At 74.5% G+C, this 111711-nt stretch carries 110 protein-coding genes and 3 tRNA genes (2 of these 113 running past the window's edge); 67 read left to right on the top strand and 46 right to left on the bottom strand.

Annotation, left to right across the window (positions count from 1 at the left end; translation table 11 throughout):
* Window positions 1–243, bottom strand: the 5' end (the start) of a protein-coding gene (locus M8316_RS00795) for an MFS transporter (protein WP_250051109.1). Its footprint begins 1599 nt before the window's first position; only the first 243 of its 1842 coding nucleotides appear in the window; the start codon lies at window positions 241–243; its stop codon lies beyond the left edge, outside the window.
* Window positions 244–401: 158 nt separating this feature from the next.
* On the opposite strand from M8316_RS00795, the gene M8316_RS00790 reads away from it, so the two are divergent.
* The 5 genes from M8316_RS00790 to M8316_RS00770 all read left to right on the top strand — a co-directional run bounded on the left by M8316_RS00790 (window position 402) and on the right by M8316_RS00770 (window position 6291).
* Complete coding sequence (locus M8316_RS00790; protein ID WP_250051108.1) at window positions 402–977, top strand: TetR/AcrR family transcriptional regulator; 576 nt, start codon at window positions 402–404, stop codon at window positions 975–977.
* A gap of 122 nt (window positions 978–1099) precedes the next feature.
* The gene (gene purL / locus M8316_RS00785; protein ID WP_250051106.1) at window positions 1100–3373 is read left to right on the top strand and encodes a phosphoribosylformylglycinamidine synthase subunit PurL; all 2274 of its coding nucleotides are present in this window, start codon (window positions 1100–1102) and stop codon (window positions 3371–3373) included.
* A gap of 134 nt (window positions 3374–3507) precedes the next feature.
* The gene (gene arfB, locus M8316_RS00780) at window positions 3508–3945 is read left to right on the top strand and encodes an alternative ribosome rescue aminoacyl-tRNA hydrolase ArfB (protein ID WP_250051105.1); all 438 of its coding nucleotides are present in this window, start codon (window positions 3508–3510) and stop codon (window positions 3943–3945) included.
* Between the two features lie 66 nt (window positions 3946–4011).
* Complete coding sequence (locus M8316_RS20915; RefSeq protein WP_250051104.1) at window positions 4012–5394, top strand: outer membrane protein assembly factor BamB family protein; 1383 nt, start codon at window positions 4012–4014, stop codon at window positions 5392–5394.
* Between the two features lie 135 nt (window positions 5395–5529).
* Window positions 5530–6291, top strand: a complete 762-nt coding sequence (locus M8316_RS00770; RefSeq protein WP_250051103.1) for an alpha/beta hydrolase family protein — start codon at window positions 5530–5532, stop codon at window positions 6289–6291.
* Window positions 6292–6395: 104 nt separating this feature from the next.
* Here M8316_RS00770 and M8316_RS00765 read toward each other — a convergent pair whose 3' ends face one another.
* From M8316_RS00765 to M8316_RS00755, 3 genes are all read right to left on the bottom strand, one after another.
* Window positions 6396–7844, bottom strand: a complete 1449-nt coding sequence (locus M8316_RS00765; RefSeq protein ID WP_250051102.1) for a methyl-accepting chemotaxis protein — start codon at window positions 7842–7844, stop codon at window positions 6396–6398.
* 77 nt (window positions 7845–7921) lie between these two features.
* Complete coding sequence (locus M8316_RS00760; protein ID WP_250051101.1) at window positions 7922–8758, bottom strand: DNA-formamidopyrimidine glycosylase family protein; 837 nt, start codon at window positions 8756–8758, stop codon at window positions 7922–7924.
* Between the two features lie 93 nt (window positions 8759–8851).
* The gene (locus M8316_RS00755) at window positions 8852–10336 is read right to left on the bottom strand and encodes an MDR family MFS transporter (protein ID WP_250051100.1); all 1485 of its coding nucleotides are present in this window, start codon (window positions 10334–10336) and stop codon (window positions 8852–8854) included.
* Window positions 10337–10452: 116 nt separating this feature from the next.
* On the opposite strand from M8316_RS00755, the gene M8316_RS00750 reads away from it, so the two are divergent.
* Window positions 10453–11076: a TetR family transcriptional regulator gene (locus M8316_RS00750; RefSeq protein WP_250051098.1), complete on the top strand. Its 624-nt coding sequence runs from the start codon at window positions 10453–10455 to the stop codon at window positions 11074–11076.
* A 56-nt stretch (window positions 11077–11132) separates the two neighbouring features.
* Window positions 11133–11567, top strand: a complete 435-nt coding sequence (locus M8316_RS00745; protein ID WP_250051096.1) for an SDR family NAD(P)-dependent oxidoreductase — start codon at window positions 11133–11135, stop codon at window positions 11565–11567.
* Here the strand turns inward: M8316_RS00745 and M8316_RS00740 are convergent.
* A complete protein-coding gene (locus M8316_RS00740) occupies window positions 11549–11908 on the bottom strand; it encodes a sterol carrier family protein (RefSeq protein WP_250051094.1) in 360 nt (119 codons plus the stop codon). The two genes, M8316_RS00745 and M8316_RS00740, sit on opposite strands and share 19 nt — an antisense overlap.
* Window positions 11909–11928: 20 nt before the next feature.
* Window positions 11929–13194: an MFS transporter gene (locus M8316_RS00735; RefSeq protein ID WP_250051092.1), complete on the bottom strand. Its 1266-nt coding sequence runs from the start codon at window positions 13192–13194 to the stop codon at window positions 11929–11931.
* Between the two features lie 75 nt (window positions 13195–13269).
* Here M8316_RS00735 and M8316_RS00730 point away from each other — a divergent pair, with 75 nt between their 5' ends.
* Together M8316_RS00730 and M8316_RS00725 are read left to right on the top strand one after the other, a co-directional pair.
* Window positions 13270–13890 carry an ArsR/SmtB family transcription factor gene (locus M8316_RS00730; protein WP_250051090.1) on the top strand — a complete coding sequence of 207 codons (621 nt, stop codon included), beginning with the start codon at window positions 13270–13272 and terminating at the stop codon, window positions 13888–13890.
* A 10-nt stretch (window positions 13891–13900) separates the two neighbouring features.
* Complete coding sequence (locus tag M8316_RS00725) at window positions 13901–15283, top strand: dipeptidase (RefSeq protein WP_250051088.1); 1383 nt, start codon at window positions 13901–13903, stop codon at window positions 15281–15283.
* Window positions 15284–15289: 6 nt separating this feature from the next.
* Here M8316_RS00725 and M8316_RS00720 read toward each other — a convergent pair whose 3' ends face one another.
* Window positions 15290–17233 carry a GAF domain-containing sensor histidine kinase gene (locus M8316_RS00720; RefSeq protein WP_250051085.1) on the bottom strand — a complete coding sequence of 648 codons (1944 nt, stop codon included), beginning with the start codon at window positions 17231–17233 and terminating at the stop codon, window positions 15290–15292.
* Window positions 17234–17397: 164 nt separating this feature from the next.
* Window positions 17398–19245, bottom strand: coding sequence for a sensor histidine kinase (locus M8316_RS00715; protein ID WP_250051083.1), 1848 nt, complete (start codon window positions 19243–19245; stop codon window positions 17398–17400).
* Between the two features lie 233 nt (window positions 19246–19478).
* Here M8316_RS00715 and purF point away from each other — a divergent pair, with 233 nt between their 5' ends.
* The 3 genes from purF to M8316_RS00700 all read left to right on the top strand — a co-directional run bounded on the left by purF (window position 19479) and on the right by M8316_RS00700 (window position 22565).
* On the top strand, window positions 19479–21017 hold the full coding sequence (purF, locus tag M8316_RS00710; protein ID WP_250051575.1) for an amidophosphoribosyltransferase: 1539 nt from the start codon (window positions 19479–19481) through the stop codon (window positions 21015–21017).
* A gap of 44 nt (window positions 21018–21061) precedes the next feature.
* Window positions 21062–22141: a phosphoribosylformylglycinamidine cyclo-ligase gene (gene purM / locus M8316_RS00705; protein ID WP_250051082.1), complete on the top strand. Its 1080-nt coding sequence runs from the start codon at window positions 21062–21064 to the stop codon at window positions 22139–22141.
* Window positions 22142–22385: 244 nt separating this feature from the next.
* Window positions 22386–22565 carry a DUF3073 domain-containing protein gene (locus M8316_RS00700; protein WP_250051080.1) on the top strand — a complete coding sequence of 60 codons (180 nt, stop codon included), beginning with the start codon at window positions 22386–22388 and terminating at the stop codon, window positions 22563–22565.
* Window positions 22566–22598: 33 nt separating this feature from the next.
* Here the strand turns inward: M8316_RS00700 and M8316_RS00695 are convergent, their stop codons facing one another.
* From M8316_RS00695 to M8316_RS00685, 3 genes are all read right to left on the bottom strand, one after another.
* Window positions 22599–24050: a hypothetical protein gene (locus tag M8316_RS00695; protein WP_250051078.1), complete on the bottom strand. Its 1452-nt coding sequence runs from the start codon at window positions 24048–24050 to the stop codon at window positions 22599–22601.
* Window positions 24051–24110: 60 nt separating this feature from the next.
* On the bottom strand, window positions 24111–26630 hold the full coding sequence (locus tag M8316_RS00690) for a hybrid sensor histidine kinase/response regulator (RefSeq protein WP_250051076.1): 2520 nt from the start codon (window positions 26628–26630) through the stop codon (window positions 24111–24113).
* Between the two features lie 396 nt (window positions 26631–27026).
* On the bottom strand, window positions 27027–28100 hold the full coding sequence (locus M8316_RS00685; RefSeq protein ID WP_250051074.1) for a LacI family DNA-binding transcriptional regulator: 1074 nt from the start codon (window positions 28098–28100) through the stop codon (window positions 27027–27029).
* 112 nt (window positions 28101–28212) lie between these two features.
* Between M8316_RS00685 and M8316_RS00680 the strand changes: the two genes are divergently transcribed.
* Complete coding sequence (locus tag M8316_RS00680; RefSeq protein WP_250051072.1) at window positions 28213–28596, top strand: hypothetical protein; 384 nt, start codon at window positions 28213–28215, stop codon at window positions 28594–28596.
* 93 nt (window positions 28597–28689) lie between these two features.
* Here M8316_RS00680 and M8316_RS00675 read toward each other — a convergent pair whose 3' ends face one another.
* A complete protein-coding gene (locus M8316_RS00675) occupies window positions 28690–29298 on the bottom strand; it encodes a dihydrofolate reductase family protein (RefSeq protein ID WP_250051070.1) in 609 nt (202 codons plus the stop codon).
* A gap of 7 nt (window positions 29299–29305) precedes the next feature.
* Entirely contained in the window at window positions 29306–30565 is a 1260-nt protein-coding gene (locus tag M8316_RS00670) for an SGNH/GDSL hydrolase family protein (RefSeq protein WP_250051068.1), read from the bottom strand.
* Between the two features lie 127 nt (window positions 30566–30692).
* Between M8316_RS00670 and M8316_RS00665 the strand changes: the two genes are divergently transcribed.
* The 4 genes from M8316_RS00665 to M8316_RS00650 all read left to right on the top strand — a co-directional run bounded on the left by M8316_RS00665 (window position 30693) and on the right by M8316_RS00650 (window position 34596).
* Window positions 30693–31031 (top strand): TfoX/Sxy family protein, encoded by a 339-nt coding sequence (locus M8316_RS00665; protein WP_250051067.1) that lies wholly within the window; start codon window positions 30693–30695, stop codon window positions 31029–31031.
* A gap of 69 nt (window positions 31032–31100) precedes the next feature.
* Window positions 31101–32333, top strand: a complete 1233-nt coding sequence (locus M8316_RS00660) for an MFS transporter (protein WP_250051066.1) — start codon at window positions 31101–31103, stop codon at window positions 32331–32333.
* Window positions 32334–32416: 83 nt separating this feature from the next.
* Complete coding sequence (locus M8316_RS00655) at window positions 32417–33214, top strand: alpha/beta fold hydrolase (protein WP_250051064.1); 798 nt, start codon at window positions 32417–32419, stop codon at window positions 33212–33214.
* Window positions 33215–33396: 182 nt separating this feature from the next.
* Window positions 33397–34596 (top strand): S53 family peptidase, encoded by a 1200-nt coding sequence (locus M8316_RS00650; RefSeq protein ID WP_250051063.1) that lies wholly within the window; start codon window positions 33397–33399, stop codon window positions 34594–34596.
* 34 nt (window positions 34597–34630) lie between these two features.
* Here the strand turns inward: M8316_RS00650 and M8316_RS00645 are convergent, their stop codons facing one another.
* Genes M8316_RS00645 through M8316_RS00635 form a run of 3 tightly spaced genes read right to left on the bottom strand, consistent with a single transcriptional unit; the run spans window position 34631 to window position 38248 of the window.
* Window positions 34631–35254 carry a DedA family protein gene (locus M8316_RS00645; RefSeq protein WP_250051059.1) on the bottom strand — a complete coding sequence of 208 codons (624 nt, stop codon included), beginning with the start codon at window positions 35252–35254 and terminating at the stop codon, window positions 34631–34633.
* A 19-nt stretch (window positions 35255–35273) separates the two neighbouring features.
* Window positions 35274–36086: an MBL fold metallo-hydrolase gene (locus M8316_RS00640; RefSeq protein ID WP_250051057.1), complete on the bottom strand. Its 813-nt coding sequence runs from the start codon at window positions 36084–36086 to the stop codon at window positions 35274–35276.
* A complete protein-coding gene (locus M8316_RS00635; RefSeq protein ID WP_250051055.1) occupies window positions 36083–38248 on the bottom strand; it encodes an alkaline phosphatase family protein in 2166 nt (721 codons plus the stop codon). The genes M8316_RS00640 and M8316_RS00635 overlap by 4 nt, the downstream gene beginning before the upstream one ends.
* A 111-nt stretch (window positions 38249–38359) precedes the next feature.
* On the opposite strand from M8316_RS00635, the gene M8316_RS00630 reads away from it, so the two are divergent.
* On the top strand, window positions 38360–39229 hold the full coding sequence (locus M8316_RS00630) for an oxidoreductase (RefSeq protein WP_250051053.1): 870 nt from the start codon (window positions 38360–38362) through the stop codon (window positions 39227–39229).
* Between the two features lie 10 nt (window positions 39230–39239).
* Here the strand turns inward: M8316_RS00630 and M8316_RS00625 are convergent, their stop codons facing one another.
* Window positions 39240–39533 carry a YrhK family protein gene (locus M8316_RS00625; protein WP_250051052.1) on the bottom strand — a complete coding sequence of 98 codons (294 nt, stop codon included), beginning with the start codon at window positions 39531–39533 and terminating at the stop codon, window positions 39240–39242.
* A gap of 68 nt (window positions 39534–39601) precedes the next feature.
* Between M8316_RS00625 and M8316_RS00620 the strand changes: the two genes are divergently transcribed.
* Together M8316_RS00620 and M8316_RS00615 are read left to right on the top strand one after the other, a co-directional pair.
* On the top strand, window positions 39602–39913 hold the full coding sequence (locus M8316_RS00620; RefSeq protein WP_250051051.1) for a hypothetical protein: 312 nt from the start codon (window positions 39602–39604) through the stop codon (window positions 39911–39913).
* Window positions 39914–40035: 122 nt separating this feature from the next.
* Window positions 40036–40482, top strand: a complete 447-nt coding sequence (locus M8316_RS00615; RefSeq protein WP_250051050.1) for a hypothetical protein — start codon at window positions 40036–40038, stop codon at window positions 40480–40482.
* 85 nt (window positions 40483–40567) lie between these two features.
* On the opposite strand, the gene M8316_RS00610 is transcribed toward M8316_RS00615, so the two are convergent.
* Both M8316_RS00610 and M8316_RS00605 read right to left on the bottom strand, forming a co-directional pair.
* Window positions 40568–41629, bottom strand: coding sequence for a CNNM domain-containing protein (locus tag M8316_RS00610; RefSeq protein WP_250051045.1), 1062 nt, complete (start codon window positions 41627–41629; stop codon window positions 40568–40570).
* 29 nt (window positions 41630–41658) lie between these two features.
* A complete protein-coding gene (locus M8316_RS00605; protein WP_250051044.1) occupies window positions 41659–43107 on the bottom strand; it encodes a hemolysin family protein in 1449 nt (482 codons plus the stop codon).
* A 156-nt stretch (window positions 43108–43263) separates the two neighbouring features.
* On the opposite strand from M8316_RS00605, the gene M8316_RS00600 reads away from it, so the two are divergent.
* Window positions 43264–43698, top strand: coding sequence for a hypothetical protein (locus tag M8316_RS00600; RefSeq protein WP_250051042.1), 435 nt, complete (start codon window positions 43264–43266; stop codon window positions 43696–43698).
* Window positions 43699–43815: 117 nt separating this feature from the next.
* Here the strand turns inward: M8316_RS00600 and M8316_RS00595 are convergent, their stop codons facing one another.
* Both M8316_RS00595 and M8316_RS20345 read right to left on the bottom strand, forming a co-directional pair.
* Complete coding sequence (locus M8316_RS00595) at window positions 43816–44475, bottom strand: hypothetical protein (protein ID WP_250051040.1); 660 nt, start codon at window positions 44473–44475, stop codon at window positions 43816–43818.
* A gap of 137 nt (window positions 44476–44612) precedes the next feature.
* On the bottom strand, window positions 44613–46328 hold the full coding sequence (locus M8316_RS20345) for an SAM-dependent methyltransferase (RefSeq protein ID WP_272494463.1): 1716 nt from the start codon (window positions 46326–46328) through the stop codon (window positions 44613–44615).
* Window positions 46329–46405: 77 nt separating this feature from the next.
* On the opposite strand from M8316_RS20345, the gene M8316_RS00580 reads away from it, so the two are divergent.
* Window positions 46406–46990, top strand: coding sequence for a helix-turn-helix domain-containing protein (locus M8316_RS00580; RefSeq protein ID WP_250051038.1), 585 nt, complete (start codon window positions 46406–46408; stop codon window positions 46988–46990).
* Between the two features lie 6 nt (window positions 46991–46996).
* Here the strand turns inward: M8316_RS00580 and M8316_RS00575 are convergent, their stop codons facing one another.
* Entirely contained in the window at window positions 46997–47191 is a 195-nt protein-coding gene (locus M8316_RS00575) for an I78 family peptidase inhibitor (protein ID WP_250051036.1), read from the bottom strand.
* Window positions 47192–47287: 96 nt separating this feature from the next.
* Here M8316_RS00575 and M8316_RS00570 point away from each other — a divergent pair, with 96 nt between their 5' ends.
* From M8316_RS00570 to M8316_RS00560, 3 genes are all read left to right on the top strand, one after another.
* Window positions 47288–47662 carry an ArsR/SmtB family transcription factor gene (locus tag M8316_RS00570; protein ID WP_250051034.1) on the top strand — a complete coding sequence of 125 codons (375 nt, stop codon included), beginning with the start codon at window positions 47288–47290 and terminating at the stop codon, window positions 47660–47662.
* Window position 47663: 1 nt separating this feature from the next.
* On the top strand, window positions 47664–48161 hold the full coding sequence (locus tag M8316_RS00565; RefSeq protein WP_250051030.1) for an SRPBCC family protein: 498 nt from the start codon (window positions 47664–47666) through the stop codon (window positions 48159–48161).
* 181 nt (window positions 48162–48342) lie between these two features.
* Window positions 48343–49419 (top strand): 2,3-butanediol dehydrogenase, encoded by a 1077-nt coding sequence (locus M8316_RS00560; RefSeq protein WP_250051028.1) that lies wholly within the window; start codon window positions 48343–48345, stop codon window positions 49417–49419.
* A gap of 86 nt (window positions 49420–49505) precedes the next feature.
* Here the strand turns inward: M8316_RS00560 and M8316_RS00555 are convergent.
* Together M8316_RS00555 and M8316_RS00550 are read right to left on the bottom strand one after the other, a co-directional pair.
* A tRNA-Phe gene (locus M8316_RS00555) sits at window positions 49506–49579 on the bottom strand.
* Between the two features lie 52 nt (window positions 49580–49631).
* Entirely contained in the window at window positions 49632–50705 is a 1074-nt protein-coding gene (locus M8316_RS00550; RefSeq protein WP_250051025.1) for a LacI family DNA-binding transcriptional regulator, read from the bottom strand.
* A gap of 105 nt (window positions 50706–50810) precedes the next feature.
* Between M8316_RS00550 and M8316_RS00545 the strand changes: the two genes are divergently transcribed.
* The 3 genes from M8316_RS00545 (at window position 50811) to M8316_RS00535 (ending at window position 51540) form a co-directional block, all read left to right on the top strand.
* Window positions 50811–50883, top strand: a tRNA-Glu gene (locus tag M8316_RS00545).
* A gap of 141 nt (window positions 50884–51024) precedes the next feature.
* Window positions 51025–51101: transfer RNA gene (locus M8316_RS00540), tRNA-Asp, on the top strand.
* An 85-nt stretch (window positions 51102–51186) separates the two neighbouring features.
* Window positions 51187–51540, top strand: coding sequence for a metallopeptidase family protein (locus M8316_RS00535; RefSeq protein WP_250051571.1), 354 nt, complete (start codon window positions 51187–51189; stop codon window positions 51538–51540).
* 34 nt (window positions 51541–51574) lie between these two features.
* On the opposite strand, the gene M8316_RS00530 is transcribed toward M8316_RS00535, so the two are convergent.
* The 3 genes from M8316_RS00530 to M8316_RS00520 are packed head-to-tail and all read right to left on the bottom strand — an operon-like array spanning window position 51575 to window position 53365.
* Window positions 51575–51940: a fluoride efflux transporter FluC gene (locus M8316_RS00530; protein ID WP_250051023.1), complete on the bottom strand. Its 366-nt coding sequence runs from the start codon at window positions 51938–51940 to the stop codon at window positions 51575–51577.
* On the bottom strand, window positions 51940–52353 hold the full coding sequence (locus M8316_RS00525) for a fluoride efflux transporter FluC (protein ID WP_250051021.1): 414 nt from the start codon (window positions 52351–52353) through the stop codon (window positions 51940–51942). Before M8316_RS00525 ends, M8316_RS00530 begins: the two co-directional genes overlap by 1 nt.
* 37 nt (window positions 52354–52390) lie before the next feature.
* Window positions 52391–53365, bottom strand: a complete 975-nt coding sequence (locus tag M8316_RS00520; RefSeq protein WP_250051019.1) for an ATP-binding protein — start codon at window positions 53363–53365, stop codon at window positions 52391–52393.
* A 331-nt stretch (window positions 53366–53696) separates the two neighbouring features.
* Here M8316_RS00520 and M8316_RS00515 point away from each other — a divergent pair, with 331 nt between their 5' ends.
* Complete coding sequence (locus M8316_RS00515; RefSeq protein WP_250051017.1) at window positions 53697–55181, top strand: NAD(P)/FAD-dependent oxidoreductase; 1485 nt, start codon at window positions 53697–53699, stop codon at window positions 55179–55181.
* 91 nt (window positions 55182–55272) lie between these two features.
* Here M8316_RS00515 and M8316_RS00510 read toward each other — a convergent pair whose 3' ends face one another.
* Complete coding sequence (locus M8316_RS00510) at window positions 55273–56076, bottom strand: TetR/AcrR family transcriptional regulator (protein WP_250051015.1); 804 nt, start codon at window positions 56074–56076, stop codon at window positions 55273–55275.
* Window positions 56077–56237: 161 nt separating this feature from the next.
* Between M8316_RS00510 and M8316_RS00505 the strand changes: the two genes are divergently transcribed.
* The 6 genes from M8316_RS00505 (at window position 56238) to M8316_RS00480 (ending at window position 62325) form a co-directional block, all read left to right on the top strand.
* A complete protein-coding gene (locus M8316_RS00505; protein ID WP_308195932.1) occupies window positions 56238–57089 on the top strand; it encodes a 3-hydroxybutyryl-CoA dehydrogenase in 852 nt (283 codons plus the stop codon).
* Window positions 57090–57139: 50 nt separating this feature from the next.
* Window positions 57140–58309: an acyl-CoA dehydrogenase family protein gene (locus tag M8316_RS00500; RefSeq protein WP_250051013.1), complete on the top strand. Its 1170-nt coding sequence runs from the start codon at window positions 57140–57142 to the stop codon at window positions 58307–58309.
* 8 nt (window positions 58310–58317) lie between these two features.
* Window positions 58318–59493: a thiolase family protein gene (locus M8316_RS00495; protein ID WP_250051004.1), complete on the top strand. Its 1176-nt coding sequence runs from the start codon at window positions 58318–58320 to the stop codon at window positions 59491–59493.
* A gap of 2 nt (window positions 59494–59495) precedes the next feature.
* Window positions 59496–59876: a hypothetical protein gene (locus tag M8316_RS00490; protein ID WP_250051002.1), complete on the top strand. Its 381-nt coding sequence runs from the start codon at window positions 59496–59498 to the stop codon at window positions 59874–59876.
* 230 nt (window positions 59877–60106) lie between these two features.
* A complete protein-coding gene (locus M8316_RS00485; RefSeq protein ID WP_250051000.1) occupies window positions 60107–61627 on the top strand; it encodes an MFS transporter in 1521 nt (506 codons plus the stop codon).
* A gap of 29 nt (window positions 61628–61656) precedes the next feature.
* On the top strand, window positions 61657–62325 hold the full coding sequence (locus M8316_RS00480) for a TetR/AcrR family transcriptional regulator (RefSeq protein WP_250050998.1): 669 nt from the start codon (window positions 61657–61659) through the stop codon (window positions 62323–62325).
* Between the two features lie 3 nt (window positions 62326–62328).
* Here M8316_RS00480 and M8316_RS00475 read toward each other — a convergent pair whose 3' ends face one another.
* Entirely contained in the window at window positions 62329–63027 is a 699-nt protein-coding gene (locus tag M8316_RS00475) for a TetR/AcrR family transcriptional regulator (protein ID WP_250050996.1), read from the bottom strand.
* A gap of 130 nt (window positions 63028–63157) precedes the next feature.
* Here M8316_RS00475 and M8316_RS00470 point away from each other — a divergent pair, with 130 nt between their 5' ends.
* Complete coding sequence (locus M8316_RS00470; protein WP_250050994.1) at window positions 63158–64105, top strand: NAD-dependent epimerase/dehydratase family protein; 948 nt, start codon at window positions 63158–63160, stop codon at window positions 64103–64105.
* Between the two features lie 24 nt (window positions 64106–64129).
* Here the strand turns inward: M8316_RS00470 and disA are convergent, their stop codons facing one another.
* Both disA and radA read right to left on the bottom strand, forming a co-directional pair.
* Entirely contained in the window at window positions 64130–65215 is a 1086-nt protein-coding gene (gene disA / locus M8316_RS00465; protein ID WP_250050992.1) for a DNA integrity scanning diadenylate cyclase DisA, read from the bottom strand.
* 155 nt (window positions 65216–65370) lie between these two features.
* Entirely contained in the window at window positions 65371–66765 is a 1395-nt protein-coding gene (radA, locus tag M8316_RS00460; RefSeq protein ID WP_250050990.1) for a DNA repair protein RadA, read from the bottom strand.
* A 229-nt stretch (window positions 66766–66994) separates the two neighbouring features.
* Between radA and M8316_RS00455 the strand changes: the two genes are divergently transcribed.
* Window positions 66995–68044, top strand: a complete 1050-nt coding sequence (locus tag M8316_RS00455; RefSeq protein ID WP_250050986.1) for a LacI family DNA-binding transcriptional regulator — start codon at window positions 66995–66997, stop codon at window positions 68042–68044.
* A gap of 92 nt (window positions 68045–68136) precedes the next feature.
* On the opposite strand, the gene M8316_RS00450 is transcribed toward M8316_RS00455, so the two are convergent.
* The 3 genes from M8316_RS00450 to M8316_RS00440 all read right to left on the bottom strand — a co-directional run bounded on the left by M8316_RS00450 (window position 68137) and on the right by M8316_RS00440 (window position 70504).
* Complete coding sequence (locus M8316_RS00450; RefSeq protein WP_250050984.1) at window positions 68137–68871, bottom strand: class I SAM-dependent methyltransferase; 735 nt, start codon at window positions 68869–68871, stop codon at window positions 68137–68139.
* A gap of 44 nt (window positions 68872–68915) precedes the next feature.
* A complete protein-coding gene (locus M8316_RS00445) occupies window positions 68916–69554 on the bottom strand; it encodes a VOC family protein (RefSeq protein WP_250050982.1) in 639 nt (212 codons plus the stop codon).
* 182 nt (window positions 69555–69736) lie between these two features.
* A complete protein-coding gene (locus M8316_RS00440) occupies window positions 69737–70504 on the bottom strand; it encodes a DUF3109 family protein (protein ID WP_250050974.1) in 768 nt (255 codons plus the stop codon).
* A gap of 54 nt (window positions 70505–70558) precedes the next feature.
* Between M8316_RS00440 and M8316_RS00435 the strand changes: the two genes are divergently transcribed.
* From M8316_RS00435 to M8316_RS00425, 3 genes are read left to right on the top strand one after another with little or no spacing between them, the layout of a single operon-like run.
* Window positions 70559–71506, top strand: a complete 948-nt coding sequence (locus tag M8316_RS00435) for a Ppx/GppA family phosphatase (RefSeq protein ID WP_250050973.1) — start codon at window positions 70559–70561, stop codon at window positions 71504–71506.
* Between the two features lie 47 nt (window positions 71507–71553).
* Complete coding sequence (locus tag M8316_RS00430; RefSeq protein WP_250050971.1) at window positions 71554–72357, top strand: sugar phosphate isomerase/epimerase family protein; 804 nt, start codon at window positions 71554–71556, stop codon at window positions 72355–72357.
* 10 nt (window positions 72358–72367) lie between these two features.
* Window positions 72368–73096: an ABC transporter ATP-binding protein gene (locus M8316_RS00425; protein ID WP_250050969.1), complete on the top strand. Its 729-nt coding sequence runs from the start codon at window positions 72368–72370 to the stop codon at window positions 73094–73096.
* Here the strand turns inward: M8316_RS00425 and M8316_RS00420 are convergent.
* Entirely contained in the window at window positions 73071–73349 is a 279-nt protein-coding gene (locus tag M8316_RS00420) for a hypothetical protein (RefSeq protein ID WP_250050967.1), read from the bottom strand. The two genes, M8316_RS00425 and M8316_RS00420, sit on opposite strands and share 26 nt — an antisense overlap.
* A gap of 18 nt (window positions 73350–73367) precedes the next feature.
* Here M8316_RS00420 and M8316_RS00415 point away from each other — a divergent pair, with 18 nt between their 5' ends.
* From M8316_RS00415 to proC, 3 genes are all read left to right on the top strand, one after another.
* Window positions 73368–73853 carry an ABC transporter permease gene (locus M8316_RS00415; RefSeq protein ID WP_250050966.1) on the top strand — a complete coding sequence of 162 codons (486 nt, stop codon included), beginning with the start codon at window positions 73368–73370 and terminating at the stop codon, window positions 73851–73853.
* A 10-nt stretch (window positions 73854–73863) separates the two neighbouring features.
* On the top strand, window positions 73864–74796 hold the full coding sequence (locus M8316_RS00410) for a proline dehydrogenase family protein (protein ID WP_250050964.1): 933 nt from the start codon (window positions 73864–73866) through the stop codon (window positions 74794–74796).
* Window positions 74797–74868: 72 nt separating this feature from the next.
* Entirely contained in the window at window positions 74869–75669 is an 801-nt protein-coding gene (proC, locus tag M8316_RS00405) for a pyrroline-5-carboxylate reductase (protein WP_250050962.1), read from the top strand.
* On the opposite strand, the gene trpS is transcribed toward proC, so the two are convergent.
* Window positions 75666–76670 (bottom strand): tryptophan--tRNA ligase, encoded by a 1005-nt coding sequence (gene trpS, locus M8316_RS00400; protein WP_250050960.1) that lies wholly within the window; start codon window positions 76668–76670, stop codon window positions 75666–75668. The genes proC and trpS overlap by 4 nt on opposite strands.
* A gap of 184 nt (window positions 76671–76854) precedes the next feature.
* Between trpS and M8316_RS00395 the strand changes: the two genes are divergently transcribed.
* The 5 genes from M8316_RS00395 (at window position 76855) to M8316_RS00375 (ending at window position 80952) form a co-directional block, all read left to right on the top strand.
* On the top strand, window positions 76855–78045 hold the full coding sequence (locus M8316_RS00395) for an acetoin utilization protein AcuC (RefSeq protein WP_250050958.1): 1191 nt from the start codon (window positions 76855–76857) through the stop codon (window positions 78043–78045).
* Between the two features lie 173 nt (window positions 78046–78218).
* Window positions 78219–78425: a helix-turn-helix domain-containing protein gene (locus tag M8316_RS00390; protein WP_250050956.1), complete on the top strand. Its 207-nt coding sequence runs from the start codon at window positions 78219–78221 to the stop codon at window positions 78423–78425.
* A 131-nt stretch (window positions 78426–78556) separates the two neighbouring features.
* On the top strand, window positions 78557–78658 hold the full coding sequence (locus M8316_RS00385) for a 30S ribosomal protein bS22 (protein WP_008356322.1): 102 nt from the start codon (window positions 78557–78559) through the stop codon (window positions 78656–78658).
* A gap of 40 nt (window positions 78659–78698) precedes the next feature.
* Complete coding sequence (locus M8316_RS00380) at window positions 78699–79745, top strand: NAD-dependent epimerase/dehydratase family protein (RefSeq protein WP_250050954.1); 1047 nt, start codon at window positions 78699–78701, stop codon at window positions 79743–79745.
* Window positions 79738–80952: a lysophospholipid acyltransferase family protein gene (locus tag M8316_RS00375; protein ID WP_250050947.1), complete on the top strand. Its 1215-nt coding sequence runs from the start codon at window positions 79738–79740 to the stop codon at window positions 80950–80952. The genes M8316_RS00380 and M8316_RS00375 overlap by 8 nt, the downstream gene beginning before the upstream one ends.
* 39 nt (window positions 80953–80991) lie before the next feature.
* Here M8316_RS00375 and M8316_RS00370 read toward each other — a convergent pair whose 3' ends face one another.
* The 3 genes from M8316_RS00370 to M8316_RS00360 form a co-directional block, all read right to left on the bottom strand.
* Window positions 80992–82248 carry a DUF5667 domain-containing protein gene (locus tag M8316_RS00370; RefSeq protein ID WP_250050946.1) on the bottom strand — a complete coding sequence of 419 codons (1257 nt, stop codon included), beginning with the start codon at window positions 82246–82248 and terminating at the stop codon, window positions 80992–80994.
* A 157-nt stretch (window positions 82249–82405) separates the two neighbouring features.
* On the bottom strand, window positions 82406–83227 hold the full coding sequence (locus M8316_RS00365; protein WP_250050945.1) for a sigma-70 family RNA polymerase sigma factor: 822 nt from the start codon (window positions 83225–83227) through the stop codon (window positions 82406–82408).
* A gap of 160 nt (window positions 83228–83387) precedes the next feature.
* A complete protein-coding gene (locus M8316_RS00360; protein WP_250050944.1) occupies window positions 83388–84281 on the bottom strand; it encodes an HAD family hydrolase in 894 nt (297 codons plus the stop codon).
* Between the two features lie 215 nt (window positions 84282–84496).
* Between M8316_RS00360 and M8316_RS00355 the strand changes: the two genes are divergently transcribed.
* The 7 genes from M8316_RS00355 to hemB all read left to right on the top strand — a co-directional run bounded on the left by M8316_RS00355 (window position 84497) and on the right by hemB (window position 92357).
* Window positions 84497–86107, top strand: a complete 1611-nt coding sequence (locus tag M8316_RS00355; protein WP_250050943.1) for a class I adenylate-forming enzyme family protein — start codon at window positions 84497–84499, stop codon at window positions 86105–86107.
* A complete protein-coding gene (locus M8316_RS00350) occupies window positions 86104–86346 on the top strand; it encodes a glutaredoxin family protein (RefSeq protein WP_250050941.1) in 243 nt (80 codons plus the stop codon). The genes M8316_RS00355 and M8316_RS00350 overlap by 4 nt, the downstream gene beginning before the upstream one ends.
* A 191-nt stretch (window positions 86347–86537) precedes the next feature.
* Window positions 86538–87230, top strand: coding sequence for a redox-sensing transcriptional repressor Rex (locus M8316_RS00345; RefSeq protein ID WP_250050939.1), 693 nt, complete (start codon window positions 86538–86540; stop codon window positions 87228–87230).
* Window positions 87227–88585, top strand: a complete 1359-nt coding sequence (locus M8316_RS00340) for a glutamyl-tRNA reductase (RefSeq protein ID WP_250050936.1) — start codon at window positions 87227–87229, stop codon at window positions 88583–88585. The genes M8316_RS00345 and M8316_RS00340 overlap by 4 nt, the downstream gene beginning before the upstream one ends.
* On the top strand, window positions 88582–89556 hold the full coding sequence (hemC, locus tag M8316_RS00335) for a hydroxymethylbilane synthase (RefSeq protein WP_250050934.1): 975 nt from the start codon (window positions 88582–88584) through the stop codon (window positions 89554–89556). Before M8316_RS00340 ends, hemC begins: the two co-directional genes overlap by 4 nt.
* On the top strand, window positions 89553–91193 hold the full coding sequence (locus M8316_RS00330) for a bifunctional uroporphyrinogen-III C-methyltransferase/uroporphyrinogen-III synthase (protein ID WP_250050932.1): 1641 nt from the start codon (window positions 89553–89555) through the stop codon (window positions 91191–91193). The genes hemC and M8316_RS00330 overlap by 4 nt, the downstream gene beginning before the upstream one ends.
* Window positions 91194–91340: 147 nt before the next feature.
* Window positions 91341–92357, top strand: a complete 1017-nt coding sequence (gene hemB, locus M8316_RS00325; protein WP_250050930.1) for a porphobilinogen synthase — start codon at window positions 91341–91343, stop codon at window positions 92355–92357.
* Window positions 92358–92372: 15 nt separating this feature from the next.
* On the opposite strand, the gene M8316_RS00320 is transcribed toward hemB, so the two are convergent.
* Complete coding sequence (locus M8316_RS00320) at window positions 92373–93665, bottom strand: lytic transglycosylase domain-containing protein (protein WP_250050928.1); 1293 nt, start codon at window positions 93663–93665, stop codon at window positions 92373–92375.
* Window positions 93666–94007: 342 nt separating this feature from the next.
* Between M8316_RS00320 and hemL the strand changes: the two genes are divergently transcribed.
* From hemL to ccsB, 6 genes are read left to right on the top strand one after another with little or no spacing between them, the layout of a single operon-like run.
* Complete coding sequence (gene hemL / locus M8316_RS00315) at window positions 94008–95357, top strand: glutamate-1-semialdehyde 2,1-aminomutase (protein WP_308195931.1); 1350 nt, start codon at window positions 94008–94010, stop codon at window positions 95355–95357.
* A gap of 19 nt (window positions 95358–95376) precedes the next feature.
* A complete protein-coding gene (locus M8316_RS00310) occupies window positions 95377–96060 on the top strand; it encodes a histidine phosphatase family protein (RefSeq protein WP_250050927.1) in 684 nt (227 codons plus the stop codon).
* Entirely contained in the window at window positions 96060–96788 is a 729-nt protein-coding gene (locus M8316_RS00305) for a TlpA disulfide reductase family protein (RefSeq protein ID WP_250050925.1), read from the top strand. Before M8316_RS00310 ends, M8316_RS00305 begins: the two co-directional genes overlap by 1 nt.
* Window positions 96781–97548 carry a cytochrome c biogenesis CcdA family protein gene (locus M8316_RS00300; RefSeq protein ID WP_250050923.1) on the top strand — a complete coding sequence of 256 codons (768 nt, stop codon included), beginning with the start codon at window positions 96781–96783 and terminating at the stop codon, window positions 97546–97548. Before M8316_RS00305 ends, M8316_RS00300 begins: the two co-directional genes overlap by 8 nt.
* Complete coding sequence (resB, locus tag M8316_RS00295) at window positions 97545–99278, top strand: cytochrome c biogenesis protein ResB (protein ID WP_250050921.1); 1734 nt, start codon at window positions 97545–97547, stop codon at window positions 99276–99278. Before M8316_RS00300 ends, resB begins: the two co-directional genes overlap by 4 nt.
* Window positions 99275–100378: a c-type cytochrome biogenesis protein CcsB gene (ccsB, locus tag M8316_RS00290; RefSeq protein WP_250050919.1), complete on the top strand. Its 1104-nt coding sequence runs from the start codon at window positions 99275–99277 to the stop codon at window positions 100376–100378. Before resB ends, ccsB begins: the two co-directional genes overlap by 4 nt.
* A gap of 137 nt (window positions 100379–100515) precedes the next feature.
* Here the strand turns inward: ccsB and M8316_RS00285 are convergent, their stop codons facing one another.
* On the bottom strand, window positions 100516–100752 hold the full coding sequence (locus tag M8316_RS00285) for a hypothetical protein (RefSeq protein WP_250050916.1): 237 nt from the start codon (window positions 100750–100752) through the stop codon (window positions 100516–100518).
* A 91-nt stretch (window positions 100753–100843) separates the two neighbouring features.
* On the opposite strand from M8316_RS00285, the gene M8316_RS00280 reads away from it, so the two are divergent.
* A complete protein-coding gene (locus M8316_RS00280; protein ID WP_250050915.1) occupies window positions 100844–101101 on the top strand; it encodes a DUF4229 domain-containing protein in 258 nt (85 codons plus the stop codon).
* 50 nt (window positions 101102–101151) lie between these two features.
* Entirely contained in the window at window positions 101152–101286 is a 135-nt protein-coding gene (locus M8316_RS20340; protein WP_272494462.1) for a hypothetical protein, read from the top strand.
* Window positions 101287–101343: 57 nt separating this feature from the next.
* Here the strand turns inward: M8316_RS20340 and M8316_RS00275 are convergent, their stop codons facing one another.
* Window positions 101344–102219, bottom strand: coding sequence for a 1,4-dihydroxy-2-naphthoate polyprenyltransferase (locus tag M8316_RS00275; RefSeq protein ID WP_250050913.1), 876 nt, complete (start codon window positions 102217–102219; stop codon window positions 101344–101346).
* A 238-nt stretch (window positions 102220–102457) separates the two neighbouring features.
* On the opposite strand from M8316_RS00275, the gene M8316_RS00270 reads away from it, so the two are divergent.
* From M8316_RS00270 to M8316_RS00255, 4 genes are all read left to right on the top strand, one after another.
* Complete coding sequence (locus M8316_RS00270; protein WP_250050911.1) at window positions 102458–103633, top strand: AMP-binding protein; 1176 nt, start codon at window positions 102458–102460, stop codon at window positions 103631–103633.
* Complete coding sequence (locus M8316_RS00265; protein ID WP_250050902.1) at window positions 103633–104619, top strand: o-succinylbenzoate synthase; 987 nt, start codon at window positions 103633–103635, stop codon at window positions 104617–104619. Before M8316_RS00270 ends, M8316_RS00265 begins: the two co-directional genes overlap by 1 nt.
* Entirely contained in the window at window positions 104616–106226 is a 1611-nt protein-coding gene (menD, locus tag M8316_RS00260; RefSeq protein WP_250050901.1) for a 2-succinyl-5-enolpyruvyl-6-hydroxy-3-cyclohexene-1-carboxylic-acid synthase, read from the top strand. Before M8316_RS00265 ends, menD begins: the two co-directional genes overlap by 4 nt.
* A gap of 385 nt (window positions 106227–106611) precedes the next feature.
* Window positions 106612–108489, top strand: coding sequence for a cation:proton antiporter domain-containing protein (locus M8316_RS00255; protein ID WP_250050899.1), 1878 nt, complete (start codon window positions 106612–106614; stop codon window positions 108487–108489).
* Between the two features lie 33 nt (window positions 108490–108522).
* Here the strand turns inward: M8316_RS00255 and M8316_RS00250 are convergent, their stop codons facing one another.
* The 4 genes in view from M8316_RS00250 to M8316_RS21350 are tightly spaced (at most 52 nt apart) and all read right to left on the bottom strand, a layout consistent with a single transcriptional unit that may run on beyond the window.
* On the bottom strand, window positions 108523–109440 hold the full coding sequence (locus M8316_RS00250) for an NAD(P)H-binding protein (protein WP_250050897.1): 918 nt from the start codon (window positions 109438–109440) through the stop codon (window positions 108523–108525).
* Window positions 109437–109979 (bottom strand): GNAT family N-acetyltransferase, encoded by a 543-nt coding sequence (locus M8316_RS00245; protein WP_250050895.1) that lies wholly within the window; start codon window positions 109977–109979, stop codon window positions 109437–109439. The genes M8316_RS00250 and M8316_RS00245 overlap by 4 nt, the downstream gene beginning before the upstream one ends.
* Window positions 109976–110596 carry a hypothetical protein gene (locus tag M8316_RS00240; RefSeq protein ID WP_250050894.1) on the bottom strand — a complete coding sequence of 207 codons (621 nt, stop codon included), beginning with the start codon at window positions 110594–110596 and terminating at the stop codon, window positions 109976–109978. The genes M8316_RS00245 and M8316_RS00240 overlap by 4 nt, the downstream gene beginning before the upstream one ends.
* A 52-nt stretch (window positions 110597–110648) precedes the next feature.
* On the bottom strand, window positions 110649–111711 hold the 3' portion of the coding sequence (locus M8316_RS21350) for a LysE family transporter (RefSeq protein ID WP_504928279.1). 473 nt of this gene lie beyond the right edge of the window; 1063 of the gene's 1536 nt are visible here — the last part of the coding sequence; its start codon lies off the right edge, out of view — the gene reads right to left on this strand; it ends in the stop codon at window positions 110649–110651.

Genomic DNA, 111711 nt, shown 5'->3' with positions numbered 1-111711 from the left:
ACGCTCGGCACGGCGGACCTGGCGGGCTGCTGCCCGGTCGGCGGTGCGCTCGCGGTCGCGGCGGATGAGGTCCTCGAGCGGGTCGGAGGCGTCGAGGGTGACGGTGTCGACCCGTCGCGGCTGGGCGTGCCGGGTCGTGAGGGTCGCGGGGACGGTGTCGATCTCGGGAAGGGACGCGAGCGCGTCGTCGTTGCGGCTCGTGGTGCGGGTGGTCGTCGTCTGGTGGGGCGGTGTCTGGGACATGGGGAGCGCGTCCTGTTCTGACCCTGGCTGGGCCGACGTAGACTGAACTGGAGATGTCCTCCGGTTCGCCTTCGACGATACGGAGAGTGTCTCCGCTTAGCAAGGGAACGGCCGAGATCTGTTCCGAACCCACCCGTGTGATCCGTGAGAGGTGCGTCATGCGCGCTGATGCCCAGCGCAATCGCGACAAGATCGTCGAGGCTGCTCGGGAGGCGTTCCGCTGCGGCGGGTACGACGTCCCGCTCGACCAGATCGCCAAGGCGGCCGAGGTCGGCCCGGGCACGCTCTACCGGCACTTCCCGACCCGCGACGACCTGGTCGACGCCGTCATGGCCCCCTGGGTGGCCGGCGTCGAGGCCGCGGCCGACCGGGCGCTCGAGGCCACCGGCACGCCGCGTGAGCGCCTGCTCGCCTGGTTCGACGAGTACGTGCGGCTGATCGCGGTGCACAAGGGTGGCCCTGCGAAGTTCACGGTCGCGCTCGGCGACGAGGGCTCCCCGATCAAGCACAAGTGTGGCGTGCTGCTGGCTGCCCACGAGCGGGTCCTCGCCCCCCTGCGCGAGGAGGGCGCGCTGCGCGCCGACGTCACCGCCATCGAGGTCGGACGCCTCGTCGGCGGTGTCGCGATGGTCGCCGACTCCGGTCAGCTGGACACCACCGCGACCGGCCCGATGCTCGGCGTCGTCGCGGACGGGTTCCTCACCCTCGAGCACCACCCCGCCTCGTCCGCCTGATCGACCCGCGCCTGACCCCACCCCCGCCGCGTCGGCAGAAACTTTCACCCCGCCACGCTCGGGTGCGTCCACCCGCGTCCGCCGAGGACGGCCCGAGGGGCTGCGGCAGGTAGATTGCTCCCGTGCTGGACACCGTCTCCGTCGCCGCGTCCGACCCCGACCGCGAGCAGCCGTTCGCCGACCTGGGCCTCAAGCCCGACGAGTACGAGAGGATCAAGGAGATCCTGGGCCGCCGGCCCACGAGCTCCGAGCTCGCCATGTACTCCGTCATGTGGTCGGAGCACTGCTCCTACAAGTCCTCGAAGGTCCACCTCAAGCAGTTCGGCGAGATCCCGCAGGAGACCAAGGCCGGGCGCATGCTCGCCGGCATCGGTGAGAACGCGGGCGTCATCGACGTCGGCAACGGCTGGGCCGTGACGTTCAAGATCGAGTCGCACAACCACCCCAGCTACGTCGAGCCCTACCAGGGCGCCGCGACCGGCGTTGGCGGCATCGTCCGCGACATCCTCGCGATGGGTGCCCGCCCGGTCGCCGTGATGGACCCGCTGCGCTTCGGTGCCCTCGACGCCGAGGACACGCGGCGCGTGCTCCCGGGCGTCGTGTCCGGCGTCGGCGGCTACGGCAACTGCCTGGGCCTGCCGAACATCGGCGGCGAGGTCGTCTTCGACTCCTCCTACGCCGGCAACCCGCTGGTCAACGCCCTGTGCGTCGGCGTCCTCAAGCACGAGGACCTGCACCTGGCCAAGGCGTCCGGCGAGGGCAACAAGGTCATCATGTACGGCGCCCGCACCGGCGGCGACGGCATCGGTGGCGCCTCGATCCTGGCCTCGGACACGTTCGAGTCCACCGGCCCGACCAAGCGCCCCGCGGTGCAGGTCGGCGACCCGTTCATGGAGAAGCTGCTCATCGAGTGCACCCTGGAGCTGTTCCAGGCGGGCGTCGTCGCGGGCATCCAGGACTTCGGTGCCGCCGGCATCTCGTGCGCCACCTCCGAGCTGGCCGCGGCCGGCGACGGCGGCATGCACGTCGAGCTCGCCGGCGTCCCGCTGCGCGACTCCACGCTGGCTCCCGAGGAGATCCTCATGAGCGAGTCGCAGGAGCGGATGATGGCGGTCGTCGAGCCCGCCGACGAGGCCCGCTTCATGGAGATCTGCGCCAAGTGGGACGTCGAGGCCGTCACCATCGGCACCGTCACCGGCACCGGCCGCCTGGTCATCGACTGGAACGGCGAGACCATCGTGGACGTCGACCCGCGCACGGTCGCCCACGACGGCCCCACCTACGAGCGCCCCTACGCCCGCCCGGCGTGGCAGGACGGCCTCCAGGCGGACGGCGCCGAGGCGCTGCCCCGCCCGTCGGTGGCCGAGCTCAAGGGCCTGATGCTGCAGATGGTCGGCTCGCCGAACCTCGCCGACAAGAGCTGGGTCACCGACCAGTACGACCGCTACGTGCGCGGCAACACGGTGCTCTCCCAGCCGTCCGACTCGGGCATGATCCGCATCGACGAGGAGAGCGGCACCGGCGTCGCGCTGGCCACCGACTGCAACGGTCGCTACGCCAAGCTCGACCCGTTCACCGGTGCGCAGCTCGCGCTGGCCGAGGCGTACCGCAACGTCGCCACCGGCGGTGCGACCCCGCTCGCCGTCTCCGACTGCCTCAACTTCGGCTCCCCCGAGGACCCGGACGTCATGTGGCAGTTCGCCGAGGCCTGCCGCGGCCTCAAGGAGGCCTGCCTGACCCTCGGCGTCCCGGTCACCGGCGGCAACGTCTCGCTGTACAACTCCACCGCGGGCACCCCCATCCTCCCGACGCCGGTCGTCGCCGTGCTCGGCCTCATCGAGGACGTCGCCAAGCGCACCGCGTCCGCGTGGAGCGCCGCCGGTCAGCGCGTGCTGCTGCTCGGCACCACCCGCGAGGAGCTCTCCGGCTCGGAGTGGGCCCACGTCGTGCACGGTCACCTGGGCGGTCTCCCGCCGAAGGTCGACCTGGCCGCCGAGATGTCGCTGGCCTCGCTGCTGGCCGAGGGCTCGGCCCTCGACGCCGGCGTCATCACCTCGGCCCACGACCTCTCCGACGGCGGCCTCTCGCAGGCGCTCGTCGAGGCGAGCCTGCGCAACATGGTCGGCGTCAGCGTCGACGTGTCCGAGGTCGCCGGCGGCGACCCGTTCCTCGCGCTGTTCGCCGAGTCCACCGCCCGCGCGCTGGTCACCGTCGAGGAGTCGGACCTCTCCGCCTTCCTCGCGATGGCCGCCAAGCACGGCGTCCCGGTCACCGACCTCGGTGTGACCGGTGGCGACGACCTCGTCGTCACCGCCGGCGGCGAGCCCGTCCTCACCGCGGGCCTGCTCGAGCTGCGCGCCACCTGGACCGCCACCATCCCGGCGGCCATGGCCTGACCCGCTGCGGCGGGGGTACGACCCACCACATTCGTGGTTTCCCGAGGCGGGAACCACGAATGTGGTGGGTCGTTTCCGTTCCGGAGCACCCCACCGATGAGCAGGGACGCCGGGGGAGGGCCCATCCTGGAGGGGTGCCCGACGACCTCCCGCTGACCCGCAACGTGACGCTGCGCGGGTCCGACCTCACCGAGCGGTTCAGCCGGTCGAGCGGGCCGGGCGGGCAGGGCGTCAACACCACCGACAGCCGCGTCGAGCTGCTGCTGGACCTCGACCACGCCGACCTCCCCGAGCCCACCCGTGCCCGGCTCAAGGAGCGCCTCGGCAGCCGGCTGGTCGACGGCCACCTCGTCGTCGTCACCGCCAGCGAGCACCGCGCCCAGCTCGACAACCGCCGCGCCGCCCGCGAGCGGATGTCGGCGCTGCTCGCCGAAGCCCTCGCCCCGCCGCCCAAGAAGCGCCGCCCCACCAAGCCCACCCGCGGCTCCCAACGCCGCCGACTCGACGCGAAGAAGCAGCGCGGGGAGATCAAGAAAGGGCGTCAGAAGGGACGAGGCGGCGACTGGTCGTGACGCGCTGCGGTAGAACGGTGCCCGTCAAGCACCCCTGACCACCCCGTCATCCCGAACGAGGACACCGTGAGCCAGACGCCGCCGGAGAACACCGACGACCAGCCCACCGACCAGCCCACCGACGAGCCGGCGCAGGAGCAGGCCGAGGTCCTCGAGGGAGCCTCGACCAACCGCCGCGGCCTGCGGGTGCTGATCGGCTTCGTGCTGCTCGTGGTGGTCGCCGGCGGCATCGCGAAGGTCGTCACGACGCTCACGGCCGAGGACCCGCTGGCCGACGCGGAGCCGGTCTTCACGATCGGTGGCGACGGGTGGCTGACCCCGGACGGCCGCCCGCGCACCCCGGCGGTCGACGAGGTCTCCGAGGTCGCCTGGACGTGGACGTCCGCCGAGGAGGAGTCCGTCGACGAGGTCTGGCCGCTGGGCCGAGGCGCGCTGCTGTGGACGGGGCAGGACCTCGTCGCCCTCGACGCCGACGGCGAGGAGGCCTGGCGGCAGGTCTACGTCGAGGACACGCCCGACGACTTCTTCGCCGAGCCCGATCTCTACGAGATCGAGCCGGTCGTCTCCGACGACCACTCCCTGGTGTGGGTCGACAGCGAGGACGGCGCCGCCATGCTGGATGCCGAGAGCGGTGAGACGCTGTGGTCCGACGCCGGCGGAGTCCCGGTCGGCGACCTCGTGGTCGTGGACCGGGGTGACGACGGGCTCCTCGCCCGTGACGCCGCGACCGGCGACGAGCGCTGGGGAGTCGACGACCCGGTCGCCGCCGTCACCGCCTGGGGCGATCGCCTCTACGTGGTCACCGCGGACCTGGAGGTCCTGGAGCACGATGCTGCGACCGGCGAGGTCACCGCCGACCTCGGCAGCGTGCGGGGAGCGACTGGGGACGAGGTGGCCGTCGCGGCCGCCGGCGACCTCCTCGGCGTGGGTGTCGGCCGGTCGTCCACCGTGCTCTCCACCGACGGCACGGTGCTCTACGAGCGCACCGCCACCGGCTCCGCCACGGGTGACGACGTCATCGAGCCGGAGTCCTGGGGCGCCGGTCTCATGGCCGTCGACCCGACGATCGACAGCGACCTGATCACCCGCGACGGCAAGCGCACCGTCCAGCCCGAGGGCGCCGCCTGGTGGCCGGTGGGCAGCCGCGGCGACGACGTGCGGGTGCTCGCGCTGGGCGGCGTCTCGGGTCAGGACGGTGACGTCAGCATCCTCGACGGCTCCCTGTCGGAGATCGCCACGGTCCGGGCGCTGCCGTTCGGCGTCGCCGACGGCCAGGCGCTCGCCGTCACCGAGAAGGTCCTGCGGGCCGTGTCGCTGGACGACGGCGACGAGCTCTGGCAGGTCCGGTGGAGGGACCTGGGTGACGGGGCCGTCGAGTCCGGCGTCGCGGTCCCGGCCATCGGCGGCGTGCTGGTGAACGCCGAGGACTCGGTCACGATGCTGCGCTGAGCGAGCCATCCGGCCCCGCCGCGGCCTCGAACCCCACCCGTGCCCCTCACCCGACGCCACCTGCTCACCGCCCTCGGCGCCGTGACGGCGAGCATGGGCCTGGCAGCCTGCACCCGACCCCCGGAGGTCCCCGCCGTGTCCGACCCCGCCGCCACCGGCCGCGTCCGCCTCACCTACGGCGACGACCCCAGCCAGGTCGCCGAGCTCACGGTGCCCGGCGGGACCCCGGTCGGCGTCGCCGTCCTGCTGCACGGGGGCTTCTGGAAGGCCCAGTACGGCCTCGAGTACGCCCAGCCGCTCGCCCCGAGCCTGGTCGACCGCGGCTGGGCCACGCTGGTGCCCGAGTACCGCCGCGTCGGCAACGGCGGCGGGGTGCCGCAGACGCTGGACGACGTCGCGGCCGCCCTCGAACTACTCACCGACGACGCGGCGATCGAGGCCGCCGTCGGCGCACCCCTGCCGCTGGACACGGTCGTCGGCATCGGCCACTCCGCCGGCGGGCACCTCGTCACCTGGGCGGCCGGCCCCGGCGGGCCCGGCGTCCTCACCCACGTCATCAGCCAGGCCGGCGTCCTCGACCTCGCGGGTGCCACCCGGGAGAACCTCGGGGGCGGCGCGGTCACCGACTTCCTCGGGCACGCCTTCGGCGACGAGCAGGCGGACGAGGCGGTGGACCCGCTCTCCCAGGTGCCGCTCGACGTGCCGGTGTGGTGCGTGCACGCGGGCGGCGACACGACGGTGCCGCTCACCCAGTCCCGGGCCTACGTGGACGCCGCCACCGGGGCCGGTGCCACCGCCGCGCTGGTCGAGGTCGACGGTGACCACTTCACCGTCATCGACCCCGACTCCGACGCCTGGGCGCGCACCCTGGAGATCGTCGACGGCCTCGCGGGCTGAGCCGCCCAGGGCGGCGGTCGCAGAGGGACGGAACGCCACGAGGCCCGGGCGACCACGGTGCGTGGTCACCCGGGCCTCGTCGCGCCGGGGGGCAGGGGGAGCGGTCAGTCGCGCTGCTGGGCGAGGTGCGCGACCTCGTCCGTGACCTGCTCGGTGGTGCGGGCGACGGCCTGGATGGCGCCGCGGGCGGTGTCCGCGGCCGACTTCTGGACGGCGGCCGCGCTGGAGATGACGGCCTGCGCCTCGGTGACCCGGGCGAAGACGGACTCGATCTCGCCGGCCGATGCCAGCACGTCGCGGGTGCCGTTGCGGACGTCGTCCACGACCCCGCCGATGAGCTCGGTGGCGCGGGCGGTCTCGCCGGCCAGCTCCTTGACCTCGCCGGCCACGACAGCGAAGCCCTTGCCGGCGTCCCCGGCCCGGGCCGCCTCGATGGTGGCGTTGAGGGCCAGGAGGTTGGTCTGCTCGGCGATGCCGGTGATCGTCTGGGCGATCGAGGCGATCTGCGAAGCCGACTGCTCGAGCCGACGGATGACCTCGTTGGAGGCGGTGACCGAGGCGTTGGCGGCGTCGGCGGAGGCGGTGGCCGTGGCGGCCGCGGACTCGATCTCGCCGGCGGCGGCGAGCAGCTCGGCCATCACGGTCTCGGACTCGGTGACGCTGCCCCGCAGGCTGTCGCCGGCGGAGTTGAGGGCGACCAGGCGCTGCTCCATGTCGGCGGCCCGCGCCTGGCGGGTGACCAGCTCGGCCTCGGCACGCTCGGCGGCCGCGGACTGCTCCTCGGCGAGGCGCTGCTGCGCGGCGACCTGCTCGAGCGCCCCGGCCTCGGCCTTGGCCTGCTGGGCGCGGCGCTCGGCGTCGGCGTCCTCGGTGAACTTCCACGAGACCGCCAGGGCGACGCACTCGGCCAGCAGCATGCCGGCGTGCAGGAGCGAGAACAGGATCGGGTGCGCCTGGGCGCGGGCGTCGGAGAACACCATCGTCGGGTCCATCAGGCTCATCCCGATGTGGTGCAGGGCGACGATGCCGATGGCGACGAGGAACGGCGTCCAGGTCTGGTAGAGCGAGACGATCGCGACGGTCACGAAGAAGTGCAGGTGCAGGTCGGTCAGGCCGCCCGAGACCTGCACGAGCACGACCGAGGTCATCATCAGCGAGGTCGACATCGCGGTGGCGCGTGCGGCCTGGGAGGACAGCACGCGGCCGAGCGCGAAGGCGACGATCACGATCGCGACGCCGGTCCAGGCCATCCAGCCGTGGTTGGCCGCCGCCGAGGTGTGCTCCGCGTGCGAGGGGGCGTCCGCGGTGCCGAACGGGTGCCACACCCACGCCATCACGACGAGCACGGGGACGTGCAGCGCCGTGATGACGCTGATGCCGTTGTGCCGGGCCCGGAACTGGGCCTCGGTCAGCTGGGCACCTCGGGGTATCCACGAGCCGCCGGGGGAGGCAGACGGAGAGGTACGAGGGGCGCCGCTCGGGTCCGCGGCGGGGAAGGCCGTCGACGAGCCGGCGGACCGGGACGAGACGGGCGGGGGCGCGAGCAGGGTCATGCCCACGCCATCGGCAGCGACCCGCGTCCACCGCAGCGCCCTCACGACTTCTTCACGGTGCGGGGGAGGGGTCGGGGTCAGGTGCCGATGGTGCGCCCGGTCAGCCTCGCCTCGGGCCCCGGCCCCGGCTGGCAGTGCGGGCACCACTGGGTCAGTCGGTTGGTCGGGTCGTTCGGGATCTCCTCGGCCCGCCGGATCGCCGTGCCGCAGCGCAGGCAGCGACGCCGCCGGGCGCCGTAGACCCAGTGGTCCTCGCCGGGGCGCGGCCGCCCGGTGGTGGTCTGGTAGGCGCCGGGCACGAGCGCGGAGTGCCGCAGCGCGCGGGCCGAGCGGGCGACCAGCGCGGGCACGTCCACGTCCCCGACGGGCGTCCACGGGCTGACGCCGGTGAGGAACGCGATCTCGTTGGCCCAGAGGTTGCCGAGCCCGGCCATCCGGGTCTGGTCGAGCAGGGCGCTCACGAGCGGCCACGCCGGATCCGCGGAGAGGCGGCGCACCGCCTCGTCCGCGTCGAAGTCGTCGCGCAGCGGGTCGGGGCCCAGGTGCCCCACGACGGACGACTCCTCGGCCGTCGGCACCAGCGAGAGCCGGTGCAGCCGCCGCCCCCAGGCGGTGCCGCCCTCGGTCGTCTCCAGGGCCACGCGGACGTCGGCCTGCAGCCGTGCCGGCAGCCGCTTGCCGGGCCCGGTCAGCGACCACTCGCCGTCCATCAGCAGGTGGGAGTGGAGGGTGACGTCGCCGGAGAACCGGGTCAGCAGGTGCTTGCCGTGGGTGTCGTGGCCCAGCACCTCGCGGCCGGCGAGGTCGCGCGTGGCCAGCTGCGGGACGCGGAAGTCCGAGCGCGCCACCGTGCGACCGGCCAGCGCGCGGTCGAGCTTGCGCGCCAGCAGGTAGACGGTGTCTCCCTCGGGCATGCCCCGACGCTACCCAGCGGCCCCACCACGCACCTCGCCCGACCGCGCCGTGACAGCTGCTGCCGACTCGGCGGGGTGGGGGGCAGACGTGGGTCAGTGCGCGGGGACGGCGTGCTCGCCCGGCTCGGTGGCGTGCTCGGGCGCGCGGCGGATCGCGAACGAGAGCGCGAACGCGACGGTGGCGACCACGCTGGCCACGAGCAGGGCGGCGTGCAGTCCGTCGGCGGTCGCGACCGTCTCGGGGGCGCCGGCCGCCAGGGAGGTGACCTCCTGGCGGGTCAGCAGGGTGACGAACAGGGCGGTGCCGGCGGCACCCGCGACCTGCTGGAGCGTCCCGAGGATGGCGCTGCCGTGGCTGTAGAGCCGCGGGGGGACCGACGCCAGGGCGGTGGTCATCAGCGGGGTGAAGGCGAGCGCGAGACCGATCGACATCACCACGTGCATCGCGACGACGACCAGGCGTGAGGAGTCGACGTCCAGCGTGGTCATCAGCCACAGCGCGACGGCGGCCAGCCCGATGCCCGGCGGCACGAGCGACCGGGGGCCCCAGCGGTCGAACGCCCGCCCGACGAACGGGGCGAGGAGGCCGAGGCACAGGCCGCCGGGCAGCAGCATGAGGCCGGTCTGCAGGACGGAGAGCTCGAGCGCGTTCTGCAGGTACAGCGGCAGCAGCACGATGACGCCGAACAGGGCCGCGAACACGACGGCCATGAGGCCGATGGCCAGCGAGAAGGACGGGCTGGCGAAGGCGCGCAGGTCGAGCAGCGCCCGGTCCTTGAGCACGAGCTGGCGGGCGACGAACAGGGCCAGCGAGACGCCGCCGACGGTCAGCGGCACCCACAGCGGCACCAGCGGGTCGCCCTCGGCGGCCTCGCCGAAGCCGGCCAGGCCGTAGACGAGTCCGGCGAAGCCGATCGCCGAGAGCACGACGGAGAGCACGTCCAGCGGGATCGCGCGGGGCTCGGTGACGTTGCGGACCCACCGGGCGCCGGCCGCCAGCGCCACCAGGGCGATGGGCAGCACGAAGAGGAACATCCAGCGCCACGACAGCGACTGCAGGATGATGCCCGAGATCGTCGGGCCGATGGCCGGGGCCACCGAGATGACGATGGAGATGGTGCCCATCATCCGGCCGCGCCGCTCGGGCTCGACGATGGTCATCACGGTGGTGATGAGCAGCGGCATCATCACCGCGGTGCCGCTGGCCTGGATCACCCGGCCCAGCACGAGCACGCCGAAGACCGGGGCGACCGCCGAGACCGCGGTGCCGACGCTGAAGGCCGTCATCGCCACGATGAACACGGTGCGCAGCGGCAGCCGGGTCAGCAGGTAGCCGCTGATCGGGATGACCACGGCCATCGTCAGCATGAACGCGGTGGTGATCCACTGCGCGCTGGAGGCGCCGATGGCGAACTCGCGCATGAGGTCGGGCAGCGCCACGCTCATGATCGTCTCGTTGAGGATCACCACGAACGCCGAGCAGACGAGCAGCGCGACGAGTCGGCCGGTGCCGGAGGTCGAGGTGGCTGCGTCCGCGGTGGTGGCCGTGGAGGTGGGGGTGTCGGTGGGCGCGGTCACGCGGGGGTTCTCTCCTGGTCCGGGGGAGCGGTGTGCCGGTCGAGCGGCCGGCACGGGCTATCGTGTCAGTCACTGCCAACATTTCGTCAACTGACTTTTCTTCCCGGGAGGGGCGCATGACCGACGTCACCACGGCCCCCGAGCCCCTCGGCCTGCGTGAGCGGCGCCGGCTCCAGACCGAGCGCGAGATCGCCCTGGCGGCCCTCACCCTCTTCGAGGAGCGCGGCGTCGACGGCACGACGGTCGACGACATCGCCGCCGCCGCCGGCATCTCGGGCCGCACGTTCTTCCGGTACTTCGGCTCCAAGGAGCTCGCCGCGTACGTGCCCGACGTCGAGATCGACCTGGGCATCGCCGCCCGGATCGAGGCGCTGAGCGCCGACCGCCCGCTCGTGCCGCAGGTCGAGGCGCTGTGGCGCGCGGTGGTCGAGGGCCTCGGGCGGGACGAGGCGCGCTCGGTGCTCCTGCGCGTGCGGCGCCTCTCGCTGGCCGAGCCGAGCGTGCGGATGGCGGGCCTGCACCGCGACGAGCAGCGCACCGACGCGCTGGTCCAGCACCTGCTCGCCCTGTACGGGCCCGAGCGCGAGGTGGAGGTCCGGCTCGTGGTCGAGGTCAGCCTCGCCTGCCTGCGCGTCGCCCTCGACACCTGGGCGGTCGCCGCCGACCGCGGCCGCGAGGTCGACCTCGTCGCCACCTACGACACCTGCATGGCCTCGCTGCACACGCTGACCCGCGGCTGAGCCCGGACCGTGCGGAACACTCCCCACGCCGCACCCGTCGGGGGCAGACTGGGCGCGTGCACCTGCGCTGGAAGCTCGCCGTCGTCACCGACGTCGGCAGCGCCCCCGGACGGGACGCGGCCCTGCGCCTGGCCCGCGTCGGCGCCGGGCTGCTCTGCGTGGACCCGGACGTCGAGGCCGCCGAGGAGGTCGCGCGCGAGGCGGTGCGCCTGCGCGTCCAGGCCTGGACGTGGCAGGGCGACATGGCCCGCAGCGGCGACCGCGGCTGGCTCGCGGCCCGCGCGGAGGACCTGGGCGGCGCCGACCTGCTCGTCGCCGGCGGGCCCGAGGCGTGCGTGCGCGCCCTCGCGCAGCGGCTGCGGCTCGACCAGGACCTCCTGGAGGCCGCCGACCCCGCCTGCGCGGTCCGGCTGCTCACCGAGGCCGAGCCGGGGGCCGTCGTCCGCCTGCTCGACCCCGCCGCCGTGGGCGATCAGGTCAGCGGCAGGTAGCGGGTCAGGTCGGTCCGCTCGCCCGAGGCGAAGACCTTGCCGCTCGCGATCGCCTCGGACCACGGCGTCTCGCCGGTGGCGACGGCGATGAAGGTGGCGGCGTCGGTCTCGACGACCGCCGGCGGCGTGCCGCGCGTGTGCCGGACGCCGGGGATGCACTGCACCGCCGCGTACGGCGGCACCCGCACCTCCACCGAGGCGCCGGGCGCCTTCTCCTCCAGCACCGCGAGGTAGTGCTTGACCAGCAGCTTCAGCTCGGGGCGGCCGGCGCTGCCGTCGGCCACCGCGGCGCGGGCGGCGCGCACCTCGGCGAGGGAGGCGCGGCGGAGTCGAGCGGGCACGCCCCGATCGTAGGCGGCGCTCAGGTCGCGACGGTCGCCACCTCGGGGGAGGTCGGCCACTGGTCCGGGCGGGGGACGTTGCGCACCGTGCGCGACAGCGTCGGCACGAGCGCGGACAGGGCGCAGACCAGGCCCGTGGCCAGCACGGCGACGGTGCCGGGCAGCACCTCGAGCAGCAGACCTGCGAGCAGGGGCGAGAGCGGCATGACGCTCATCGAGGCGAGCTGCATCGCGGACTGCACGCGCGCCAGCAGGTGCTCGGGCGTGATCAGCGTCCGGTAGGCGCCGATGCCCGCGTTGCCGGCCGCGTTGGGCAGCAGGACGAGGGCGACGCCCGCGCCGACCACCGCCGGGTGCGGCCACAGGGCCATCGGCACGAGCAGGGGCACGGGCGTCCAGGCGATGAGCACGGTGAGGGCGCCGGTGGGCGTGCGCTCGATGATCCGCGGCGCCAGCACGGCGCCGACGATCCCGGCCAGGCCGGCGGCCGTCTCCACCAGGCCGATCCGGAACGGGTGGACCCCCAGGGTGACCAGCCGCAGGACGGCGACGCCGAACAGCGTGTTGATGGCCAGGTTGGCCGAGGCCGACCACAGTGTCAGCACCCGCATGAACGGGTGGCGCCACACGAAGACGAGCCCCTGCGCGAGCTCGTGCCGCAGCGCCCGGAGGCCGGCGGGTGCGTCCGCCTCGTCCGCGGGGCGCGAGGCCGGGCCGAGGTCGGTGCGCAGCCTCCCGAGCAGCAGCCAGGCCAGCGCGTAGGAGGCGGCGTCGGCCAGGAACGGGGCCCACCTCGTGAGCCCGTACAGCAGGCCGCCGAGCGGCCCGCCGGTCAGGGACGCCACGTGCTGGCGCGCCTGGTTGAGGCTCAGCGCCGTCGACAGCTGCTCGCGGGTGACGACCTGCCGCACGGCGGCGCTCTCGGCGGGGTCGAAGAGGCCGGCGGCCACCCCGCCGACGAACGCGACCGCCAGCAGGTGCGCCAGGTGCGGGCCGCCGACCGCCAGGGCCACGGCGAGCGAGGCGTAGCTGAGGGTGCCGGCGAGGAGGGCGCCGCGCATGAGCCGGCGCTTGTCGACCCGGTCGGCGAGCACCCCGGCCGGCAGCAGCGTGAGCACGAGCCCGAGCAGGTGGACGGCGCCGATGGTCGAGGCCAGCAGCGTGGAGCCCGTGAGGGCGTAGCCGAGGAGCGGGAAGGCGAAGGAGCTGACGCTCGCGCCCAGCTGGCTCACCGTCTGGCCGATCCACAGGAGCCGGAAGTCGTGGTGCCCGCGCAGGGAGGTCATGGCGAGGAACGTAAGTTCCGCACGCACTCTTGCGCAAGTAATGTTGCGCAATTTCTGGTGCGTATCATCCGGGGCATGCCGGAGAGCTCACCGCGACCTGCCGACGCCACCGCCCTGCGGGCGATCGCGCACCCGGTGCGCAGCCGGGTGCTCGCCGAGCTCGACGCCGTCGGGCCCATGCGCGCCGCCGACGTGGCCGCCGCGATCGGCGTGCCGGCCAACCAGGCGAGCTTCCACCTGCGCCAGCTCGCCAAGTACGGCCTCGTCCGGGAGGCGCCGGAGCACGCCCGCGACCGGCGCGACCGGGTCTGGGAGATCGTGCCGGGGATGACCGACGTGGTCGTCTCGGACGCGTCCCTGCAGCCGGGCGGGGACGCGGTGGCCCGGGTCTTCCTCTCCGCCGCGGCCGCCAAGGCGCACCGGGTGGTCGACGCGGTCTTCGCCGCGGAGCGGGAGCCCGGGGTGCAGCGCTCGGTCACCGAGGCGGCGGTGCGCCTGACCAAGGACGAGGCCGAGGCGCTCGGCCAGGAGATCGCCGCCCTCGTCGACGCCCGGGTGAGGGCCCACCGGGGGCAGGACGACGGCCGCCGCACCTACCTCCTCCACACGATGCTCCTGCCCTACCCGGAGGAGGTCGCGGGTGAGGGCGCAGGGCCCGCCGACGGCGGCGCGGGCACCGGCGCTGCCCAGGACTAGGGTCGGCCCCATGAGCAACCCTCAGAGCAGCTCCCCGAGCACCCCCCTGACCACGGAGGCCGCCCGCGCGAAGGTGGCAGCGATCCTGCCCGGCATCCGCAGCGACCTCGAGGACCTGGTGAAGATCGAGTCCGTCGGCGCCGACCCGGCCCGCCGCGGCGAGGTCGACCGCTCCGCCGAGGTGGTGCGCGCGCTGTTCGCGGCCGAGGGCTTCGACGCCGAGATCGTCTCCCACGAGGGCGGCTTCCCCGCCGTGCTGGCGCACAAGGCGGCCAAGGTGGAGGGCGCTCCCACCGTCCTGCTCTACGCCCACCACGACGTGCAGCCCGAGAACGACCACGCCGACTGGGACACCCCGCCGTTCGTCCCCACCGAGCGCGACGGGCGCCTGTACGCCCGCGGCGCCGCCGACGACAAGGCCGGCATCGCGGCCCACCTCGGCGCGATCCGCGCGCTCGGCGACGACCTGCCGGTCAACGTCACGATGTTCATCGAGGGCGAGGAGGAGCTCGGCTCCGAGACGCTGCCCGACCTGCTCGCCACCTACGAGGACCGGCTCAAGGCCGACGTCATCGTCATCGCCGACTCCGGCAACTGGGACATCGGCGTCCCCGCCCTCACCACGTCCCTGCGCGGCCTCGTCCGCATGGACGTCGAGGTGCGGACGCTGACCCACGCCGTGCACTCCGGCATGTGGGGCGGCCTCGCGCCCGACGCGCTCATCGCGCTCTCGCGCCTCATCTCCACCCTGCACACGGACGCCGGCGACGTCGCCGTCGCGGGTCTCCACGCCGGCCCCGCGGCCGACGTGGACTACCCCGAGGAGCGGCTGCGGGCCGAGTCCGGTGCCGCCCCCGGCCTGGAGTGGATCGGCACCGGCTCCGCCGTCGAGCGCCTGTGGACCAAGCCCGCGCTGAGCATCACCGGCCTCGACGCCCCCAAGGTGGACGGCGCCTCCAACACGCTCGTCCCCGCCGCCCGCGCCCGCATCTCGATGCGCGTGGCTCCCGGCGACACCACCGAGAACGCAGAGGCCTGCCTGCGCCGGCACCTCGAGCAGCACGTCCCGTGGGGCGCGACGCTCTCGATGACGACCATCGACACCGGCGAGGCGACCGCGATCGAGGCCACCGGCCCGCACTACGACGTGGCCCGCGGCGCGTTCACCGACGCCTGGGACGGCACCGAGCCCGTCGACATGGGCGTCGGCGGCTCCATCCCGTTCATCGCGGAGTTCCTGGAGTCCTTCCCGGCTGCCAGCGTGCTGGTCACCGGTGTCGAGGACCCCGACACCCGCGCGCACGGCGCCAACGAGGGCCTGCACCTGGCCGAGTTCGAGCGCGTGCTCGTCGCCGAGACGCTGCTGCTGGCGCGGCTGGGCGCCCAGGACTGACGAACCTCAGACCCCGGGGAGCACGGCGGTGAAGGTGCTGCCGTGCCCGGGGTCGGAGGTGACCTCGATCCGGCCCTCGTAGCGCTCCACGGTGCGCTTGACGATGGCCAGCCCGAGGCCGGTGCCGGGGGCGGAGGCGGCCTCGGGGTTCGCGGAGCGGAAGAACTCCTCGAACAGCCGGGCCTGGTCCTCCAGGCTGATGCCGATGCCGTCGTCGGAGACCGTGAGCGCCACCGAGGGCTCCTCGTCCTGCGTGGCGATCAGGCGCACGCGCACCTCGCCGTCGGGGTAGGAGTACTTCACCGCGTTGCCGACGAGGTTGGAGACGAGGATCTGGAGGTCCGCCGACTCCGCGCGCACCATCACCGGGTGGTCCGGCAGCGTGCCGAGCACCCGGATGCCGCGAGGTGCGGCCTGGCCGGAGGCCATCGTCACCGCGTCCGCCACGACGGCCGTGAGGTCCACCGGCGTGAGGCTGCGCAGCGAGGGGGCGCGCTCGAGCCGCGCCATGGCCAGCAGGTCGTCGACGATGCCGCGCAGGCGGTCGGAGGCGCGACCGATGCCGGCCAGCGAGCGGTCCAGCTGCTGGGCCAGGCCGGGCTCGATGCCGGGACGCGCCTCGTCGAGCAGCTCGCCCATCACGATGCCGAAGCCGATCGAGGCGGCCAGCGGGTTCTTCAGCTCGTGCGCCATGGTGCGCATCAGCTGCTCGCGGTAGCGCGAGGCCTCCTCCTCGCGCTGCCGGGCGCGGGCGGTGAGCACGGCGCGGCCGAGGTCGTGGCCGATGTCGACGGCGGCGTCGGCCTCCTCGTCGCTCCAGTCCAGCCGGCGGCAGCGGACCATCAGGACGTGGCCGAGCACCTCGTTGCCGGTGCCGACCGGCGCGACCATGAGCGACTCGCACCCGGAGGCGGCGAGCACCTCGACCAGGTGGGCGTGCTCGTCGCTGCTGAGCAGCCCGGGCGCCGAGCGCTGGGCCGAGCAGATGGCGCTGCGCTGCTGCTTCCAGCAGCGGTCGGCCAGCTCGCCGAGCACCAGCGCGGTCCGCGGCTCGAGCCAAGGCGGGGTCTCGGCGGGCTCGGTCGGCGCGTCCTCGTGGAGGTCGAGCAGCGGGTCGGCGGTGGGCCAGCCGAACGCGTCGGGCACCAGCACGTGCACCTCGTCCACGCCGAACCCCTCGCGCACGATCTCCTGCACGGCCTGGACGAGGTCGGGCAGGCGGTGCTTCTGTGCGGAGACGGTGCGGACGACGCGGCGGGTCGCGCCCGCCAGGCGCACCGCCTCGGCCAGCCGGTGCTGCTCGAGCGCGACCACGACCGAGCGGGCCGCCGCGTCCACGTGCCGGGCGATCGACGCGCGCTGGTGCTCGTCGGGGCGCAGGCCACCGATCGGCCGGTCGAGCCAGAGCATGCCCAGCAGCTGCCCGCGGGCGTCGCGCATCGGTGCCATCAGCATGTCGTAGGGCCGCCACGCGCGCGGGTGCGGCGCCTCGTCCTCGCTGCCGACGTAGATGTGCTCGGCGAACTGGAGCGCCCGGTCGTGCGGCACGAAGCGCAGGGGGCCCCAGTCCAGCGCCTGCGACATCATCCCGAGGATCTCGGAGGTGGGCGTGATGTCCCCGCGCAGCGCCTCCTCGGCGTCGGGGTCGCCGGTGACGACCACGAACTCCAGCTCCTCGGAGCTGCGGAAGAGGCTGACGGCGGAGGAGTGGAAGCCGCAGCGGTGGGCCATGCCCTCGGCGACCTCGCGCAGCGTGGCGCTCAGGTCGGTGCTGGCGTACAGGGCGGTGACGACGTCGACGGCGGGGGCCGAGACCGCGTCGACCTGCGAGGCGACGGGTACCAGGGAGGCCGGGTCGGACACGACCGGGCGCGGGCGCACGGCCGTGCCGGCGGGCGCGCCGCCGTCGCCCGACCGGGCCTGGGGTGTCGTCTCGGTGTCGTCGTTCACAACCGTGCCTGGGGGAGGGGAGCGGGGAGTGGGGGTCTTGCCAGGCTAGAAGCCTCCCCGCGGCTCCGTGAGGGGTTCCGCGGCATCCGTGCGAGTGCCACGTACGGAGTTCGCTGACACTCTCACGCCTGAGCGTGCGCACCCCCTGGTCACTGGGGTGAGGACTAGACCGGAACGGACGGGTCCGGTGTGCCCGGCAGGCGGACCCGGAAGGTGCTGCCGACGCCCAGGGTCGACTCCACCTCGATCGAGCCCCGGTGCCGCTCGACGATCCGGGCGACGATGCTGAGCCCCAGGCCGGTGCCCGGCCGCGCGAGGGCGGTGGGGTTGGTGGAGCGGAAGAACTCCGTGAAGAGACGGGTCTTGTCCTCGTCGCTGATGCCGAGGCCGGTGTCCGTGACCTCCAGCGTGCAGACGTCGCCCCGGCGGCCGAGCCGGATGCCGACCCGCCCGCCGTCGGTGGAGTACTTGACGGCGTTGCTCACCAGGTTGGCGACGACCCGCTCCAGCTCCTCGGGGTCGCCGTCGGCGACGACCGGCCCCTGCGTCGGGACGTCGGTGACCTCGATCCCGGCGCGGGCCGCCTCGACGGCGGTGATCTCCAGGACGTCGGCCACGAGGGCGCGCAGGTCGACCGGGCGGGACGCGACGGGGTAGTCCGGGTCGCCGACGCGGCCGAGCAGCAGCAGGTCGTCCACGACGCGGGTCAGGCGCCGCGAGGCCCGGCCCATCGCGGTGAGGCTGGTGCGCACGGGGCCGGGGAGGTCGTCCTCGTCCTCGAGGAGCTCGAGGTGCCCCGTCACGGCCGAGAGCGGGTTCTTCAGCTCGTGGGAGACGGTGGCGATGAGGGTGCCCTTGTACCGGTCGACGGCGCGCAGGTCCTCCAGCATCTTCTCGCCGCGGGCGAACGTGCGGGCGTTGAGGACGACGCGGCCCAGGTCGTGCCCGATGTCGAGCGCGGCCGAGGTCTCGGCGGTGGTCCACTCGGGGTCGCCGGGCTCGCGCAGGAGCACGAACGAGCCCAGGCACGTGGGGCCGGCACCGATCGGCACCAGCAGCGCCGAGCCGACCCCGAAGCGGGCGAGGTGCTCGCGGACGACCGCGAGCTCGGGCGGCTCGTCCGGCGGCGCGCCGCGCATCCGGCGGCGGGCCGGGTCGTCCCGCGGGACGCGCTCGACCTGGTCGGGGCCCACCACCCGCAGCATGGGCATGTCGGGGTCCGGCACGTGCACCTGGATGGCGAGGGTGGTCTGCGCGGCCCACGCCTCGCGCGCGGCGCGCTCGCCCAGCTCGCGCAGCTCGGGCTCGATGCCCGTGGAGGCGTCGCCGAGCACGATGCTGCTGCCCAGGTCGTCGTCGAAGACCTGCATGGTGACGCCGGAGGCCGAGAAGCCGTCGGCCAGCGCGGCGCAGCACTGGTCGACCGTCTCCTGCAGGCCGCGGTTCGCGGGGATCTGTCGGACGATCTCGCGGGCCGCCGTGGCCAGCCTGACCTGCTGCATCAGCTCGGCCCGCTCCAGCGCGAGCACGGCGGCGTGCGAGGCCTGGGCGGTGTACTCCGAGAGCACCCGGCGCTGCTCGGGGCCGGGGCGGCGACCGTCCACCGGCACGTCGATGAACAGCAGGCCCAGCAGCTCGCCGTCGGCGCTCTCCAGGGGCGCGCACAGGGAGTCCAGCGGGTGCCAGGCGTCCTCGCCCTCGAGGGGCACCAGGTCCGGCACCCAGCCCCAGGTCTCGCGCTCGAGGCGGTCGTGCGGCATGAACCGCAGCACGCCCCACTCGTCCGCGCCCTCGATCTCGGCCATCGCCAGGTGCATCGGCGTGCGGGTGCCCAGCAGCTCGGCGCGCGCGTCGTCGCTGCCGGCGACGGAGACGATCTGGAGCACGTCACCGCGGACGAGGCCGATCGCCGCGACGCCGAAGCCCGCGATCCTCGTCACACCCTCGGTGACCAAGTCCAGCATCTCGTCGCCCGGCAGCGGGGCAGCGCCGTGCGGGGAGCTGGCGGGCATGGAGGAGCCTCCTCGAGCGGCTGTGAGCGGGACGCAGGCGGACGTGGCGCGCGGGGGGACGGCAACACGTGCAGGTCAGAGTGCCCGCAACGGCCGTCCCTGGGCAATGCCTGTGCGGGCGGGCTGGACCCCTGGGGCCGGTGTGTGGCGTTCCGTGCTTCGTCGCGGTAAGGGTCTGTGGGCGTTCGGCACCTACACTGTGCGACGTGCCCAACGACTCGCGAGGCCCCCGCGTGCGCCGCGGTGACGGCCGGCTGACGGCGGCCCTCGACCCGATGGACTCCGGTCCGCAGGACGCCTGTGGCGTCTTCGGCGTGTGGGCGCCGGGCGAGGACGTCGCGAAGCTCACCTACTTCGGCCTGTACGCCCTCCAGCACCGCGGCCAGGAGTCCGCCGGCATCGCGGTGAGCAACGGGCGCCAGATCCTCGTCTACAAGGACATGGGGCTCGTCTCCCAGGCCTTCGACGAGACCACCCTGGACTCGCTCCAGGGGCACCTGGCGATCGGCCACTGCCGGTACTCCACCACCGGCGCCAGCACCTGGCAGAACGCCCAGCCGACCTTCCGCCCGACCCCGGACGGCTCGGTCGCGCTCGGCCACAACGGCAACCTGATCAACACCCACGAGCTGCGCGAGGCCGTCGACGCGCTGCCCGGCCCCTCGGACCAGCTCGACATCCCGCAGTCGCGTCAGCAGGGCCGCCAGCAGGAGGCCGCGACCAACGACACGAGCCTGGTCACCGCGCTGCTCGCGCACCACCCCGACCAGTCCATCGAGGACCGCGCGATGGAGGTGCTGCCGACGCTGCGCGGCGCCTACTGCTTCGTGTGGATGAACGAGGACACGCTCTTCGCCGCCCGCGACCCGCAGGGCATCCGCCCGCTCGTGCTCGGCCGTCTCGACCGCGGCTGGGTGGTGGCCTCCGAGGACGCAGCGCTGAAGACCATCGGCGCCAGCGTCGTCCGCGAGGTCGAGCCCGGCGAGATGATCGTCATCGACGAGACCGGCCTGCGCTCGCGCACGTTCGCCGAGCCCGAGCCCAAGGGCTGCGTCTTCGAGTACGTCTACCTGGCCCGCCCGGACGCCACGATCGCCGGGCGCTCCGTGCACCAGGCGCGCGTCGAGATGGGACGCCGGCTCGCCCGCGAGTTCCCGGTCGAGGCCGACCTCGTGATGCCGGTGCCCGAGTCCGGCACGCCCGCCGCGTCGGGCTACGCCGAGGAGTCCGGCATCCCCTTCGGGCAGGGCTTCGTGAAGAACGCCTACGTCGGCCGCACCTTCATCCAGCCCTCCCAGACGCTGCGCCAGCTCGGCCTGCGGCTGAAGCTGAACGCCCTGGAGCACATGGTGCGGGGCAAGCGCATCGTGGTGGTGGACGACTCGATCGTGCGCGGCAACACCCAGCGTGCCCAGATCCGGATGCTGCGCGAGGCCGGCGCCCTCGAGGTGCACGTGCGCATCTCGTCCCCGCCGGTGAAGTGGCCCTGCTTCTACGGCATCGACTTCGCCACCCGCGCCGAGCTCATCGCCAACGGGCTGGACGTGGACGAGATCGCCTCCTCGGTCGGGGCGGACTCCCTGGGCTACATCTCTCTCGACGGCATGGTCGAGTCGACCGGGCGCCCGATGGGCTCGCTGTGCACCGCCTGCTTCACCGGCGAGTACCCGGTGGAGCTCCCGGAGGAGAGCCAGCTCGGCAAGCACCTGCTCGAGCAGAGCCTCTCCTCGCCGACGCTCGGCCGGGCGCTGCCCGTGCTCAACAACCCCTGATCCCGACCCCGCTCATCAGCACCGGAACAGAAGAGGCTCGTGACGTGACCGAGACCAACGCCTACGCCCAGGCCGGCGTCGACATCGAGGCCGCCGACAAGGCGATCGAGCTCATGAAGGTGTGGGTCGAGAAGGCCAAGCGCCCGGAGATGATCGGCGGCCTCGGCGGCTTCGCCGGGCTCTTCGACGCCTCCGCCCTCACCCGCTACAAGCGTCCGCTGCTGGCCACCTCCACCGACGGCGTCGGCACCAAGGTCGCCATCGCGCAGAAGATGGACGTCCACGACACCATCGGCCACGACCTGGTCGGCATGGTCGTCGACGACCTCGTGGTGTGCGGCGCCGAGCCGCTGTTCATGACCGACTACATCGCCACCGGCCGGGTCGTGCCCGAGCGGATCGCGGCGATCGTCAAGGGCATCGCCGAGGGCTGCGCCCTGGCCGGCTGCGCCCTGGTCGGTGGCGAGACCGCCGAGCACCCGGGCCTGCTGCACCCCGACGAGTACGACGTCGCCGGCGCCACCACCGGCGTCGTCGAGGCCGACGACCTGCTCGGCCCGGCCCGCGTCCGCGCCGGTGACGTCGTGCTGGCGATGGCCTCCTCCGGCCTGCACTCCAACGGCTACTCGCTGGTGCGCCACGTCTTCCTGCGCGGCACCGAGGCCGGCGGCCCGGGCTGGGCGCTGGACCGCGACGTCCCCGAGCTCGGCCGCACCCTGGGCGAGGAGCTGCTCGAGCCCACGCGCATCTACGCCAAGTCGTGCCTCGACCTCGCCCGCAGCGTCGAGGTGCACGCGATGTCCCACGTGACCGGCGGCGGGCTCGCGGCGAACCTGGAGCGGGTCATGCCCGTGGAGCTCGCGGCGGACCTGGACCGGGCCACCTGGACGCCCGCGCCGATCTTCGACCTCGTGCGCCGGGTCGGCTCCGTGCCGCAGGCCGACCTCGAGGCCACCCTCAACTGCGGCGTCGGCATGGTCGCGCTGCTGCCGGCCGCCGAGGTCGAGAAGGCCACGGCCCTGCTCGCCGGCTACGGCATCGACGCCTGGGTCGCGGGCGAGGTCGTCCCCGCCGCCGAGCGCGGCGGGGCCGTGACACTCCATGGCCAGCACCCGGGTTGGTGATCCCCCTCACTCCCCGGGAGAGCCCACTCCGGGGGTGACAGGCCCCCCTCCAGCCTGCGTCCGAGCGTCACCTGCGCCGTCGTCGCGGCCTCGCGGGGTCGCGGTGTTGCTCAGGGAGCGGTCCGATCCGCCGACGGGTGTGCGTAGAGGTGGACGCAGCAGGTAACCTCCATCCCACGACTATCCGAGAGATCGCCCGGGAGCCCCTGAGGCCCCGGCCAAGCGTGCGAGGGGGCTGGACCCTATGGGCCGCGGCCGTGCAAAGGCAAAGCAGACGAAGGTCGCTCGCGACCTGAAGTACCGGAGCCACGAGACGGACTTCGATGCTCTCGCCCGAGAGCTCCATGGTGGAGAAGAGTCGGGCGCGGAGGTCGAGGACGACTCGGACGACTGGGACTACTCGGGCCCCTCCGGTCGCGACTGACCCTGCGTCAGTCTCGACCCGGCGTCCCGACGCTCAGCGTGTCGGACGCGTGCTCAGGACGAGCACCTCTCCGTGGGTGCCGTACCCGAGCACGCGCCCGCCCGCCGGCGTGCCGTTGAACGTGACGACCAGCCAGCCACCGTCCTCGTCCGGCACGAGGGTCGGCCACGGCAGGTTCGTGGGGTACGGCGCGTCCAGCGTGCCGACCTCGGTCAGGTCCAGGTCCCACACGGGGTAGCGCTCGCGCAGGCCCCGCGGGTTGTCGCGCCCGTCGCTGGCCAGCACGCGCCAGCCCGACGCCGTGCGCAGCAGCGTCGTGCCCTCCGTGGCCCGCCGGTCGGTGGCTGCCGCGCGCAGGCTCAGGTCGTCGAGCGACGGTCCCTGGGCCACTACGGGGCAGAACTCGAAGAACTTCCGTGCGCTGACGTAGCCGACGAGCCAGGTGCCGTCGTCCTCGCGCACGAGGTGGCTGTCCCACACCGCCACCGAGCGCAGCCCGTCGGTGGGCAGCGCCAGCGGTCGCGCCGCCAGCACGTGCAGGCCGGACGTCACGTCCGCCTCGGTGCGGGCGAGCACCACGCCGACCCGGGCGTCCTTCTCGTCGGGGTCGAAGTCGCCCCACGTCGAGGTGGTCACCAGCCAGGAGTCGCCGTCGCGGACCAGGTGGGTGGCGTGGTCGCCGTAGACGCCGGGCCCGCCGGTCGCCGGGTCCTGCCGTCCCTCGCGCACGAAGAACAGGTCCCCGGTGTGCGTCAGCAGCAGGTCCTCGAGGTCCAGGCGCCACACCGAGGTGTGGGCGGTGGCGAAGAAGCCGGGACCCGCCGAGGTGGCGGTGAACCACCGTGCGCCCGGCTGTGCCGGGTCGGTCCAGGCGTCGCCGGCCGCGGTGGTGACCAGCCGCAGGTCGCGCAGGCCCAGCTGACCGAAGCGCCCGGCGAGCAGGTCGCGCACGTCGCCGCGGTGGCGCAGCAGCAGCCCCGCCAGCCAGGCCGGGTCGCGGACCAGCCGGGCGCCGCCCGGCACGCTGCGCCCGAGCTCGCGCAGGTCGACCCGGGCGCGGCCGGTCCAGTCCTCGCCGGTGCCGCCCCGGGTCAGGAGGGTCACCTGCGTGCCGGTGAGCGTGAGCGCCAGAGCGACCGGCGAGCCGGCGTCCCCGCCCCGGCGGCTGGCGTGGGTGGTGGTGCCGCCCGGGCCGGTCACCTCCAGCCGGCAGCGGCCGTCCTCGACGACCCCGACCAGGCGCACGGCGCCGTCGCCCGAGGCCAGCTCCAGGTCGACGCGGCCGCGCCCCCAGGCGGGCAGTGCGACCTGCACGGCCGTGCACGCGACCTCCTGGGGCAGCGCGTGCTCGACGGTCTCGCGGCCGGACGCCTCGGCCAGCCGCACCTGCACGGCGTCCGGGCTCACGACGGCGACGGGACGACGGCGGGCGGTCTGCGCGAACGACGCACCCAGCGGGTCGGCGGCCGTGGGGCTGCTGCTCATCGCGCACACCTCATCACGGACGGGGCGGGTCCACCACCCCGGATGTCGGGGAACCGGTGCTCAGCCGACGAGGCGGCGCAGCTCGGCCAGGGCCAGCGCGCACTCGGCCTCGACGGCGGCGAGCAGCCGCTCGGCGTCCTCGGTGCCGCCGTCGGCGGCGTAGCGCTCCAGCGCGGCCGCGGTGCGGGCCAGCCGCGGCAGCCCGAGGTTGAGGGCGCTGCCCTTGATGAGGTGGGTGCGGGTGAAGGTGGCGTGGGTGTCGCCGGCCTCGACCGCCTCGCGCACGGCGGCGACCTGGCCGTCGATCCGGCCGGCGAAGGAGCGGGCCGTGCGGTCGAAGAAGCTCTCGCCGTCCTTGACCAGCTCCGCCAGCACCGCGCGGCGGTCCTGGTCGACCACGGGGTCGTGCGGGGCTGCGGGCTCCTGGGCCTCCGGGCTCTCCTCCGGCGGCTCGAGCCGCTCGCCCCGGGGGGCGGCCTCGGGAGCCGTCTCGGGAGCCGTCCCGGTGGCCGTCGCGGTGGCCGTCCCGGGGGCGGGGGCGGACGCAGCCGCGGCAGCGCCCGCGGGCACCCAGCGGCGCAGCGCCTCCTCCAGCTCGGCCGGGTCGACGGGCTTGGTGAGGAAGCCGTCCATGCCGGCGGCCAGGCAGCGCTCGCGCTCGCCGTCGAGCGCGGAGGCGGTCATGGCCACGATCGGCACCCGGGGCAGGCCGGCGACACGCTCGCGGGCGCGGACCGCCCGGGTCGCCTCGAAGCCGTCCGTGCCCGGCATCCGGCAGTCCATGAGCACCAGGTCGGCGCGCGGCTCGCTGCCCAGCGCGGCCACGGCGGCGTCGCCGTCGTCCGCCACCTCGACGGTGACGCCCAGGGACTCCAGGAGGCCGGTCGCGACCAGCTGGTTCACCGGGTTGTCCTCGGCGACGAGGACGCGGATCGCGCCCGCGGGGGCGAGCATCCGGGCGGGCCGCCGCGAGGGGGCCTCGTGCTCCTGCCCGGCGGCCCGGGCGAGCGCGGTGCGCAGCTCGAGGTGGCGCAGCGGCGTGGCGAGGGTGACCAGCACGCCGGCGTCCCGGGCCTCGCGGGAGCCGACGCCCTGGTCGGCGGTCATCAGCAGCACCGGCGGGGCGTCCTCGGTGGCGCGGACGCGGCGGGCCAGCTCGATGCCGGTGCTGCCCGGCAGCGCCATGGCGAGGAGCGCGACGCCGAAGGGGGTGCCGGCCCGGTGGGCGCGCTCGAGCACGCCGAGGGCCTCGGCGGGCGAGGCCACACCGGTGGCCTCCACGCCCCAGGCGGTGAGCTGCTCGGTGAGGACGTAGCGGTGGGTGGCGTGCTCGTCGACGACGAGGGCCCGCAGGCCGGCCAGGCCGTCCAGGGCGGACGGCTCGGGCGCCGGCGCGCTCGTGGCCGCGCGCAGGACGGCGGTGAAGGCGAACCGCGAGCCGCGCCCCGGCGCGCTGGTCACGTCGATGCGCCCACCCATGGCGCCCACCAGCTGGCGGCAGATCGCGAGGCCGAGGCCCGTGCCGCCGTGGTGCCGGGTGGTGGCGAGCTCGGCCTGGGTGAAGGCGTCGAAGAGCGAGGCCTGCGCCTCCGGGGCGATCCCCACGCCGGTGTCGCGCACGCTGACGTGCAGGTCGACCCGTCCGTCGGTGCGGGCCGTGGTGCGCGCCTCGACGACGACCTCGCCCTGCTCGGTGAACTTCACCGCGTTGGCGCCGAGGTTGGTGAGCACCTGACCGAGCCGGGTCGGGTCACCGCACAGGTAGGCGGGCACCTCGGGGTGGCAGGCCACCACCAGGCGCAGGCCCTTCTCGTGGGCCGGCCCGGCGAGCACCGCGGCCGACTGCTCGAAGACGGAGCGGACGTCGAAGTCGACCTGCTCCAGCTCCAGCGCGCCGGCCTCGATCTTGGACAGGTCGAGCACGTCGTTGAGGATCGCCAGCAGGCCCAGCCCGGCCTGCTCCACCCCGCGGGCCAGCCGCGTCTGGTGGTCGTCGAGGTCGGTGCGCAGCAGCAGCTCGTTGAGGCCGATCACGCCGTTCATCGGGGTGCGGATCTCGTGGCTCATCGTGGCCAGGAACTGCGACGTCGCCATGCTGGCCTGCTCGGCGGCCTCGCGGGCCGCGCCCAGGGCGGTGATCCGTTCCTCGCGCGCGGCCACGGCGGCGAGGGCCGGCACCACCTCGGCGAGCACGGGGTCGGAGAGCGGCACCGGGTAGTGGTCCACCAGCAGCTCCACGACGGCCGCGACACCGGGGCCGCCGAGGTGCGGGACGGGCACCCCGACGACCGCGAGGCCGGCGGTGGGGCCGGGCAGCACGGTCAGCACGGGCGCGCCGTCGGTGCGGGCCCGCTCGGCCAGCACCGGGTCCGGCACGAGGGTGGCGGTCGGGTCGGGCACCCGGGCCAGCGGCAGCCCGGGGCCGGGGTCGCGGTAGGCGCCCACGACCTGCCAGCCGCTGCCCGGCACGAGCACGGCACGCAGCGCGGCCAGCGCCTCGGTCAGGGAGTCGCAGGGGGCGAGCGCGCGCAGGAGCCGCACGGGGAGGTCGGTTGCCTCCTCGGGGCGCTGCTCCGCCACGTCCGGGACTCCTCGTCTCTCGGCCCCGAGCGACAGGCGTCCGGTCGGGGATGACGTGCATTGTGCCGCTCACGACGCCGGCCGCGCGAGCGGCACGCGCGTGCACCGTGGACGCGAGCCCGGAGGCCGCGGGTCGCGCCCCGCCCGTGAGCCCGGGTGTGGGGGCGCGACCCGCGGTCCGTCCCGTCGAACCGCTCCTGGCCGGGCACCGGAGCGCCGGTGGTGCCTGGCCAGGCAGGGGGGACAGTCGACGGGACCTGGCAGCGAGCAGCCGGGGAGGGGGGGGTCGCGCCGGGGGGGGGGCCCCCCGGGCGCCGCGCGGGGGGACGGCCCGGGGGGCCACCGGTCCGTTCGGCGTCCGCGACGGGCACCTGAGCGGCGGCCGGAGGATTTTGCCTACGCGGACGGCGGCGCGGTGCTGGCCCGCACCACGAGCGTGTGGTCGAGCACCACGTCGTGCCGGTGGGCCACCGGGTCCACGCCGCCCGGGAGGTCGGCGGCCCGGCTGCGCACCAGCGCGATCACGGTGGCGGCGGTCTCGGCGGCCTGCTCCGCCACGTGCTGGTCGACGGTGGTCAGGTTCAGCAGGTCCGCGACGGGGTGACCGTCCACGCCCATCACCGAGAGGTCCTCCGGCACCCGCAGGCCGCGCTCGTGGGCGCGGACCGCGACGGCCGCCGCCAGCTCGTCGGAGTAGGCGAAGACGGCCGTGGGCGGGTCCGGGAGGGCCAGCAGCCGGTCGAGGGCCCGGGCGCCGGCGCGCGGGCCCAGCTCCTCGGTGACCAGCAGCTCCTCGACCGGCCCGAGCCCGTGGTGGTCCATCCGCTCCCGCCAGCCGCGAGCGCGCTGGAGGTCGGCCTCCCACGGGGTCTCGTCGGTGTCGGAGGTGCGGACCATGGCGATGCGGCGGTGGCCGAGCCCGACGAGGTGGTCGACCGCCGTGTGGGCGACGGCCAGGTCGTCGACCCGGACGTGCGGCAGGTCCCGCAGCCGGCCGCCGGCCACCACGACGCGCACGCCGAGCAGGTCGAGCCGGTCGCGCTGGTCGGGGGTGAGCGGCAGGGCGGCGAGGACGACGGCGTCCACCTTGCGGCGGGCCGGGAGCTCGGCGAGGAAGCGGCCACGCTCCTGGGCCCCGTCCACCTGGTAGATCAGGGTGTCGAGGCCGGCCTCGCGCAGGTGGCCGACCAGGGCGCTGACCAGCGTGGCGTAGAACCACGGCTGGAGCAGCGGCACCACGACCGCGATGCGACCGGTCTCGCCGCGGGAGAGGTGCGAGGCCTCGGGGGAGATGACGTAGGAGAGCCGCTCGGCGACGGCCTGGACGCGGGTGCGGGTGGCCTCTCCGACGCCCGGACGGCCGCGCAGGGCGCGGGACACCGTGGCGATGGAGACGCCTGCCTCGCGCGCGACGTCGGCCATGTTCGCCGGGGTGGAGAGGTGCGAGCCCGGCTGGGGGGAGCCGTTCATCTCTCGGAGCGTATGACCTGGGACACCCTCGTGCCACCGTGCACGGCCCGGCGCGCCGTCGGTGGTCTCGACCGGTGACGCCGCTCGGCGCCGAGGGCTACCGTGCATGGGCATGAGGCGGGCGCCGCACGAGAACGTCGCCACGGTCCTGGTCGAGCCGGGCCGTCTGGCCGAGCTGGAGTTCGCCCTCGTGGCGCACGACCTGTGGGTCTGGCCGGTCGCGACGGCCCCGATCTGCGTGGACGGCCCCCGCCAGGCTTTCCAGGTGCGGCGGCGGCTCGTCGAGTCCGCCCAGGGTCGGTGGGACTGCGCCGCCGCGTGGGTGCCCGTCTGGGTCTCCTTCGGCGAGTCCTGGGGCCACCGCGACGGCCTGGTCACCTGGCAGGCGCGCAAGCAGCTCTACACGGTGCTCGACGCGTTCGCCGCCCACCTGCGCTACCGCCGCGGCCTCGGCGGGGTCGCGCCGCTCCCGCTGCCCCGGGACCGGGCCTCCTGACCCTCCGCTCGGCCGATAGTGCGCGACGATCTGGCTGCTCCAGCTGCCAGAACCGGTGCTTGTCGTCGCGCACTATCGGCGGTACGGGGAGGGTCAGCGGACGACGTCCCAGACGCCCATGGTGATGCCGTTGGGGTAGGAGGCGGTCTCGACGGGGCGCAGCAGGGTGCGGGGCCCGTCGTCGGCGAACAGCCTCGCGCCGGAGCCGAGCACCACGGGGAACGTGAGCAGGTGGTAGCGGTCCACGAGGCCGGCCGCGGCCAGGCCCCGGGCGAGCGTGCCGGAGCCGTGGACGAGGATCGGCCCGCCCTCGGTCTCCCTCAGCGCCGCGACGTCCTCCAGACCGCGCAGGATCGTGGTCTCGCCCCAGCCGTCGACGAGGTCGTCCTCGGCCAGCGTGGAGGAGACGACGTGCTTCGGCATCGCGTTGTAGCGGGGGAACTCCTCGGTCATGGACGGCCAGACCGGGGCGAACTCCTGGTAGGAGACCCGGCCCAGCAGCATGGCCGTGGCCTCCTCCTGCTCCCTGCCCTTGAGCTCGTAGGCGGCGGGGTCGAACTCGATGTCGGTGAAGGTCCACCCGGCGTGCGGGTGGTCCCCGCCGCCCGGGGCCTCCATGACTCCGTCGAGGGTGAGCATGGTGGTGACGACGATCGGGCGCACGGGGTGCTCCTTCTGCTCGGGGCTGCTGCCGGGGATCATGCCCGACTCAGCGCAGCGCCATGACGGGCTCGCCCGCCGTGAGCCCGGTGCCGGTACGGGTGCAGGTGCCGCCGACGGGCGTGCCGCCGTTCCAGGCCTGGCGCACGCAGGAGCGGACGGCGAGCTGGCCCCAGTAGTTCGGGTGCAGCGACTCCTGGACGTAGTAGGGCGAGCTGCTGCCGATGGTGCTCACCGTGCGGATCTGGTTGACCCACTCGGTGCGGTCCACGGCACCGGGCGACGTCCAGGAGGCGAGGCCGACCTCCTCGTAGAGGCCCACGCCGGACTCGCACAGCCGGCGGCCGTCGAAGGTGTGGGCGAGGTCGAGGACGGCGGTGTTGGTGAGGCCGGAGTCGGCCAGGCCGCCGAGCACGGTGCTGTTGATCGCCGGGAGGGCGGTGTCGTTGGCCCAGTCGGCGTCGGCGTTCCAGAAGCCGCAGCCGCCGGTGTCCTGGCGCGTGTAGCCGGACTGGGAGTAGCGGAACCCGCCGGCCCGCGGGATGGGCGAGGGGTAGGTCTGCAGGAGCAGCGTCCACTCGTCGTCGGAGTAGCCGGCGGTGCGCATCGCGGTGGCGATGTTGGTCAGGCCGGCGGCCACGTCCGCCCGCACCTGGGCCAGGTGCGAGGCGGAGAAGGCCTGCTCGACGCTGTTGTCGTCGTGGCAGTAGTCCTTCGCCCAGCCCGGGGAGTAGAGGAAGTCCAGGACGCAGGTCTGCACCACGTCCGCGAAGCCGACGTCGTTGCCGCCGATGGAGACGACGACCATGCCGACGTCGTGGGTGGAGGCGAACTCCTGGAGGGCCAGCGCCTGGCCCTGGCCCTCGGACCCCTCGTAGAAGTCGAGGCCGGGCTTGAACCGGTCGCCCGTGCTCGTCGAGGTCTCCGCGCCCGAGCAGGCGAGGTTGAGGCTGGGTGCGGTGCCGATGTGGATCTCGGCCGAGGACGAGCGGTGGCAGCGCTCGATCGACTCGCTCGACCCGGCGTCGAGGTAGGCGCCGGCGCCCAGGGCGTCGGCCCGGTCGGAGTCGGCGTTGGAGGACCCGGCCCAGCGGCCCGCCTCCCCGGAGATGTAGGAGTCGCCGACGCTGACGACGTACGGCGTCTCGTCCGCGGCTGCCGGGGCGACGGCCACCGGGGAGACGGGGGCGAGGACGCCGAGGGCGGCCGCGGCCGAGCCGAGGAACGCGAGGGTGGCCCGGTGTGTGGCCCGGCGTGTGGCCCGGTGTGAGGTCCGGTGTGCGGGCAGGACGAAGCGTGCTGAGGGCATGGGGAGCCTTCTTCCCGAGAGAGCGACGGACCCGAGATGACCCGTCGCCCGGCACGCTAGCGGCGCCCGCGCGCGGCGTGAAGGGGGTCACGTGACAGGCCGGGCCCCGCGCCGCAGACTGAGGTGCGTGCCCTACGACCCCGTGCTGGCGGACCGGCTGCGCGACCTCCTCGACGACGAGCCCGGCCTGACGACGCGCGCGATGTTCGGCGGGCTCGGCTTCATGATCGGCGGGCACATGGCGGTGGCCGCCTCCTCGGGCGGCGGGCTGATGGTGCGCTGCGACCCCGGGCAGGCAGTGGCGCTGTGCGTGCCCGGCTCGCACGCGGCGCCGATGGTGATGCGCGGGCGGGCCATGCCCGGCTGGCTGCTGGTCGACGCGGCGGGCCTGGTCTCGGACGAGGACCTGGGCTCCTGGGTCGAGGTCGGCGTGGCGTTCGTGGCCACGCTGCCGCCGAAGTCGTGAGCCGCGCGCGGCGTCCGACATCTCACATCGGCTTGGCTGTGCACCGACCGTGAGCGCAGTCTTGACCGAGTGAGCCTGCTGACCCGTGCCGAGGACGCCCTCGGCCACCCCGACGGGGACCCCCGGCACCGCCCGGGCACCCCGGGGTTCCGGCGGCTCAACCAGGCGATGTTCTTCGCGGGACTGGCGGCCTTCGGGCTGCTCTACGGCACGCAGCCGCTGCTGCCGATGCTCACGGACGCGTTCGGCGTCGACGCCACCCAGGCCGCGCTGACCGTCTCGGTCTCCACCGGCGCCCTCGCGCTGTGCACCGCGCCGGCCGCGGCGCTGGCCGAGCGGCAGGGCCGCGTGCGGGTGATCCGGGTGGCGCTCGTGGTCGCCGCGCTGGCCTCGGTCGCGTGCGCGCTGGCGCCGTCCTACGTCGTGCTCGTCGTGGCCCGCCTCGTGCTCGGCGCGGCGCTGGGCGGCGTGCTGGGCACCGCGATGGGTCACGTCGGCACCGAGGTGCACCCCGCCGGCCTCGGCGCCTCGATGGGGCTCTACGTCGCCGGCAACACGATCGGCGGCGTCTCCGGTCGCGTCCTGACCTCGCTGGTCTCCGACTTCGCCGGCTGGCGCGGTGGCCTCGTGGCGCTCACCGTCTTCGCGCTCGCCGCGATGGCGCTGTTCTGGGTGCTCCTGCCCGAGCCGGTGCGCTTCAGCCCCGACGCCACCGGCCGCGCCCGTCTGGGCCGCAACCGGGTGGCGGCGCTCGTCGCCCTCGTCGTCGTGCCGTTCGCGCTCATGGGCGGGTTCGTCGCGGTCTACAACTTCCTCACCTACCGGCTCACCTCGGCGCCGTTCGACCTCAGCCCCGCGATCGCCGGCCTCGCGTTCCTGGCCTACCTCGCCGGCACCGTCACCTCCGCCACGGCAGGACGCCTCGCCGACCGCGTCGGGCGCCTGCCCGTGCTGCTCGCCGGCGCCGCGGTGATGCTCGTCGGCCTGCTGGTCACGCTCTCGGGCAGCCTGGCTCTCGTGGTCGTCGGGCTCGTCGTCTTCACCGCCGGGTTCTTCGCCGCGCACGCGACCGCCTCCGGGTGGGCGCCGCAGCTGCTGCCGTCGGCCCCCGGGCGCGCCTCGGCCTCGTACGTGATGACCTACTACGCGGGCTCCAGCGTCTTCGGTGCCCTGCTCGGCTTCGCCTGGCACGGGGGCGCGTGGCCGGGGGTCGTGCTCGCGGTCGCGGCGCTCATCGGCGTCGGCGTGCTCGCGGCCGTGGCCGCGTGGGGCCTGAGCCGGCCGGACCGCGCCTCCGCCTGACGCCGCTCGACCACCGGTGCGTCCGGTGGGGCCCACCCGGTCGGACCTGCTGAGGAGGGACGACCCGGGACACGCTGGGGGTCGTGAGCGTGCCTGAGGTCTGGTCCGAGGAGCTGAGGTCGGCGGCGCGCCCGGAGCCGTCTGGCGGGGTGCCCTGGCTGCTGCTGCACGCGTTCCCGCTCTCCTCGGCGATCTTCGACCGGCTGGCCCCGGCCCTGCTGGGGCGCGGCGAGCGGGTGCTGGTGGCCGACCTCCCCGGCCTCGGTCGCAGCCCCCGCCCGGGCACCGAGCCGAGCATGGAGGCGGTCGGCGACGCCCTGGCCGCCGTGCTGGACGCCCACGACCTGCCGCGGGCGCGGGTGCTCGGCATCTCCACCGGCGGCTACGCGGCCCTCGAGCTGGCCCGGACCCGCCCGGACCGGGTGGAGAGCCTCGTCCTCGCCTCGACGACACCGTGGCGCATCGAGCCCGACCGGCCCGCGCTGCGGCGCGAGACGGCCGCGACGCTCGAGCGCGAGCACAGCACCGGCAGCCTCGCCGACGTGCCCGAGGCCGCGCTCGGCCCGACGGCCCACCGGGAGCAGCCCGCGCTCGTCTCGCTGGTGCGCGACCTGGTGAAGCGGGCGGACCCCGACGGGGTGGCCTGGATGGCCCGCGCGATCGCGGCCCGCCACGACACGGCCACCGTCGTCACCGCCTTCCCCCGCGAGGTCCACCTGCTCTTCGGTGACGAGGACACCGACACCCCGCCCGAGCGGGCGACCCAGATCGCCGCGCTGCGCCCCGCGCACGCCCCGACCCGAGTGACGGTGTTGCCGGGGACGGGGCACCTCACCGTGCTCGAGCGGCCCCGGGAGGTCGTGGAGTCGCTGCTCGGGTAGCGCGTTCCTGAGGACCGGCTGAGCGGGAGGTCTCACAGGAGTTTCTTGCGCGTGACAACCGTTGCGCACAGCAACCTTTACTCGCGCACCCCTGGACGCGGAGATGCTGCGGCCGTTACACAGTTGCCACTGTCAACTGTGTTCCGAGCATCTCGGGCCGTGAACTCCAGGAGCGACATCTCGTGAGAAGAACTCTGTCCGCCGCCGTCCTCGGCGCGGCGTCCCTCGTCGTCACCGGGCTGGTGGGCCTCGCGCCCCACGCCGACGCCGACCCCTCGCCCACCGGCCTGCTGCACAGCCAGCGCGTCTGTGCGTCCCGGACCCCGCTCGGCGAGGCCACCTGCCACGCGGAGAAGCTGGTCGACGCGGCCGGCCGGGCCCCGCAGCTCTCCGCCCCGCCGTCCACTGGCCTGACCCCGTCCGGCCTCCAGGACGCCTACGGCCTCACCGGCCTCTCCTCGGGCGGCGCCACCGTGGCGATCATCGACGCCTACGGCTACGACAACCTCGAGGCCGACCTGGCCACCTACCGCTCGGAGTTCGGCCTCCCGGCGTGCACCACCGCCAGCGGCTGCCTCACGATCATGGACCAGACGGGCGGGTCGAACCTGCCGCGGATGGACGTCGGCTGGGCGCAGGAGCAGGCCCTCGACGTGGACGCCGTCTCGGCGGCCTGCCCCGACTGCAAGATCGTCGTCGTCCAGGCCAAGAGCGCCTCCTTCGCCAACCTCGGCACCGCCGTGCAGACCGCGGCGTCCCTGCCGGGCGTCGTGGCCATCTCGAACTCCTACGGCGGCTCGGACGCCCCCGACTCGACCTACGGCGCCTACTACGACCACCCCGGCATCGCCGTCACGGCCTCCACCGGTGACAACGGCTACCAGGGCGGCAGCTACCCCGCCTCGTCCTCGTACGTGACGGCGGTGGGCGGCACCTCGCTGGTCCAGGCCTCCGGCACCACCCGCGGGTGGAGTGAGTCGGTCTGGGACGGCGCCGGCTCCGGCTGCTCGCAGAACACCGCGCTCGCCGCGGCCGCCGGCTACGACACCGGCTGCTCCGGCCGGGCCATGGCGGACGTCGCCGCGGCCGCCGACCCGAGCGAGGGCGGCCTGGCCGTCTACTACCCGTCGTCGCGCCGCGCCTCCACGTGGGGCCAGTTCGGTGGGACGAGCGAGTCCGCGCCGATCATCGCCTCGGTCTACGCGCTCTCGGGCGACACCTCGGGCTACGCGAACGCCAAGCCCTACGCCCACCCCGAGCTGCTCAACGACGTCACCTCGGGCAGCAACGGCACCTGCTCGACCGCCCAGCTGTGCACCGCCCGCACCGGCTGGGACGGCCCGACCGGCCTGGGCACCCCGAACGGCGTGGGGGCCTTCTGAGCCAGGCCCCACGTCCGCAGGATCGGCGGCCGCGTCAGCCCTCTCGGGGGTCGGCGCGGCCGTCGCGCGTCCGGAGCACGTGCTCGCGCCGCCGCTCGACGAGCCGACGGACCAGCCCCGGCGCCGAGCTCAGCACGAGCGCGGCGACCACCACGGCGACGAGCGCGACCTCGCGGTGCGGCAGCAGCGAGCCCAGCACCCCCACGCCCGCGTAGACCAGCGCCCACAGGCCCGCGGCGCCCACCGCGGCCGAGGCGAAGCGGTACCAGGGGTAGCCGGTCAGCGCCGCGACCAGCAGCACCGGCACCCGCCCGCCCGGCACCAGCCGGGAGACCAGCAGGGTGCGCAGCTCGTGGGCCTCGATCCGGGTCCGCAGCACGGCCAGCCGGTCGTGGGCGGTGCCCTCCTCCAGCCAGCCGAACCGCTCGGCCAGCCCGGTGCCGGCCACCAGCAGCGCGCCGTAGACCACCAGGTCGCCCACGTAGGCGCCGGCGCCGCCGGCGACGATCACCGGGAGCACCTCCCACAGGTGCGCGTCGACGGCGAGGACGGCGGCGGCCGAGACCGCGGCCCCGGTGGGCACCACCGGCACCACCGCGCCGAACGCGACGACGGCCGCCAGCACCAGGAGCGCCAGCGGGGTCACCTCGTCGATCATGCGGCGGCCGGGAGCGGGGTCACGGCACCAGTCTGACGCCCGGCCGGGCGAGCACCGCCCGGGTGGTGGGGGCGTGCTCGTCCACCGCGTCCAGGAACCGCGCCCCCGGCGTGGTGAAGAACCGCCGGAACACCCCCGGCGCCAGCGGCTGGAGGCCCACCGGCCAGAAGGTGCCCCAGTGCACGGGGACGGCGGCGTCGGCGCCCAGCAGCGCCAGTGCCCGGGCCGCCTCCACCGGACCCAGGTGGTGCACCACGTCCAGGCTGGGACCCCAGCCGCCGATGGGCGGCAGGGCCAGGTCGACCGGGTCCAGCGCCTCCAGGTCGCGCACCAGCCGCTCGCTCCAGCCGGTGTCGCCGGGGAACCACACCCGCTGCCCGCCTGCCTCCACGACGAACCCGATCGCCGGGCCCGCGGCGGCGCCCCGCAGCGGCAGCCGGCGGCCGTCGTGGTCGGCGCGCAGCACCCGCACGCGCACCTCGACCCCCGCCGCCGTGGTCACCTCCACGACGTCGCCCGGGCGCACCCCGCGCACCTCGCAGCCCGGCAGCGCACCCCGGCGCCGGCCGTCGCGCAGCAGCGCCTGGCCGCCGTCCGGCACGAGCACGACGGCGCCGGTGGACAGCCGCTGCAGCGAGGGCACGTGGAAGTGGTCGGAGTGCAGGTGGGAGACGAGGACGAGGTCGGCCACGTGCGCCTCGGGGCCCGGCGTCGGGGTGCGTCGGCGCAGGTGGTGCAGCCGATCGTCGAGCACGGGGTCGAGCAGCACCCGGGCACCGCCCGGCTCGACGGTGGCCGACGCGTGGCCCCACCAGGTCAGCGGGACGCTCATGCCACCGGCTCCGTGGCGGGGGAGCGGCGCTCCTGCCGCTCCTCGCGCAGGCCGAGCTGCTCGAGGCGACGCACGAGGGCGGCGTGCACGTCGGTGCCGCTGAGCGCGGCGCCCCGGGAGTCGCCGGGGGCGCCGGCCAGGGAGCCGTCGGGCAGGTCCCACGAGGAGGGGTGCAGCAGCACAGCCTCGGTCTGGTCGCCGCCGACGCCGCCGTGGCTGCCGACCAGCTCCTCGAAGGCGATCACCTCGCCGAGCACGGGGTCGCAGGCGCCGAGCAGGACGAGGTCGCCCACCCCGTCCTTGGCCTCGAGCTCGAGCAGGTCCGCGGCGGCGAGCGGGCCGAACGCGATGAGGGGGTCGGCTCCGGCGCCGCCGTGAACGTGCGGCCCGAGCACGCCGCTCTCGAGCAGCCGCCACCCGTCGGCGGCGGTGACGCGCAGGCCGTCGCCGGTGCGGGTGACGACCAGCCCGACGCCCGGGTGCGCGGCCAGGCCGTCGACGAGCGCGGGGTGGAGCCCGGCGAGGTCGTCGTGCGTGAGTCGCCCGGGCAGGTCGGTGCGGTAGACGTGCGCCAGGGCGCCCGAGGCGGCCACGACCAGCGCGGGCGCGTCGAGGCTCCCGGCCGCCTGTCGCTCGGCCTGGCGGGCGGCACGCTGGTCGCGCAGGCGGGCGGCGCCGGTGGCGGCCCGGGCGGCGGCCTGCTGGCTGCGGGAGCCGCCGGAGAGCAGCATCGAGGCCGGCAGCATCCGCTCGTCGCCTCCCTGCTCGCGGGAGGCCGGCGGGCACGCGGCCCCCGCGAGGTCCAGGACGACGGCCTCCAGGCTGCGCCCGGTGACCTGCTCGAACGTCGGCCCCTGCACCTGGCCGTGGTCGGAGACGACCACGACCTCGTAGGCCCGGTCGGTGCGGGCCGCGACGGCGTCGAACAGCTGGAGCACGCGGTCCAGGTTCTCCAGCACCCGCATGGACTCCGGCCGGCTGGGGCCGGCGTGGTGGGCGACCTCGTCGTAGTCCACGAAGTCGACGAACACGACCCGCCGCCCGGCCGTCATCTCCTCGGCCACGATCGAGACGTTGAGGTCACGCAGGACCACGGTGGTCAGCCCCCGCAGGAAGAGGAACGCCCCGAGCCTGCTGACCCGCGGCTGCACGTCGCGCACCCGCTGCCGCCGGGCCTGCCACAGCTCGGTGACGAGCTGGCCGACGAACAGCGTCACCGAGCGCAGGAAGCCCGTGCCGCTGGTGGCGAACGCGCCCGCGGCCCGGCCCGTGCGCGGGATGCCGGAGTCGCTGACCGTGAGGTAGCGGTGGGCCGCGTCCCCGGAGAAGAGCACCGAGACGCTGGCGCCGTCGTCGGCCAGCAGCCCGCGGCCACCGGACGTGGCCTCCAATCGCGGCTGGAGGACGGCCAGGTCGGACTGCTTGCTCACGACGAGCATCCGGCCGAGCTCCTTGTCCCACCAGCGGTAGCCGGGCACCGAGGTCGCGTCGCCGTGGAGCAGCACGCCCTGGCCCGCGGGGGTCGTGGACGGGATGCCGGTGTGCCAGCGACGCAGTCGGTACTCCCCGGAGCGCAGCCACCGCGAGACGGTCGGCACCGCCCCGGAGACCACCGCCTGGCGCAGCAGCGGCTCGGGCAGCCCGTCCAGCTGCACGACGAGGAGGCCCGCGCCGGCGGAGCCGGGGGCCGTCGAGTCGCGCGCGGCCCGGCGCAGCACCTGGCCGAGGAACGCCTCGTCGCCGCTGGCGTCGACGACCCAGTTCACCGCGGCCGCGGCCACCGTGGCGCCCCACGAGGCGAGCAGCACCTCCGGCCAGGAGAAGGGGTCGACCGAGGGCATCACCGCCAGCGCCACCCACATCACCACCGCCTGGGTCAGCAGCCCGGCCAGCAGGAGCCCCACCAGGCCGGTCATGACCGTCAGCCGCACCAGCAGCGGACGCAGCAGGGCGCCCACCACGAGCACGCCGACGGCGAGCATCGCCACCGACTCCGCACCCTGGGTGACCTGCGGCCCGGGCAGCACCCAGAGGCTGATCGTCAGCGCGAGGAACGAGACGACGAAGCCGCGCAGCACGTCCACCACCCACCGCCACGTGGGCCGCGGCCACGAGGGACGCAGCCAGGACGGCCGGCTCCGCCGGGGGTGCTGCGCTGACACGTCTCGATCCTAGGAGCGCCGCGTCGTGGGCGCGCGGCCCGAGCGGGTGGCTCCCGTCGAGAGGCTCCTCACGCACCCGCCGGGGGCGGCGGTGCGGCCTAGGCTGCGGACATGGCCACGACCCCCGCAGCAGCGCCCGCAGAGACCGGCACCGCCCGCGTCGTCCTCGTCACCGGCGGCTCCTCCGGCATCGGCGAGGCCACCGCCCGCCTGCTCGCCGCCGACGGCTGGACGGTCATGGCCGCGGCCCGCCGCACCGAGCGGATGGCCGCGCTCGCCGAGGCCGGGATCGAGGTGGCCGCGCTCGACGTCACCGACGAGGCCTCGGTGCGGGCCTGCGTCGAGGGCGTCCTGCAGCGGCACGGACGCCTCGACGCGCTGGTCAACAACGCCGGCTACGGCTCCTACGGCGCGGTCGAGGACGTGGACGTGGACGAGGCACGCCGCCAGTTCGAGGTCAACCTGTTCGGCCTCGCCCGGGTCACCCAGCTCGTCCTGCCGACCATGCGGGCGCAGGGCAGCGGCACGATCGTGAACATCTCCTCGATGGGCGGGCGCATCTACACCGGCTTCGGCGCCTGGTACCACGCCACCAAGCACGCCCTCGAGGGCTTCTCCGACTGCCTGCGGCTCGAGGTGGCGCCGTTCGGGGTCGACGTCGTGGTGATCCAGCCCGGCGGCATCCGCACCGAGTGGGGCACGATCGCCGCCGACGGGCTCGCCGAGGCCTCGGGGTCCGGCTCGCCGTCCGGGGCCTACACCGCCCGCGCGCAGGACGCCGCCGACGGGATGCGGCAGCGCTACACCGGCCACCAGCTCTCCGAACCGGTGGTCGTCGCCCGCGCGGTGCGCACCGCCCTGGACGCCCGACGACCGCGGACCCGCTACGCGATCGGTTTCGGGGCCAAGCCGCTCATGGCGCTGCGCGCCGTCCTGCCGGACCGGGCCTTCGACCGGCTCCTCAGCCTGGTCATGGACTGAGAGGCGCTGCTCAGAAGTCGTCGGCGGACGCGTGGTCGGCGGCGGCACCGCCGTGGCGCGCCCGGTGCCGGGTCAGGTGGACGCGGCGCGAGAGCCGCAGCGCCGGGCGCACCGCCAGCTGCACCGACCCGACGATGAACAGCCAGGTGCCGGCCAGGGTCGTGGCCTCCCGCAGGAAGAGCACCGACCCGATGATGAACCAGACGGCGATGAGCAGGTCGTTGATCGTCGACAGCGTCTCGTAGCGGTGCCGCAGCACCAGCTCGCGGTCGGTGCCGGGCAGGTCCAGGTCGAGGTCGGGCATGCCCCGAGCCTGCCCCGTCCGAGCCGGGGCGATCTCACCGTTCCGGGCGGTGCCCTACCCTCGGGGCCGTGAGCGAGCAGACCCCGGACAGGGACCTGGACGGGCCGCTGCCCCTCGGCGGCCCGGGCTGGGGCATCGCGTCCCTGGCGGTGGGCGCCGCCGCCCTGCTCCTGTCCTGGGCGGGCCTGCCCGCCATCCTCCTCGGCGTCCTCGGCGCCGGCCTCGGGGCTCGGGGGACGTGGCTGGCCGGCCGGGGCCGCGCCACGGGTCGCGGCCTGGCGGTGACCGGGTGGCTGCTGAACCTCGCCGCGACGTTCGTCGCCGCCGGCTCGCTGGCCATCGAGGCCTACCTCCTGTGGCGGGTCAAGACGGGCTCCTGACCAGCCCACCCGCGGGGTGAGGATTGCGCCGCGCCCGGCTGGGCACGCTGTGTGGCACCGACCGCGCCCGGAGCGCGGCCCGGGCAGACCGGCCCGGCACCCACCTGGACCAGGAGCGACCCATGACCGGCGACCAGAACCCCTACGGCGAGCAGTCCGCGTACCCGCAGACCCCCGCCGAGCAGTCCCCGCAGCAGCCCTACGCGCCGACCGAGAAGAAGGGCGGCCCCGGCCTCGCCATCGCCGCCCTCGCGGTCGGCATCCTGGCGCTGCTCACGTCCCTCACGGTGATCGGCGGCCTCCTCGGCGGCCTCATCGCCCTCGTGCTGGGCCTCGTGGCCTCCAGCAAGGCGAAGAAGGGCCGCGCCACCGGCCGGGCCATGGCCGTCATCGGCTGGCTCCTCGGCCTGGTGAGCATGCTCGTCGCCGTCGCGGTCATCGTGGTGGGCGTGCTGGTGTTCCAGTCCGACGACTTCCAGAACCTCCAGGACTGCGTGGCCTCCGCCGGCGACGACCAGTCCGCCAGGGACGCGTGCGCCCAGGAGTTCGGCACCTCGATCACCAACTGACGCGACGCCGCTCAGACGCACGACGGCCCCCGCCACCGGCGGGGGCCGTCGTGCGTGTCGAGGATGTGGTGAGGCCGGGTGCGGCTCAGACGCCCGCTGCCTCCTCTGCCCCCTCCTCGGCCGCGGCCGACGCCGGCATCACCCGCGCCAGCAGGTCGGCGATGGTCACGACGGCGACGCGGTCGCCCGCCCCGTCCCGGCCGTGCTGGCCCTCGGTGAGGACGACCCGGGCGATCTGGGCCCCGGCGCGGCGCAGGTCCTCCAGGGCGTCGAGCACGGTGGCGCCGCCGTCGAGCACGTGCAGGTCGCGGACGAAGCCGTCGATGCCCTCGTCGGGGTCGGCGGTGAGGGTGTCGCGCACGTGGACGACGCCGTCGGGGTCGGAGGCGGGGCCCACGAGGATGCGCAGGTGGCCCGAGTCCAGGCTCGCGGCGTGGACGTCGGCCACGTCGGCGTCCGCGGGCACGGTGACGAGGTCGCGGGCCCGCGCCACGTCCGCCACCGTGAGGCGGGTGGTCGCCAGCGCGCCGCGCAGCTGCTCCGACGAGCCCGCCTCGAGGTCGCCCGCCTGGGCGGAGTGCAGCACCAGCTGCTCGAGCTCCTCGGGGTTCTGCTCGATGGCGACCTCGTCGACCGGCTCGACGCCGCACCGGCGCACGAGCGCGTTGGCGGCCTCGTTGAGCACCAGCAGCGCGGGGCGGAAGACGAACATGAACGCCCGCATCGGCACCGCGAACATGATCGCGGAGCGCTCGGGGTGGGTGATGGCCCACGACTTGGGGGCCATCTCGCCGACCACGAGGTGCAGGAAGGTGGCCACCACCAGCGCGATCGCGAACGCGACGACGTAGGCGACGCCGTGCGGCAGCCCGAGGGCGTGCAGCAGCGGCTCCAGGGCGTGCTCCAGCGCCGGCTCGGTGACCGCACCGAGGGCCAGCGTGCAGGCGGTGATGCCGAGCTGGGAGCCCGCGAGCAGCACCGAGACCTCGCTCGAGCTGCGCAGCGCCGCCCGGGCCGCGCGGCTGTGCACCGCCTCGGCCTCCAGCCGGGTGCGGCGGGCGGCGATGGTGGCGAACTCGATCGAGACGAAGAACGCGCTGGCCACGAGGATGAGCAGCGTGATGGGGAGGGCGATCCAACCGTCCATGAGGGTCTTCTCCTAGCGGGGGTCGGGGCTCAGACCTGGGCCTGGTCGGCGGGCACGGGGTCGAGCGGCTCGTCGAGGTCCTCGGCGTCCAGCCCCTCGGGGGCGACCAGCTCGACCCGGACCTGCGCGGGCACGTAGCGGGTCACCTCGAGCACGGTGGCGCGCAGCAGGCGACGCGGCGGGTCGTCGTCGTGGGCCAGCTCGACGGGGTCCAGCGGCAGCTCCACGTCCACGTGCTCGCCCTCGACCGGCAGGGCGCCGCGGGCGGCGATCACCATGCCGGCCACCGTGCGGGCCGCGCCCTCGGGCAGCTCGACGCCGATCTCGCGCTCCACCTCGTCCAGCGGGGCGTCGCCGCGCACCGTCCAGCGGCCCTCGACACCGTCGGGGTCGGGCACGAGGTGCGGGTCCTCGGGCTCGTCGTGCTCGTCGGTGATCTCGCCGACGACCTCCTCCAGCAGGTCCTCGGCGGTGACGATGCCGGCGAACCCGCCCCACTCGTCGATGACGCAGGCGAGCTGGTCGTGCCGCTCGGCCATCGCCTCCAGGGCGTGCGGCAGGGTCATGAGGGTCGGGACGACGACCGCCGGCCGTGCCACGTCCGCCGCCGTGACGGTGCCCGGGTCGGTGCCCTCGCCGACGACCGCCATCGAGCGGGCGAGCACGTCGCCCAGGTGCACGACGCCGACCACGTCGCCGTCCTCGTCGAGCACCGGGTAGCGGGAGTGGCCGCCCTCCATCTCGGCGAGCACCTCGGTGAGGGTCGCGGCGGCAGGGACGCTGTCGACGCGGCTGCGCGGCACCAGGGCGTGGTCGACGTGGCGCTGCGGGAAGTCGAGCATCCGCTCGAGCACGAGCGAGAGGCCCGGCGGCAGCTGCCCGGACTCGCGGGAGACCGAGACGATGCGCTCGAGGTCGTGGATGTTGGCGGAGTGCTCGACGTCCTCGACCGGCTCGAACCCGAGCAGGCGGACGAGGCGGGCGGACGAGGCGTCGAAGAACCGGATCGCCCAGCCCATCGTGCGCATGTACACGCGGGTGGAGGCGGAGAGCGCGGTGGCGGTCTCGTAGGGGCGGGCGATCGCGTAGTTCTTCGGGAACAGCTCGCCGAAGAGCATCTGGGTGAACGTGGCGACCACGAGCACGGCGACGGTGCCGACCGCGATGCCGACGCCGCTGGGCACCCCGACCCCGCCGAGCACCTCGCCGATCGCGGAGCCGATGAGCGGCTCGGCCACGTAGCCGACGAGCAGGCCGGTCACGGTGATGCCGAGCTGGGCACCGGACAGCATGAAGCTGGTCTTCTCGGTGATCTTCAGCGTGCGGCGGGCAGCCTTGTCGCCGTCGTCCGCGCGGGCCTTGAGCCGCGAGCGGTCGACGGCCATGTAGGAGAACTCCTGGGCCACGAAGTAGCCGTTGACGGCGATGATCACCGCGACCAGGAGCACTCCTCCGACCAGGGAGAGCGCGACGTCCATGCGCCACATCCTCCCCAACCGGTCAGGTCCTTCCGGGTGAGGAGCCGGGGCGCGGATGAGAGGTCTCCCATGGAGGTCTCACGGACGGCTCACGCCGGCCCGGGAACCTCCTGGGTGTCGGGCGAAGGGCCCGGCCACCACCAGGAGGAGAGAACCGTGAAGAAGCCCCAGCTCCGCAAGCCGTCCCTGCGCGCCGGCCTGGCCACCGTCGTGGCCACCGGCCTGCTCGCCACCCCGCTCGCCGTGCTTGCCGCCTCGCCGGCCTCCGCCGTGGAGAAGGAGCGCGGCGGCCGCTGCGACGGCGCCCGCTTCTCGCTGTCGGTGGAGTCCGACGACGGCGGCTACGAGGTCGAGGCCGACATCGACGACGCCCCCCGCGGCTCGCGGTGGCGCGTGGTGATGAAGCAGGACGGCGACCGGTTCGTCCGTACCGTCGCCCGGGCCACCGCCGACGACGATGACGACGACCGCGACGGTGACGTCGACATCGACCGCTGGCGCCGCAACACCAACGGCACCGACACCTTCGTGCTGAGGGTCAACAAGGTCGGCACCTCCGGTGGGTGCCGGACCGTCGTGAAGGTGGCCTGACCCGGCCCGTCCTCCGGGCCTGTCGATCGGGGTGGGCGGCTCCGGTGACCGTGGTACGACCCACCGTATTCGTGGTTCCGAGCCGCCGGAACCACGAATACGGTGGGTCGTACCCGCTCAGCGGGGCGTCGCCCGCAGCCGCTCGCCGAGGTGGATGGCGGCGGTGACGACGAGGTCGTGCTCGTCCGGGTCGGCGGCGGCCTGCTCGGGCACCTGCCCGCCCAGCAGCGCGGCCGGCTGGGTCAGCCACGCCCACACGGCGAACGGGTCGCCCCCGGCGGCCAGCAGCGGCTCGAGCACCGCCAGCAGCTCCTCGCGGACCCCGCCGTCCTCGCCCAGCTGGAACGCCGGGACGAGCACCGCCCCGCCGCCCTCGGGCGCCGGCACGACCAGCATCCGCCGCTCGTTGCCGGCCTTGGTCACGGCGAACCGCGTCGCGTTCTCGCTGGTGCCGCGCACGGCGGCCAGCGACGCGTGGTCGTGGGTCGGGCTGGCCAGGAGCCGCGCGCGGGTCTCGGCCCGGCGGGCCACCTGGAGCAGCCCCACCGGCACCGCGTGGGCCGGGTCCTCGCCCTGGCCGCGCAGCTCGGTCTCGAGCTCGCGCAGCCGCTCCGGGCTCAGCGGCATGCCGTCCCCCTCCCGCCAGATCGCCTGACCCGCGGCGGTGCGCTCCACCGTCGGCAGCCCGGCCTCGGCCAGGTGGGGGAGCAGGCCCAGCCCGTCGAGCCAGTCCGCCAGCTCGGTGCTCAGCCGCTCCGCCTGCTCACGCTCGTCCACGTCTCCCAGGATGCCTCCCGCTGCTCCCCGTCCCGTGGGTGGGGCGGCCAGTCCCTGACGTCCTGCAGCCGACACGCCGCGTGGGGCCTGCAGAACGTCAGGGACTATCGGGGTCGCCGGGGGGGCGGGGCGAGAGGTCAGGCGCGGCGGACGGCGCGGAGGATCGCGTCGTGCCAGGTGACCTGCTCCCCGGAGCCGTCGCGGGCGGGCGCGGTGCGGGCGCGGGTCTCGGCGTGGACGTCCCAGGTGGCCGGGTCCAGCGCCGGCACGAGCTGCTCGGCGGTGTGCGTGTAGCGACCAGGGCCGCGGCCGGCGGGCATGTCCACCGGGTGGTGGCCGACGACCAGCAGCGTGCCGCCGGGGGCCACGGCCGCGGCCAGGCGCCGGGTCACGTCGAGCATGCCGCCGTCCGGGAGGTGCACGAAGAAGCTGGTGACCAGGTCCCACCGCTCCTCGCCGGCCTCGAAGGTGCGGACGTCGACGTCGCGCCAGTGGGTGCGCTCGGTGAGGCCGCGGGCCGCGGCGGCCTCGGCCGCGCGTGCCCGGCCGGTGGCCGAGAACTCGATCCCGGTGACGTCCCAGCCCTGCTGCGCCAGCCAGATCGCGTCGCCGCCCTCGCCGGAGCCGACGTCCAACGCGCGGCCGGGGCTCAGGTGCTCGACCTCCTGCTGGAGGGCGGCGTTGACCCGCCCGCTCCACATGTGGTCCTCGCCGCCGTAGCGCTCGTCCCAGGCCGGCCGCTCGAAGATCTGCGCGCGGGTGGCCGCGACGGCCTTGTCGGCGTCCTCGGTCACCAGCTCCATGTTCACCTGGGCGCCCGCCCACGTGCCCTCGGCCATCGCCGTCACGACCTGCGCCTGCAGGTTGGTCACGTTGCCCGCCGCGTAGACGCCCGGCACGGAGGTGGCGCCGGTGGGCGTGGTCTCGACGTGGGTGCCGAAGACGTGGCCGCCCATCTCGAGGGGGACGACGGCGGCGCCCAGCTGCTCGAGCACCTCGCTGCGGGCGGCCATCGGGGCGCCGATCACCACGAAGTCGCAGGGCAGCACCTCGCCCTCGGTCGTGCGGACGCCGGTGACGCGGTCGCCCTCCACCACCACCTCGGCCGCGGTGCCGGCGACGGTCTCCACTCCGCGTGCGTCGAGCCGCTCGGCCTCGGGCCCGGCGATCTCGACGGCCGGGTCGAGCAGCACCGTCACCTCTGCGGACCACTGCCGCCACAGCAGGCCGGCGTGCCCGGCCATCGGGGTCGTGCCGAGCACGACCACGCGGCCGTCGCGCGCCTCGTAGCCGTGGCAGTAGGGGCAGTGCATGACGCCGCGGCCCCACTGCTCGGCCAGGCCGGGCAGGGCGGGCAGGTCGTCGACGAGGCCCGAGGTGACGAGCAGGCGCCGCGCCAGCACGGTGCGGGTGCCGCCGTCCGGGCTCTCGACGGTGACGGCGAAGCCGGTGCCCTCGTGGCTCCACGGGGTGGCACCGGTGACCCGGCCCTGCTCCACGACGGCGCCGAAGCGAGTGACCTCCTCGCGGCCGAGCCGGGCGAGCTCGGCGGGCGGGGTGCCGTCGCGGGTGAGCAGGTTGTGCACCGCGCCGGCGGGCAGGTTGCGCTGCTCGCCGGCGTCCACGACCAGCACCGAGCGCCGGGCTCGGGCCACCGAGAGCGCGCCGGCCAGGCCCGCGGCGCCGCCGCCCACCACGAGGACGTCGACGTCCTCGGGACCCGCGGGCACCTCGACGGCCGGCACCTGCGGCTGGTGCCCGTGCTGGTGCCCGTGCCCGTGCTGGTGGCCGTGGCCCTGGTCCTCGTGCGGCTGGGACTGGGACCGGGACTGGGGGGAGTGCTGCTCGCTCATGGCACGAGCGTGACCCGCCCCGGCGAGAAGCGCAAACATTCTTGCCGAAACGGCAACTCGGGGTGCAACATCGACGCGTGGACGCCCCCGACGAGACCCGACAGACCCAGCAGGCGCTCGAGCAGGTCGGCCCCCGGCTGCGCCAGCTGCGCCTGGAGCGGGAGGCGACCCTGGCGGACCTGGCCGCCGAGACTGGCATCTCGGTCAGCACGCTGAGTCGGCTGGAGTCCGGCCAGCGCAAGCCGACCCTGGAGCTCCTGCTGCCGCTGGCGCGGGCCCACCGCGTGGCGCTGGACGAGCTCGTCGACGCGCCCGAGACCGGCGACCCGCGGGTGCGGCTGACCCCGCTCAAGCGCCACGGGCGCACCTACCTGCCGCTGACGCGGCGCCCCGGTGGCGTCCAGGCGTTCAAGATGGTGATGCCGCCGCGGCCCGGCGCGGAGCCCGACGAGCTGCGCACCCACGACGGCTACGAGTGGATGTACGTGCTGTCCGGGCGCGTGCGGCTCGTGCTCGGCACCCGGGACCTCGTGCTCGGCCCCGGCGAGGTGGTCGAGTTCGACACCCGCACGCCGCACTGGGTGGAGAACCCCGGCCCGCACCCCGCCGAGGTGCTCGCGCTGTACGGGCCGCAGGGCGAGCGGATGCACGTCCGCTCCTGAGCGGGCTCAGCCCTGGTAGGCGCGGACGACCGTGCCGCTCTCGTCGTGCTCGAGGTTCGCGCGGTCGGTGCGGTAGTCCATCGTCGCCATCGCGCCGGGGCCGAGCATGCGCACGCGCCAGCCGGCGTCGGTGGCGCGGCGCTCCGCCTCGTCCACGGGGAGGTCGACGAGGGTGGGGAGGACCGTGTCGTCGGGTGTCATGCGTCGAGCCTGCCACGCGCGGCTGTGAGCGGTCTGTGGCGCACCGGATGAGATATTCCTTGACGGGAATATGTGGCTGGTCCTAGCGTCGCCCCCGTGACCGCCGCCGCCCTCGCCGCCCCGACGTTCGCGGCGCTGGGCGAGCCCAGCCGCCTGCGGATCGTGGAGCTGCTGCGCGCCGGCCCGCGGGCCGTCGGCGACATCGCCGACGCGCTGGGCCTGCGCCAGCCGCAGGTCTCCAAGCACCTGCGGGTGCTGGGGGAGGCCGGCCTCGTGCGGGTCGAGCCCGTCGCCCGGCGGCGGGTCTACCGCCTCGAGCAGCAGCGGTTCGCCGAGATCGGCGACTGGCTGGAGTCCTTCGAGGCCCTCTGGGAGACCCGTCTCGACGCGCTCGGCGCCCTGCTGGAGTCCGGCGCCGCCGACGCGCCGGCCCACCCCGTCCCGCCCACCCGTCCCACCCAGGAGTCCTGACGTGCCCGTGCTCAAGAAGCAGAAGACGTTCACCCTCGAGCGCACCTACGGCGCCGCGCCCGCCGCGGTCTGGCGGGCGTGGACCGAGCCCGACCTGCTCGCGCGGTGGTGGGGCCCGGAGAAGACCCTCGTGCCCGAGTGCCGCGTCGACTGCCGCGTCGGGGGCGAGATCGCGATCGTGATGGAGGCCGGACCGGGCATGGGCAAGTACGCCGGCACCCGCTGGCCGATGGTCGGCACCTTCACCGAGGTGGACGAGCCGCGGCGGCTCGTCTGGAGCGCCGAGTCGTGGACCGACGGCACGCGGGAGGACACGCTGATCGAGCACGTGAACACCGTGACGATGACCGAGCAGGACGGCGGCACGCACGTGCGGCTCGACGTGGTGATCTCCAGCATCGGGCCGAAGGCGCGGATGGCGGCGTTCGGCATGAAGTGGGGCTACAAGTCCCAGCTCGGCCGGCTCGAGGACGTGCTGGCCCCGGCGGCCGCGGGCTGACCCCTCGCCCGCTCTCTCGCCCCGACCGCTCGGCGCGCCGCGGGGCCCGTTCGGCGCACTTCTCGACGCATGTCGATGCAACGCTTGATCCGCGCTCGGAGCAGGACTTGCGTCGGAGGTGACCACTTCACCGAGCGGCCGACGCCCCGGACCCGGGTCGCCGGCAGAGGAGCTGAGACGCATGCGCGCAGCGCGCTACCACGACCGGGGCGACATCCGCATCGAGGAGATCGACGAGCCCGCCGTCACGCCGGGCACCGTCGGCATCGACGTGGCCTGGTGCGGCATCTGCGGCACCGACCTGCACGAGTACACCGAGGGCCCGATCTTCGTGCCCCCGCACGGCCACCCGCACCCGATCAGCGGCGAGTCCGCCCCCGTCACCCTGGGCCACGAGATGTCCGGCGTCGTCTACGCCGTCGGCGAGGGCGTCACCGACGTCGAGGTGGGCCAGCACGTCGTCGTCGAGCCGTACATCATCCGCGACGAGGTCGAGACCGGCCCCGCGTCGACCGACTACCACCTCTCCGACGACATGAACTTCATCGGCCTCGGCGGTGGCGGTGGCGGCCTCGGCGAGAAGATCGTCGTCAAGCGCCGCTGGGTGCATCCCGTCAGCAACGACGTGCCGCTCGACCAGGCCGCGCTCATCGAGCCGCTCTCCGTCGGCTACCACGCCGCCCAGCGCTCCGGCGCGAAGGCCGGCGACGTCGCCCTCGTGGTCGGCGCCGGCCCGATCGGGCTGCTGACGTCCGCTGTCCTCACCGCCCTGGGCGTCGAGGTGATCGTCTCCGAGATGAGCCCGCTGCGCCGCCAGAAGGCCGCCGAGACCGGGGTCGCCAAGCACGTCCTCGACCCCGCCTCCCAGGACGTCGTCGCCGAGGTCAGGGCGCTGACCGGCGGCAAGGGTGCGGACGTCGGGTTCGAGTGCACCTCGGTGCAGGCTGCCGTCGACACCCTCGTGGACGCGCTGCGCCCGACCGGCGTGCTCACGGTCGTCTCGATCTGGGGCAAGCCCGCCCAGCTCGACATGCAGAAGATCGTGCTCAAGGAGCTCGACGTGCGAGGCACCATCGCCTACGTGAACTCCCACCCGGCCACCATCGAGCTGGTCGAGAGCGGCAAGATCGACCTCGCCCCGTTCATCACCGGGCGGATCGGCCTCGACGGCCTGGTCACCGAGGGCTTCGACACCCTCATCCACCGCAACGAGACCGCCGTGAAGATCCTCGTCTCCCCGTCGGGCCGGGGCCTCTGAGCCCGGTCGACGACGCAGGAACGCCGAAGGCCCCCACCGCACGCGGTGGGGGCCTTCGCTCGCGAGTCAGAGCCTCGCGGTGCTCGTGGGCAGGGGCGGGGTCGAACCGCCGACCTATCACTTTTCAGGCGATCGCTCGTACCAACTGAGCTACCTGCCCGAGCGGGGACGACTCTAACCCAGCCGTGCGGTCGCTCACGAATCGGGTGACGTCAGGACGACGGGGGCGCAGTGCTCGTGCGGACCACCAGCGAGGTGGGCAGCACCCGGTGCAGCGGCTCCCCGTCCGCGGGCTCCGGGATGACGGCCTCGCGGTGCGCCTCGATGGCGTCGACCAGCAGCCGCACCGCCAGGCTGCCCTTCTCGCTGATCGGCTGGGCCACGGTGGTGAGGCCGAGGGCCTCGGCGACCGGGCTGTCGTCGAACCCGACGACCGAGACGTCCCCGGGCACGGCCAGCCCGAGCGACTCCGCGGCCCGCACGGCCTGCCCGGCCATCGAGTCGGAGAAGCAGAGCAGCGCGGTGGGCCGGTCGGGCCGGTCGAGCATCTGGCGGGCGACCTCGAAGGTGCGCTCGTGCGGGGTGGCGGCAGACAGTCGCACCTCGACCGGCTCGAGACCGGCCGCGGCCAGCGCGTCCTGCCAGCCGAGCATCCGCTCGTGCGCCGGCGGGTTGTGGATCTCCTGGGCCCGGGCGGGGGACTCGGTCTCCTCGTGCAGCGGCGCGACCTGGAGGATGCTGACGCGTCGGTGCCCCAGGTCGAGCAGGTGCTGGGCCACGGCCCGGGCCCCGCTGCGGTCGTCGACGTTGATCGCCGGCACGTCGCTCAGCGTCAGCTGGTCGATCGTGACCAGCGGCAGGTCGCGCTTGCGCAGCCAGGCCACGTCCGCGGAGTCGGGCTCGCAGATGTAGACCAGCGCACCGTCCATGGGCACGTCGCGCGCCGGCACGACCTCCTCCCCGGCCAGCCCCGCGGGGATCAGCGTGAGCGCGAGGCCGCGCTCGGCCAGGGCGTCGCCGACCGCCACGAGCATGGCCATGCTGACGGCGTCGGCGGCGTTCTCGCCGAGCCAGCCCGTCATGAGCAGGCCGACGGTGCCGGTGCGGCCGCGGGCCAGGGCGCGGGCGGCGGGGTCGGGGCCCACGTAGCCCATCTCCTCGGCGGTGGCGAGGATCTTGGTGCGCAGCTCCGCGGAGAGCTTCTGGGGTCGGGAGAAGGCGTTCGAGACCGTCATGCGGCTGACGCCGACGGCGTCGGCGATCGACTGCAGGGTCACCTTGCCCACGCTGCTGTCCTCCTCGCCCCGGCCTGCCCGGGCCTTCAGCCTGCCACGCCGGGCTGGTGCGGGTGTGGAGCGCGGCACCGTTCACCGTAGACTCCTCCCCGCCTGGCCCCCATCGTCTAGCGGCCCAGGACCCCGCCCTTTCACGGCGGTAGCACGGGTTCGAATCCCGTTGGGGGTGCTCCTGGCTCCGGCCAGGTCCGGTCGGCGCGTCCGTGCAGGTCAGCGGCTCACAGCCGCGGGGGACGCCGACGAATTGGGAGCCGTGAGGACTCTGGGTTAGAGTTCTCACGCTTCACCGGCACGGCCGGGAGAGTCACCTGGCCCCGTAGCGCAGTTGGTTAGCGCGCCGCCCTGTCACGGCGGAGGCCGCGGGTTCGAGTCCCGTCGGGGTCGCCACACCACAGGCCCGGATCTCACCGAGATCCGGGCCTGCGTGCGTCCGGAGGCGGTTGCGCCCACCTGGCACGATGTCCGCGTGCCGATGGACCTCGACGCCGCCGCCTTCGACGCGCTGGTCGACGACGCGCTCGACGGCATCCCGGCCGAGATCGCGGCCCTGGTGGTGAACCTGGTCGTCCTCGTCGAGGACGAGCCGCCGGCCGACGAGCCGGACGACCTGCTCGGTCTCTACGACGGGGTCGCGCTCACCGAGCGGACGGACTTCGACGCCCCGCCGCGGCTGCCCGACCGGATCTTCCTGTTCCGCCGGCCCCTGCTGGACTTCTGCGACACCCCGGAGCAGCTCGCGGAGGAGGTGCGGATCACCGTCGTGCACGAGATCGCGCACCACTTCGGGATGCCGGAGTCCCGGCTGCACGAGCTCGGCTACGGCTGAGCCGGCGTGCGGGTGGCGAGCGGGTCGCGAGCGCTCAGGCCAGGGCCGTGCCCGCCACGAACCCCAGGCTGCACAGGGCCAGTGCCGGCACGAGCGTGACCAGCGCGTAGGTCGCGCCCCGCACGATGCCGGCGCCGTCGCGCGGGCTGGTCGGGTGGGAGTGGGTCTGCACCGCGAACGAGGAGTACGTCGAGAGCGCGCCGCAGAACCCGGTGCCGAGCAGGGCCGTGACCGTCCCCGAGAGGGCGAGACCGGTGAAGAGCCCGAGCAGCGTGGAGGCCACCAGGTTGGCCACGAGGGTGCCCCGGTGCAGCCCCGGGCGGTCGAAGACCTGGCCGAGCCAGTAGCGCAGCGGCGCGCCCGCGGCGGCACCCAGCGCGACGAGCAGCACGTCCGGCATCACTCGTCCCCGCCCTCGGCCTCGACGCGGGCCTGCTGGGCGCGGGTCGAGAGCCGGTCGGCCACCGCGACCGCGGCCACGGCGGCGAGCAGCGTCCCCACGACGTAGACCAGGCCGAGGAGCACCTGGCCGGAGGCCAGCAGCACGCGCGCCTGCTCGGAGGCGGTGGAGAGGGTGGTGAAGCCACCGAGCACCCCGGTGCCGATCCCGGCCGTGAGCAGCGGCCGGCGCCGCACGGCGGCGACCGCCGGGAGCAGGCCGAGGCCGAACGCCCCGCCCACGTTGATCGCGAAGGTGGTGCCGGGGAAGCCGGCGCCGTCCGGGGCGACCTCGCCCAGCCACCAGCGCAGCACGGCGCCGAGGGCTCCACCCACGGCGACGGCCAGCATCGCGGAAGGACGGGGAGCACTCACCCGACGATCCTAGGAACCACGGACGACGGCGGGGTGCTCACCCCGCGACCTGATCGCCCTCCAGCGTGGCGCTCGCCACGGAGCCGGGCAGCAGGGACGGCTCGGCGCCGGAGGCCTGGGCGGCCATCTCGGCCAGCAGCCAGGACTGGAAGTCACGCAGCCGCGCGTCGCGCGCGATCGTCAGCAGCCGCTGCTGGCGGCAGAACTCGTCGGCGAGGTCGAGCAGCGAGACCAGTCGACGCAGGTCGTCCACGGTGTCGACGCGGACGTCGACCTGGAGGTCGAGCAGGCCGGCGTGCTGGTCGACCACGACCCGCTCGGGGTCGGTGAGGAGGGGGCGCAGCGTCTGGTCCAGGACGGCCAGCACCTGGTCCAGCTCGTGGATCGCGGGGTAGGTGTCGCCGTGGGCCAGGGACAGCAGTCGCACCTCGCGGCGCAGGGCACCCTGCTGCACGCCGAGCGCGCGGAACAGGTCCGCGGGCAGGCCGCGCAGGTGCACGGGGCGGGTGGCGCCCTCCGGGTCGGTCGCCGTGCCGGCGTCCACGCCCGTGACGACGCCCCTCGGACCCTCGTGGTCCGCGACCTCGGGTGCGGGCGAGAACCACACGACCTTGCCGCGCGAGTCCAGGTCGACGTCCGCGCCCCAGGCCTCCGAGCAGCGGGCGACGATGTCGAGGCCCCGGCCGAAGGTCGCCAGCAGGTCGGCCTCCACGACGTCGACGGACGGCTCGGTCGGGGCGGCCGGGGAGGTCTCGTGCGGCAGGATCGGCGGCTCCGGCGAGCCGTCGTGCACCTCGACGCGAGGGTGCTGGCGGGTGCCGCGGACCCGGACCGAGATCGGCTCGAGGGAGTGGAGGACGGCGTTGGTGACCAGCTCGCTGACCGCGAGCTCCGCGGTCTCCAGGAGGTCGTCGCGCTCGATGTCGCGCAGCGTCTGCACGATCCAGCGACGCGCCTCGGCGACCGCCTGCGGGCCGGGCATCAGCCGGCGAGCGGGCCTGTTCAACGGCACGGGTGCTGCCTCCGACTGTTCCTCAGGCCGCGGTCCTGATCGCCGCGTGCCTCGTGACTCCATCCTCTGCTTGCCCTGCCGATGGGGAACACAAACCCCCCTCTAGACCTTTGTGAACTACGAGTGTCGCGCAACTCTGGTCGGGGGTGGCCATTACCCGACGAAGGGGCTCACCGCGACCCCGACGCGCAGCCGTGGCTGCGACCCGCGTCACATACCCGGCCCTCCATGCCCGGGGGGTAGTGCCGAACGGCCCGGGGACGAGCGAAACTGGCATGGGGTAGACCTGCGAACCGGCCCGTCGAGGGCCAGATGTGAAGGAGCAAAGCCGATGACGTCTGAGCAGCAGGCGCAGAACAAGACCACCCGACCCCTGAACGACTCCGGCAAGCATCGGGTGGTCGTCATCGGTTCCGGCTTCGGCGGCCTCTTCGGCACCAAGGAGCTGAAGCGGGCCGACGTCGAGATCACCATGATCGCCAAGACCTCGCACCACCTGTTCCAGCCGCTGCTGTACCAGGTGGCGACCGGCATCCTCTCCGAGGGCGAGATCGCGCCCTCGACCCGCGAGATCCTCTCCGACCAGAAGAACGCGCGCGTGCTCCTGGGCGAGGTCACCCACATCGACGTTGAGAACCGCACCGTCACCTCCGAGGTCCTCGGCCGCAAGACCGTCACCCCGTACGACTCCCTCCTCGTCGCCGCCGGCGCGGGCCAGTCCTACTTCGGCAACGACCACTTCGCCGAGTACGCCCCCGGCATGAAGTCCATCGACGACGCCCTCGAGCTGCGCGGCCGGATCTTCGGCGCCTTCGAGATGGCCGAGATCGGCGCGAGCCGTGGCGAGAACGTCGACCACCTGCTGACCTTCGTGGTCGTCGGTGCCGGCCCGACCGGTGTGGAGATGGCCGGCCAGATCGCCGAGCTCGCGCACCGGACCCTGAAGAAGGACTTCCGGGCGATCAACACCAAGACCGCTCGCGTCGTCCTGCTCGACGCCGCCCCGCAGGTGCTCCCGCCGTTCGGCGAGCAGCTCGGCGACAAGGCCAAGCGTGAGCTGGAGAAGCGCGGTGTCGAGGTCAAGCTCGGCGCCATGGTGACCGACGTCGACGAGCGCGGCGTGGAGATGAAGTACAAGGACGGCACCGTCGAGCGCATCGACTCCGTCGCCAAGATCTGGTCGGCCGGCGTCGCCGCCAGCCCCCTGGGCAAGATGCTCGGCGAGCAGACCGGCGCCGAGGTCGACCGCGCCGGCCGCATCTCCGTGAACCCCGACCTCACGCTGCCGGGCCACCCCGAGATCTTCGTGGTCGGCGACATGATGAGCCTGAACCGGCTGCCGGGCGTCGCCCAGGTCGCGATCCAGGGCGCGAAGTTCGCGGCCAAGGAGATCCAGGGCCGTCTCGAGGGCAAGCCGTCGCAGGGCTCGTTCCAGTACTTCGACAAGGGCTCGATGGCCACCATCAGCCGCTTCAGCGCCGTGGCGCTGATCGGCAAGCTGAAGCTCACGGGCTTCATCGCGTGGGCCATGTGGCTGGTCGTCCACCTCTTCTACATCACCGGCTTCAAGAACCGCGTCACCGCCGTGATGCACTGGTTCGTCTCCTTCCTCGGCCGCGGCCGCTCGGAGCGGACCACCACCGAGCAGCAGGTCTTCGGACGCTCCGCGCTGAAGCGGCTCGACCGCGGAGCGACGGACCTCATCTCCGACCCGGGCGTCTTCGACTCCCGGCGGGCCGAGCTGGAGAAGCAGGCCGCCGAGGAGGCCGCGCTGGCCGACGCCGGCCGCCGCGGTGCCGAGGTCAACGCCTCCTGACGCAGGCCCCCCTGCCGGCTCCCGCCGGCCCCGCACGCGACCGCCGTCCCTCCCCGGGTCGGCGGTCGCGACGTTCCGGAGGAGGCTGGGCTCACTCCAGGCCGAGCGCCTGACGCAGGGCCGGGAGCAGCGTGGCAGGGTCCTGCCCGGAGCGCAGGACGACGACGGTGCTGCCGTCGCCCGCCCCGCCACCTGCCCCGCCACCTGTCCCGCCACCCGCCCCGTCGGCCGGGCCGGCGACGAGCCCGGAGGCGACCGTGGCCATGGCCGCCGCGAAGTCCCGCCGAGCGCGCGCGTCCACCTCGGGGCCCGTCTCCTCGCTGCGCAGCCAGGCGCGCAGGACGTGGTTGTGCCCGGCCACCACGGCACCCGCGAGCAGCTCCGCGCGCAGGTCGCTGCCGGCCTCCTCGCCGGTCCAGCCCCGCAGTGCGTCGCGGAAGACCCGCTGGTAGCGCACGGTGCTGGCGGCCTCGCGGTCGCGCAGCGAGGAGACCTGACGGATGAGCCGGTACCGCGCCCGGGCGAGGTCGCCCTCGGCCAGGTAGTGCCCGAGCACCAGCCCGGTGGCCTCGGTGACGTCGGTGAGGGTGACCCGGTCCAGGGCCGCGTCCAGGCGCGCGTTCACGCGCGCGAGCACCTCGTCGTGGTCGGGGAAGACCACGTCCTCCTTCGTGCCGAACGCGCGGAAGAACGTGGTGCGGCCGACGCCGGCCGCGGCGGCGATCTCGCCGGTCGTCGTGGCCTCGAACCCCTGCTCCTCGAAGAGCCGGAACGCCGCGGCGCGCAGGCGGTCCCGGGCGGAGGCCGACGGGCTGGTCTGTGGGCTGGTCGACGGGCTGGTCGACGGGCTGGTCGACGGGGTGGTGGAGGCGCTGGGGGAGGTCGTCTCGCTCACGGTTGCTGGTCCTCTCGGGTGCTGCCGGGCCGGGGGCGGGCCCACGATGATGATCCACGCTCGACCAGCGGACGCCGACGCCCGATATTCAGGCAGCCGAATCTCTTGGTGATACGCAGTTCCAGGAGTACGGTACTCCGTACCAAGGAAAGGGGAGTGACGTGGGACACGTCGAGAAGGTCGGGGTCGTCGGGTGCGGCCTCATGGGAGCGGGCATCGCCGAGGTGTCCGCCCGGTCGGGGCTGGAGGTGCTGGTCGTCGAGTCCTCCCGGGCTGCGGCGGACGCGGGCCTGTCCCGGTTGGAGACCTCCCTCAAGCGGGCGGAGACGCGCGGCAAGATCGAGTCGGCCGCCGACGTCCTGGGCCGGATCTCCGTCGCCACCGACCTCGAGGCCCTCGCCGACCGAGACCTGGTGGTCGAGGCGATCGTCGAGGACGAGACCGCGAAGGTCGACCTCTTCCGCACCCTCGACCGGGTCGTCGCCTCCGAGGACGCGATCCTCGCGTCGAACACCTCCTCGATCCCGATCATGAAGCTCGGCACCGTCACGGGTCGCCCCGAGCAGGTCATCGGCATCCACTTCTTCAACCCGGTCCCCGTGCTGGCGCTCGTCGAGCTGGTGCCCAGCCTGCTGACCAGCGACGACACCACCGCCCGGGCCCGTGCCTTCGCGGCCGACCAGCTCGGCAAGCACCCGATCCTCAGCCAGGACCGGGCCGGCTTCGTCGTCAACCAGCTGCTCGTGCCGTTCATCCTCTCGGCGATCCGGATGCTCGAGTCCGGCTTCGCCTCTGCGGAGGACATCGACCAGGGCCTCGTCCTCGGCGCCGCGCACCCCCAGGGGCCGCTGGCGCTCGCGGACCTCATCGGCCTGGACACCACCAAGGCCGTCGCGGAGTCGCTGTACGAGGAGTTCAAGGAGCCCCTGTACGCCCCGCCGCCGCTGCTGGCCCGGATGGTCGACGCCGGCCTCCTGGGCCGCAAGACCGGCCGCGGCTTCTACACCTACTGACCCACACGCACCAGGCCCGCAGCCGCGGGCCAGGAGGAGACAGCACCACCATGTCCGACTTCCCCATGTACGGCCTCTCCGAGGAGCAGCAGGCGGTCCGCGAGGCCGTCCGCGAGCTGGCGGACGCGAAGATCGCGCCGCACGCCGCCGAGGTCGACGAGCAGGCGCGCTACCCGCACGAGGCGGCCGCGGCCCTCCAGGCGTCCGACTTCCACGCACCGCACGTGCCCGAGGAGTTCGGCGGCGCCGGCGCGGACGCGCTCTCCACCGTCATCGTGATCGAGGAGGTGGCGCGGGCCTGCGCCTCGTCCTCGCTGATCCCCGCGGTCAACAAGCTGGGCTCGCTGCCGCTGATGATCGCCGGCTCCGAGGAGCTCAAGAAGCACTACCTCGGCGCGCTCGCCCGCGGCGAGGGCGGCTTCTCCTACTGCCTTTCCGAGCCCGACGCCGGCTCCGACGCCGTGGCCATGAAGACCCGCGCGGTGCGCGACGGCGACCACTGGGTGCTCAACGGCACCAAGCGCTGGATCACCAACGCCGGCGAGTCCGAGTTCTACACGGTCATGGCCGTCACCGACCCCGACGCCCGCTCCAAGGGCATCTCCGCCTTCGTGGTGGAGAAGTCGGACGAGGGCGTCTCCTTCGGGGCGCCGGAGAAGAAGCTCGGCATCAAGGGCTCGCCCACCCGCGAGGTCTACCTCGACAACGTGCGCATCCCCGCCGACCGGATGATCGGCGCCGAGGGCACCGGCTTCGCCACCGCGATGAAGACGCTCGACCACACCCGCGTCACCATCGCCGCGCAGGCCGTCGGCATCGCCCAGGGCGCGCTGGACTACGCGCTCGGCTACGCCAAGGAGCGCCAGCAGTTCGGCAAGCCCATCGCCGACTTCCAGGGGCTGCAGTTCATGCTCGCCGACATGGGCATGAAGGTGGAGGCCGCCCGTCAGATGACCTACGCCGCCGCCGGACGCTCCGAGCGCGGCGACGCCGACCTGACGTTCTTCGGCGCGGCCGCCAAGGCGTTCGCCTCCGACACCGCCATGGCTGTCACCACCGACGCCGTCCAGGTGCTCGGCGGCTACGGCTTCACCCGCGACTACCCGGTCGAGCGGATGATGCGCGACGCGAAGATCACCCAGATCTACGAGGGCACCAACCAGGTGCAGCGCATCGTCATGGCCCGTCAGCTGCTCGCCGGCGTCCAGTCGGAGCTCTGAGCCCGGTCATGGCCGAGAAGATCCTGCTCGTCGACGGGGCACGCACGCCGGTCGGCTCGTTCGGCGGCGCGCTCAAGGACGTCCCCGCCCACGAGCTGGGTGCGGCCGCCGCCACCGCGGCGCTCGAGCGCTCCGGTGTGGCCCCCGAGGCCGTGCAGGAGGTCGTCATGGGCTGCATCGGCCAGGTCGGCCCGGACGCCTACAACGCCCGCCGGGTCGCGATCACGGCCGGGATGCCGAAGAGCACCCCGGCCTACACCGTCAACCGGCTCTGCGGCTCCGGGCTCCAGGCGCTGTGGTCGGCCGCGATGGAGATGCGCTGGAACGACCTCGACCTCACCGTCGCCGGCGGCGACGAGTCGATGTCGCGGATGCCGTTCTACGACTTCGGCGCCCGCAACGGCTACCGGCTCGGCGACCGTGCGCTCGTCGACGGCACCGTGATGATGCTGACCGACCCGTTCGGCGGCATCCACATGGGCGTCACCGCCGAGAACGTGGCCGAGAAGTACGGCGTCGGCCGCGAGGAGCAGGACGCCTTCGCGCTGCTCTCCCAGCAGCGCGCCGCCACCGACGCCGCGCAGTCCGCCTTCGCCGAGGAGATCGTGCCGGTCTCCTCGGGCGGACGCCGGCCCGTGAGCGTCGAGCGCGACGAGCACCCCAAGCCGGGCACCACCCTCGAGACGCTGGCCGGCCTGCGGCCCGCGTTCACGAAGGGCGGCTCGGTCACCGCCGGCAACGCCTCCGGCATCAACGACGGCGCTGCCGCCGTCGTCCTGGCTTCGGAGAGGGCCGTGTCCGAGCGCGGCCTGACCCCGATGGTGGAGCTGGTGGCCGTGGCCACCGGCGCCATGGAGCCCGAGCTCATGGGGTACGCCCCGGTGCTCGCGCTGCAGACCCTGTTCGAGAAGACGGGCACCAGCCCCTCGGACATCGGCACGATCGAGCTCAACGAGGCCTTCGCCTCCCAGGCGCTCGCGGTCATCCGCGACGCGAAGCTCGACCCCGAGCGGGTCAACCCCTACGGCGGAGCCATCGCGCTCGGTCACCCCGTGGGCGCCACCGGCGCGATCCTCTCCCTGAGGGCCGCGAAGGACATGGTGCGCCGCGATCTCGAGCTCGGCATCGTCACGATGTGCATCGGCGGCGGCCAGGCCCTGGCCGCCCTCTTCCGGAGGGTCTGAACATGACTGTCACCACCGTCCCCAGCGTTCCCACCACCCGCCTGCGGGCGCGGACGACGGCAGCGCCGGTGCGCCGCCCGTCGACCGGAGCCCCGGCGGCCCCCGCCGCCCCGGCCGCCCCCGGTGCCGAGCGTCCGCGCCGGCTCCCGGCCTGGTTCGTCACCGGCCCGATGATCGAGTTCACCGTGCACGGCGACCCGGTCTCCTCCGGGCTCGTGCACGCCAAGAAGCTGGGCACCACCGTCACCGCCTGCGGCATGCCGGCCCTGACCTGGGAGAAGGCCTACGAGCGGGCCTTCCCGCTCCCCGGCGCCCCTGCCTGCCGTGCCTGCCACGACGTGGTCGCCGCCCAGCTCGAGCGTCAGCGTCGCGGCCTGCGCTGAAGCCTGACTGCGGTCGAGGGGGTACGACCCACCACATTCGTGGTTCCCGCATCGGGAAACCACGAATGTGGTGGGTCGTACCCCCCCCCGGCTCCGGGCCGCCGGCCCCCCCCCCCGCCTGGGGTCCCCCGCGTCTCGCATCCGGAGTGGAATCGGGAAGCGGAGGAGTGGGTTCCGTTTAAGTGGAGGGCAGTCCTCCGCTTCACTCAGGAACCTCTCAAGGAGCACCCGTGACCCAGGCACCGGAGGCGGCACCGCCCGCCGCAGCACCCGGCGCGGACCGCCGCTGGCTGATCCTGGCCGTGCTCGGCCTCGCCCAGCTGGTCGTCGTCCTCGACGCCACCATCGTCAACATCGCCCTCCCCGACGCCCAGACCGACCTGGGCTTCGACGACGCCGCCCGCCAGTGGATCGTCACCGGCTACTCGCTGGCCTTCGGCTCGCTGCTGCTGCTCGGCGGCCGCCTCACGGGCATCCTCGGGCGCCGCAACACGCTGATGATCGGCGCGATCGGCTTCGCGCTGGCCAGCGCCGTTGGCGGGGCCGCCCCGTCCTTCGAGGTGCTCGTCGCCGCCCGCGTGGCGCAGGGCGTCTTCGGCGCGCTGCTCGCCCCGTCCGTGCTCTCGCTGATGACGGTGACCTTCGCCGGCAGCAAGGACCGCGACAAGGCCTTCGCCGTCTTCGGCTCCATCGCCGGTGGTGGCGGTGGCATCGGCCTGCTGCTCGGTGGCGCGCTGACGTCCTGGGTCTCGTGGCGCTGGTGCATGTACGTCAACCTCGTGATGGTCGCGATCGTCGTCGTCGGCGCGCTGGTCTTCATCCCGAAGCAGCCCCGCGACCCCGGCGGCAACCACCTCGACCTGCGCGGCGCGGTCCTCTCCGTGCTCGGCGTCTTCGCCCTCGTGCTCGGCTTCGCCCAGTCCGAGACTGACGGCTGGGCCTCGGTGACCTCGTGGGGCTCGCTGGCCGCCGGCGTCGTCCTGCTCGGCCTGTTCGTCTGGGCCGAGAACCGCAGCGACCACCCGCTGCTGCCCATGCGCGTCCTGCTCGACCGCACCCGCGCCGCGTCCTACCTGACCGTGCTCATCGCCGCGGTCTCGATGTTCGGCGTCTTCCTCTTCCTCACCTACTACCTCCAGTCGTCGCTGGGGTACTCGGCGATCAGGTCCGGCGTCGCGTTCCTGCCGATGATCGGCTCGATCCTCGTCACCGCCCCCGTCATCGGCAGCATGCTGCGCCCCCGCGTCGGGCCGCGCCCGCTGGTGCCGACCGGCGCCGTGATCGCCGCGATCGGCATGCTCTGGCTCAGCCGGATCGGCGTCGACACCTCCTACGCCACCCACGTCCTGCCGGGCCTGATCCTGTTCGGCGTCGGCATGGGCTTCGTGTTCTCGAACGCCATGAGCTCCGCGACCGACAACGTCCGACGCGAGGACGCCGGCGTGGCCAGTGCGGTCGTCAACACCTCCCAGCAGGTCGGCGGCTCGATCGGCACCTCGCTGCTCTCCAGCGTCGCCGCCTCGGCGGCCACGGCCTACGCGGCCGACCACGCGGGTGCGGCGGACGTGGCGGCAGCCGCGGCCGTGCACAGCTACGGGGTGGCCTTCCTCTGGTCGGCCGGGTTCTTCCTGGTGGCCGCCGTGATCGCCGCCGTCCTGTACCCCTCGGGCAGGCCCGCCAGTGACCGCACGCCCGACGAGGTCGGACCGCACGGCGGCAAGCACGAGCGCGTGCCCGAGCACGTGGCCTGACCCGCGGTGCTCCTGAGTAGGGTCCCGGCATGGCTCTGAGGGCGGACGCGGCGGCGAACCGGGAGCGGCTCCTGGTGGCCGCGCGCGAGGTGTTCGCCGAGCGCGGCCTGGAGTCGACGATGACCGAGGTGGCCCGCCGGGCCGGCGTGGGGGTGGGGACCCTCTACCGGAGGTTCCCCACCCGCGCCGACCTGGTGCTCGCGGTGGCCGGCGAGCGACTCGTGGGGCTCCTGGCCACCGCCGAGGAGGCCCTCGCGCTCGAGGACGGCTGGGAGGGCTTCCTGCTGCTCCTGCGCACCATGGTGGACGCCTTCGGCGAGGACCGGGCCCTGCGCGAGCTGGTCATGCAGACCAAGGCGGACGGCCTGCCGACAGAGCTCGCGACGCAGGCTCGGGAGAGTGCCGACCGGCTCCGGGTGGCCTTCGCCGCCGTCGTCGACCGGGCCCACGCCGAGGGTGGGTTGAACCCGCGCTTCGCCGCCGCCGACATGCCGGTGCTCGTCTCGGCGCTGCTGGCGGCCCGGGAGTTCGGTGCCGGCGTCCGCGACGACCTGGACCGGCGCCTGGTCGGCCTCATGGTCGAGGGGCTGCGCCCCGACGCGTCGGCGCACGGCAGCGCGGCGCGCTTCACCGAGGTGCCGCCGCTCGGTGAGGGCGACCTGCGGGCGTTGCTGCGGCGCCGGCACCTGGAGACCTGAGCCTCAGCCGCCGAAGGACTCCTCGAGGCGCCCGAGCAGGTGCTCGAACCACGCCTCCGGGTCGAGCACGGCGTTGTTGAAGTGCCCGAACAGCTCCAGCGAGACGGCGCCGACCAGCGCCGACCAGGTGCCGAGCCCGTCGGCGGTCCGGCCCGGCAGCAGGGGTGGCTGCACCGCGTGCGACACCGGCGCCAGCGAGGCGGCCAGGTCGTCACCGAGGGTCGGAGGGACGGCGGCGTCCGGCCGCGCCTGGGCGGCAGCCAAGGTCTCCAGGAACGGGGCGACGACGCGGGTGGCGGGGCCGACCGTGTCGGCCGGCGCGACGTATCCGGGCACGGGGCTGCCGTAGAGCAGCGCCCACCGGTGCGGCTGTGCGCGCGCCCAGTCGCGCAGCGCGCGGCCCAGCGCGCGGAACCTGCCGCTGACGTCGTCCTCGGCCAGGGGCTCCTGGCTGGCCTCGAGGGCGGCGGCGAGGTCCTCGTACCCCTCGACCAGCAGCAGGGTGAGCAGCGCGTCGCGGGAGTCCACGTAGCGGTAGACGGCGCTGGAGGCCATGCCCAGGTCGCGCGCCACGGCCCGCAGGGAGAGCGCCGCCGGCCCGACCTCGACCAGCTGACGCCCGGCGCTGGCGAGGATCTCGCGGGTGAGCTCGACGCGGGCGCGCTCGCGGGCCGTGCGGGGCGCGGGGGCGGGCTCGGACATGGGCTCATCGTCCCGGACCAGAGCACTGGACGCAAACAAGAGCAGTGCTCTTGCTTTTGTCCGACCGGCGGCGCATGCTCGAGAAGTGAGAGCACTGCTCTCGACCATGAGCACTGATCTGGAGGAAACGATGAGCACGTACGTGGTGGTGGGGGCCGGCCCGGTGGGCCGGGCGACGGCGAGGGTGCTGGCCGAGCGCGGGGAGGAGGTGCTGCTGGCCAGCCGCAGCGGGCGGGGCGAGGACCTGGCTGGCGTGCGGCGGGTCGCCGTCGACGCCGCGGACGCCGACGCCCTGACCGCGCTGGTCGAGGGCTCGACGGCGTTCTACAACTGCGTGAACCCCGGCGACTACACGCAGTGGGACGAGGCGTGGCCCCCGGTCGCGGCCGCGCTGCTGACCGCGGCGGAGAGGACCGGCGCGCTGCTGGCCGTGACCGGCAACCTCTACCCCTACGGCCCGGTCGACGGGCCGATGCACGAGGGCCTGCCCGACCGGCCCAACGGGCACAAGTCCGCGCTGCGCGCCCGGATGAGCGCCGACGCGTTCGCCGCCCACGAGGCGGGCCGGGCCCGGGTCGTCGAGGTCCGAGCGTCCGACTACACCGGCGTCGGGGTCGGCGACAACGGCCACCTCACCCTGGCAGGCCGCATGGCGCTCGGTGGCCGCACCGCGTGGATGCTCGGCGACCCCGGGACCCGCCACTCCTGGACCGACGTCCGCGACGTCGCCCGCGCCCTCGTCGCCGTCACCGACCACCCCTCGACGTGGGGTCGGGTCTGGCACGCGCCCACCCACGAGGCGGTCTCCGGCCGGGACGCGGTGGCCGACCTCTGCCGCGCCGCCGGACTGCCCGTGAAGCCGGTGCGGGGCTTCCCGCCCGGCACCCTTGCCGTGGGTGGCCTGGTGGTGCCGCTGCTGCGCGAGCTGCGGGAGACGGCCTACCAGTTCCGTCGCGACTACCTGCTGGACAGCAGCGCGATCACCCGCGAGCTCGGCCTCGAGCCGACCCCGTGGGAGGAGTCGTGCCGGGCCACCGCGGCCTCGCTGCTCGGCACGCCGGAGCCGGCCCTGCGCTGACCTGCTCGACCTCCCACGGTCGGCTCAGACGTAGCGCTCGAGGATCGTCGACTCCGCGAGCCGGGAGAGGCCCTCGCGCACGCTGCGTGCCCGCAGCTCACCCACGCCCTCGACGGCCTGGAGGTCGTCGATGCCGGCGGCGAGCAGCTTCTGCAGGCTGCCGAAGTGGTCGACCAGCCGGTCCACCACGGCGCCCGGCAGCCGCGGCACCTTGGCCAGCAGCCGGTACCCGCGCGGGGTCACGGCGCCGTCGAGGTGCTCGCCGTTGCCGAGGCCGAGGATGCGTGCCGCGGCGGCGGGGTCGACCAGCTCGGTGCCGGAGAGGGCGGCCATCGCGGCCAGCGGGCCGTCGGGGGACTCCTCGCGACGGTCGGCGGGCAGGTAGTCGCGGACGATCAGCTCGCGCTCGGCGTCGACACCGGTCACGAGCTCCTCCAGCTGGAGGGAGAGCAGGCGGCCGTCGGTGCCCAGCTCGAGCACGTAGTCCTCGATCTCGCGGGCGATCCGGGTGACCATCTCGAGCCGCTGGGCCACGACAGCCACGTCGCGGACGGTGGCGAGGTCCTCGATCTCCAGCGCGGAGAGCGTGCTGGTCACCTCGTCCAGGCGCATCTTGTAGCGCTCGAGCGTGGCCAGGGCCTGGTTGGCGCGGGAGAGGATCTGCCCGGAGTCCTCCAGGACGTGCCGGGTCTCGCCCACGTAGGCGGCGATGATCTGCATCGACTGCGACACCGAGATCACCGGGTGCCCGGTCTGGCGCGCCACCCGGTCCGCGGTGCGGTGGCGGGTGCCGGTCTCGCTGGAGGGCAGTGTGTGGTCGGGCATGAGGTGCACGGCCGCGCGCAGGATGCGCGTGAGGTCGGCGTTCACGATGATCGCGCCGTCCATCTTGGCCAGCTCGCGCAGCCCGGTGGCGGTGAAGGGGACGTCGAGGGTGAACCCGCCGGTGGCGATGCCCTCGACGACGCGGTCGTGCCCCAGGACGACGAGCGCGCCGGTCCGACCGCGCAGGATGCGCTCGAGCCCGTCGCGCAGCGGGGTGCCCGGGGCGATCTTGGCGAGCGTGCTCCGCAGACGAAGCACGTCGTCCGAGCGTTCGGTGGTGGGCACGGTCCTCCTCGGAGGCGAGCATCAGCGGGGGGCGACCGCGGGGCGGGTGCCGCCCGGGGTCGATGAGGGAAGTGTACGGCGCGCCGCTGGACGGATCCTGGCAGGAACCTGCGCCCGGACGGCCCCGGACAACCGGTGGCCGGCAGGCGATCTGCTCAGGTCTCGCGCTGGAGGTTCAGTCCCACGAGGGCCAGGGCCTGGCGCACCGACGGCGCCTCCGCCACCGCCATGCCCTCGACCTCGCGTCGGCGTGGCCCCTTGCTCCCCGGCTCGGGCGGCACGATGGCCATCGAGAAGCCCAGGCGGGCCGCCTCGGCCAGCCGCTGGGGCAGGTCGCGGACCCGGCGCAGCTCCCCGGAGAGGCCGATCTCGCCGATCGCCACCAGCCCCGAGCCGGGGGTCTCCCCGCGCAGCGACGAGGTCAGTGCCAGCGCCACCGCCAGGTCGCTGGCCGGCTCGTGCAGCCGCGCGCCGCCGACCGTGGAGGCGAAGACGTCCTGCTTGTGCATCCGCATGCCGCAGTGCTTCTCCAGCACCGCCACCACCATCGCGACGCGGGCGGAGTCCAGCCCCGAGAACGTGCGCCGCGGCTTCTCCAGCGGGGAGTCGGAGACCAGCGCCTGCACCTCGGCCAGGAGCGGACGCCGCCCCTCCATCGTCACGGCCACGCAGGTGCCCGGCACCGGGGCGTGGTGCTGCTCCACGAACAGGCCGGTGGGATCGGTGACCGCGAGGATGCCGGACTGGGCGAGCTCGAAGCAGCCCACCTCGTCCACCGGGCCGAAGCGGTTCTTCATCGCCCGCACCATGCGGAAGCGGGAGTTGCGGTCGCCCTCGAAGTGCAGCACCACGTCGACCAGGTGCTCCAGCACCCGGGGCCCCGCGATCGAGCCGTCCTTGGTGACGTGGCCGACCAGCACGGTGGTGATGTTGCGGGTCTTGGCGACCCGGATCAGCGCCGCGGCGACCTCCTTGACCTGCGTGACGCCGCCCGGCACCCCGTCGACGCCCGCGGCGCCGATGGTCTGCACGGAGTCGACGACCAGCAGCTCGGGCCGCGTCTCCTCGATGTGGGTCAGGAGCGCGCCGAGGTCGGTCTCGGCCGCCAGGAAGAGCTCGTCCTGCACGGAGCCCGTGCGGTCGGCGCGCAGGCGCACCTGGGAGGCCGACTCCTCGCCGGTCACGTAGAGGGTGCGGCGGCGGTACCGGGCCGTCTGGGCCGCCACCTCGAGCAGCAGCGTCGACTTGCCGACGCCGGGCTCGCCCGCCAGCAGGATCGCGGCGCCGGGCACCAGCCCGCCACCGAGCACCCTGTCCAGCTCCGGCACGCCCGAGGACCGGAACGCGGACTCCTCGACGGAGACCTGGCCGATCGGCACCGCCGGCCTGGCGACGGGGGCCGCCTCGGTGCGCGGGGTGGGGGAGGTCGCGGCCTCGGCCACCGAGCCCCAGGCCTGGCACTCGCCGCAGCGCCCCACCCACTTCACCGTCTCCCAGCCGCACTCGGAGCAGCGGTAGGCCGGGCGGGAGCGGGAGGTGGAGCGAGCCATGCCGCACACGGTAGGGGTCGGCGCCGACACCGCCGCGCGCGGCACAACCACGCAGGAGGGGGAAGGGGGAGGAGGGGCCGCCGTCCGCGCCCCCCTGCGGCGCAGGTCACGCCGCGGACGCCGGTGCGCCGATATGCTCCCGCGACAGAGGAGTGACCCGGCGCACAGCAGCGCGGTCGCACAGCAGCGGGACGGCCCGGCAGGGCGGACCACCAGGGAGGGAGGTCGCGTGGCGCGCTCGGGCTCTCGGCCGTCGTCCGGACCGCCCACGCTGGCGGACGTCGCGGAGCGCGCGGGGGTCTCGCGGCAGACGGTCTCCAACGCGGTCAACAACCCCGACCTGCTGCGCGCCGACACCCTGGCGCGGGTGCAGACCGCCATCACCGAGCTCGGGTACCTGCCCAACCGGGCGGCCCGCAGCCTGCGCACCCGCACCTCCCACCTGATCGGGCTGCGCATCCAGCCCGCGCAGGAGGGCACGGCGAACGCCACGATGGACCGCTTCGTCCACTCGCTCGTGGAGACCTCCAAGGAGGCCGGCTACCACGTCCTGCTCTTCACCGGCGACCCCGCGGACCCGCTGGCCGGCTACGACGACCTGCTCCGCTCCACCGCGGTCGACGCCTTCGTCGTCACCGACACCTACCTCGGCAACCCGCAGGCCGGCTGGCTCGACCAGCGCCGCGCGCCCTTCGTCGCGTTCGGCCGCCCGTGGGAGGCCACGCACGGCGCGCACGCCTGGGTGGACGTCGACGGGGCCGCCGGGGTCGCGCTGGCCACCGAGCACCTCCTCGACAAGGGCCACACCCGGGTCGCGTGGATCGGCTGGCGCAAGGACTCGCCCATCGGCGAGGACCGCCGCTCCGGCTGGGTGCGCGCGATGCACGAGCGCGGCCTGCCCACCACCGGCCTGGCCTCCCGCGTCGAGGACACGGTGGTCTCCGGCCGCAGCGCCGCCGAGGTCCTCCTGGACGAGGCGGAGCCGACCGCGTTCGTGTGCGCCTCCGACACCCTCGCGGTGGGCGTGCTGCACGCCCTGCACGAGCGGGGCCTGCGCGCGGGGGACGACGTGGCGGTGGTCGGCTTCGACGACAGCCAGGTCGCCCAGGTCGTCCGCCCCGGCCTCTCCTCGGTGCGCCAGCCGCTGGAGCAGGTGGCGGTCGAGATCGTCGCGACGCTGGAGGGGCTGCTCTCGCACCCGCCCGTGCCGCAGGCGCACGGGGTGCTCCTGGAGCCGACGCTGGAGGTGCGGGACTCCTCCGGCCCGGTCCGGGGCTGAGGTCGGCGGTCGGGTGGTCTCGACGCGCGCTCGTCGCCGGGGCTCCTCGCTGCTCGACCACCGGGACGGCGCGACCACCCGGAGGCGACCACTCAGTACGTGCGGGAGAAGACGTTCACCGCGTAGTCGACGCTGAGCGTGCCGGCGGCCCGCTGCTCCGCGAGCGCCTCGTCCGCGACGGTGCCGGGCAGCTCGATGCGCACCACGGCCTCGAGGTCCTCCCAGGCGTCGAACTCCCACCGCACCATCACGGGCTCGCGGTGGAAGCCCTGGTCGGCCCAGAACCGCTCGACCACGTGGGCGGCGGAGAACTCGGGGTAGCCGCGGCGGAACCACGAGCCGAAGGTGGAGCGGGTGGGGTCGTTGTCGATGACGAGCGCCGTGCCGCCGGGTCGCACGACCCGCGCCAGCTCGGCCAGCCCGGGCTCGCAGCCGGGGCCGAAGAAGTAGGCCCAGCGGGCGTGCACGACGTCGACGGAGGCGTCCGGCAGCCCGGTGGCCTGGGCGGTGCCCTCGAGGACGCGGACGGTGCGCAGCGCCCGCAGCCGCCGGGTGCGGCGGGCGGCGATGGCGCGCAGGTCGGGGTGCGGCTCGACGCCGGTGACGGTGCGCGCGGTGCGGGCGAACCGGGGCAGGTGGAACCCGCTGCCGCAGCCGAGGTCGAGGACGTCGGCGCCGGCCCAGTCGTGCACGGCGCGCATCGCGGCCTCGATCAGGCCGTCGGGGTCGACGGCCCGGTTCTCGATCTCGTAGACCTCGGTGTGGTGCCAGATGTTCGGGCTCGGCACCGCACCGTCGGGGAGCCGCTCACGCAGCTCCTCGGGCACCCCGGTCCACAGCTGCTGGCCGGGGCCGGAGCCGTCCTGCCCGGTCAGAGGCGGACGAGGCCGTGCGGGGTCTGGACCTGCACGGCGACGATGCCGGGGGTGCCGTGCGGGGCGACCCACTCGACCTTGACGTCCTCGAGCGGCTTCTCGACGGGCTCGCCCATCCAGTCGCTCACGCGCTGCGGGTCGCCGGCGATCTCGAGGCACTCCAGCGAGAAGCGCTCGTCGGCGCCGACGGAGGGGTGCAGGTCGGGCTCGATCTCCCAGTGCACGAAGAACGGCAGCTGGGGGTCGGCGGCGGTGCTGGTCAGGCCCATCTGCTTCCAGCGCAGCTCGATGCCGTCGGGACGGTGCCGGCTGCCCTGGTAGGCCTTGCGCCCCAGACGCTCCTCGATGGTCGGCAGGTCGGTGACGGCCACGGCCCAGCCGAGCCAGCCGCCGCCGAGGCTGGAGCGCGCGCGCACCGCCTGGCCGAACGAGGCCTTCTGCGAGGCCGGGTGGTCGAGGACCTCCACGACCTCCAGGTACGTGCGGCCGGCCAGCGGCAGCACCATGTTGCGGGTGCCGAAGCGCGGGTGGACGCCACCGTCGACGAAGTCGGCGCCCAGCAGGGTCCCGATCCGCTTCGCGGTGCCCTCGAGGCCGTCGGGTCCTGCGGCGTAGGAAAGGTGGTCCAGGCGCATGCCAGCATTGTGAGCACTGGCGCGGCCGCAGGTCACATCGGGGTCGCCATCTCTCGACGTCGAGATTCTTTACCCGTGGGCGGGATTCATCGGCGTGCCGCGGTTGACATCCCGGCGGGGGGAGCGCCAAGCGCAGCGCCCGTGCGGTGCCTGCGCGGGGTCAGGGCAGGGTCAGTGGTGGGTCAGTGCTGCGGGTCGGCCGGGTGCACCATGAGCGGCAGCCGCCGCCGCTCGTGGGCCTCGCAGTGCCGCACCAGCTCGTCGTAGGCGCCCCGACCCATCAGCTCGACCAGCTCGGCCGCGTTCGAGCGGTAGACGGGCTCGGAGCCCACGTGCGCCTCGGTGGCACCGGAGCAGTACCAGTCCAGGTCGTGCCCGCCGGGGCCCCAGCCGCGCCGGTCGTACTCCCCGATGCCGACCTCGGTGTAGGAGGTGCCGTCGGGCCGCTCGACCTCGCGGAAGGTGCGCCGCACGGGCAGCTGCCAGCAGACCTCGGGCTTGGTCGTCAGCGGCTCCGCCCCGTCCGCCAGGGCCAGGCCGTGCAGGGCGCACCCGGCGCCGGCGGCGAAGCCGGGGCGGTTCTGGAAGACGCAGGCGGTCTGCCCGTCCACCTCGACGGTGCGGGTGACCCGGGCGCCCTCGTCGTCGGTGACGACCCAGTCGTCCCGCGTCACCTTCCTCCGGCGCGGCCGCAGCTGCCAGGTGTCGGCGTCGAGCCGGTCGACGAACGCGGCCACGCGGTCCTCGTCCTCGGCGTCGGTGAAGTGCGCCCCCAGGGTGCAGCAGCCCATGTCCGGGCTGTCGGCGTCGATGCCCTGGCACCCCCGCCCGAAGATGCAGGTCCACGTCGACGTCAACCACGTCAGGTCGCAGCGCAGCACCTCGGAGGCGTCCTCGGGATTGAGGAACTCCACCCAGGTGCGCGCGAAGTCCAGGTCCACCTCGGGCACGCGGCCCACCCTATGTGGCACCCCCTCGCCGTCGTGGCGAGTAGCCTCGGGCACATGCGCCTGGGCGTCCTCGACATCGGTTCCAACACCGGCCACCTGCTGGTGGTCGACGCGCACGGCGGCGCCCGCCCGCTGCCGGCGTACTCGTACAAGGAGCCGCTGCGGCTCGCCGAGCACCTCGTGCTGGAGGGCGACGACGCCGGCGCGGTCTCCGCCAAGGGGGTCAAGGCGCTGACGACGTTCGTCGCCGACGCCCTCGTGGTCGCCGAGGACAAGGGCTGCTCCGACATCCTCGCGTTCGCCACCTCCGCGGTGCGCGACGCCACCAACACCGACGCGGTGCTCGACCACGTCTTCGAGACCACGGGCGTGCGGATCGGCATCCTCTCCGGCGAGGACGAGGCGCGCCTGACGTTCCTCGCGGTGCGCCGCTGGTTCGGCTGGTCGGCCGGTCGGCTCGCCGTCTTCGACATCGGCGGCGGCTCGCTGGAGATCGCCGGCGGCGAGGACGAGGCGCCCGAGGTGGCCTGGTCGCTGCCGCTCGGCGCCGCCCGGCTGGCCCGTGAGCACCTCGACGGCGACGTGGACGAGGACGTGATCCGAGCGCTGCGCCGCCGCATCCGTGCCGACATCGCCGCCGACGCGGGCCACCTGCTGCGCGCCGGCGCACCCGACCGCTCGGTCGCGACCTCGAAGACGTTCCGCTCCCTGGCCCGCATCTGCGGGGCCGCGCCCTACTCGGAGGGCTCGCTGGTCAAGCGGACCATCCCCAAGAAGACGCTGGGGGAGTGGATCCCCAAGCTGGCCGGCATGAGCACCGCCGAGCTGGCGAGCCTGCCGGGCGTCTCGGCCAGCCGCGCCCACCAGATCCTGCCCGGCGCGCTGGTCGCCGAGGCGGCCATGGACATCTTCGACCTCACCGAGCTCGAGGTCTGCCCGTGGGCGCTGCGCGAGGGGATCATCCTCGAGCGGCTCGACCAGCTGCCCTTCCGCAGCCGCTGAGGCGGCGAGGAAGCCACCCGCCCACCCCCGTCCAGGAAAGCGATCTCGTGCCCACCCGCATCGGACTGTCCACCTCCTCGGTCTACCCCGAGTCGACCGCGCACGGCTTCGCCTACGCCGCGCGGCTGGGGTACGACGCGGTGGAGGTGATGGTCGGCATCGACGCGCTCAGCCAGCAGACCTCGGCGGTCAAGCAGCTGAGCGAGCACCACGAGATCCCGATCTGCGCCGTGCACGCCCCGACCCTGCTGTTCACGCAGCGGGTCTGGGGGCTGGAGCCGTGGGGCAAGCTCCAGCGCTCCGCGGAGATGGCGCACGAGGTGGGCGCCGGCACCGTCGTCGTCCACCCGCCGTTCCGCTGGCAGAAGGAGTACGCCAGCGGGTTCGCGGAGGGGATCGCGGCGCTGGAGGCCTCGACCGGGCTGACGTTCGCGGTGGAGAACATGTACCCCTGGCGGGCCACCCAGAAGCGCGGCATGGAGATGTACCTGCCGCACTGGGACCCCACGCACCAGCCCTACGAGCACACCACGATCGACCTCTCGCACGCCTCGATCGCCCACGACGACGTGGTGGACATGGCCACCGCCCAGGGCGCGCGGCTCAGCCACGTGCACCTCACCGACGGCACCGGCTCGGCCAAGGACGAGCACCTCGTGCCCGGGCGCGGGTCGATGCGCGCCGCCGAGTTCCTGCGGCACATCGCCTCCACGGGGTTCACCGGCGACATCGTGCTGGAGATCAACACCCGCCGCTGCGACTCCCGCGAGGAGCGCGAGGCCGACCTCGCCGAGTCGCTGGCGTTCGCCCGCGAGCACTTCGTCCCTGCCGCCGAGCGCACCGGCGGGTGAGAATGGCGCCATGAGCGCCGAGACCCCGGTCGTCACCGTCTCCGGGCTGGTGGTGCGCCGCGGGCGGCGCACGGTGCTCGACGGCCTCGACCTCACCATCGGCCCCGGCGTGACCGGCCTGCTCGGGCCGTCCGGGTGCGGCAAGTCCACGCTCATGCGGGCGCTGGTGGGCGTCCAGCGCACCCAGGGCGGTGCCGTCGACGTGCTCGGACTGCCGGCCGGCAGCCGCGCCCTGCGCGAGCGGGTCGGGTACGTGACGCAGGCGGCCTCGGTCTACGACGACCTCACCGTCACCGAGAACCTCCGCTTCTTCGCCCGGGTGCTCGGCCTCGGCCGTGCCGAGGTCGGTGCGGCGGTGGCGCGGGTGCTGGACGAGGTGGACCTGGCCGAGCACCGCGACGCGCTCGTGGGGCGGCTCTCGGGCGGGCAGCGCTCACGGGTCAGCCTCGCCGTCGCCCTGCTGCGCCGGCCCGACCTCCTCGTCCTCGACGAGCCGACCGTCGGGCTGGACCCGGTGCTCCGCGTCGACCTGTGGGGCCTGTTCCACCGGCTCGCCGACGGCGGCACCGCCGTGCTCGTCTCCTCCCACGTCATGGACGAGGCCGAGCGCTGCGACCGGCTCCTGCTGATGCGCGAGGGGGCGGTGATCGCCGACGAGACGCCCACCGCGATCAAGGACGCGGCAGGCGCCGCGACGGTCGAGGAGGCCTTCCTCAGCCTCGTGGGAGGTGCGCGATGAGCCGGTTCGTCTCGCTGCCGGTCACGCTGGCCGTGGCGCTGCGGGTGCTCGCGCAGCTGCGGCGCGACCGGCGCACCGTGGCCATGCTGCTGGTGCTGCCGACGGCGTTGATGTCGCTGCTGTGGTGGGTGTTCTCCGACGTGCCCGGCGACTCCTTCGACGGGGTCGGGCCGGCGCTGCTGGCGATCTTCCCGTTCACCGTGATGTTCCTGGTGACCAGCGTGACCACGCTGCGCGAGCGCTCCAGCGGCACCCTCGAGCGGCTGCTGCGATGCCCATGGGCCGCGGCGACTTCCTGCTCGGCTACGCGCTGGCCTTCGCCCTGGCGGCGCTCGCGCAGTCGGTGCTCGCGGTCGGGGTCTCCACCTGGCTGCTGGGGCTGGAGGTGCCCGGGCCGCTGTGGCAGCTCACGCTCGTGGCGGTGGTCGTGGCGGTGCTCGGCACCGCCCTCGGCCTGCTGGTCTCGGCCTTCGCCTCCACCGAGTTCCAGGCCGTGCAGTTCATGCCGGCCGTGGTCATCCCGCAGCTGCTGGTGTGCGGCCTCTTCGTGCCGCGCGAGGCGCTGCCCGGGGTGCTCGGTGCCATCTCCGACGTCCTGCCGCTCTCCTACGCGGTGGACGCGATGACGGCCCTGACGACCGCCGACGCGGTGGACGGGGCGTTCGGGGAGGCGCTCGCCGACCTCGCGGTCGTCGCGGGGTTCGCGGTGGGCGCGCTCGCGCTCGGCGCCGCGACGCTGCGCCGCCGCACGCCGTAACCTGGGTCACATGCCGCTGCTCCGCGCCCCGCTGCTGATGCTCGCCCGCAACGAGCGCGCGCGGGTCGCGCTCACCTCCATGCCGGCCACGGCGCAGCTGGTCAGCCGCTACGTGCCCGGCCCGTGGCTGGAGGACGCGCTGGACGCGGCCAGGGCCCTGGAGGCCGACGGCCTGACCGTCTCGCTGGACCACCTCGGCGAGGACGTCACCGACCCCGCCGACGCCGAGGAGGTCGTCGAGGCCTACCGGCAGCTGCTCGCCGGCCTGGTCGAGCGGAGGCTGACCCCCGGCGCCGAGGTCTCGCTCAAGCTCTCGGCGCTCGGCCAGGGCCTGCCGGACGGGCAGCGGACCAGCCTCGAGCACGCCCGCACGATCTGCCGGGCGGCCCGCAACGCCGGCACCGCGGTGACCCTCGACATGGAGGACCACACCACCACCGACGCGACGCTCCAGACGCTGCGCGAGCTGCGCAAGGACTTCCCCGAGACCGGCGTCGCCGTGCAGGCCCAGCTGCACCGCACCGAGGGCGACGTCCGCCTGCTCACCGGCGAGGGCTCGCGGGTGCGGCTGTGCAAGGGCGCGTACGCCGCGCCGGCGTCCGTGGCCTTCACGGACCCGCTCGACGTCTCCCGCTCCTTCGTGCGCTGCCTCAAGGTGCTGATGGCCGGCGCGGGCTACCCGATGATCGCCACCCACGACCCGCGCCTGCTCGGCGTCGCCCTCGCCCTGGCCGCGCGGCACGGCCGGGAGCCGGGCTCGTACGAGCTGCAGATGCTCTACGGCATCCGCGAGACCGAGCAGCGCCGCCTCGTCGCCGCCGGCGAGACCGTCCGCGTGTACCTGCCCTACGGCGCGCGCTGGTGGGGCTACCTTGTGCGCCGGCTCGCCGAGCGCCCCGCCAGCCTCCGGCTGCTGCTCACCAGCCTGGTGCGCCGCACCTGACTCGCTGCCCGGCGCGTCCCAGCAGGTGACCCCGGGGTGGGGACGCCGGCGGGCAGCCGCGACAGTAGGACCATGAGCGAGCAGACCGCCGTCATCGGGGCCGGCGTGATGGGGGAGACCCTCATCTCCGGCCTGGTCCGATCCGGGCACGCCCCGTCCTCGCTGCTGGTGGGCGAGCGGCGGGCGGAGCGCGCCGCCGAGCTGGAGGAGCGCTACGGCGTCCGGGTCGTCGACAACCTGACCGCCGCGCGCGAGGCCCAGACCGTCGCGCTGGTGATCAAGCCGCAGGACATGGGTGCCGTGCTCGACGAGATCGCCCCCGCCCTGCGCCCCGGCCAGCTGCTGGTCAGCCTGGCGGCGGGCATCACCACCGCGTTCGTGGAGTCCCACGTGCCCGAGGGCGTGGCCGTCGTCCGCGTCATGCCCAACACCCCGGCACTGGTCGACGAGGGCATGGCCGCCGTCTCCGAGGGCTCCAGCGTGACCGAGGAGCAGCTGGCCTACGCCGAGTCGCTGATGTCGTCGGTGGGCAAGGTGCTGCGCATCCCCGAGAAGCAGCAGGACGCCGTCACGGCCATCTCCGGCTCCGGCCCGGCCTACCTCTTCTACGTGGTCGAGTCGATGATCGAGGCCGGCGTGCACCTCGGCCTGCCGCGGGCGACCTCCACCGACCTGGTGGTGCAGACCCTCGTCGGCTCGGGCGCGATGCTGCGCGAGACCGGCACCCACCCCACCGTCCTGCGCGAGCAGGTCACCTCCCCGGCCGGCACCACCGCCGCCGCCCTGCGCGAGCTGGAGGTGCACGGCGTCCGCGCCGCGTTCCTGGCCGCCATGGAGGCCGCCCGCGACCGGTCCGCCGCCCTGGGCTCCTAGAACAGACCCAGGGCCGCGGTGGCGGCGTTGAGCACGGGCTCGGTGACCGACCGCGCACGCTCGGCGCCGGTCGCGTACACGGTCGAGACGTGGGTGAGGTCGGCGGCGAGCTCGCGGTAGCGGCGCTGGACCGGCTCGAGCTCGGCGACCACCGCGTCGGCCACGGTGCGCTTGAGGTCCCCGTAGCCGCGGACGTCGGCGGGCGAGCCGCCGCACGCGGCCAGGACCTCCAGCAGGTTGGTGACGCCGGGCTTGGCCTCACGGTCGGCGCGCACCGCGTCCGGGCCGGTCTCGGAGTCCGTCACGGCGCGCGAGAGCTTGCGCACGATCGTGTCGGGGTCGTCGAGCAGGAAGATCGTGCCCGCGTCGCTCGAGCCGGTCTTGCCCATCTTCGCGGTCGGGTCGTCGAGCGCCATGACGCGTGCCCCGACCGGGGGCGTGGCCAGCTCGGGCACGACGAAGACCTGCCCGTAGGTGCGGTTGAACCGCAGCGCCAGGTCGCGGGTCAGCTCCACGTGCTGGCGCTGGTCGTCGCCGACCGGCACCCGGCGTGGTGAGTAGAGCAGGATGTCGGCGGCCATCAGCACCGGGTAGGTGAACAGCGACGTGCGGGTCGAGTCGACGCCGCGTCCCTTCTCCTTGAACTGGATCATCCGGTTCAGCTCGCCGGTGGTGGCCACGCACTCCAGCAGGTAGGCGAGCTGGCGGTGGGCGGGCACCCGCGACTGCACGAACAGGGTCGAGCGGTCGAGGCCGACCGCGAGCAGCGAGACGGCCAGCTCCAGGCTGCGCTCGCGCAGCTCGGCGGGGTCGTGGCCCACCGTGAGCGCGTGCAGGTCCGCGACGCCGTAGAAGCACTCCGCCTCGTCCTGGCCCGAGGCCATGGGGCGCAGCGCGCCGAGGTAGTTGCCCAGGGTGAGGCGGCCCGTCGGCTTGAGCAGGGAGAGCTGGCGGTCGGCCAGGGTGGTGGCGGAGCCGGTGATGGAGGTGGTGGTCGTCATGGCGGTGTCCTCTCGTGACCCGCACGGTGCGGGCCGGGAGTCCCCGGACGACGAACGCACCGCGCGGAGGCGGTGCGTCTCGGTGGGTGTGCTGGGTACCGGGGGCCGCCTCAGGCGGTCCACCAGCACAGGGGTCGGGTGACGTGCAGCACGATCGCAATCTAGCAGCAGGTAGCGTGGCGCCGTGCCCGAGTGTCAGACGTCCGCGGTCGCCGTCTTCGACGACTCGCTCACCCGCTACAACTTCGGGCCCGGCCACCCCATGTCGCCGCTGCGGGTGGACCTGACGATGCGGCTGGCCGACGAGCTCGGCCTCTTCTCCGGCCCCGGCGCCCTGCAGCGCGTCGACGCGCCGGTCGCCGACGACGAGCTGGTGGGCACCGTCCACCTGGTGCGCCTGATGAACGCGGTGCGCGAGGCGGGCCACGGCGGGGCGGGCGACGAGCGGCTCGGCATCGGCACCGAGGACAACCCGATCTTCGACCGGATGCACGAGGCGGGCGCCCACGTCGTCGGCGCCACGGTCGAGGCGTGCCGCCAGGTCTGGCAGGGGGACGCCGGCCACGCGGCGAGCATCGCCGGCGGGCTGCACCACGCCATGCCCGACCGGATCAGCGGCTTCTGCGTCTACAACGACGTGGCGGTCGGCATCCAGTGGCTGCTCGACCACGGCGCCCAGCGCGTGGCCTACGTCGACGTCGACGCCCACCACGGGGACGGGGTGGAGCGGATCTTCTGGGACGACCCCCGTGTCCTCACCATCTCCCTGCACGAGACCGGGCAGGTGCTGTTCCCCGGCACGGGCTTCCCCGCCGACACCGGCGGGCGCCAGGCCGAGGGCTCGGCCGCCAACGTGGCCCTGCCGCCCGGCACGGGGGACGCCGGCTGGCTGCGGGCCTTCCACGCGGTCGTGCCGCCGCTGCTGGAGGAGTTCCGCCCCGACGTCCTGGTCAGCCAGCACGGCTGCGACTCCCACGTGGAGGACCCGCTGACCCACCTCTCGCTCTCGGTCGACGGCCAGCGCGCCGGGCACGCCGCCGTGCACCAGCTGGCGCACGAGCATGCCGGCGGTCGCTGGGTGGCGGTCGGTGGTGGCGGGTACGAGCTGGTCGGGGTCGTCCCGCGGACGTGGACCCACCTGCTCTCCGAGGTCGCCGGCCGGCCCCTGCCGTCCGACCTGGACGTGCCGACGCGCTGGCTCGACCACGTCCAGCAGCGCCTGGGCCTGGACGGCCCGAAGCGGATGACGGACGGCGGTCGCACCGACTACCGGCCGTGGTCGGAGGGGTACGACCCCGAGCAGTGGCTCGACGCGGCTGTGCACGAGGCCCGGCTGGCGGTCTTCCCGCTGCACGGTCTCGACCCGATGCCCTGACGGCCGTACGCCCGATCGGGTATGGATTCAACTCGACACGCCGGTGTGGAGGCTAAGAATCTCGTCCAGTCTTCCCCATGCGTCACAACTGGCACTAGGCTCACTCATGGAACGAGCCCGCGTGCCCGATGGTGGGGAAGCCGTCGAGCGGGCCGAACAGAAAGCGGTGGCACATGGCTCCCAACCCGTCCGGGGACATCTCCGAGGCGAAGTTCCTGACGGTGGCCGAGGTCGCGCAGATGATGCGCGTCTCCAAGATGACCGTGTACCGGCTCGTGCACAACGGTGACCTGCCCGCCGTGCGCGTCGGCCGCTCGTTCCGGGTGCGCGAGGAGGACGCCTCCGAGTACCTGCGCAAGTCCTTCTACGACGCGGGCTGAGTCCGCCGGCGACGGCGTGGTGCCGCCCGGCACCCGCCCCCGGCTGCGGATTCTGCTGCCCGTGAGGCGGGCCGCTAGGCTGGTGCGGTCCTCCGTGCACCCGGAGCGACCCCGAGTCTGAAAGGTTCACCGTGGGTTCTGTCATCAAGAAGCGTCGCAAGCGCATGGCCAAGAAGAAGCACCGCAAGCTGCTGAAGAAGACGCGCGTCCAGCGTCGCAAGCTCGGCAAGTAAGCCCGAGCCCAGCAGCACGGTCGAGCAACGGGGGCTGCGCATGGGGCGTGTCGTTCTCGTCACCGGGGTCTCCAGGGACCTCGGGCGACGATTCGCGCGCTCGCTCGCGGCCGACCCCGAGGTCGACCGGGTCATCGGCGTCGACGTCGTCCCGCCCCGCGGGGACGTCGGCGCCGTGTCGTTCGTGCGGGTGGACATCCGCAACCCGGTGATCGCCAAGGTGATCGCCAAGGAGGACGTCGACACCGTCGTCCACATGAGCATCATCGCGACCCCCGGCAGCGCCGGGGGTCGGCACACGATGAAGGAGCTCAACGTCATCGGGACGATGCAGCTCCTCGCGGCCTGCCAGCGCGCCCGCACGGTGCGCCGGCTGGTCGTGAAGTCGACGACCACCGTCTACGGGGCCTCGCCGGCCGACCCGGCGATGTTCACCGAGGACATGCAGCCGCGTCGCGCCCCACGCAGCGGCTACGCCAAGGACGTCGCCGAGATCGAGGGCTACGTCCGCGGCTTCGCCCGCCGTCGCCCCGACGTCGACGTGCTCACGCTGCGCTGCGCCAACGTCGTCGGCCCGCACGTGCAGAGCCCGATCACCTCTTACCTGCGGCTCCCGGTCGTGCCGACCGTGCTCGGCTACGACCCGCGGATGCAGCTCCTGCACGAGGACGACCTCTTCTCCGTCCTCCACCTCGCGGCACTGCGCGAGGGCGTCTCCGGCACCGTCAACGTCGCCGGCGAGGGCGTCGTCGTGCTCTCCCAGGCCCTGCGCCGTCTCGGCCGGCCGGCCGCCCCGATGCCCGGCACGGCCGTGGGTCGTCTGGGCCAGGTGCTGCGCAAGGCGCACGTCGCCGACTTCTCCCCGGAGCAGCTGGCCTTCCTCACCTATGGTCGGGGCGTGGACACGACCCGGATGCGCGAGGTGCTCGGCTTCGAGCCCGCGTTCACCACCGAGCAGGCGCTCGCCGACTTCGGCTCCACCCTGCCGCCGGTCCTCGGCCCCGCCCGCGCCACCGCCCAGCAGGTCGCCGGCCAGGCGCTCGGCACGCTGGCCCGCCTCGTCCCGACCGGAGGTGCCCGTGGGTGACGCCGAGGTGATCCCGATCGGCACCCGCGGCCGCCCCGGCCGCGGCACCGGCAGCACGACCCCCTCGTCCGCCTCCCGCGGCCTCGCCGGCGGCGCTCGTCGCCCCGCCGCCCAGCGCAGCCCCGAGCCGCCCGAGCAGCCCGAGGAGATCTCGGACGCCGCGGACGCGCAGGACGGGGCCACCGACGCGGGCGCCCACCCCGGCTGGACCGACGAGGACTCGATCGGTGGCGGCGCCGCCGGCCCCGCGGCCGACGCCACCACCTCCTCGACCACCTCCTCGACCACCACGGCGGACCGGCACCCGCTGGGCAACGTCTCCCCGGCCGAGCTGATGAACGCGCTCACCGGCGCCGCCAAGGAGGTCTTCGGCCCCGAGTGGGAGGAGGAGCTGGCCCGGCTGCTCGCCTTCGTCCGCCGCCGCCTGACCGGCGACTACGCCGTCGACGAGTACGGCTTCGACCCCGAGGTCACCGAGCGCTTCTTCCTCACCGCGCTGCGGCCGGTCGCGCAGAAGTGGTTCCGCATCGAGGTCCGCGGGATCGAGAACATCCCCACCGACTCCGGCGCCCTCATCGTCTCCAACCACTCCGGCACGCTGCCGTGGGACGGGCTGATGACGATGGTGACGGTCCACGACCGCACCGGCCGGTTCGTCCGCCCGCTCGGCGCCGACCTGGTCTTCCGCACCCCCGTGGTCGCGCAGCTGGCGCGGATGGGCGGCGCGACGCTCGCGTGCAGCGAGGACGCGGACCGGATGCTCGCCGGCGGCGAGCTCGTCGGCGTGTGGCCCGAGGGCTTCAAGGGCCTGGGCAAGCCGTACGCCGAGCGCTACAAGCTGCAGCGCTTCGGCCGCGGCGGCTTCGTCTCGGCCGCCCTGCGCACCCGCACCCCGATCGTTCCCCTCTCGGTCGTCGGGGCCGAGGAGATCTACCCGATGCTCTCCTCGATGCCGACGCTGGCGCGGGTGCTGGGCGTCCCGTACTTCCCGGTGACGCCGCTGTTCCCGTGGCTGGGGCCGCTCGGCATGGTGCCGCTGCCCAGCAAGTGGCTGATGGAGTTCGGCGAGCCGGTGCGCACCGACGAGCTGGAGGACGGGGCGGCGGACGACCCGATGCTGGTCTTCGACGTCACCGACCAGGTGCGGGAGTCGATCCAGCAGACCCTCTACCGGCTGCTGATGGAGCGGAAGTCCGTCTTCGGCTGACCTGATCAGGTCGACCGGGAGTGCCGGACGACCCGGGGATCACTGACCGAGCAGCGGGTCCGTCAGGTCCCCGACGCCGTCACCGACACCGTCCACGAGGTCACCCACGCCGGAGGTGACGTCGTCCACGACGTCGCCGGCGACCGACGAGACCGCCTCGGCGGGGTCCTCCACGACGTCCTCGACGGTGTCGCCGACCTGGCCGAGCACCTGGCCGTCGCCGACGCCGGTCGGCCCGGAGGTGGGCACCTGGACGTCGCCGGTCGTGCCCCCGCCACCCGAGCCGGAGCCCGAGCCGGAGGACCCGCTCGAGCCGGACGTGCCGCTGCCGCCGGAGCCGGCCGTGGAGCCCTGCTTGCCGCCGCCGGACGAGCCCTGCTTGCTCCCGGTGCCCCCGCCCGAGCTGGACTTCGGGACGACCAGGGTGCCCTCGACGAGGTCCTGGACGCCGCGGGTGGCCTCCTCGGTGGCGCTGGAGAGGAACAGCGGGACGTCGACCAGGCGGCCGCCGTCGCAGGACGGGCAGAGCTCGCTGGTGCGGGTGTCGAGGTCGGAGAGCACCTGGCCGGCGGCGACGAGCGCCGCGTCCGCCTGGCCGGGGAGCAGGTCGGCGAGGTCGGCGAGGGAGCCCATGCTCTCGACGGTCCAGGCCTGGAGCTGGCTGATGGTGGCCTCGTCGCCGTTGGCGGCGTAGTCCTCGAGCAGGAGGTCGGCGCCCTCCTGGGTCTGGGCGCGGAAGTCGGCCAGCACCTCGTCGGCGGTGGCGCCGTCGCCGCGGCCCTGGCGGGAGAGCTCGGTGAGCTCGGTGAGGCGGTCGGTGGCGCCGGCCAGCAGCACCTGGCCGCGGTCGGCCTCGCCGACGCTGAAGCCGGTGTGGATGTTCTCGATCGCCCGCTTGACCGGGTAGAGCGACTCGCCGGGCAGCGCGGACTGGGCGGCGACGGCCACGGACGTGGTCGCGCCGAGCACGGCGAGGCCGCCGACGGCCACGGCGAAGCGGCGCTCCCGGGTGCGGGTGCCGGAGCGGCCGGCGGTGCGGCGGCTGCCCACCTGGAGCGGGTCGTCCGCGGCCTCCTTGCCGGGCACCAGCTCGGTGGCCGCGGCGGCCATCAGGCGCTCGCGAAGGTCGGCGGCGACGTCGGGACGCTGCGGGGGAGCAGGCATGGCGCGCAGGGCCGCGGCGACCTCGACCAGCTCGGCGAACCGGGGGTCGTCGACGCGGCGGCCGGCCAGGGCGGCCTCGACCTGGGCGTCGAACTCCTCGGCCCGACGCCGGGCGGCGAAGACGGGGCTCATGAGCGGTGTCCCTTCGTGGGAGCGGCGGGGTGCGACGGAGCGGACCCCGCGACCGGGTGCTCGCGACCCGGCACGCTGCTCAACGACGGTCGTGCACCCGGGGTTACGGCGCCCCGCAGGGTGACGTCCGTCATCTCGACCGACACGATGCGGGGGCTCATCGCAGGCCCTCCGGCATCAGCTTGGCGAGGTTGCGCACGCCCCGCAGCTGGAGCTGCTTGACGGCGCCGTCGCTGCGGCCCAGCACGGCCGCGACCTCGGCGATGCTCATCCCCTGGAGGAAGCGCATGACGATGCAGTCGCGCTGCTCGTCGGGCAGCTGCTTGAGGGCGCCCACCAGGACCTCGTGGGTCAGGCCCTCGATGGCCAGCCCCTCGGGGGTCTCCTCGTCGGCGTCGTCGTGCAGGCCCATGTCCTCGGTGGTCATCTCGAGGCGGGTGCGGCTGGCCTTGAAGTGGTCGGTGGCCAGGTTGCGCGCGATGGTCATCAGCCAGGCGCCGAAGTCGCGGCCCTGCCAGCGGAAGCCCTGCATGGAGCGCAGCGCCCGGAAGAAGGTCTCCGAGGTGAGGTCCTCGGCCAGCGGCACCGAGCGGGTGCGGTAGTAGAGGAAGCGGTAGACCGAGGCCTGGTAGTGGTCGTAGAGCAGGCCGAACGCCTCGGCGTCACCCTTGCGTGCCAGCTCGACCAGGGCGATGAGGCGCTCCCGGTCGGCGGCGGACTCCTCCGAGGACGTGGCCAGGCCGCTGTCGTCGCCGGGGCCGCCCGGGCCCGGCACCTCGGCCACCGCCGGGTCGGAGGAGAGCGCCTCGCTGAGCAGGCCGAGCGCGGCCAGCACCCGGTCGGCGTGCGCCCCCGGGGCGGGGCGGGCACCCGCCGGCACCGTGCACAGCACGGGCGTCGGCGCCGGCGGCAGGAGGTCGGCGCAGGCCGTGCGCAGGGCGCGCAGGCTCCGCACCACCTCCGCGGCGTACCCAGCCATCCGTACGTCCTCCCGGTCACTGCTCCCTCACAGAGCGTGACCGAGGGTACGTAAATCGCTGCGCTGCGGGAACGGTGCGAGCACAAACGTGACCGGCCGGTAGGTCCGTCGGTGGCCCGAAGGGACTAGTCCCGCGTGGTCCCCCTCGCCGGGACGAGGCTCAGCGCCGCCCCCGCAGGGCCCCCGCGGCCGCGGCCGCACCGGCGGCGGCACCCGCGGTGGCGCCGGCGGCCGCGCCCACCATGAGACCGGCCCGGGCGGCCTTGCGGGCGGTCCGGTAGTCGCGGACCCGCCAGCCGTGCGCCTTGGCGTGCACGCGGAGGCGCCGGTCGGGGTTCACCGCGCACGGGTCGCCGACCATCGTGAGCATGGGCAGGTCGTTGTGGGAGTCGGAGTAGGCCGAGCAGCGCTCGAGGTCCAGCCCCTCCCGCTCGGCCAGCGCCCGCACGGCCTCGGCCTTGGCGGGCCCGTGCAGCATGTCGCCGACCAGCCGGCCGGTGTAGACGCCGTCCTCGTGCTCGGCCACGGTGCCCATCGCCCCGGTCAGGCCGAGCCGCCGGGCGATGATCCGCGCGATCTCCACGGGCGCGGCGGTGACCAGCCAGACCCGTTGGCCGGCGTCCAGGTGCATCTGGGCCAGCGCCCGCGTGCCGGGCCAGATCCGGTGCGCCATCGCCTCGTCGAAGATCTCCTCGGAGAGCTCCTCCAGCTCGGCCACGGTGTGCCCGGCGATGAACTCCAGCGCCGAGTTGCGCGCGTCGGCGACGTGCTCGGGGTCCTCCACGCCGACGACCCGGAAGTACGCCTGCTTCCACGCCGCCGAGGCGATCTCGCGGGTGGAGAAGAACTCGCGCCGGTACAGGCCGCGGGCCAGGTGGAAGATGCTGGCGCCCTGCATGATCGTGTTGTCCACGTCGAAGAACGCGGCCGCGGTGGCGTCCTCGGTGCTCTCCAGCGCCCGCTCCACCTCGGCGGAGGCCGCGGCGGCCTCGCCCGCGAGCGTCGAGCGCGCACGCAGGTCCGGGAGGCGTCGCCGCTGCGAGGGTGCTGCCACCCGCTCACCATAGGGCTTCGCGGGCCCGCGCGGCATCGTCCGTCCGGCTCGACCGGACGTGTCCGCCGACGCGTCCCGGGCAGGGCGCCGGGGCGGGTGCCGGGGCGGGTGCCGGGGCGGCCGTCGGGCCGGTGTCGCAGCGGGGGCCGGCGCAGGTGGGGGAAGCGGGTGGGAGCCCCCTCGCACGCGTCCGGGCGCGTGGCACCATGGCCCCCATGCCCGCGAGCCCGGTCGCCGACCTCACCGACCTCCTCGCCTCCGCCGCGCGCGAGGTGCCCGAGCGGGTCGCCCTCGTCGAGTCCGGGGGCCGTCGCGTCACCTGGGCCGAGCTGGAGACCGAGACCAACCGGGTCGCCCGCGGCCTCGAGGCCGCCGGCCTGGTCGCCGGCCACCGGGTCGCCATCGCCTCGGCGAACCGGCTCGAGTTCGTCACCACCTACCTGGCCGTGCTGCGGCTCCAGGCCGTCGCGGTGCCGGTCAACCCGCGCAGCACGGCCGTCGAGGTCGAGCACGTGCTCGAGGACTCGGGCGCCCGCCTCGTCCTGGCCGACGAGGTGGCGGTGCGCGCGGTGCGCCGCGCGGTCGGCGTGATCGCGGAGCGCCGCGCGGAGGACGGCACGCTGCCGCGTCCGGGCGTGCGCAAGGCGCCGCGGGTGGTGCTCGTGGGCAGCACCCTGGCGCCCGGCGAGCGCTCCTACGACCACCTGCGCGCCACCGGCGGGCGGCTGACCGCGCGCCAGGTGCCGGACCCGGAGAAGCTCGCGGTCCTGCTCTACACCTCCGGCGCCACGGGGCGGCCGCGGGCCGCGATGCTCTCCCACCGGGCGCTGCTGACCAACGTCGAGCAGCTGGCGCAGGTGGACCCGCCGCTGATCCACGGCGACGACGTCGTGCTCGGCGTGCTCCCGCTCTTCCACGTCTACGGCCTGGGCGCGGTGCTCGGCTCGGTGCTGCGGCACCGGGCCCGCCTCGTCCTGGTCACCGCCTACGACCCCGTCGACACCCTCGAGCTGATCGAGGACGAGGCGTGCAGCGTCGTGCCGATCGCGCCGGCCGTGCTGGCGCAGTGGCGCACCGAGGAGCACCTTCGCGAGCGGCTCGGGCCGGTGCGGCTGCTGCTCTCGGGCTCCGCGACGCTGGAGACCGAGGCGGTCGAGGAGATCACCAGCATCACCGGCGTCCCCGTGCACCAGGGCTACGGGCTCACCGAGGCCGCGCCCGTCGTCACCTCCACGCTGTGCTCCGCGCACGCCGCGCCCGGCTCGGTCGGCGCCGCGATCCCCGGGGTGGAGATCCGGCTGGAGGACGCCCTCGGCTCTGCCCCCGAGCCCGGCGACCCCGGCCAGGTGGTCATCCGTGGGCGCAACCTGTTCTCCGGCTACTGGCCCGACGGCGCCGACGGCCCGGACGCCGACGGCTGGTGGGCCACCGGCGACGTCGGCTTCCTGGACGAGGACGGCGACCTCTGGCTGGTCGACCGGGTGAAGGACCTCGTGGTCGTCTCCGGCTTCAACGTCTACCCGGTCGAGGTCGAGGAGGTGATCCTCGGCGTCGAGGGCGTCCGCTCGGCCGCCGTCGTGGGGGTCGCCGACGAGGCGACCGGCGAGGCCGTCGTCGCCTACGTCCTGGCCCCGCACCAGGACGCGGCGGGCGTGGTCGACCTCGAGGAGCGGGTGCGGCAGCGGTGCACCGAGCGGCTGGCCCGCTTCAAGCGGCCCTCGCGCATCGAGGTGGTCGAGGTGCTGCCGATGACCGTGACCGGCAAGGTGCGCAAGGGCATCCTCCGCGCCGCGGCCCGGCGCCGCGACACGGAGCTGTTCTCGTGAGCGCGCCCCGCGTCACCGTCTACTCCCGCCCCGGCTGCCACCTGTGCGAGGTGGCGCACGAGACCGTCGCGGCGGTGTGCGCCGAGACCGGCGAGGAATACGAAGTCGTGATGATCGACGACGACCCCGCGCTGGTCGAGCGGTTCACCGACGAGGTGCCGGTGACGTTCGTCGACGGCCGCCAGCACGACTTCTGGCGGGTGGACCCCGTCCGCCTGCGGGCCGCGCTCGCGCGCTGACCCACCCCGGCCCGTGGGGCGGCCACCCCCCCTGCGGACGCCCACGTCCGCCTGTGGTAGCCCGTCGGCTGAGACCGGGGCCACTCATTTTGTTCCTGCGTTCACGAACTCCTACAGTGATCGGGCCGTAGCGGCGACCGGGGGGTCAGCAGAGACCCTCCCAGCACGCGCGGCTGGCAGGGAGTGAGCACGTGTCGGAACGGACCCCCGCGGAGGCGAGCCGGGACATCCCGGAGGCCACCGTCGCGCGGCTGCCGCTCTACCTGCGTGCACTCACCGCCCTGGCCGACGCCGGCACCGCACGCTGCTCCTCCGAGGACCTCGCGGCCGCGGCGGGCGTGACCTCCTCCAAGCTGCGCAAGGACCTCTCCTACCTGGGCAGCTACGGCACCCGGGGCGTCGGCTACGAGGTGGAGTTCCTGCGCCACCAGATCGCCCGGGAGATCGGCCAGACCCAGGACCACCACGTGGTCATCGTGGGCATCGGCAACCTGGGCCAGGCGCTGGCCAGCTTCTCCGGCTTCCGCAGCCGCGGCTTCCGCGTCGTGGCGCTGCTGGACGCGGCCCCCGCGCGCCAGGGCGACGAGGTCGCCGGCCTGGTCGTGCGGCCCTTCGAGGACCTCGCCGCGGTGGTCGCCGAGCACCGCGTCACCATCGCCGTCGTCGCCACCCCGGCGCACGCGGCCCAGGACGTCGCCGACGCACTCGTCGCCGCCGGCGTCCGCAACATCCTGAACTTCGCGCCGACCGTGCTCTCCGTCCCCGACGACGTGGACGTGCGCAAGGTCGACCTCTCGATCGAGCTCCAGATCCTGGCCTACCACGAGCAGCGCAAGGCGTCGGCCGAGGTCGAGGAGCCGGACATGGAGAGGGGACTCGCTTGAGCGTCCTCGTCGTGGGGATCTCCCACAACACCGCCCCCGTCTCGCTGCTGGAGCGGGTCACCGCCGCCGACGGCGACTCGCTGCACGACCTGGTGAAGCAGGCCGCCGGGTGCGGCCACGTCACCGAGGCCGCCGTCATCTCGACGTGCAACCGGCTCGAGCTCTACGCCGACGTCGACCGGTTCCACGGCTCCGTGGAGGAGCTGAGCAGCCTGCTGGTGGGCCGCGCGGGCGAGCGGACCGAGGCGATCCTCCCGCACCTGTACGTGCACTACGACGACGGCGCCGTCTCCCACCTCTTCCAGGTGGCCGCCGGGCTGGACTCCATGGCTGTCGGCGAGGGCCAGATCCTCGGCCAGACCCGCGAGGCGCTGCGGCTGGGCCAGGAGCTCGGCACCGTCGGCCCCGCCCTGAACTCGCTGTTCCAGCAGGCGCTGCGGGTCGGCAAGCGCAGCCGCGCCGAGACCGACATCGACCGCGCCGCCCCCACGCTCGTCGGGGCCGCGCTGGAGCAGGCCGGGGCCGCGCTCCCCGCCGACGCCGCGGACGGGTCGGGCATGCTCGCCGGCGTCGCCACCGCCGTCCTCGGCGCCGGTGCGATGGCCGGCCTGGCCACCGCCACCGTCCACCGCGAGGGCGTGCGCGACCTGGTCGTCATCAACCGCACCCCGGCCCGCGCCGAGCGCCTCGCCGAGACCTACGGCGGGCGGCCCGCCCCGGTCGACGCGCTCGAGGCCGAGCTCGCCCGGGTCGACCTGCTGGTCACCTGCACCGGCTCCACCGGCGCGGTGGTCACCGCCGACATGCTCCGCCGGGCCCGCCCCGACGGCCGTCCGCTCACCGTGATCGACCTGGCGCTCCCGCACGACGTGGAGCCCACCGCCGGCGCCGTGCCGGGCGTGACGCTGGTGAACCTGGCGTCCCTGGCCGCCGAGGTGCACGGCTCGGACGCCGCCGCGGAGATCGCCGCCGTCCGCGAGATCGTCACCCAGGAGGTCGCGGCGTTCCTCACCGCGCGCCGCCAGGCGTCGGTCACGCCCACCGTCGTCGCCCTGCGCACCATGGCCACCTCGCTGGTGGAGGCCGAGATGGCCCGCCTCGAGGGCAAGCTGCCCGACCTTGACGAGCACACGCGCGGCGAGGTGCTGCACACCGTGCGCCGCGTCGTCGACAAGCTGCTGCACGAGCCGACCGTCCGCGTCCGCGAGCTGGCCAACACCGACGGGGCCGTCTCCTACGCCGCCGCGCTGGCCGACCTGTTCGCGCTCGACCCCGACTCGGTCACCGCCGTCACCCGCCCGGACGTGCCCGACGCCACCGTCAGCCGCACCGAGCACCGGGGGAGCCAGGCATGAGCGCCCCCGCCCTCCGTCTCGGGACCCGGCGCTCGCTGCTGGCCCGCACCCAGTCCGGCCACGTCGCCGACCTCGTCCGCGCGCGGCTCGGTCGCGAGGTCGAGCTGGTCGAGGTGACCACCGACGGCGACCGCAGCCAGGCGAGCAACACCAGCCTCGTCGGGTCGAGCTCGACCGGCGTCTTCGTCTCCGCGCTGCGCGACGCGCTGCTGGCCGACGAGGTCGACCTCGTCGTGCACTCCCTCAAGGACCTCCCCACCGCCCCGCACCCGGGCCTGGCGCTGGCGGCCGTGCCGACCCGCGAGGACTCCCGCGACGTGCTGGTGGCGCGCGACGGCCTCACGCTCGGCGAGCTGCCCGTCGGCAGCCGCCTGGGCACCGGCTCGCCGCGACGCGCCGCCCAGGTGGCCGCGCTCGGGCTTGGCCTGGAGATCGTCCCGATCCGGGGCAACATCGACACCCGGGTCGGCAAGGTGACCTCGGGCGAGCTCGACGCCGTCGTCCTGGCCCGCGCGGGCCTGGCCCGGATCGACCGCCTCGACCTGGTCACCGAGACCCTCGACCCGCTCCAGGTGCTCCCCGCGCCGGGGCAGGGCGCGCTCGCGGTCGAGTGCCGCGAGTCCGACACCGACCTCGTCGCCGCCCTGGGCGAGCACCTGGACGACGCGGGCACCCGCGCCGCCGTGCTCGCCGAGCGCGCGGTGCTGGCCACGCTCGAGGGCGGCTGCTCCGCCCCGATCGGGGCGCTCGGCGAGGTCGTCGAGGGCGAGGACGGGGACGAGCTCTGGGTGAGAGCAGTGGCGCTCTCGCCCGACGGGGCGCTGTCGGTGCGCAGCTCTGCCGCCGGCCGCCTCGACGACGCCGTGGGCGTCGGCACCCGGCTCGGCGAGGAGATGCTCGCCGACGGGGCAGGACAGCTGGGCCAGCCAGGTCCGGTCGACACGCAGACAGAACAGGGTGAAGAACGATGACGCGCACCAGCGAGTCCGCCACGCCTCACGGCTGGGTCTCGTTCGTCGGAAGCGGACCGGGTGACCCCGACCTGCTGACGGTCCGCGCCGTGGAGCTCCTCCGCGACTGCGAGGTCGTCGTCACCGAGGCGCCCGAGCAGGCCGAGATGGTCGCCCGGCTCCTGGGGACGCACCTCGACGAGGACGGCGAGGCCACGGGCCCGCTCGTCGTCGACGGGGGCTTCGGCGAGGACGGGCAGCCGCTCACGCACGCCGCCCGCGCCAAGGTCGTGCTCAAGCACGCGAAGAAGGGCCTCCGCGTCGTCCGCCTGCTCGGCGGCGACCCGTTCACGTACGCCTCCGGCCCCGAGGAGGCCCAGGCGGTCGCCAAGGCCGGCATCGGCTTCGAGATCGTCCCCGGCGTCTCCTCGGTCTCCGGCGTCCCGGCCTACGCGGGCATCCCGCTGACCACCCGCGACCACCGCGAGGTCACCGTCGTGACCTGCGACGGCACCGTGGACTGGTCCCGCTACGCCGACGACCGCACCCTCGTGCTGCTCTCCGGCGTCGGCCAGATCGGCGAGACCGCCAAGGCGCTCGTCGCCGCGGGCCGCCCGGCCTCCACCCCGGTGGCCGTCACCCGCGTCGGCACCACCACCGAGCAGGCCACCGTCTGCTCCACGCTGGCCGACGTCGCCGAGGACGTCCGCGCCGCTCGCGTCGCCCCGCCCGCGATCATCGTGATCGGCCAGGTCGTCGGCCTGCGCGACACGCTCTCGTGGTTCGAGACCAAGCCGCTGTTCGGCTGGCGCGTCCTGGTGCCCCGCACCAAGGAGCAGGCCGGCACCCTGGTCACCCGCCTGCGCGGCTACGGCGCGGTGCCCGAGGAGGTGCCCACCATCTCGGTGGAGCCGCCCCGCAACCCGCAGCAGATGGACAAGGCACTGCGTGGTCTCGTCGAGGGCCGCTACGAGTGGATCGCGTTCACCTCGGTCAACGCCGTGCGGGCCGTGCGCGAGAAGTTCGAGGAGTACGGCCTGGACGCCCGCTCCTTCTCCGGCCTCAAGATCGCCGCCGTCGGCCACAAGACCGCCGAGGCCATCGCCCAGTGGGGCCTGCGCGCCGACCTGGTGCCCGAGTCCGAGCAGTCCTCCGTGGGCCTGCTCGAGGACTGGCCCGAGTACGACGAGGACCTCGACCCGATCAACCGGGTCTTCCTGCCGCGCGCCGACATCGCCACCGAGACCCTGGCCGCCGGCCTCGTGGAGCTCGGCTGGGAGGTCGACGACGTCACCGCCTACCGCACCGTCCGGGCCGCCCCGCCGCCGGCGCCGACCCGCGAGGCGATCAAGACCGGCAAGTTCGACGCGGTCGTGTTCACCTCGTCCTCGACGGTGCGCAACCTGGTCGGCATCGCCGGCAAGCCGCACGCCTCGACGATCATCGCCTGCATCGGGCCCGCCACCGCCAAGACGGCGGAGGAGCACGGCCTGCGCGTGGACGTCATGGCGCCGAGCCCGAGCATCGAGGTGCTCACCGACGCGCTGGCCGACTTCGGCTCCGCCCGTCGTGCCTCGCTGGTCGAGCAGGGCCTGCCGGTCACCAAGCCGTCCGACCGCAAGCCGTCCGCGCGGCGCAAGGCCACGTCCTCCCGCTGACCCACCCGCCGAGTCGGCAGCAGCCTTCAGCAGAACCGTGAAAGGTGCTGCCGACTCGGCGGTGGGCACCCCGCCGGTCCGGTCCGCACGGGCAACCGCACGGGCCTCTCCGACGGGTCATCCCCGACCCCGAAGGAGCACTCCCCGATGACCGACCCCGACGGCTACGCCCTGCGGCCCGCCCCCGGTGCGACCGCACCCGTCGTCCGGCCCCGCCGCCTGCGCACCACCCCCGCGATGCGGGCGATGGTCCGTGAGCAGCAGGTCCGTGCCGGCCAGCTCATCCTGCCCGCGTTCGTCAGCGAGGCGCTGAGCGAGCCGAAGCCGATCTCCTCGATGCCCGGCGTCGTCCAGCACACGCAGGACACCCTCAAGCGTGCGGCCGCCGAGGCCGCCGAGGCCGGCATCGGCGGCATCATGCTGTTCGGCGTGCCCGCCGTCCGGGACGCGTGCGGCACCGCGGGCGTCGACCCCTCCGGGGTCCTCAACCTCGCGATCGAGAACGTCAAGGCCGAGGTCGGCGACGCGCTGACCGTGCAGGCCGACCTCTGCCTCGACGAGTTCACCGACCACGGCCACTGCGGCGTGCTGGCCACCGACGGCTCGGTCGACAACGACGCCACGCTCGCGATCTACGCCGACATGGCCCGCGCGCAGGCCGCGGCCGGGGTCGACGTCATCGGCCCCAGCGGCATGATGGACGGCCAGGTCGCCGTCATCCGCGACGCGCTCGACACCGCCGGGCACACCGACGTCGCGATCCTCGCCTACGGCGCGAAGTACGCCTCGGCCTTCTTCGGACCCTTCCGCGAGGCCGTCGACTCCGCCCTCCAGGGCGACCGCCGCACCTACCAGCAGGACCCGGCCAACGCCCGCGAGGGCGTGCGCGAGGCCGTGCTCGAGGTCGAGCAGGGCGCCGACATGGTCATGGTGAAGCCTGCGCTGGCCTACCTCGACGTGATCCGCCGCGTCCGCGACACCGTCGGCGTCCCGGTCGCGGCCTACAACATCTCGGGTGAGTACGCGATGGTCGAGGCGGCCGCCGCGAACGGCTGGATCGACCGGCAGGACGCGGTGCTCGAGACCCTCACCTCGATCCACCGCGCCGGCGCCGACGTCATCCTGACCTACTGGGCCACCGAGGCCGCGGGCTGGCTGCGCTGAGGATCGTGCTGACGCTCAGGGGTTGAGCAGCCCCTGGACGCAGGCCTCCAGCTCGTTCGCGGCCGTCAGCGGGTTGTCGATGACGCCCTCGAGCGTGCACTGGGCCAGGGCCTCGGCGCGGGTGAGCGTCTCGTCGACGGGGTCGACGCCCGTGGAGGGCACGGCCGAGGCCACGTCCTCGACGACCTCGCCCACGGCCTCGCCGGCGCTGCTGGGGGTGGTGGTGTCGACCGGGGTGTCGCTGCCCGAGGAGCCGCCCGACCCGCCCTGGTTCCCGCCCCCGCTGGGCGCCGTGGACGGCGAGGGTGCGGGCGCCGAGGGGGCGGAGGACGAGCCCGAGCCGCCGGAGGACGAGGCGGGCTGAGTGCCCTTGCCGCCCTGGTCGCCGCCGCTGCCGGCGACCGGCTGCGGCTCGGGCAGCGCCTGGATCAGGTCGCCGCCGCGCACCGAGGTGGGGACGGCGGAGTAGTCGCCGGCCGCGTAGGAGTCCATGATCTCCAGCACCAGGTCGACGTACTCGTCGCTGTGGTTGTAGCGGTAGACCGCCTCGCGCAGTCCGCTGGTGGTGCCGAGGTCGGTGTCGCCGGCGCACAGGTACACGCCGGCGGCCAGCGCCGCGTCGTCGATGTCCTGCGGGTCGCGGCGGTCGTCCCCGTCCGCGTCGACGCCCACCAGCGACCAGGTGGACGGGATGAACTGCATCGGCCCGACGGCCCGGTCGAGGCCGGTGTCGCCGTCGAGGCGTCCCTTGTCGGTGTCCTCGACGCGGGTGGTGCCGCCGGCGCCGGTCAGGCGCGGGCCGAGGATGCCCGGACGGGCCACGCCGTCGGCGTCCAGCACGTTGCCGCCGTAGCGGCCGTGGTCGGACTCGACGCGGCCGATGGCGCCCAGGAGCGTCCAGTCCAGGCGGCAGCCGGCGTCGGCCGCGCCCATGATGCTCTCGGCCCGCTGGTAGGCCACGAGGGCCGCGTCGGGGATCGCGGCGCTCGAGGTCGAGGCCGCGGTGGCACGGGCGCTGCGGCTGGCCAGCGCGGTGGAGCTGGAGCGCCGCGAGGAGACGGTGGCCGGGTCGCGCAGCACCGCGGAGGGCAGGGAGGTGCCGTCGGGCAGGACGCCCTCGGTGGCGGTCTCGGACTCCGGGGTCGTCTGCGCGGTCAGGGTCGGGCCGGCGTAGGTGGCCGGGTTGACCAGCGCGGCGGTGACCGCGGCGGAGACGATGCCCAGCGGCACCAGCGCGGTGACCCGCTGCCAGGTGGTGCGCTCGCCGGACGTGCGTCGTCGGCCGCCGGTCGGCGTGCCCTGCGTCATGGTGGTTCTCCCTCGTCCTGCTGGTGCCGGCCCGCGTCGTCGCGGGGAGCACGTGTGTCGCGGTGCCGGCCGGTCGGGCCGGGCACCGTCCTCTCCTACCCGTGCTGAGACCAACGACACATGCGGGTCGACGTTACGGGTCGGTAACCCGACCTCGCCTCGGCCGATCGGTCAGACCTGCCTGGCCCGCCCGGTGGTGGCCGGTCGCGGTCCCCGGGCGGGCCCGCGTCCTCAGGGCCCGCTCAGTGGTGTCTCACGAGGCTCTCAGCCCCCGTGGGCACCACCGGTGACGAGGCGTGGGAGCGATTCGCAGCGCTGGGCGGAGCCTTGCACAATGACGGGGTGTCTTCCACGCAGCAGAACCCTGCCCAGCCGGTGACGACCCTCCCCACGCAGGCCTCCGCCGACCTCTTCGAGCGGGCCCGCGCGGTCACCCCCGGTGGCGTGAACTCCCCGGTGCGCGCCTTCAACGCGGTGGGCGGCACGCCGCGGTTCATCCGCTCCGCGCAGGGCGCCTGGCTGACCGACGTGGACGGCAACGACTACGTCGACCTCATCTGCTCCTGGGGCCCGATGCTGCTGGGCCACGCGCACCCCGAGGTGCAGGCGGCCGTCGCCGACGCCGTCGCCCGCGGAACCTCCTACGGCACGCCCACCGTCCCCGAGGTGGAGCTGGCCGAGGAGATGGTGGCCCGCACCCCCGTGGAGAAGATCCGGTTCGTCTCCTCGGGCACCGAGGCCACGATGAGCGCGATCCGCCTCGCCCGCGGCTTCACCGGCCGCGACGTCGTGGTGAAGTTCGCCGGCTGCTACCACGGCCACGTCGACGCGCTGCTGGCCAGCGCCGGGTCGGGCCTGGCCACGTTCGCCGTGCCGGGCACGCCGGGCGTGCCGGCGTCCTCGACGGAGCTGACCCTCGTGCTGCCCTACAACGACCGGCAGGCGGTGCTCGACGTCTTCGCCGAGCACGGCGCCCGGATCGCCTGCGTCATCACCGAGGCCGCCGCCGGCAACATGGGCGTCGTGCCCCCGGAACCGGGCTTCAACCAGTTCCTCGCGCAGACCTGCCGCGAGCACGGCGCGCTGTTCGTCTCGGACGAGGTGATGACCGGCTTCCGCGCCTCCAAGGAGGGGCAGTGGGGCCTGGACGGCAAGGTCGAGGGCTGGGTGCCCGACCTGGTCACCTTCGGCAAGGTCATGGGCGGCGGGTTCCCGGCCGCCGCGTTCGGCGGCCGCGCCGACGTGATGGCCTCCCTCTCGCCCGAGGGCCCCGTCTACCAGGCCGGCACGCTGTCGGGTAATCCCGTCGCGACCACCGCCGGCCTCACCACGCTGCGCCTGGCCACCGACGAGGTCTACGCCCACATCGGCTCCGCGGCCGACACCATCAAGACGGCCGCGTCCGAGGCCCTGAGCGCCGCGGGCGTCACGCACACCGTGCAGTCCACCGGCACGATGTTCTCGGTGTTCTTCTGCGACGGGCCGGTGAAGGACTTCGCGGACGCCTCGCGCACGGACGCGGCGGCGTACCGGGCCTTCTTCCACTCGATGCTGGAGCAGGGCGTCTACCTGCCGCCCTCGGCGTACGAGGCCTGGTTCCTCTCCGCCGCGCACGACGACCGTGCGGTCTCGACCGTGCTCGACGCGCTTCCGGCGGCGGCGCGAGCCGCGGCCCAGGCCGTGGACGCCTGAGCGCGGCGGGGGAGCAGCCATGGCGCAGACGACCGTCCACCTGGTGCGGCACGGCGAGGTGCACAACCCGCAGGGCGTGCTCTACGGGCGCAGCCCCGGCTACCACCTCTCGAAGCTGGGCCACCGCATGGCCGAGCGGGTCGCCGAGCAGATCGGCCACCGCGACATCGTCCACGTGGCGGCGTCCCCGCTGGAGCGCGCGCAGGAGACCGCCGCGCCCCTGGCCCGGGCGCTCGACCTGCCCGTCGGCGCCGACCCGCGGCTGATCGAGTCCGAGAACGTCTTCCAGGGCGAGACCTTCACCCGCGGCGGGCTGCTGCGCTCCCCGAAGAAGTGGAAGCACCTGCGCAACCCGTTCGAGCCCTCCTGGGGCGAGCCGTACCGGGAGATCGCCACCCGGATGCTCGCCGCGGTCGAGGCCGCGCGCGTCGTCGCCGAGGGTCACGAGGCCGTGCTGGTCTCCCACCAGCTGCCGATCTGGACGACCCGGCTGCACCTCGAGGGCAAGCGGTACGTGCACGACCCGCGCAAGCGCCAGTGCACGCTGTGCTCGGTCACCTCGCTGGAGTACGAGGGCAGCACGCTGACCCGCATCGTCTACTCCGAGCCGGCCGGCGACCTCGTCCCGGCGCACGCTCGCAAGGACGCCTTCAGCTCCGGCGGCGACCCCGCCGAGGAGACCGAGCAGGGAGACCAGGCCTGATGTCCCACCCCCGCGGACGCCGGCAGCGCCCTGCCCTGCGCCCTGCCCTGCGCCCTCCCCTGGGCCGCGTCCTGGCCGCGTCGGTGCTGGCGCTGGTGCCGGTCCTGGCCGGCTGCTCCTCGCTGGGCAGCACGGGCGACCTCGACTACGTCGCCGGTGACGGCCAGATCGTCGAGTACGACGCCGCCGACCGGCTCGACCCCGTCGACCTCTCCGGCGAGACCGTCGACGGCGGCACCTGGGACATCGCCGACCACGAGGGCCAGGTCGTCGTGGTCAACGTGTGGTGGAGCCTCTGCGGCCCCTGCATCACCGAGATGCCGATGCTGACCGCGCTGGAGTCGGCCTACACCGACCTCGGTGACGAGGTCACCTTCGTCGGCATCAACGTGCGTGACTCCTCGGTGGACCTGGCCGCCGCCTTCGAGCGCGACCGCGGCGTGGAGTACCCCTCCATCTACGACCCCGCCGGCAAGGCCCTGCTCTCCTTCCCCGGTCGCACCGCGCCCCGCTCGATGCCCACCACCCTGGTGCTCGACACCGAGGGCAGGGTCGCCTCGATCGTCTCCGGCCCCGTGCCGTCGGCCATCACCCTGGCCTCGCTCGTGGAGACCGCCGGCGGCCCGGAGGCCTCCGAGGTGGACGTCAGCAGCGCCGCCGAGGCGGAGGACGAGGCCTCGGACGAGGCGTCCGCCACCGCCTCGCAGGGAGCCGGCTCCGATGGGTGACTGGTTCGCCGCCACCACGTACTCGGGGTCGCTGCTGCTGGCCGTGCCGGTCGCGATCGTGGCCGGGCTCGTCTCCTTCTTCTCCCCGTGCGTGCTGCCGCTGCTGCCGGGCTACCTCTCCTACGCCACCGGCCTGTCCGGCGCCGACCTCGCCAACGGCGAGGCCTCCGCGCGCCGCGGCCGGATGCTCGCGGGCTCGGTGCTGTTCGTGCTGGGCTTCACCGTCTGGTTCGTCATCCTCGGGGCCCTCGTCGGCTCGCTGCGGACCTGGGTGCTGGTCAACAAGGACTACCTCGACATCGGGCTCGGCATCCTGGTGATCCTGCTCGGCCTGGCGTTCATGGGCCTCCTGCGGGTGCCGTGGCTCCAGCGTGACCTGCGCGTGCACAAGGTGCCCGCCGTCGGCCTGGCCGCCGCCCCCGTGCTCGGCTTCCTCTTCGGGCTGGGCTGGGCCCCCTGCATCGGCCCGACGCTCGGGGTGATCCTCGGCCTCGGCTACGACCAGGGCACCGCCGGGCGCGGGGCGTTCCTGCTCGTCTTCTACTCCCTGGGCCTGGGCATCCCGTTCGTCGTCGCGGCACTGGCCTGGGGCCGGATGAGCACCGCGATCGGCTGGATCCGGCGGCACCAGGTCGGGATCACGCGGGCAGGCGGCGCGATGCTCGTGCTCGTCGGCGTGCTGATCCTCACCGGTTGGTGGGACTGGGCCGTCACGTGGCTCCAGTCCCAGGTCATCAGCGACTACGAGGTGAGCGTGTGAGCACCACCGAGGGACGGCTCTCCGACCTCGACGCCAGCGAGGACCGCGACGGCTCCGCAGGCGGCACCGGCGGCACCGGCGGGCCCGGCGGCAGCGGCGGGGACGGCGGGGGCGAGGGTCGCCGACCCGGCGAGCTCGGCGTGCGCGAGCTGGGCCGCTGGGCGTGGCGCCAGCTGACGTCCATGCGCACCGCGCTGATCCTGCTCCTGCTGCTCGCGCTCGCCGCGATCCCGGGCTCGATCATCCCCCAGGAGGACGTCGACTCCCTGTCGGCGAGCAACTGGAAGGAGGCCCACGAGACCCTCGCGCCGATCTACGAGAAGCTGGGCCTCTTCGCGGTCTACGACTCCCCGTGGTTCGCCGCGATCTACGTGCTGCTGATGATCAGCCTGGTCGGCTGCATCCTGCCGCGGCTCAGGGTCTACTGGCGCGGCCTGCGGGCCCAGCCGCCGCGGGCGCCGCGCCACCTCACCCGGCTGCCCGAGCACGCCTCCTTCGTCACCGACCGCTCGGCGGCCGACGTCCACGACGCCGCCCGTGCCCTCCTGCGCTCGAAGCGGTACCGGGTGCGCGGCGAGGTCGAGGGCGAGTCGGGGGTCTCCGCCGAGCGCGGCTACCTGCGCGAGGCGGGCAACCTCGTCTTCCACCTGGCGATCCTGGTCGTGCTCGTCGGCTTCGGCATGGGCTCGGTGCTCGGCTACCAGGGCGCGGTCATCGTGGTGAAGGGCAACGGCTTCTCCAACAACCTGACCCAGTACGACGACTTCAACCCCGGCAGCCTGTTCTCCACCGACGACATGGAGCCCTTCTCCTTCGACGTCGACGACTTCGACGTCGAGTGGATCATGGAGGGCCGGGGCGCGGGCACCAGCCAGGGCTACTCGGCCGCGCTGAGCTACAGCGACTCCCCGGGCGGCGAGGAGCAGACCTACGACCTGCGGGTGAACCACCCGCTCGACATCGGCGACACCGAGGTCTTCCTCGTGGGCCACGGGTATGCCCCGATCATCACCGTCACTGACGGCAACGGCGACGTCGCCTGGTCCGGGCCGACGATCTTCCTCCCGCAGGACGCCAGCCTGCTCTCCTTCGGCGTCGTCAAGGCCCGCACCGCCGAGCCCGAGGCGATCGGCCTCGAGGGGCTCTTCTACCCCACCTACGTGATGGCGGACGGCGACCCGATCAACGTCATGGGTGACGACCTCAACCCGACCCTGTCGATGCTCGCCTACGTCGGCGACCTGGGCCTGGAGGACGGGCAGTCGCAGTCGGTCTACGTGCTCGACAAGTCGAACGCCACCCAGCTCACCAAGGACGACGGCAGCCCGCTGCGTCTGGACATGCAGGTCGGGGACTCCATCGACCTGCCCGACGGCCTCGGCACCGTCACCTTTGACGGCGTCGAGCCGTGGGTGCGCGTGCAGATCAGCCAGACCCCCGGCAAGCTCATCGCGCTCGGCGGTGTCGTGCTCATGCTGATCGGCGTCATGGGCTCGCTGTTCATCCGCCCGCGCCGCGCCTGGGTGCGCGCCCGGGAGACGGACGACGGCACCGTCGTCGAGCTCGCGGTGCTCGACCGCTCCGGCGGCGGCGACGTCAGTCTGGTGCTGGCCGATATCGTGGGCACGCTCCGTGCCGACGACGACCGCGACGCACCTGCCGCCGACGCGCCGGCACCGACCACCCCCACTGCGACCGAGGACGACTCGGCCACGAAGGAGCAGGCATGACCCAGACCGCCTGGGAGTCCCTCAGCCAGCAGGCCATCGCGGCCGCCGGCATCGTCTACTTCCTCGCGCTGCTCGCCCACCTGGCCGAGTGGGCGATGCTGCGCAAGGTGCCGGTGAGCGTCGCCGTGGCCGAGCCCGCGCTGGTCGGTGGCGGTGCCCCGGCCTCCTCGGACGCGGTCGCTCCTGGCGACGCCGACGCAGCGGCGGCCACCGCCGAGCGGGACGCCGACCGGCTGGAGATCGCCGGGCGCGCCGGCGTCCTGCTGACCGCGCTGGCGGTGGCCGTGCACCTCGTGGGCCTGGTGGCGCGCGGCATGGCCGCCGAGCCGCACCGCGTGCCCTGGGGCAACATGTACGAGTTCACGCTGACCGGCACGTTCGTGGTCGCGTTCATCTACCTGGTGGCCTTCCGGAAGTTCAAGCTGCAGTGGATGGCGATCCCGGTGCTGGCCGTCGTCCTCTCGATCCTCATGGTCGCCGTCATCTGGCTCTACGCGCCGGTGCAGCCGCTCATGGAGTCGCTCCAGTCGTACTGGCTGGTCATCCACGTCGTCTCCGCCGTCATCGCCACGGGCGCGTTCACCGTGGGCGGCATCGCGTCGGCGTTCTACCTGGTGCAGGCCCGCCGCGAGGCTCGCCGGGCCGCCGCGCTCGAGGCCGTGGCCGCGCGCCGTGCGGAGGGGGAGGACGCCGAGGACGTCCCTGCGCAGACGGGCTGGTGGGCCCGGGTGCCCGGCACGTCCCGGCTGGACCTGATCTCCTACCGGATGCACGCCTTCGCGTTCCCGGTGTGGACCTTCGCGGTGCTGATCACCGGCCCGATCTGGGCGCACGAGGCCTGGTCGCGGTACTGGAACTGGGACCCCAAGGAGGTGTGGGCGTTCATCACCTGGGTCGTCTACGCCGCCTACCTGCACGCCCGCGCGACCGCCGGCTGGCGCGGCCGCTCGGCCGCGATCCTGGCGCTGGTCGGCATGGCCACGCTCTGGTTCAACTTCATCGGCATCAACTACTTCTCCACCACGTCGATGCACTCCTACGCCGACGCGCCCACGACCTCGGTGGTCGCGCCCCCGCCAGGGGCCTCGTCGGGCCTCTGAGCCGGCCGGCCCTCGAGCCGGCCCTGGAGCCGGCCCCGAGACGAGGCCACACGCGCACGAGCCCCTGACCGAGTGGATCGGTCAGGGGCTCGCGTGCGGTGTGGGGCGGTGTGGGTGAGCGCGGGAAGGCCGGGCCCTCAGGGGCTGTCGGGGTCGTCGCCGTGCAGGCGGCGCCGGTCGAGCTCACGCAGGAAGTCGGGGTCGTCGTCGGGGGCGACCGTGCGCGGGGGCTCGCGCCGCACGCGGCGTGGCCGTGCCGAGCCCGACCCGGGGCGCTGCGCGCCCTGGGACAGGACGCCGCGCTTCTGCAGGGTCCGCACCACGTAGTAGGTCACGAGGGCGACCACGGCCACGAACAGCAGCAGCTTGATCACTCCTCCACTGTAGGCCGGTGGACCCAACCGTGGGCGGGTCCGAGGTCATCGGCTTTCGCTGCACCCGCGCGGCACCACCTACGCTGGGGGCGTGAAGGAGTTCGCGATCTACACCGGCCTGCGCATCCTGCTCTTCCTCGCCTCGCTGGCCATCGTCATGGGTGTCTGGGCCCTCCTGGGCACGCCGAACCTCCTGGTGGCCATGATCGCGGCCCTGCTCGTCTCCGGCATCGCCGGCTACTGGGTGCTCGACGCCCCGCGCCGCGCGCTGGCGGCCAACGTCGAGCGCCGGGCGCAGCGCGCCTCCTCCCGGTTCGAGGAGATGAAGGCGCGCGAGGACCAGGACTGAGCCGGTCCGACCCCTCGTCGGCTCACCCGCCTGCCCGTAGGCTGGTCGGCATGAAGTTCCTGCTGCTCATCGCCATCGTCGTCGCCGTCGTGGCCGCCTGGCGCATGCGCGCGGTCATCCTCGGCAAGATCCTCGGGCAGGACCCGGCGCGCATCCAGCGGCAGATCGACCGCAAGAAGCGCTGACGCCCTACCGGTGGTCGAGGAGGTTGCGCAGCAACCGTCTCGAGACCAGCGCCGAGGTCAGCCGACGATCATCAGCGGCACGCCCGCCCCGAGCGACCACAGCAGCTCCGCCGCGCCGGTGGAGGCCAGCACGGGGATGAGCGCCGGGCCCTGCGCGCCGGAGAGGATCGTGGTCAGCCCGCGCCGCGCGGGCAGCACGAACACCAGGGCGAGCAGCGCCCACCACGAGGTGAGGGCGGCGAGCACGACGGCGCACGCGGCGGCGCCGGCCATCATCGCCACGAAGGTGCGACGGGTGGCGGCGTCCCCGAGGATCACGGCCAGCGTGCGCTTGCCGGTCTCGGTGTCGGTGGGGATGTCACGCAGGTTGTTGGCCACCAGCAGCGCGCAGGCGATGAGGCCGATGCCCACGGCGGCCACCCACGCGGCGGCTGGGAACGCCTCGACCTGCACGTAGGTGGTGCCCAGCACCGCCACCAGGCCGAAGAACACGAAGACCATGACCTCGCCCAGCCCGGCGTAGCCGTAGGGGCGGGGGCCGCCGGTGTAGGTCCAGGCGGCCACCACGCAGACGAGCCCTACCAGGACCAGCCACCAGGCCGTCGTCGCGGCGAGGACGAGGCCCGCGACCCCGGCCACGCCGAAGGCGGCGAACGCGGCCGCCTTCACCTGGCCCGGGCGGGCGGCGCCGGAGCCGACCAGCCGCATCGGGCCGACGCGGACCTCGTCGGTGCCGCGCACCCCGTCGGAGTAGTCGTTGGCGTAGTTGACCGCCACCTGGAGCGCGAGCGCCACGACCGCGGCGAGCAGCGCCTTCCACCACACGGCCTCGCCGACGGCGGCGGCGACGCCGGTGCCGGCGATGACGGGGGAGACGGAGGCGGGGAGGGTGCGGGGCCGGGAGCCGGCGACCCACTGTGCTGCGGTGGCCACGATCCACGATTGAACCAGTCCGACGCCGCCGACCTGCACGGGGCCCGGGAGGACGGCCGGACCCCGTGCACGGCCGAGCCCGCGGCTCGGCCCCGGACGATCAGCTCTGGGGGGAGTGCCGACCGGCCGGGTCGCTGGCCACAACGACGGGCGCGCCCCCGGGTCACGGCGCGGATGACGATCGGTGGCACCGGTCTGGACGAGTGCTCTGGACCGGCCCGGGAGTACGTTGCCCTACGTGGACCCCGCTGCACCGCCCGTGACGCTGCCCGCGGAGCCCGCCGAGGTCGTCGACGTCCTCGAGGCGTGGCTGTCCGCCCCGCACGAGCCGGGCCCGCTGGTCGTGCGCACCTCCGGGTCCACGGGCACGCCCAAGCGGGTGCTGCTCCCGCGGGCCTCGGTGCTCGCCTCCGCCCGGGCCAGCGCCGCCCGCGTCGGTGCCTCCGGGCCGTGGCTGCTCACGCTGCCCGCCGGCTACGTCGCCGGCGTCAACGTCGTCGCGCGCTCCCTGGTCGCCGGTCACCGCCCGGTGCTCGCCGACGACCACGGCTCCTTCGCCGAGGCCGCGGCCGCGCTGGTGGCGGCGCACCCCGAGCGGCCGCGCTTCGTCTCGTTGGTGCCCACGCAGCTGCACCGGATGCTCGGTGGTGCGGGGGCCGCCGCGGAGGGTGCCACCTCCGACGACGTCTGGGCGCTGCGCACGTTCCACACCGTGCTGCTGGGCGGCGGCCCGGTCGACGCCGCGCTGCGCGAGCGCGCCGCCGCGGCCGGCGTCCGCGTCGTGGCCACCTACGGCTCGGCCGAGACCAGCGGCGGCTGCGTCTACGACGGTCGCCCGCTCGACGGCACCCGGGTGCGGGTGGACGACGACGGGCGGGTCCTGCTCGCCGGCACCACCCTGTTCGCCGGGTACGAGGGCGAGCCCGGTCGGGTCGACCGCGACCTCACCGACGCGGCGGTCGTGGACGGCTGGTTCCGCACCTCCGACGCCGGCCGGATCACCGAGCACGGGCGCCTCCAGGTGCTCGGCCGCCTCGACGACGTCGTGGTCACCGGCGGCCTCAACGTGCCCGCGCCGGCCGTCGCGGCGGCGCTGCGGGCGACGCCCGGGGTGGCGCAGGCCGAGGTCGTGGGGGTGCCGGACGAGGAGTGGGGCAACGTCCTGGTCGCGCTCGTCGTGCCCGCGGACGCCGACGCGCCCCCGCCCCTGGAGACGCTGCGCGACGCCGTGGCCGAGACCCGGCCGCGGGCGTGGGCACCGCGCCGCCTCGTCCTGCTGGAGGAGCTGCCGCTGCTGGCCAACGGCAAGCCCGACCGCCTCGCCCTCCAGGCCCTCGCCGCCGCAGCGGTGGTCGAGCAGCGAGGAGCGCAGGCGACGAGCGCACGTCGAGACCCCACCACCGAGGACCGCTGATGCAGGCACACGTCTGGTCGATCCCGCTCACGACCCGGTTCCGCGGGCTGACGGTCCGCGAGGGCGTCCTGCTGCACGACCCCGACGCGCACGACGGCGCCGGCGGCTGGGGCGAGTGGAGCCCCTTCACCGAGTACGACGACGCGGTCGCCGCGCCCTGGTTGGCCTGCGCGCGGGAGGCAGCGGCCGGGGAGTGGCCGACGCCGCTGCGCGAGCGCGTCCCGGTGAACGTGACCGTGCCTGCCGTCGGACCCGAGGAGGCGCACGCGATCGTGCTGCGCGGCGGCTGCCGCACCGCGAAGGTCAAGGTCGCCGAGCGCGGCCAGGCCGAGGGCGAGGACGAGGCCCGGCTGGAGGCCGTGCGCGCCGCGCTCACCGCGCTGCACCCCGGCGAGGAGACCCGGGTGCGCATCGACGTCAACGGCGGGTGGGACGTCGACACGGCGCTGCGCCGGCTGCCGGTGCTCGACCGCGCGGCGGGTGGCCTGGAGTACGTGGAGCAGCCGTGCGCGTCGGTCGAGGAGCTCGCGGAGGTCCGCCGACGCCAGCACGTGCCGGTGGCCGCGGACGAGTCGATCCGCCGGGCCGCCGACCCCTACCGCGTCCGCGACCTCGAGGCCGCCGACGTGGCCGTGCTCAAGGTCCAGCCGCTCGGCGGCGTGGCGGCCTGCCTGCGGATCGCCGAGGACATCGGCCTGCCCGTCGTCGTCTCCTCGGCGCTGGAGTCCTCCGTCGGGATCGCGGCCGGGGTCGCGCTCGCGGCCGCCCTGCCCGAGCTGCCGCACGCGTGCGGCCTGGCCACCGTCCAGCTCTTCACCGGCGACCCCGTCACCACCTCGCTGCTGCCGGTCGACGGGGCCCTGCCGGTGCGTCGCCCGCAGGTGGACGCCGCCGCCCTGACGCGCCTCGCGGCGCCGCCCGACCGCGCGGACTGGTGGGCCGCGCGCCTGGCCCGCACCGCCGCGGTGCTAGAGAGGTCCTCGTGACCGACCAGCCCGAGCCCGCCGCCGTCCTCGCCGCCCGGGGCGTCCTGGCCGCCCTGGTGCGCGCCGGGGTCCGGGAGGTCGTGCTCGCCCCCGGCTCCCGCAACGCCCCGCTGGCGCTGGCCCTCGTCGACGCGGACGCGGCGGGCGTGCTGCGGCTCCACACGCGGATCGACGAGCGCTCGGCCGGCTTCACCGCGCTCGGGCTCTCACGCACCGGGGCGCCGGCTGCGGTCGTGTGCACCTCCGGCACGGCGGTGGCCAACCTGCACCCCGCCGTCCTCGAGGCCGCCCACGCCGGGGTGCGACTGGTGGCCCTCACCGCCGACCGCCCCGCGCGGCTGCGCGGCACCTCGGCCAACCAGACGACCGAGCAGGAGGGCGTCTTCGGGCCGCTGGTGCCGACGCTCGACCTCGACGCGGCGCCGGAGACCCTCACCATCGGCCCCGGCCCCCTGCACGTGAACCTGCGCCTGGACGCACCGCTGGTGCCGGCGGCGCCCTGGGCCGCCGAGGAGCTGGCCGCCCTCGCGGCGGTGCCGCCGTCGCCCGCGCCGCCGGTCGTGCCCGAGGGATCGTTGCCGCTGCTCGACCCCGCCCCGCGCACGGTCGTCGTGGCCGGGGACGACGCCGGCCCGTGGCCGCGCATCCTGGCCGAGCGCGCGGGCTGGCCGCTGCTGGCGGAGCCGTCCTCGGGCGCCCGCACCGGCACGCACGCGATCCGCACCTACCGGCTGCTGCTCGCGGGCGTGCTGGGCGAGCAGGTCGAGCGGGTCGTGGTGGCCGGCAACCCCACGCTCTCCCGGCCGGTCTCGGCGCTGCTCGAGCGCCCCGGGGTGGAGGTGCTCGCGGCGCCGCTCGCCGGGGTCTGGACGAGGCGGCCCCACCCGGTCGCGGGGACGCTGGACCCGGCTCGGCCGCACCCCGACCAGCCCGCCGGGGACCCGGCGTGGCTGGAGGCCTGGCGGGCCGCCGACGCGGACCTCTCGCGGCGGCTCGACGCCCTGCTGGCGGCGGAGGAGGGCATCACCCCGCACGAGGCCGCCGGTGCGGTCGCGGCGGCCCTGCCAGCGTCCGGGCTGCTCGTGGTGGGGCCCTCGAACCCGGTGCGCGACCTGGACCTCATGGTGCCGCGCTACCGCGTCGGCGACCGGCGCAAGGTGATCGCCAACCGCGGGCTGGCGGGCATCGACGGGCTCGTCTCCACCGCCCTCGGTGCCGCGCTCGCGCGGGACTCCTCCCGGGCGCTGGCGCTCATGGGCGACGTGACGTTCCTGCACGACACCAACGGCCTCCTGCTCGGCCCCGCCGAGGCGCGGCCCGACCTCACGATCGTGGTGGTCAACGACGACGGGGGCTCGATCTTCGCCACGCTCGAGCAGGGCGCCCCGGCCTACGCCGACGCCTTCGAGCGGGCCTTCGCCACGCCCCACGGTGCCGACCTCGCCGCCCTGTGCGCCGCCACCCGGACCCCGCACTGGCGCGTGGAGTCCCTGCCGGAGCTCCACCAGGCCCTCGCGTCCCCGAACGGTGGCGTCGAGGTCGTCGAGGTCCGCGTGCGCCGCAGCGACCGCCGCGACCTGGATACCCGCATCCGCGCCCTCGTCTGACGCCCACCGGTGATCGAGGTGTGACGAGCGCCGGCGAGGAGCCTCGAGATCGCCGCACGTGTCTGTGGTGCTCGCCATGGTCGGGTGCGGGGGTCTCGTGGCTCGGCCGTGGGCGGCCTCGCACCTCGACCACCGGTGAGGCCGTGGGCGGCCTCGCACCTGGACCACCGGTGAGGCCGTGGGCGGCCTCGCACCTCGACCACCGGTGAGGCCGTGGGCGGCCTCGCACCTCGACCACCGGTGAGGCCGTGGGCGGCCTCGCACCTCGACCACCGGTGAGGCCGTGGGCGGCCTCGCACCTGGACCACCGGTGAGGCCGTGGGCGGCCTCGCACCTCGAACACCGGTGGGGCCGGGGGTGAGGGCGGTGCTGGGAGGATGGGGGCGTGGAGGTCGCGCTGCTGCTCATCTCGCTGACGCTGGTCGTCCTGGTGGTCACGGCCGTGAGCCGTCGCCTGGACGTGCCGGCGCCCCTGGTGCTGACCGTGGTCGGGGTGATCGGCTCCTACCTGCCGATCCGCGACCTCGAGCTGGAGCCGGAGATCGTGCTGCTGTGGCTGCTGCCGCCGCTGCTGTACTCGGCGGCGCTGGAGACCTCGCTGGTCGACTTCCGCGCGCAGAAGCGGCCCATCCTGCTGCTCTCGGTCGGCCTGGTGCTGTTCACCACCGCCGGCGTGGCGGTCGTGGTGCACGCGCTCGCCCCGGTCAGCTGGCCCGCGGCGTTCGCGATCGGTGCGGTGGTGGGCCCGCCGGACGCGGTGGCCGCGATCGCGATCGGTCGCCGCATCGGGCTGCCCCGCCGGATCGTGACGATCCTCGAGGGCGAGTCCTTGTTCAACGACGCGACCGCCCTGGTGGCGCTGCGCACCGCCATCGCCGCGGGCGCGGTCGGCATCTCGGCGTGGGACGTCGGCTGGGAGTTCGTGGTGGCCGCCGGCGGTGGCGCGCTGGTCGGGTTCGTCGTCTACAAGGTGGTGGCCCTCGTCCGCCTGCGCCTCGACGACTCCCCGGTGGACGTCGGGATCTCGCTGGTCATCCCGTTCACCGCCTACGTGGCGGCCGAGGAGTTCGGCGGCTCGGGCGTGATCGCGGTGGTGGTCGCGGGGCTGCTGCTCGGGCACCGCGCCCCGGTGCTCCAGACGGCGCAGTCGCGGATCGCGGAGCGGACGACCTGGGGCACCGTCGCGTTCCTGCTGGAGAACAGCGTCTTCCTGCTCATCGGCCTCCAGGCGCACGCGATCATCGGCGCGGTCGGGGAGAGCGAGCTCTCGGGCGGCACGATCGTCGCCGTCTGCGCGGCCACCCTGGCGGCCGTCATCGTGCTGCGGCTGGTCTGGGTCATGGGGACGCGGGCGGCGCTGCGCATCCCGGGCGCCGACCCGGCCGCACGCGCCCAGACGCCGTGGACGTACAGCCTCGTGCTCGGCTGGGCAGGCATGCGCGGCGTGGTCACGCTCGCGGCGGCGTTCATCATCCCGGCGAGCACCCCGCACCGCGAGGTCCTGCTGCTCGCCGCGTTCACGGTGGTGGCGGGCACGCTGCTGCTGCAGGGGCCGACCCTGCCGCTGCTGGCCCGTCGCCTGCAGATCCCCTCGCCCGACCCGATGGACGACGCCCTGGCCCGCGCGACGCTGCTCCAGCAGGCCTCCAAGGCCGGTTTCGCCCGGCTCGAGCAGCTCGAGTACGACGACCGGCACGGCGTCATCGACACCATCAGCGCACGGATCGACCAGCGGAACTTCGCGGCCTGGGAGCGGCTCTCCACGGTCGCCGACGCCGAGGCGCCCTCGGACCTCTACGCGCGCGCCCGGCTGGAGATGATCGACGCCGAGCGGCACCGGGTGCTGGAGATCCGCGACGGCGGGACGGTGCCGGCCGACGTCGTCTCGGACGTGCTGGCCTCGCTGGACGTGGAGGAGTCGATGATCGACCGCGCGAACGAGCAGCGGGCCGCCGTCGTCCGCGCCCAGGCCCGCACGGTGCTCGAGGGTGGCTGCGACCACCTGGCCGAGCACCCCGCGATCCCGCCGGTGCGCAACCTGGAGAAGGAGGGGACGGGGGAGACCTGCCCCGACTGCCTGCGCGAGGGCACCACGCCGGTGGCGCTGCGCCGCTGCCTGTCGTGCGGCTACGTGGGCTGCTGCGACTCCAGCCCCGGGCAGCACTCGACCAAGCACTTCCACGAGACCGCCCACCCGGTGATGCAGTCCGCGGAGCCGGACGAGGACTGGCGCTGGTGCTACGTCCACCACCTCACGGCCTGAGCCCGCGACCACCGGCGGGAGTCACCGGCGGGTTCAGCGGGAGGCCTCCCAGGCGGCCGCCTCGGCCAGCGCCTCCTCGAGGGTGCGGGCGGGGTGGCCGGTGAGGGTGGCGACGGCATCGGTGACCTCGGCGCAGGAGCCGTCGGCGATGGCGGTGTAGGTCGAGACCCACGCGTCGAGCTGCCAGTCGGGGGTGCCGGGGTAGGCCGCCGCGCGGGAGGCGTAGGCCTCCTCGACGGTCTCGTCGACGAACCGCACCTCGTGGTCCAGCACGGCCGTGGCCCGCGCGGCCACCTCGGTGAGCGTGAGGGCCTCGGGGCCGGTCAGCGTGTAGGCCGCACCGCGGTGCGCGTCCGAGCCGCCGGCCGTCTCGGCGAGCACGAGGGTGGCGACGTCTGCGACGTCGGCCCGCGCCACGGCCGCCACGCGACCCGAGCCCGCCGGCCCGCGCACCGCCCCGCCGGCGTCCGCGAAGAAGGGGAGCAGGTCGGCGTAGAAGTTGTCGCGCAGCAGCGTGGCGGTCATGCCGGTGCGGGCACAGGCGTCGGCGATGGCGGCCTCCGCGTCGGCGTGGTCGCGGCCCAGGGTGAAGGTGGCGTCGGGCGCGGCGCCGGCGAACGAGGTGTAGACGAGGTGGCCCACCCCGGCGTCGGCCGCCACGTCGACGAAGGTGCGGTGCTGGGTGCGGCGGTCGGGGTCCTCGGCCGCGGAGACCATGAGCAGCACGTCGACGCCGCGCAGTGCCTCGAGTGCGGACGCCCGGTCGGCGTAGGAGACCTTGCGGACGTCGTCGGCGTCGGGGGCCCGGGCGACGTCGCGGACCAGCAGGCGCAGGCCGAGCGAGCCGCGCTGGTCGGCCAGGGCGCCCTCGCGTCCCAGCGCCTCGTCGAGGGTGCGCGCCACCCGTCCGCCGATCACGCCCGTCGCGCCGGTGATGCCGATGGTCGTCATGCCTGCTCCTCCTGGGTGTTCCGTGCTGCTCCGTCGACGGGCCGGGCCGGCCGCACCATCCGCAGGTGCCGGCCCTCCGGCTCGTCCTCGCCCACGCCGTCGAGCGCGAACCCGTGGCGGGCGTAGAACGCGATGGCCCGGTCGTTGCCCTCCAGCACCCAGAGGTAGACCGCGTCGTCGGGTCGCACCCCGGCGTCGGCGAGCGCGGCCTCGAGCAGCCGTCGGCCGAGGCCGGTGCCGTGGTGGGAGGCCAGGGCGTAGATGGCGGTGAGCTCCACGGGCGCGGGTGGGTCCTCGTCGCGCGCGGGCCCGGCACTGGCGAAGCCGACCAGGTGGCCGTCGTCCTCGGCCAGGAGCACCCGCGCCCCGGACTCGAGCATCGTGCGCCGCTTGCGCACCCCCTCGTCCCTGCGGGACCGGCGGCCGGTGAGGACCTCCGGCGGCATCAGCCCGGTGTAGGCCTCCTCCCACACGACGAGGTGCAGGTCGGTCCAGGCCTCGGCGTCGCCGGGCACGGCCCGCCGGATGCTCACGCTCACACCAGCACGGTAGCCAGCGGCCCGAGCGCCAGCCAGGCGAGCAGCCCCGCTGTGACGAGACCCGCCACCCGCCGCTCCCCGTCGGTCGACACCCCTCGCCCCAGCATCGCCCCGAACCCCGCCGGCACCAGGTGGACGCAGGCCGAGACCACGAGCACCGCCGGCACGAGCACGGCCCCGCCGGCCGGGCCGGCCCCGCCGAGGTCCATGTGGGAGTCCAGCAGGAGGGACACGACCACGACCACGAGCATCATGGGCCGCACCGCGGCGCCCACGACGAGGAGCAGGTAGGCGCGCAGCGGCGTGATCCCTCGAGGCTGTTCCGCGACCGCTCCTGTCGGGGCCCACGCCGCGCGGGCCATCAGCAGCGCGACGACGAGCAGGACGATCCCCGCCGCGACGGGAAGGGCGAACGCCACGAGAGCGTGGGTCGGCGACACCGGGCTCACGACGAGGACGATCGCCGCGAGGAGCCCGTCGAACGTCGCGACCCCCAGCGCGCCTGCGGCAGCGACCCGCCAGCCCCGGTACGCCCCGAGGCTCACCAGCAGGAGTCCGAACACCCCCGACCGCAGCACGAGGCTCCCACCCAAGAACAGCGCTTCCATGGAGCGCATCTTGGCAAGGTGACCCGTACGCGTGGTGGCCGGGTCCTGGTTCCGTCGAGGGTCAGAGGAGCACGGTGGCCAGCGCCCGGACGGCCAGCGCCGCGACCACCGCCGCCGCCACGAGACCCGTCACGCGTCGGGCGGGGTCGGACGAGGCCACCCGCCCCAGCAGCGCCCCCGACCCGGCCAGCACCAGCTGCCAGGAGGCCGAGGCCGCGAGGGCTGCCGCGACGAACACGGCTGCTGCCGACGTCCCGCTGACCACCGCGTCGTTGCCGAGCACGACCGCCACGAAGTAGACGACCGTCGTGGGGTTGACCGCCGTCAGCCCGAGCAGCAGCAGGTAGGCGTGGAGCGGGGACAGCAGGCGTGGCTGCGCCCGTGCCGGCCCCGCCGGCCGCAGCGCCGCCCGGGCCATCAGCAGCGCGACGGCCAGCAGGACCATCCCCGCCAGCAGGGTCAGTGCGTCCGCCACGGGGGCCAACGCGGCTGCGGCGGCCGCGCCCGCGAGGACGGCGACCCCGGCGTAGAGGCCGTCGACCGTCGCCACGCCCAGCGCGCCCGCTGCTCCGACCCGCCAGCCCTGCTGCGCCCCGAGACTGACCAGCAGGGCCCCGATCGCCCCGACCGGCAGGGCGATCGCCCAGCCTGTCACCAGCCCGGCCAGCAGCGCGCTCCCCACGCGTCCATCCTCACCAACCGCCGTTCCCGGGGCCACCGGATATCCGCCTGCACCGGACGGGGCGCGGTCGTGGCACGTTCGGACGGCCGCAAGGCCCGTTCGACCGTCCAGACGTGTCACGACCCGACGACGAGGTGGTGCAGCCAGGCGTCGAGCCGGTCTCGCTCGGGTGGGTCCTCGAAGAACCCTCGTCTGCCCGGGGGGGGGGAGGAACCCCACCGCGTCCATGACGAGCCAGTGGCGCTCCGGTGCGGTGCCGCTCACCGCGGCGTGCTCGCGGACGAACGAGAGCGCAGTCGGCACTCCCAGTGCGAACGCCAGGTTGGTGGCCACGTGCGCCGCGTCGAGCCAGGCGGGGCCAGTGGAGGTCTCCACCCAGTCCACGACCCCGGTGATCTCGTCACCGGTCCACAACAGGTTGTGATGGCCGAGGTCGCGGTGG

The sequence above is a fragment of the Nocardioides bruguierae genome (genome assembly GCF_023554635.1).
GTDB classification, from domain to species: Bacteria; Actinomycetota; Actinomycetes; order Propionibacteriales; family Nocardioidaceae; genus Nocardioides; species Nocardioides bruguierae.
This window is presented reverse-complemented; position numbering and strand designations above follow the sequence as displayed.

Bases quoted from the DNA above. Each gene is read 5' to 3' on its own strand.
- M8316_RS00670 (WP_250051068.1), bottom strand. From the start codon at position 30,565: ATGCCCTCAGCACGCTTCGTCCTGCCCGCACACCGGACCTCACACCGG.
- M8316_RS20345 (WP_272494463.1), bottom strand. From the start codon at position 46,328: ATGAGCGAGCAGCACTCCCCCCAGTCCCGGTCCCAGTCCCAGCCGCAC.
- M8316_RS00680 (WP_250051072.1), top strand. From the start codon at position 28,213: ATGAGGCGGGCGCCGCACGAGAACGTCGCCACGGTCCTGGTCGAGCCG.
- M8316_RS00240 (WP_250050894.1), bottom strand. From the start codon at position 110,596: ATGCGCTCCATGGAAGCGCTGTTCTTGGGTGGGAGCCTCGTGCTGCGG.
- M8316_RS00750 (WP_250051098.1), top strand. From the start codon at position 10,453: ATGACCGACGTCACCACGGCCCCCGAGCCCCTCGGCCTGCGTGAGCGG.
- M8316_RS00630 (WP_250051053.1), top strand. From the start codon at position 38,360: ATGGCCACGACCCCCGCAGCAGCGCCCGCAGAGACCGGCACCGCCCGC.
- M8316_RS00490 (WP_250051002.1), top strand. From the start codon at position 59,496: ATGACTGTCACCACCGTCCCCAGCGTTCCCACCACCCGCCTGCGGGCG.
- ccsB (WP_250050919.1), top strand. From the start codon at position 99,275: ATGACCCAGACCGCCTGGGAGTCCCTCAGCCAGCAGGCCATCGCGGCC.
- M8316_RS00735 (WP_250051092.1), bottom strand. From the start codon at position 13,194: ATGACCTCCCTGCGCGGGCACCACGACTTCCGGCTCCTGTGGATCGGC.
- M8316_RS00410 (WP_250050964.1), top strand. From the start codon at position 73,864: ATGCCGCTGCTCCGCGCCCCGCTGCTGATGCTCGCCCGCAACGAGCGC.
- M8316_RS00530 (WP_250051023.1), bottom strand. From the start codon at position 51,940: ATGCCGGACGTGCTGCTCGTCGCGCTGGGTGCCGCCGCGGGCGCGCCG.
- M8316_RS00610 (WP_250051045.1), bottom strand. From the start codon at position 41,629: ATGGACGGTTGGATCGCCCTCCCCATCACGCTGCTCATCCTCGTGGCC.
- trpS (WP_250050960.1), bottom strand. From the start codon at position 76,670: ATGACGACCACCACCTCCATCACCGGCTCCGCCACCACCCTGGCCGAC.
- radA (WP_250050990.1), bottom strand. From the start codon at position 66,765: ATGGCTCGCTCCACCTCCCGCTCCCGCCCGGCCTACCGCTGCTCCGAG.
- M8316_RS00640 (WP_250051057.1), bottom strand. From the start codon at position 36,086: ATGAGCGTCCCGCTGACCTGGTGGGGCCACGCGTCGGCCACCGTCGAG.
- M8316_RS00515 (WP_250051017.1), top strand. From the start codon at position 53,697: ATGACGTCTGAGCAGCAGGCGCAGAACAAGACCACCCGACCCCTGAAC.
- M8316_RS00700 (WP_250051080.1), top strand. From the start codon at position 22,386: ATGGGCCGCGGCCGTGCAAAGGCAAAGCAGACGAAGGTCGCTCGCGAC.
- M8316_RS00305 (WP_250050925.1), top strand. From the start codon at position 96,060: ATGTCCCACCCCCGCGGACGCCGGCAGCGCCCTGCCCTGCGCCCTGCC.
- M8316_RS00265 (WP_250050902.1), top strand. From the start codon at position 103,633: ATGCAGGCACACGTCTGGTCGATCCCGCTCACGACCCGGTTCCGCGGG.
- M8316_RS00320 (WP_250050928.1), bottom strand. From the start codon at position 93,665: ATGACGCAGGGCACGCCGACCGGCGGCCGACGACGCACGTCCGGCGAG.
- M8316_RS00675 (WP_250051070.1), bottom strand. From the start codon at position 29,298: ATGATCCCCGGCAGCAGCCCCGAGCAGAAGGAGCACCCCGTGCGCCCG.
- M8316_RS00715 (WP_250051083.1), bottom strand. From the start codon at position 19,245: ATGCCCGCCAGCTCCCCGCACGGCGCTGCCCCGCTGCCGGGCGACGAG.
- M8316_RS20340 (WP_272494462.1), top strand. From the start codon at position 101,152: ATGAAGTTCCTGCTGCTCATCGCCATCGTCGTCGCCGTCGTGGCCGCC.
- proC (WP_250050962.1), top strand. From the start codon at position 74,869: ATGAGCGAGCAGACCGCCGTCATCGGGGCCGGCGTGATGGGGGAGACC.
- M8316_RS00330 (WP_250050932.1), top strand. From the start codon at position 89,553: ATGACGCGCACCAGCGAGTCCGCCACGCCTCACGGCTGGGTCTCGTTC.
- M8316_RS00370 (WP_250050946.1), bottom strand. From the start codon at position 82,248: ATGAGCCCCGTCTTCGCCGCCCGGCGTCGGGCCGAGGAGTTCGACGCC.
- M8316_RS00730 (WP_250051090.1), top strand. From the start codon at position 13,270: ATGCCGGAGAGCTCACCGCGACCTGCCGACGCCACCGCCCTGCGGGCG.
- M8316_RS00615 (WP_250051050.1), top strand. From the start codon at position 40,036: ATGACCGGCGACCAGAACCCCTACGGCGAGCAGTCCGCGTACCCGCAG.
- M8316_RS00390 (WP_250050956.1), top strand. From the start codon at position 78,219: ATGGCTCCCAACCCGTCCGGGGACATCTCCGAGGCGAAGTTCCTGACG.
- M8316_RS00355 (WP_250050943.1), top strand. From the start codon at position 84,497: ATGCCCGCGAGCCCGGTCGCCGACCTCACCGACCTCCTCGCCTCCGCC.
- M8316_RS00560 (WP_250051028.1), top strand. From the start codon at position 48,343: ATGCGCGCAGCGCGCTACCACGACCGGGGCGACATCCGCATCGAGGAG.
- M8316_RS00300 (WP_250050923.1), top strand. From the start codon at position 96,781: ATGGGTGACTGGTTCGCCGCCACCACGTACTCGGGGTCGCTGCTGCTG.
- M8316_RS00415 (WP_250050966.1), top strand. From the start codon at position 73,368: ATGCCCATGGGCCGCGGCGACTTCCTGCTCGGCTACGCGCTGGCCTTC.
- M8316_RS00475 (WP_250050996.1), bottom strand. From the start codon at position 63,027: ATGTCCGAGCCCGCCCCCGCGCCCCGCACGGCCCGCGAGCGCGCCCGC.
- M8316_RS00445 (WP_250050982.1), bottom strand. From the start codon at position 69,554: ATGCGCCTGGACCACCTTTCCTACGCCGCAGGACCCGACGGCCTCGAG.
- hemC (WP_250050934.1), top strand. From the start codon at position 88,582: ATGAGCGCCCCCGCCCTCCGTCTCGGGACCCGGCGCTCGCTGCTGGCC.
- M8316_RS00575 (WP_250051036.1), bottom strand. From the start codon at position 47,191: ATGACACCCGACGACACGGTCCTCCCCACCCTCGTCGACCTCCCCGTG.
- M8316_RS00425 (WP_250050969.1), top strand. From the start codon at position 72,368: ATGAGCGCCGAGACCCCGGTCGTCACCGTCTCCGGGCTGGTGGTGCGC.
- M8316_RS00685 (WP_250051074.1), bottom strand. From the start codon at position 28,100: ATGAACGGCTCCCCCCAGCCGGGCTCGCACCTCTCCACCCCGGCGAAC.
- M8316_RS00470 (WP_250050994.1), top strand. From the start codon at position 63,158: ATGAGCACGTACGTGGTGGTGGGGGCCGGCCCGGTGGGCCGGGCGACG.
- M8316_RS00310 (WP_250050927.1), top strand. From the start codon at position 95,377: ATGGCGCAGACGACCGTCCACCTGGTGCGGCACGGCGAGGTGCACAAC.
- hemB (WP_250050930.1), top strand. From the start codon at position 91,341: ATGACCGACCCCGACGGCTACGCCCTGCGGCCCGCCCCCGGTGCGACC.
- M8316_RS00760 (WP_250051101.1), bottom strand. From the start codon at position 8,758: ATGCCCGAGGGAGACACCGTCTACCTGCTGGCGCGCAAGCTCGACCGC.
- M8316_RS00625 (WP_250051052.1), bottom strand. From the start codon at position 39,533: ATGCCCGACCTCGACCTGGACCTGCCCGGCACCGACCGCGAGCTGGTG.
- M8316_RS00605 (WP_250051044.1), bottom strand. From the start codon at position 43,107: ATGGACGTCGCGCTCTCCCTGGTCGGAGGAGTGCTCCTGGTCGCGGTG.
- M8316_RS00765 (WP_250051102.1), bottom strand. From the start codon at position 7,844: ATGACCCTGCTCGCGCCCCCGCCCGTCTCGTCCCGGTCCGCCGGCTCG.
- M8316_RS00500 (WP_250051013.1), top strand. From the start codon at position 57,140: ATGTCCGACTTCCCCATGTACGGCCTCTCCGAGGAGCAGCAGGCGGTC.
- M8316_RS00535 (WP_250051571.1), top strand. From the start codon at position 51,187: ATGGACCTCGACGCCGCCGCCTTCGACGCGCTGGTCGACGACGCGCTC.
- M8316_RS00250 (WP_250050897.1), bottom strand. From the start codon at position 109,440: ATGACGACCATCGGCATCACCGGCGCGACGGGCGTGATCGGCGGACGG.
- M8316_RS00365 (WP_250050945.1), bottom strand. From the start codon at position 83,227: ATGGCTGGGTACGCCGCGGAGGTGGTGCGGAGCCTGCGCGCCCTGCGC.
- M8316_RS00495 (WP_250051004.1), top strand. From the start codon at position 58,318: ATGGCCGAGAAGATCCTGCTCGTCGACGGGGCACGCACGCCGGTCGGC.
- M8316_RS00480 (WP_250050998.1), top strand. From the start codon at position 61,657: ATGGCTCTGAGGGCGGACGCGGCGGCGAACCGGGAGCGGCTCCTGGTG.
- M8316_RS00725 (WP_250051088.1), top strand. From the start codon at position 13,901: ATGAGCAACCCTCAGAGCAGCTCCCCGAGCACCCCCCTGACCACGGAG.
- M8316_RS00380 (WP_250050954.1), top strand. From the start codon at position 78,699: ATGGGGCGTGTCGTTCTCGTCACCGGGGTCTCCAGGGACCTCGGGCGA.
- M8316_RS00645 (WP_250051059.1), bottom strand. From the start codon at position 35,254: ATGATCGACGAGGTGACCCCGCTGGCGCTCCTGGTGCTGGCGGCCGTC.
- M8316_RS00435 (WP_250050973.1), top strand. From the start codon at position 70,559: ATGCGCCTGGGCGTCCTCGACATCGGTTCCAACACCGGCCACCTGCTG.
- M8316_RS00695 (WP_250051078.1), bottom strand. From the start codon at position 24,050: ATGAGCAGCAGCCCCACGGCCGCCGACCCGCTGGGTGCGTCGTTCGCG.
- M8316_RS00790 (WP_250051108.1), top strand. From the start codon at position 402: ATGCGCGCTGATGCCCAGCGCAATCGCGACAAGATCGTCGAGGCTGCT.